This is a genomic window from Pseudomonas vranovensis DSM 16006, assembly GCF_000425805.1.
Classification (GTDB): Bacteria; Pseudomonadota; Gammaproteobacteria; order Pseudomonadales; family Pseudomonadaceae; genus Aquipseudomonas; species Aquipseudomonas vranovensis.
In genome coordinates this window covers 170526-283787 of sequence record NZ_AUED01000002.1, presented here as the reverse complement: position 1 = coordinate 283787, position 113262 = coordinate 170526, and the positions used below count along the sequence as shown (strand labels likewise).

Genomic DNA, 113262 nt, shown 5'->3' with positions numbered 1-113262 from the left:
GTCGCGAACTGATCGAGCAGACCGTCCCGCCGGGTATTCGCCTGAATCGAGCGCTGGACCTGCCTGCCGCCCTGGATGAACAGGCCGCCCTGAACAAGCTCAGGGGCTACGCCGAACAGAACCAGGTGTGGACCAGCCTGATCGGCATGGGCTACCACGGCACGATCACGCCGACCGTCATTCTGCGCAACGTCCTTGAGAACCCGGGCTGGTACACCGCCTACACGCCTTACCAACCGGAAATTGCCCAGGGTCGTCTGGAAGCCTTGCTGAATTTTCAGCAAATGATCATCGACCTCACGGGGCTCGACCTGGCCAATGCCTCCTTGCTCGATGAGGCAACAGCCGCCGCCGAAGCCATGGCCCTGGCCAAGCGCATGGCCAAGTCGAAAAGCAATGTGTTCTTTGCCGATGAACATTGCCACCCGCAAACACTTTCGGTGTTGCAGACCCGCGCCGAGGGTTTTGGCTTCGAGCTGGTCGTCGATTCCGTGGATAACCTCGGCAACTACCAGGTGTTCGGGGCGTTGCTGCAGTACCCCGATACCCACGGCGAGATCCGCGACCTGCGCCCGCTGGTGGAGCAACTGCACAAACAGCAGGCCCTGGCCTGCGTGGCCGCCGACGTGTTGAGCCTGCTGATGTTGAGCCCACCGGGCGAGCAGGGCGCCGATGTGGTGTTGGGGTCATCGCAACGCTTTGGTGTTCCCATGGGCTTTGGTGGGCCCCACGCGGCCTACTTTGCCTGTCGCGATGAGTTCAAGCGGGCCATGCCCGGACGCATCATCGGCGTCTCCAAGGATGCCCGGGGCAACGTGGCGCTGCGTATGGCGCTGCAAACGCGCGAGCAGCATATCCGCCGCGAGAAGGCCAATTCCAACATCTGTACCGCGCAAGTGCTGCTGGCCAACATTGCCGCGTTCTATGCGGTCTATCACGGCCCGGAGGGCTTGCTGCGCATTGCCCAGCGGGTGCATGCATTGACCTTCATCCTGGCTGCAGGCCTTGAGAGCAAGGGTATCAAGCGCGTCAACGAACACTTCTTCGACACCTTGACCCTGGACGTCGGTGGCAGCCAGACAGCGATCATCGAAAGCGCCGAGGCGGCGCAGATCAACTTGCGCATACTCGGGCGCGGTCACCTGGGTGTCAGCCTCGACGAAACCTGCGATGAAGCCACCGTGCTGCGCCTGTTCGATATTTTCCTGGGCGCAGACCACGGCCTGGATATCGCCAGCCTCGATGCCCTGGCATTGCCCGAGGGCATTCCCGCCGCGCTGGTGCGCCGCTCCGCGTTCCTGACCCATCCAGTGTTCAATCTGCATCACAGCGAAACCGAGATGCTGCGTTATCTCAAACAGTTGGAGAACAAGGACCTGGCGCTGAACCAGTCGATGATTCCACTGGGCTCCTGCACCATGAAACTCAACGCCAGCAGCGAGATGATCCCGATTACCTGGCCAGGCTTTGCCCACGTGCATCCCTTTGCCCCTGCGGCACAGGCGCAGGGCTACAAAGCCATGATCGATGAGCTTGAGGCCTGGCTGTGTGCGATCACCGGCTTCGATGCCATTTGCATGCAGCCCAACTCCGGCGCCCAGGGCGAGTACGCCGGGCTGATGGCCATCGCCAAGTATCACCGCAGTCGTCACCAGCCCCAGCGCGATATCTGCCTGATTCCCTCGTCGGCCCACGGCACCAACCCGGCTTCGGCGCAGATGGCGGGCATGCAGGTGGTGATCGTCGAGTGCGACGAAGCAGGTAACGTCGACCTGGCCGACCTCAAGGCCAAGGCGCAGGCGGCCGGCGAGCGCCTGTCGTGTTTGATGGCGACCTATCCGTCGACCCACGGGGTGTATGAGGAGGGCATCAGTGAAATCTGCGAGGTTATCCACAAGCAGGGTGGCCAGGTGTACATGGACGGGGCCAACCTCAATGCTCAGGTGGGGTTGACCCGACCCGCCGATATCGGCGCCGATGTGTCACACATGAACCTGCACAAGACCTTTTGCATTCCTCACGGCGGTGGTGGACCGGGCATGGGGCCGATCGGGGTGCGGGCACACCTGGCACCGTTCGTGGCCAGCCATCCGGTAGTCCCGGTTCCCGGTCCCGATCCACAGAACACTGCCGTCAGTGCCGCCCCCTGGGGTAGTGCGAGCATTCTGCCGATCAGCTGGATGTATATCGCCATGATGGGCCCGCAACTGGCGGATGCCAGCGAGGTGGCGATTCTTTCGGCCAATTACCTGGCAGAGCAGTTGGGCGGGGCTTTCCCGGTGCTGTACCGCGGGCGCAACGCGCGAGTGGCCCATGAGTGCATCCTCGATCTGCGACCGTTGAAGGCGCTGACCGGAATTACCGAGGAGGATGTGGCAAAGCGGCTGATGGACTACGGCTTTCATGCACCGACCATGTCGTTTCCGGTGCCGGGCACCTTGATGGTCGAGCCGACCGAAAGCGAGTCGAAGGCCGAACTGGATCGCTTTGTCGAAGCAATGCTTTGCATTCGTGCAGAAATTCGTGAAGTGCAGGACGGCGGCTGGCCGGCAGAAGACAATCCGCTCAAGCATGCGCCGCATACTCTGGCGGATGTACTGGGGGTATGGGAGCGTCCGTATAGCATCGCCCAGGGTATTGCGCCCAGCAACCACGTGCGCTTGCACAAATACTGGCCGGCGGTGAACCGGGTCGACAACGTGTTTGGTGACCGGAACTTGTTCTGTGCGTGTGTGCCGGTGGAGGACTATCGTTGATCGCTCCCGCAGGCCCACTGGGACATATGTGTGGCCGGACTTGCCGGCGATCGACCGCACAGCGGTCGTAGGTCAGCACGGGTCTCATCGCTGGCAAGCCAGGTCCCACAGGTTTTGTATGTGCCTGCAGGAGCGGGCTTGCTCCGCGACGTCTTTTATTCGCTTACGGCATTCTTGGCCAGAATTGCATTGGCCAGTTCCATGTCGCTCGCGTCCAGGCCTGGGTTGTCGGCCCGTACTTTCTGCATCGCCGCTTCCAGGTAGGGGCCACGGATATTGCCTTCGCTGGCAACAAAACTACCGGCATCGTCCTGGGCGGCAACAACCAGCTTGTGGTCCTTGAAGGTCAGGTAGGTGGAGCCGGTGGTTGCGCCTGAGGAAATGACATTGCGCCAGAACGTATCGGCCATGGCCGAACCGACAGGCAGGGACAGCAGGGCAAGGGTTGCGACTGCAAATTTGACACGCATTGCGGGTGACTCCAGCTGAGTTGAACTGAGCGCTTGGATCGAATCCCCTTGCTCTAGTTCCCCGGCGCCACCCGTAGCACTTCTGCCGTTGACGTCAGGCCCCGTGCCACCTTTTGTGCCCCGCTCTGGTGCAGGCTGCGCAGTCCCTCATCACATGCCTGGCGACGAAGTGCTGCCAGGTCGGCATCATTGCCGATACGGCGACCGAACGCGGCACTGACGCACAGCACTTCATGGATACCCGTACGCCCGTGATAGCCGGTTTGCCGGCATTCGTTACAGCCCCTGGCCTGATAGCCAGCCTCGAGCGCGGCTAGCGGCTGTTTGCAGGCAGGGCAGAGCGTGCGCACCAACCGCTGCGCCATCACCCCGATCAGCCCGGCCTTGATCAGGTGGGGCGCGATACCCAGCTCCAGCAGGCGGGTGATGGCGCTGCAGGCGTCGTTGGTGTGCAGGGTGGAAAACACCAGATGGCCGGTGAGCGCAGCCTGGAACGCCACCTGGGCGGTTTCCAGGTCACGTATTTCGCCGATCATGATGATGTCCGGATCTTGCCGCAGCAGGGCCCGGGCACCTTCTGCAAAGCCCAGGTCGATGGCCGGGTGAACCTGCAATTGATTGAACGTCGGTTCAACCATTTCGATCGGGTCTTCGACAGTACACAGATTGACCTCGGGTGTAGCCAGGTACTTGAGGGTGGCGTAAAGGGTGCTGGTCTTGCCAGAGCCCGTGGGGCCGGTTACCAGGATCAGGCCGTGCCGCTGTCCAATCACGCGCTGCCACAGTGTCAGGTCGTCGCCGTCCAGGCCCAATTGAGCAAAGTCCTGCTGCAACAGGAACGGATCGAAGAGGCGCAGCACCAGTTTTTCACCAAAGGGAGTGGGCAGGGTCGACAAGCGCAGCTCGACTTCGCTGCCGGCGGTGAGCCGGGTCTTGATCCTGCCGTCCTGTGGGCGCCGCTTTTCGGCGACATTCATGCGTCCCAGCGTTTTCAGGCGACTGACGACCGCCAGCGTGACGTCGGTGGGGAACTGGTAGATCGGGTGCAGCAATCCGTCGATGCGAAACCGCAGCTGGCCGTGATCGCGTCGGGGTTCGATGTGGATATCGCTGGCGCGCTGGTCGAAGGCGTACTGCAAAAGCCAGTCGACGATGGCGACAATATGGGTTTCTTCATTGTCGCGCCGGGCCGTGTTGCTGTTAGCCGCGTTGACCGACCGTGCAAGCTGGCAGAACGTCTGGCTGAACTGGCTGAACTGGCGGATCTGCGCGGGGCTGGCCAGGACGCGCTTGATCGGGCGGCGCAGCACCTGGCCAAGATCCACCTCCCAGGCCCGCACGAAGGGTTGCGCGCTGGCCACCGTGACGCAGTGGGCATCGACAGCGACGGCCAGTATTGCGTGGCGTCGGGCAAAGGCGGCAGACATCAGCTCAGCCGTCGCGCTCAGGTCAAGTTGCAGGGGGTCTATATACAGATAGGGCTGGCCGGCGCGCTCTGCCAACCACTGGCACAGGGTGTCGAGGTCAAGGCGTTGGCCGGCCCGGCGTGGGTCGGGCAGATGCTGGCGGGCGATCGGTTCGAGCGGGTGTTCATCCTCGGCCAGTCCTTGAGTGGCCAATAGTCGAGCGGCGGCAGGGGTAATGAGCTGGGCGTCGAGCAGGTCGGTCAGCAGGCTGTCCAAACTCAGCCAGTGGTCCTGAGGGGGAGTGGGCATGTGGCGTCCTTGCCGTTGCCTGAAGGGGTGGCAACGACAAGATTAGTCGACCGATTCAATCAGTGCGGTCGGCAAGCGACTTCAAGCATTACAAGGTATGCGCTGACTGCAGTCGGACATCGTCGACGCAAATAAGATTGCGCATTTTTTGAGCAATGAGCTCAGCCCGGTGCCAACTCAGCCCGGTGATGTCGATCTCGACCTCCAGCAGTTCGTCCTGTTGTTTCATCTGCACTTTGTGCGGGGTGAGGAACTGCAGTGCGAACAGGTTCAGTACGCGGCACAGGCTATCGGGCTCGGCCTCGACCTGCAGGTGGTAGCGCACGTTGCTGTGGGCAGTGCTGGCGGCCCAGACGTCTTCACGCAGCGGTGTGAGGGGGCTGTCGAAACGTTCGAGTGCGCTCATGGGAATCTCCGGTGTCAGTGGGGAAATTTTTACATGCGCGTGCGGGAAATTTTTCTCTATGATCGGCAACTATCCAGAAATTACGAATTGATCAATTCGTCCGGTGCCGATCAAGAGGAAAAAATATGCAGAGTGAGTTAGACGCCTATGATCGTCGCATCCTGGCCCTGTTGCAGGAGGATGCCTCGCTTTCCAGTGCGCAGATTGCCGAGCGGGTGGGGCTCTCGCAGTCGCCGTGCTGGCGGCGCATTCAGCGGATGAAGGAGGAGGGGGTGATTCGAGGCCAGGTGACCTTGCTCGATCGCAAGAAGATCGGCCTGAACACGCAGATTTTCGCCGAGGTCAAACTCAACGCCCATGGCCGCAGCAACTTTACCGAGTTCACCGAGGCGATTCGCGGTTTTCCCGAAGTGCTGGAGTGTTATGTGCTGATGGGCGCGGTGGACTTTCTGTTGCGTATTGTCACCCCGGACATCGAAGCCTACGAACGTTTCTTCTTCGAAAAGTTGTCGATGGTGCCGGGGATCCAGGAGGTCAACTCGATCGTGGCCTTGTCCGAAATCAAGTCCACGACGAGTCTGCCGGTGCTGCGCTGAGCCTTACTTGCGCAGCAAGTGCTTCCAGCCACGGCTCTGGAACACAGCCATCGCTTGGTCCGCACGGGCTTCGAGGACCTCGGTGCGCACATCAGCTTCCACTTCGTCGCTGATCGGCAGGTTGGCCAGCTCGTGCAGCTTGTTCAGCTCACCAAACAGGCGGTCCAGGTCCGGGCTCTCCAGCACCTGGCGGGCGTGGTGCAACCAGGCCAGCAGGCGCTCGATACGTGGCAGTTGCTCGGCCAGGTCTTCAGGTTGGCGATGGTACAGGGGCAGTTGCAGGTCCTTCGCTTCGTCAGCCAGCAGCACGTTCAGCCAGTTGGCCAGCTGTGCCGCACCTTGGCGGTCGCCGCGCTTGTTGCGCTCGACGGTCCAGCCGCGGGCCAGCAGCCAGCGCGAAGTTTCCAGGGAGAACTGGCCCCAGCGCGTGTCCAGCAACTCTTCGGCGAACTGCTCGGGCGCCGCACGGCGTACATCTTCGTCGTCGTTGCCGGCCAGTACCAGTGGGCGCCAGTCTTCCAGCAGCGCGTCGAGGCTGGCACGCAGGGCGCGGGTAGTCGCACGCGGTGCGGCCTGACCCAGGCTGCTGGCCAGGGCGCGCAGTTCGGACAGGGACTGGACCCAGTCCTGCAGCAGGCGCCAGTGGCCATTGAAACGATACTGCTCGGCCAGGCGCTGGCTGCTGCCCAGCAGTTGCCAGGCCAGGGCTGCGAAGGCGTCGTCCAGCGTCATTTCGGCATTCAGCTCGGCGCCTGGCAGGCTCAGGGCGTAGCTGCTCGGGTCGAGCAGGCGATAGCCGCGCTCGGCCTTGCTGATATCACACGGGAACAATGGCAGCGTGGCGGACAGCTCGGCGGCCAGTTCCAGCAGCGCCTCTGGCTCGCCTTCGCGCAGTTCCAGTTCCAGCTCGCAGATTTCTTCCTTCTGCTTGCCGGCGACTACGGTGCCCAGGTCCAGGGCCGCTTCGATCACCACTTTGGCCTTGCCGCGGCCCCAGGCGATTTCCGCGTATTCGCGGGTGAAATCGGTGGTGAACAGCGCCTTGATGGTCTTTTTGTCCACTTCGGCCAGCTCAGCCGGCCAGCATTGCTCGTCAAGTTTCTTCAGGTCCAGCTTGGCCTTGGGCAGCTCCCATTCGTGCTCGTTGCGCTGGGACAGGCCGGCGACGCTCTGGCCGCGGGTCTTGAGGGTCTGGATGACCACGTCACCGTCGCGGCGCAGGCGCAGGGCAACCTTGGCCGCGGCCAGGTCACGCTCCGGGGTATCGAAGTACTGGTTCAGCAGCTCGCGCTGCTGCCAGCCGGACTTGTTGCGCTTCTTCAGCAATGGGTGCTCGCGCAAGGCGGCGAGGGTCTCGCGGCTGACCCGCAGTTTGATTTCGGTTTCTTTATGCATTGCTGGTGATCCAGGCTCGAATGACAGGGAGCGTCGTGGGGCGCAGTGTACAGGAGTCGGCTCGTGGCGGTTTATTCCCGGTGCCCGATGGCCCTATGATGGGCCAAGCCCCGTGGAGAATGCGCATGCCGTTGCCATCGCTCAAAGACCAGTTCGCCGCGCTGATTGCCGCGCCCTCGGTCAGTTGTACCCAAGCTGCGCTGGATCAATCCAACCGTGCGGTGATCGACCTGCTGGCCGGCTGGCTGGGAGACCTGGGTTTTACCTGCGATATCCAGCAGGTTACGCCGGGCAAGTTCAACTTGCTGGCCTCCTACGGCAGCGGTCCGGGTGGGCTGGTGCTGGCCGGGCACAGCGATACCGTGCCTTACGATCCTGAACTGTGGCAGACCGATCCGCTGAAGCTGACCGAGGTAGACGGGCGCTGGGTCGGCCTTGGCAGTTGCGACATGAAGGGCTTCTTCGCCCTGATCATCGAGGCGGTGCAACCGCTGCTGGCTCACGATTTCAAGCAGCCGCTACTGATCCTCGCCACGTGCGACGAAGAGAGCTCGATGTCAGGTGCCCGGGCCCTGGCTGAAGCAGGCCGGCCATTGGGCCGGGCTGCCGTGATCGGCGAGCCGACCGGGCTCAAGCCGATTCGCCTGCACAAGGGCGTAATGATGGAACGCATCGATATTCTCGGCCGCAGTGGCCATTCGTCGGACCCAAGCCTGGGCCACAGTGCGCTCGAGGCCATGCACCAGGTCATGGGCGAACTGATGGAGCTGCGCCGGCAATGGCAGAAAGAATTCAACAACGCTCAGTTCAGCGTGCCGCAGCCGACGATGAATTTCGGTTGTATCCATGGCGGTGACAACCCCAACCGGATCTGCGGCCAGTGTGCCCTGGAGTTCGACTTGCGGCCATTGCCGGGCATGGACCCGCAAGCGCTGCGCGCCGCCATCCGGCAGAAGCTGGTGCCGCTGGCCGAGCAGCATCAGGTAAAGATCGATTACGCGCCGCTGTTCCCGGAGGTGCCGCCGTTCGAGCAGGCGGCCGATGCCGAGCTGGTGCGGGTAGCCGAACGTCTGACCGGTCATCGGGCCGAAGCGGTAGCCTTCGGCACCGAAGCGCCTTATCTTCAGCGCCTGGGGTGTGAAACCCTGGTGCTGGGCCCTGGCGACATCGCCTGTGCCCACCAGCCGGGTGAGTACCTTGAAATGTCACGCTTGCAGCCTACCGTGCGTCTATTGCGTGAATTGATCGAACATTACTGCCTGAGCCCGGTCATTACCCGCTGAGTTCGGCCGTTTTCCCAAGGAGATTGCGCGTGACGCCAAGCCTGTTCCGACGATAACCCTTCGAGCGCTGTGTGCTTTCCCGTACTTGTCTCCACTCTCTACAGGCTCTGTGGTTATGCCCGAATACGTCAATTGGTTGCGTCATGCTTCGCCTTACATCAATGCCCACCGCGACTGCACCTTTGTGGTCATGCTTCCCGGAGACGGCGTCGAGCACCCCAACTTCGGCAATATCGTCCACGACCTGGTCCTGTTGCACAGCCTGGGGGTTCGCCTGGTGCTGGTGCATGGCTCGCGTCCGCAGATCGAAAGCCGCCTGACCAGCCGCGGCCTGACCCCGCACTACCATCGCGGCATGCGCATCACCGATGCCGCGACCCTGGAATGTGTGATCGACGCCGTGGGGCACCTGCGCATCGCTATCGAGGCGCGCCTGTCGATGGACATGGCTGCCTCGCCGATGCAGGGTTCGCGCTTGCGGGTAGCCGCAGGCAACTTGGTCACCGCGCGGCCGATCGGCGTTGTCGAAGGGGTGGATTACCACCACACCGGCGAAGTGCGCCGGGTTGACCGCAAAGGTATCAACCGCCTGCTCGACGAGCGTTCGATCGTGCTGTTGTCGCCATTGGGCTACTCGCCCACGGGCGAGATCTTCAACCTGGCCTGTGAGGATGTCGCCACCCGTGCGGCCATCGAACTGGGCGCCGACAAGCTGCTTTTGTTCGGAGCTGAGCGTGGCTTGCTCGACGAGCAGGGGCGGCTGGTGCGTGAACTGCGTCCGCAGCAGGTACCCGCGCACTTGCAGCGCCTGGGCAGCGACTACCAGGGCGAGCTGCTCGATGCGGCGGCCGAAGCCTGCCGGGGCGGCGTGGCGCGCAGTCACATCGTCAGCTACGCCGAAGACGGCGCTTTGCTGACCGAGTTGTTCACCCGTGACGGTGGCGGCACCCTGGTGGCCCAGGAGCAATTCGAGAAGGTGCGCGAGGCGGCGATCGAGGATGTCGGTGGTTTGCTCGACCTGATCAGCCCGCTGGAAGAGCAGGGCATTCTGGTGCGTCGTTCACGCGAGGTACTGGAGCGCGAGATCGAGCAGTTCAGCGTGGTTGAGCGCGAAGGCATGATCATCGCCTGTGCGGCGTTGTACCCGATTGCAGACTCCGAGGCCGGAGAGCTGGCGTGCCTGGCGGTGAACCCTGAGTACCGCCATGGCGGGCGCGGTGACGAGTTGCTGGAACGCATCGAGACGCGGGCGCGGGAGATGGGGCTCAATACGCTGTTCGTGCTGACGACGCGTACGGCGCACTGGTTCCGGGAGCGGGGGTTTGTGCCGAGCGGAGTCGAGCGACTGCCGGCGGCGCGGGCGTCACTGTACAACTATCAGCGTAATTCGAAGATTTTCGAGAAGTCGCTTTAAATGCATCGCGGGGCCAGCCCGCTCCTACAGTAGGAGTGGGCTGGCCCCGCGATTGCATTCATACGGTATGCAGATACCAGTTGTACTCAAGGTCGGAGATGGAGTGTTCGAACTCCTCCAGCTCACTTTCCTTGCAGGCCACGAAGATATCGATGTACTTCGGATCGATGTACTTGGCCAGGATCTCGCTGTCGTCCAGCTCGCGCAGTGCATCGCGCAGGTTGTTCGGCAGGCTCTGCTCGTTCTGCTCGTAGGAGTTGCCTTCGGTCGGCGCACCCGGCTCGACCTTGTTGGTCAGGCCATGGTGGACACCGGCCAGCACGGCCGCCATCAGCAGGTACGGGTTGGCATCGGCGCCGGCAACCCGGTGTTCGATGCGCACGGCGTCTGGCGTGCCGGTTGGAACGCGCAGGGCAACGGTACGGTTGTCCAGGCCCCAGCTTGGCGAGTTCGGTACGTAGAACTGGGCACCGAAACGGCGGTACGAGTTGACGTTCGGGCACAGGAACGCCATCGACGCCGGTAGGGTCTCGAGCACACCGCCGATCGCGTGACGCAGTGCGGCGTTCTGCTCGGGATCCTCGCTGGTGAAGATGTTCTTGCCATCTTTGTCCAGCACCGAAATATGGACATGCAGACCATTACCCGCCTGGCCCGGATAGGGCTTGGCCATGAAGGTGGTGTCCATCTCATGGTCGTAGGCGATGTTCTTGATCAGGCGCTTGAGCAATACCGCGTAGTCGCAGGCCTTCATCGGGTCGGCAACGTGGTGCAGGTTGACTTCGAACTGCGCCGGAGCGCTTTCCTTGACGATGGCGTCGGCAGGGATGCCCTGTTCCTTGGCGCCTTCGAGGATGTCCTGCAGGCAGTCGACGTATTCGTCCAGATCGTCGATCAGGTAAACCTGGGTCGACATCGGGCGTTTGCCGGAGATGGGCGAGCGCGGTGGCTGTGGGCGACCGTTCACGTTCTCCTGGTCGATCAGGTAGAACTCCAGCTCGAACGCGGCGCAAATGGTCAGGCCCATCTCGTCGAACTTGCTCACGACCTGGCGCAGGACTTCCCGCGGGTCGGCAAAGAACGGCTCGCCTTCGAGTTCGTGCATGGTCATCAGCAGTTGCGCGGTTGGGCGCTTCTGCCAGGGTTCGTTGGACAGGGTGTCCGGGATTGGATAGCAGATGCGGTCGGCATCGCCGATGTCCAGGCCCAGGCCGGTGCTTTCGACCGTGGAGCCGTTGATATCCAATGCGAAGAGGGAGGCCGGCAGGTTGATGCCTTTCTCGTAAACCTTGTGGAGGCTGGTGCGCTCGATGCGCTTGCCACGCACCACACCATTCATATCTGCAATCAGAAGGTCAACGTAGAGAACCTCAGGATGTTCCTTAAGGAACGCGTTCGCTTCGTTAAGCTGAACGGCACGCGGGGGTACCGACATGATGCAACACCTTTGTTGTTAAAAATATCAATCAATGGGGGCTTGCAGGTTCAGTCAATCCGAAAGCCATGCTGAAGTCAAGCCAACCCCATGATGCCCTAAAATGGCCTCGCAGCGGCATTTTTGCTGCAATAGAGGGCATGAGCAAGGACTCCTTTCGTACGGTATCGGCTGTTTTGAGCGTGCCGTGTTCTATTTTTTACGGGGGTGTTGTGTAAAAAAATGAACAACGCTAAGCTCGGTGGCAACCCATAACATCAATAATACCGGGGGTTACATGTCACGCTTGCCGACAACTGGCATCACCGTCTGCCGTTCGCAGATTGGTTTGCACGCATTCCTCGCGAGTGGCCAACGCCATGCGCCAGCGGCGTGCGCCCCGGCTGAAATAATTGACGGCTTGAGCGTCCTGCTCGCTGTCCACGCCTCTTCAAACGACCTCTGCCTTCACTATAGCGGGCTCATCAGCCTTGCGGGTAATACCCGTCGCGGTCTCCCTGCGTCTGGCTTTTGCTTTAGCTCCGAGGGGCATCCAGAATGTCTGGGACGGCCCACTCCGGGTGTCCTGACGACTGTCCAGACATTTACCTCCTGAGGTATTTATGAGTAACAACCTCGACCAGCTCACCGATTGGTTGAAAGAACACAAGATCACCGAAGTGGAGTGCTTGATCAGCGACCTCACCGGGATCACCCGTGGCAAGATTTCTCCAACCAACAAGTTCATCGCCGAAAAAGGCATGCGCTTGCCCGAGAGTGTCTTGCTGCAGACGGTTACCGGCGACTATGTCGACGATGACATCTATTACGAGCTGCTGGACCCGGCGGACATCGACATGATCTGCCGCCCTGACGAGAACGCGGTGTTTCTCGTGCCCTGGGCCATCGAGCCTACGGCCCAGGTGATCCATGACACCTACGACAAGCAGGGCAACCCGGTCGAGCTGTCGCCGCGCAACGTCCTCAAGAAGGTACTCAAGCTCTATGCCGACAAAGGCTGGCAGCCGATCGTGGCGCCGGAGATGGAGTTCTACCTGACCAAACGCTGCGAAGACCCGGACTTCCCGCTGCAGCCGCCAATCGGTCGTTCCGGCCGGCCGGAAACCGGCCGCCAGTCGTTCTCCATTGAAGCCGCCAACGAATTCGACCCGCTGTTCGAGGATGTCTACGACTGGTGCGAGCTGCAGAACCTGGACCTTGACACGCTGATCCACGAAGACGGCACTGCGCAGATGGAAATCAACTTCCGTCACGGCAACGCCCTGGCCCTGGCCGACCAGATCCTGGTGTTCAAGCGGACCATGCGTGAAGCGGCGCTCAAGCACAACGTCGCCGCCACCTTCATGGCCAAGCCCATGACCGGCGAGCCTGGCAGTGCCATGCACTTGCACCAGAGCATCATCGACGTACATACCGGCAAGAACATCTTCTCCGATGAAGATGGCCGCATGAGCGAGCTGTTCCTCAATCACGTCGGTGGTCTGCAGAAGTTCATCCCGGTGGTACTGCCGCTCTTCGCCCCGAACGTCAACTCCTTCCGCCGCTTCCTGCCCGACACCTCGGCGCCGGTAAACGTCGAGTGGGGCGAGGAGAACCGTACCGTGGGCCTGCGCGTACCGGATGCCGGCCCGCAGAACCGCCGCGTGGAAAACCGCTTGCCTGGCGCTGACGCCAACCCGTACCTGGCAATCGCCGCCAGTTTGTTGTGCGGCTACATCGGCATGGTCGAAGGCATCAAGCCTAGTGCGCCAGTGCAAGGCCGTGGTTACGAGCGGCGCAACCTGCGCCTGCCGCTGACCATCGAGGATGCGCTGGAGCGGATGGAAAACTGCCAGGCCCTGGAGCCGTACCTGGGCAAGAAATTCATCACCGGCTACGTCGCCACCAAGCGCGCCGAACATGAAAACTTCAAACGCGTAATCAGCTCCTGGGAACGTGAGTTCCTGCTGTTTGCGGTCTGATCAACCCGGAGCCGCAGGACCGCGGCCGTCAGAAAACGGAGAAGCACATGAGTGTCAACAACCCGCAAACCCGCGAGTGGCAAGACCTGAGCCGTGATCATCACCTGGCGCCTTTCAGTGACTACAAACAATTGAAAGAGAAGGGGCCGCGCATCATCACAAAAGCTGAAGGTGTTCACTTGTGGGACAGCGAGGGTAACAAAATCCTCGACGGCATGGCGGGCCTGTGGTGTGTGGCCGTTGGCTACGGCCGTGAAGAGCTGGTGGAAGTCGCTGCCAAGCAGATGCGCGAGCTGCCGTACTACAACCTGTTTTTCCAGACCGCTCACCCGCCGGCACTGGAACTGGCCAAGGCCGTTTCCGCCGTGGCGCCAAAAGGCATGACCCATGTGTTCTTCACCGGCTCCGGCTCCGAAGGCAACGACACCAACCTGCGCATGGTCCGCCATTACTGGGCGCTCAAGGGCAAGCCGCAAAAGCAGGTAATCATCGGCCGTATCAACGGTTATCACGGTTCCACCGTGGCCGGCGCTGCCCTGGGTGGCATGAGCGGCATGCATGCTCAGGGCGGCACGCTGCCGGGCATCGAGCATATCCCGCAGCCTTACTGGTTCGGTGAAGGCGGCGACATGACCCCGGACGAGTTCGGTGTGTGGGCAGCCGAGCAACTGGAAAAGAAAATCCTCGAAGTCGGTGAAGACAACGTCGCCGCCTTTATCGCCGAGCCGATCCAGGGCGCGGGCGGGGTGATCATTCCGCCAGACACCTACTGGCCGAAGATCAAGGAGATCCTGGCCAAGTACGACATCCTGTTCATTGCCGACGAAGTGATCTGCGGCTTCGGTCGCACCGGCGAGTGGTTCGGCTCCGATTATTACGACCTCAAGCCTGACCTGATGACCATCGCCAAGGGCCTGACCTCCGGTTACATCCCCATGGGTGGTGTGATCGTGCGTGACGAAGTGGCCAAGGTGCTCTCCGAAGGTGGCGACTTCAACCACGGCTTCACTTACTCCGGTCACCCGGTGGCGGCTGCGGTGGGCCTGGAAAACCTGCGAATCCTGCGCGACGAGAAAATTATCGAGCGCGTGCAGGAGGAAACGGCACCGTATTTGCAAAAACGTCTGCGCGAGCTGAACGATCACCCGTTGGTGGGTGAAGTGCGCGGCCTGGGCATGCTCGGTGCAATCGAACTGGTCAAGGACAAGGCAATCCGCACCCGTTATGAAGGCCAGGGCGCCGGCATGATCTGCCGCCAGCACTGCTTCGACAACGGTTTGATCATGCGCGCCGTGGGCGACACCATGATCATTGCACCACCGCTGGTCATCAGCCATGAAGAGATCGACGAGTTGGTTGAAAAGGCACGCAAATGCCTGGACTTGACGCTCGAAGCGCTGAAATAGCCAAGTGCTAGGCTAGCGTAATGGCATCATCGTGATTCAAGGCGCGCTTTTGTTGAAAGAGCGCCTTGGAACTTGCCAGACTAGCGACTGTTTCAGTCGCCCAGTGCTTGCGCCGTAGAGAGCCGGCCGCTGAACAGATGGCTTAACAAAAAATTCTGGAGCATTACGCATGAAGAAATTGGGCAAGACGTTGTTGGCTGTGTCCCTGATGGGCGCCATGGCCAGTGCTGTTCAGGCGGATGACAAAGTGCTGCACGTATACAACTGGTCCGATTACATCGCACCGGATACCGTCGCCAAGTTCGAAAAGCAGTCGGGTATCAAGGTTGTCTATGACGTCTTCGACAGCAACGAAACCCTGGAAGCCAAGTTGCTGGCGGGCAAGTCCGGTTACGACGTGGTCGTACCGTCCAACAACTTCCTGGCCAAGCAAATCAAGGCGGGCGTTTATCAGGAACTGGACCGTTCCAAGTTGCCGAACTGGAAGAACCTCGACGAAGACCTGCTCAAGGCCGTTGGTGATGCCAGCGACCCGGGCAACAAATATGCGTTCCCCTACATGTGGGGCTCCATCGGTATCGGTTACAACCCGGAGAAGGTCAAGGCTGCACTGGGCGTCGACAAGATCGACTCCTGGGATGTGGTGTTCAAGCCGGAAAACATCGAGAAGCTCAAGAGCTGCGGCGTAAGCTTCCTCGACGCTCCGACCGAGATGATCCCGGCGGCGCTGCACTACCTCGGCAAACCCACCAACAGCACCGACAAAGCTGACCTCAAGGCCGCAGAAGAGCTGTTCCTGAAAGTGCGTCCGTCGATCGCCTACTTCCACTCTTCCAAGTACATCTCGGACCTGGCCAACGGCAACATCTGCGTGGCCGTGGGCTACTCGGGTGACCTGGAGCAGTCCAAGGCCCGTGCCCACGAGGCCGGTGACAAGGTCAAGCTGGACTACATCATTCCGAAAGAAGGCGCGGGTACTTTCTACGACATGGTTGCCATTCCCAAGGATGCCGCCAACGTCGACGCCGCCTACAAGTTCATGGACTTCCTGATGCAGCCGGAAGTCATGGCCGAGATCACCAATGCCGTGCGCTTCCCGAACGGCAACAAGGCGGCTACCCCGCTGGTGGACAAAGACATCTCGGGCGATCCAAGCATCTACCCACCGGCCGATGTGAAGAAACAGCTGTATGCAATTGCTGACCCGGGTGCCAAGGCCCAGCGCGAAATCACTCGCAGCTGGACCAAGATCAAATCGGGCAAGTAAGCACGCGTTACCACTGGGCGTGGTGTCAATCACGTCCAGTGGCTTCAGCAGGTAAATTTTTTTTGCGACAAGAGTGCATCGAAGGTAAGTTGCGCGCCGGTTTGCGTTTACGGCAGGTGTTTCTGTCGTTTGCCACTGGCACTATTGTGAGGACCTCCCACTTGTCTATTTCTGTATTTCGCAAGGCCATGCTGGCTGGAGCGGGTCTGACGCTGGCATTCAGCGTCCAAGCGGCGCCCACGGTGCACATTTATAACTGGTCGGACTATATCGGTGAGACCACGCTCGCAGACTTCGAGAAAGCCACCGGGATCAAACCGGTGCAGGATGTCTTCGATTCCAACGAAACCCTGGAAGGCAAGTTGCTGGCCGGTCGCACCGGCTATGACGTGGTAGTGCCGTCCAACCATTTTCTCGGCAAGCAGATCAAGGCGGGCGCGTTCCAGAAACTCGACAAGTCGTTGCTGCCGAACTACTCGAACCTGGACCCTGCGCTACTGAAGCGCCTGGAAAAGAACGATCCGGGCAACCAGTACGCCGTGCCTTACCTGTGGGGCACCAATGGCATCGGCTATAACGTCGAGAAGGTCAAGGCCGCGCTGGGAACCGACAAGATCGACTCCTGGGCCATGCTGTTCGAACCGGAAAACATCAAGAAGCTCTCCAAGTGCGGTGTCGCCTTCCTCGACTCGGCTGACGAGATGCTGCCGGCAGTACTCAACTACATGGGGCGCGACCCCAACAGCACCAACCCCAAGGACTACGCCGACGCCGAGAAAAAGCTCCTGGCCGTGCGTCCCTACGTGACCTACTTCCACTCCTCCAAATACATCTCCGACCTGGCCAACGGCGACATCTGCGTGGCCGCCGGCTTCTCCGGCGATGTGTTCCAGGCCAAGTCCCGCGCCGAAGAAGCCGGCAAGGGAGTGGACGTGGCGTATGTAATTCCCAAGGAGGGCGGAAACCTCTGGTTCGACATGCTGGCGATCCCCAAGGACTCCACCAATGTCAAAGAGGCCCACGCCTTCATCAACTATTTGCTGCAGCCTGAGGTCATTGCCCAGGTCAGCGATTACGTCGGTTATGCCAACCCGAACCTCAAGGCTGGCGATCTGATGGACCAGAGCGTACGAACCGACGCAGCGGTTTACCCACCGCAAGAAGTGCTGGACAAGTTGTACGTCAACTCTGAGCTACCGCCCAAAGTGCAACGTTTGATGACCCGTAGCTGGACCAAGGTCAAGTCGGGCAAGTAAATATCCAGGGTCCGTCACGGCAGGGGCGGACGCAAAAAATCTTGTTGGGAGTTCCACACATGGCAGTTGCCTCCGGTGCCTATAAGAAAGCCCTCGAGGGCGATCAGCAACCTAAACAGGTGCTGGTCAAAATCGATCGGGTTACAAAAAAGTTCGACGAAACGGTCGCCGTGGACGATGTGTCCCTGGAAATCAAGAAGGGCGAGATCTTCGCCCTGCTGGGCGGTTCCGGTTCTGGTAAATCCACGTTGCTGCGCATGCTCGCCGGTTTCGAGCGTCCGACCGAAGGCCGGATCTTCCTCGATGGCGTAGACATCACCGATATGCCGCCCTACGAGCGGCCGATCAATATGATGTTCCAGTCCTATGCGCTGTTCCCGCACATGACCGTGGCGCAGAACATCGCCTTCGGCCTGCAGCAGGACCGCATGCCCAAGGCCGAGATCGACGCCCGTGTCGGCGAGATGCTCAAGCTTGTGCATATGACCCAGTACGCCAAGCGCAAGCCGCACCAGCTCTCGGGTGGCCAGCGTCAGCGTGTGGCTCTGGCCCGCTCCCTGGCCAAACGCCCGAAACTGCTGTTGCTCGACGAGCCGATGGGCGCACTGGACAAAAAACTGCGTTCGCAAATGCAGCTGGAACTGGTGGAAATCATCGAGCGCGTTGGCGTGACCTGCGTCATGGTGACCCACGACCAGGAAGAGGCCATGACCATGGCCCAGCGCATCGCCATCATGCACCTGGGCTGGATTGCCCAGATCGGCAGCCCGATCGACATCTACGAAACCCCGACCAGCCGACTGGTCTGCGAGTTCATCGGCAACGTCAACCTGTTCGACGGGGAAGTAGTCGAAGACGCCGAGGGCCACGCGGTGATTGCCAGCCCTGAGCTGGAGCGCAAGATCTACGTCGGCCACGGTGTCACCACCTCGGTCGAAGACAAACGCATCACCTATGCCCTGCGTCCGGAAAAACTGCTGGTCACCACCCAGCAACCGACCTGCGAGCACAACTGGTCGCGCGGCAAGGTCCACGACATTGCCTACCTGGGCGGTCACTCGGTGTTCTACGTCGAATTGCCTGGCGGGAAGATCGTCCAGTCGTTCGTCGCCAACGCCGAGCGCCAGGGCACCCGACCTACCTGGGATGACCAGGTCTACGTCTGGTGGGAAGACGACAGCGGCGTGGTACTGCGGTCATGAACATGCGCAAGCTCAAGCGAGCATTCAATCGAATAAAACCCGAAGGTCGCCATGTGGTGATCGGGGTGCCATTCATCTGGCTGTTCCTGTTCTTCATGCTGCCGTTCTTCATCGTCCTGAAAATCAGCTTCGCTGAAGCGGACGTGGCGATTCCGCCGTACACCGAGATCTACAGCTACGTCGAAGACAAGGTCCAACTGGTGCTCAACCTGGCCAACTACGGCCTGTTGACCGAGGATGAACTGTACATTTCGGCCTACCTGGGCTCGTTGAAGATGGCCTTCGTCAGCACGCTGCTGTGCCTGCTGATCGGCTACCCGATGGCCTATGCCATTGCCAATGCGCGCAAGGAAACCCAGACGGTCCTGTTGCTGCTGATCATGATGCCGACCTGGACCGCGATCCTGATCCGCGTTTATGCCTGGATGGGTATCCTCAGCAACAACGGGCTGCTCAATGCCTTCCTGATGTGGCTGGGGCTGATCGACCAGCCACTGCAGATCCTCAACACCAACCTTGCGGTGTATATCGGCGTGGTCTATTCGTACCTGCCGTTCATGATCCTGCCGCTCTACGCCAACCTGGTCAAACACGACCAGAGCCTACTCGAGGCGGCATCGGACCTGGGGTCGAGCACCTTCAACAGCTTCTGGAAAATCACCGTGCCGCTGTCGAAGAACGGCATCATCGCCGGCTGCATGCTGGTGTTCATTCCGGTGGTGGGCGAGTTCGTCATTCCTGAGCTGCTCGGCGGCCCGGAAACCCTGATGATCGGTAAAGTGTTGTGGCAAGAGTTCTTCAACAACCGCGACTGGCCGGTGGCGTCTGCCCTGGCGGTAGTGATGCTGGCGATCCTGATCGTGCCGATCCTGCTCTTCAACCGTAGTCAGGCCAAAGAGATGGAGGGCAGGGCATGAAGCGTTTCAGTTTCTCCAAACTGATGTTGGTCGTGGGCTTGCTGTTCATCTACCTGCCCATGCTGATTCTGGTGATCTACTCGTTCAACGCCTCCAAGCTGGTAACGGTGTGGGGCGGCTGGTCGGTGAAGTGGTACGTCGGCCTGCTCGACAACAGCCAGCTGATGGGCTCGGTGATGCGCTCGCTGGAGATCGCCTGCTACACCGCGATCGCCGCCGTGGCGCTGGGCACCCTGGCAGCCTTCGTGCTGACCCGGGTGACCCGCTTCAAGGGCCGTACCCTGTTCGGTGGCCTGGTCACCGCGCCGCTGGTAATGCCCGAGGTGATCACCGGTCTGTCGCTGTTGCTGCTGTTCGTGGCCATGGCGCAGATGATCGGCTGGCCGCAGGAGCGTGGCATTGTCACCATCTGGATCGCCCACACCACGTTCTGCGCTGCGTATGTGGCGGTAGTGGTGTCGGCCCGCCTGCGTGAACTGGACCTGTCCATCGAAGAGGCGGCCATGGACCTGGGTGCAAAACCGTGGAAGGTGTTCTTCCTGATCACCATCCCGATGATCGCGCCTTCGCTGGCGGCGGGCGGCATGATGTCCTTTGCCTTGTCGCTGGACGACCTGGTACTGGCCAGCTTCGTGTCGGGCCCAGGCTCGACCACCTTGCCGATGGAAGTCTTCTCTGCCGTGCGTCTGGGCGTGAAGCCGGAAATCAACGCCGTGGCCAGCCTGATCCTGCTGTCGGTGTCGCTGGTGACCTTCATGGTCTGGTACTTCAGCCGTCGCGCTGAAGAGCGTCGCCGCCGGGCGATCCAGCAAGCCATCGAAGAAAGCGCTGCCGACTCGTGGAAACAGCCGGACGTGCGTCGCGCGCCGGCGCCTGTTTCGGCGTGATGGATCGCGGGGCAAGTCCGCTCCTACTGCAGGAGCGGGCCTGCCCCGCGATAACGTTCAATCCGGCCAGTGCCAGGCCGGCTCATCCAGCATCCCCTGACCCGCCACCCGGGTCTGTCCCAATTCTTTCTCCAGCACAATCGAGTTGCAGGTCGCATCCTGTTCAAGCGCGGCCACCAATCGCCGTGCGTGCGAAACCACCCACACCTGGCAATGCTCGGTGGCACGAATGATCAAACGTGCCAATGCCGGCAGCAAATCCGGGTGCAGGCTGGTCTCTGGCTCGTTGAGTACCATCATGGTCGGCGCCCGAGGGCTGAGAAGCGCCGCTACCAGCAGCAGGAAGCGCAATGTTCCGTCCGACAGTTCCGCCGCCGACAACGGTCGCAGCAGGCCTTCCTGGTGGAACTGCAGGTTGAACAACCCGCCGGGCACTGCATCGATGGTCAGGTGCGAGCCGGGAAAGGCATCGCTCAAGGTCGCCCACAATGCCTGTGCATCACCGATCTCGATGATGGTCTGCAGGGCTGCAGCCAGGTCGCGGCCGTCATGGTGCAGCACCGGGGTACGGGTACCCAGTTGCGGACGACGCGCCGGTGCATCGCGGTCGGTGCGAAAGTGATCGTAGAAGCGCCAGCCGCGAATCCGTTCGCGCAGGTGGACTACCTCCGGCGAAGAGCGCAGGTTGCCGACCTGGTCATACAGGCTGTCGAAGTCTGGCGTGTGCTGCGCCAGCACGTCCCACTGGCGCCCTTCGCGGGCACGGATCATCGCACCCTGACGGTCCACCAGCAGGCTGGCCGGGCGGTACACCGGCCCGGCCCAGATGCATTCACGCTTGATCTGCGGGTCGAGGGTAAAGCGCGAAGCAATCGGGGTGCTGTGTCCAGGCAGCATGAAGTGGCCACTGGAGGCCGGCAGGCCCAGGCCGATGGCATAACCGAAGTCTTCACTGGCAAAACCCAGGCGCAAGCGCTTGACGTCCTGGCGGGGGCCGCCTTCGACGGCCACCCCGCCACGGCTCATGCGCCGGCTGATGCGCTCGGGGCCGGCCCAGAACGTCGACTCCAGGCCACCTTCGCCGGCCAGCGCATTGACTACACCGCCCTGGGCGGTTTCAGCCAACAGGCGCAGGGCCTTGTACAAGTTGGATTTGCCGCTGCCGTTGGGGCAGGTGATCACGTTCAGGCGCGCCAGTGGCAGCACCAGGTGATTGATCGAGCGGTAATTGGCGACGGCCAGGGTGGTGAGCATCACAGCGTCCTTGCGCGGGCATTGGGTCGTCAGTATCGCCCATTCTAAAAGCTTGAATGAATTGCGTTTGTCGCGAGCGGCAGATGGAACCCTGATCTACGCTAACACTCGCATCTCTATATCGAATTGGCACATGCAAGGAGCCTGCATGACGGTGTTGCGTCCTGTATTGATCGTCAGCCTGGGAACATTGCTCGTGCTGGGTGGGTGCGGTGAGAAAAAAGCCGCTGAAGCCGAAATGCCCAGAGTCGGCGTACAACGTGTAGAACCCGGTGATTTCGCTGCGTCCGTGACCTTGACCGGCGACGTTCAGGCGCGGGTGCAGACCGATCTCTCTTTCCGCGTGGGCGGCAAGATCATTTCCCGCAGCGTCGACGTCGGCGACCACGTCAAAGCCAACCAGGTACTGGCCAGGCTCGATCCCAAGGATCTGCAGGCCAACGTCGACTCGGCCAAGGCCGAAGTGTTCGCCGCACAGGCGCGGGTGACGCAATCGAGCGCCGCGTTTGTCCGTCAGCAAAAGTTGCTGCCCAAGGGCTATACCAGCCAGAGCGAGTACGACTCGGCCCAGGCCCAATTGCTCAGCAATCAGAGTGCCCTGAAGGCGGCCCAGGCGCAGTTGGCCAATGCCCGCGAACAACTGAGCTACACCGCGCTGGTGGCCGAGGCGGATGGGGTCATCACCGATCGCCAGGCTGAGGTTGGCCAGGTGGTGCAGGCGACGGTGCCGATCTTCGGCCTGGCCCGCGATGGCGACCGCGATGCGGTGTTCAACGTCTATGAAGCCTTGTTGTTGGCACCGGCGACCGACGACCCGATTACCGTGAGCCTGGTGGACAACCCGAAAATCCAGGCCCAGGGCCGTGTGCGTGAAGTCACCCCGACGGTCTCGTCGCAAAGCGGCACGGTGCAAGTGAAGGTAGCGCTGCAGAATGTGCCGGCGGGCATGGAGCTTGGCTCGCCGGTCACCGCCACCGGCAATGTCCAGGGCAAGCCCAGTATCGAGCTGCCCTGGTCAGCCTTGACCAAGGACCTGCATGAACCAGCGGTGTGGTTGGTCGGCGAGGGCAACAAGGTCAGCCTGCAGAAGGTCAAGGTCACGCGATACCTCACGGGCAAGATTGTGGTGGGCGAAGGCCTCAAGGAAGGTGAAACCGTGGTAGTGGCAGGAGGTCAGTTACTCAATCCAGGCATGGAGGTGGAAATCGCACCGCTCAAGGACATCGGGGTGGTGCAATGAAGGCCATGACCCTTGTTGTAGGCGGTGCTGTGCTGTTGCTCGCTGGCTGTGGCAAAGAAGCCGCAGCCCCTGAGCCGGTACGGCCGGTGCTGTCGATGATTGTTCAGCCCCAGGTGCAGGCAAGCCTGGGGCGTTTTGCCGGCACTATCCAGGCGCGCTATGAAAGCACCCTGGGTTTTCGCGTGGGGGGGCGCATTGCTCGACGCTGGGTGGATGTCGGCAGTCAGGTCAAGCCGGGTGATGTGCTCGCCAGCCTCGACCCCACCGATCAACGCAACCAGTTGCGTGCAGCCGAAGGCGACCTGGCCAAGGTGCAGGCCCTGTGGATAAACGCCCAGGCCAATGCCCGCCGCCAGCAGCAGTTGTTCGACCGGGGCGTGGGTGCGCAGGCACAGCTGGACATTGCCCAGACCGACCTGAAAACCACCGGTGCTTCGCTGGAGCAGGCCCGGGCTGCCGTCGATCAGGCCCGCGACCAGCTCAGTTACAGCGAGCTGCGCACCGATCATGCTGCCGTCGTCACCAACTGGCAGGCCGAGGCCGGGCAGACCGTCAGTGCCGGTCAGGCGGTGGTCACCCTGGCGCGGCCGGAAATCAAGGAAGCGGTCATTGACCTGCCCACCTATCTGGCCGAGCAACTGACCCCGGATCTGAAATTCGTGGTGGCCTCGCAGCTGGACCCGAGCATCAACACCAGTGCCACTCTGCGTGAACTCGAGCCCCAGGCTGACGCTGCCACCCGTACCCGGCGCGCCCGGCTTACCCTGGCCAATACGCCAAATGCATTCCGCCTGGGTACCTCGATCAGTGTCACCTTGAGCTCTGCCGTGTCGCCACGCAGCGAGCTGCCGGCATCGGCCCTGCTGGAAAGCGATGGGCAGACCCGAGTCTGGATCGTCGACCCGCAGCAAAAAACCGTGTCCACCCGTGAGGTGAAGTTGCTTGAACGCACACCCGGCACGGTGGTACTGGCCTCCGGCGTTCAAGCCGGGGAGCGTGTGGTGACCGCAGGTGTTAACAGTCTCAAACCAGGCCAGAAGGTCATCGTCGACGAGGAAGACGCGCAATGAAAGGAAGCTTCAACCTCTCGGAGTGGGCGCTGAAGCACCAATCCTTTGTCTGGTACCTGATGTTCGTCGGCTTGCTGATGGGCGTGTTCTCCTACATGAACCTGGGGCGAGAAGAAGACCCCTCGTTCACCATCAAGACCATGGTTATCCAGACCCGCTGGCCGGGTGCGACCCAGGACGAAACCCTCTACCAGGTCACTGACCGCATCGAGAAAAAGCTCGAAGAACTGGATTCGCTCGACTATGTGAAGAGCTACACCCGCCCGGGTGAATCGACGGTCTACGTCAACTTGCGCGACACCACCAAGGCCGAGGACATTCCGCAGATCTGGTACCAGGTGCGCAAGAAGATCCAGGACATCCGCGGCCAGTTCCCCCAGGGCATCCAGGGGCCGGCGTTCAACGATGAGTTCGGTGATGTATTCGGCTCGATCTATGCCTTTACCGCCGACGGTCTGAGCATGCGACAGTTGCGCGACTACGTCGAGCAGGTGCGTGCCGAGATCCGCGAGGTGCCCAACCTGGGCAAGGTGGAGATGATCGGCACCCAGGATGAAGTGCTGTACCTGAACTTCTCCACGCGCAAACTGGCGTCCTTCGGTATCGACCAGCGTCAGGTGCTGCAGGCCTTGCAGGCCCAGAACGCGGTGACCCCTGCCGGGGTCATCGAAGCCGGGCCCGAGCGGATTTCGGTGCGTACCACTGGCCAGTTCGCCTCCGAGAAAGACCTCGAGGCGGTCAACCTGCGAATCAATGACCGCTTCTTCCGCCTGGCCGACATCGCCGAGATCGAGCGTGGCTATGTCGATCCACCGGCGCCCATGTTCCGCTTCAACGGCCAGACCGCCATCGGCCTTGCCATCGGTATGAAAGCCGGCGGCAACATTCAGGTCTTCGGTGCCAACCTGCACAAGAAAATGGAAAGCGTCACCGCCGAATTGCCAGTGGGCGTTGGCGTACACACGGTATCCGACCAGGCGGTGGTGGTCGAAGAAGCCGTGGGCGGGTTCACCAGCGCGCTGTTCGAGGCGGTCATCATCGTACTGGTGGTGAGCTTCATCAGCCTCGGAGTACGTGCCGGGTTGGTGGTGGCCTGCTCGATTCCGCTGGTGCTGGCCATGGTGTTCATCTTCATGGAGTACAGCGGCATCACCATGCAGCGGATCTCGCTGGGTGCCTTGATCATTGCCCTGGGCCTGCTGGTGGACGATGCGATGATCACCGTGGAGGTAATGGTCACGCGCCTGGAAATGGGCGAGACCAAGGAGCAGGCGGCAACCTTCGCCTACACCTCGACGGCCTTTCCGATGCTTACCGGCACCCTGGTGACGGTGGCGGGCTTTGTCCCGATCGGCCTGAACGGCAGTTCCGCGGGCGAGTACACCTACACCCTGTTTGCGGTGATCGCCGCTGCGCTGCTGGTGTCCTGGGTGGTGGCCGTGCTGTTTGCCCCGGTGCTGGGCGTACACATCCTCAGCACCAAGGTGAAGCCGCACAGTGAAGAACCCGGACGGGTCGGCAAGGCGTTCGAAGGCAGCCTGCTGTGGTGCATGCGCAATCGCTGGCTGACCATCATCGGTACGGTGCTGCTGTTCGTGCTGGCGGTGTTCTGCATGCGCTTCGTGCAGAACCAGTTCTTCCCGGCATCGGATCGTCCGGAGATTCTGGTCGACCTCAACCTGCCGCAGAACGCCTCGATCGAAGAAACCCGCAAGGCGGTCGACAAGCTCGAAGCGACGCTCAAAGGTGACCCGGACATCGTGCGCTGGAGTACCTACATCGGGCAGGGCGCGATTCGTTTCTATCTGCCGCTGGACCAGCAACTGCAGAACCCCTACTACGCCCAGCTGGTGATTGTCAGCAAGGGCTTCGAAGAGCGCGAAGGGTTGATGAAACGCTTGAAAGATCGCCTGCGTGAAGACTTCGTGGGCATCGGCACCAACGTCCAGTCGCTGGAAATGGGCCCGCCGGTAGGGCGGCCTATCCAGTACCGAGTCAGTGGCAAGGAGATCGACGAAGTGCGCAAGCACGCCATTGCCCTGGCATCGCTGCTTGACCGCAACGAACACATCGGCGAGATGATTTACGACTGGAACGAGCCGGGCAAGGTGCTGCGGGTCGAGATTGCCCAGGACAAGGCGCGTCAGCTTGGGCTGTCGTCCGAGGATGTCGCCCAGGTCATGAACAGCATCGTCACCGGCGCACCGATCACCGAGGTCAACGACAACATCTACTTGATCGACGTGGTTGCCCGTGCCGAAGACGCCGAGCGTGGTTCACCACAGACCCTGCAGAACCTGCAGATCGTCACCCCCAATGGCACTTCGATTCCGCTGCTGGCGTTCGCCACCGTGCGCTACGAGCTTGAACAACCGCTGGTGTGGCGTCGCGATCGCAAGCCGACCATCACCATCAAGGCCTCGGTGCGCGGTGAGATCCAGCCGACAGACCTGGTGGCCGAGCTCAAGCCGCAGATCGACGCCTTCGCCAGCAAGCTGCCGGTGGGCTACTACGTGGAAACCGGCGGTACCGTGGAGGAAAGCGGCAAGGCCCAGGGCCCGATTGCCAAAGTCATCCCGCTGATGCTGTTCATGATGGGCACCTTCCTGATGATCCAGCTGCAGAGCGTGCAGAAGCTGTTCCTGGTGGTCAGCGTGGCGCCGCTGGGGTTGATCGGGGTGGTGCTGGCGCTGGTGCCGACAGGGACGCCCATGGGCTTTGTGGCGATCCTCGGGATCTTGGCGCTGATCGGCATCATCATCCGCAACTCGGTGATCCTGGTAACCCAGATCGACGAGTACGAAGCCCAGGGCTTCTCGCCCTGGGCGGCGGTGCTGCAGGCCACCAACCACCGACGACGGCCGATCCTGCTGACGGCAGCGGCGGCAAGCCTGGGGATGATCCCGATTGCACGGGAAGTATTCTGGGGCCCGATGGCCTACGCCATGATCGGCGGGATCATCGTTGCTACCTTGCTGACCTTGCTGTTCCTGCCGGCGCTGTATGTGGCCTGGTACAAGATCCGCGAGCCGCAGGAGGCTTGAGGGTTTGCTTGCGGGGCAAGTCGCACTGCCGTTCCTGCGGTAGCTGGCTTGCCCCGCGATGCTTTCAGCGCTTGTTCAAGCCCCTGGCCAAGCGATCCCCGCCCAGCTGGATCAACGTGACCAACGCCACCAGCATGACGATCACGGTCAGCATGATCTGGCTGTCGAATCGCTGGTAGCCGTAGCGGTAGGCGATGTCGCCCAGCCCACCAGCACCAATCGCGCCGGCCATGGCCGAGGAGTTGATCATGGTCACCAGGGTGATGGTAAAGCCGCCGACAATGCCCGACAGAGCCTCGGGCAGCAGCACGTGCCAGACGATGTGCCAACGCCGGCAGCCCATGGCCTGGGCCGCTTCGATCAGGCCGTGGTCGACCTCGCGGAGGCTGACTTCGGCGATGCGGGCAAAGAATGGAGTGGCTGCGATGGTCAGCGGCACTACTGCCGCCCAGACGCCATACGTAGTGCCGACGATCAGGCGGGTGAAGGGGATCAGCGCGACCATCAGGATCAGGAACGGAATCGAGCGGAACACATTGACGAACGCTCCCAGCACCCGGTTCAAGGTGGGCGCTTCGAGGATGCCACCCTTGCCGCTGGTCACCAGGATCACTGCCAGCGGTATGCCGGCCAGCAAGGCGATCAGCGATGACACGCCTACCATCAACAGGGTGTCGAGCACGCCCTGGATCAGTCGATCAGTCCACATACCCCAATACCTCCACCTGCGTGGCCCATGCTCGGGCGCGTTCGATGACCTGTTCATGGCTGTGCGGGGAGTTCGCCACCGACACTACCAACTGCCCCAGCGGGCGGCCCTGGATAGGATCTATGCCGCCTTGCAGCAGGCTGATGCGACCCCCCAGGTGATGGAATAGGGTGGATAGCTCCGGCGCCTGGCGTTCGCTGCCACTGACCTTAAGATTCAGCACCAGCGCCGACTCAGTACTGGCGGCATGTACCTGCAGGCGCGCTTGCAGGGTCGCTGGCAATGCCGGTTGCAATGGCGCGAGCAGGGTCTTGCTGACCTCATGCTGCGGATTGCCAAACACTTGCCACACCGCCCCCTGTTCGACGATGCGCCCGCGTTCGAGCACCACCACCCGCTGGCAGATGTCGCGGATCACTGCCATCTCGTGGGTAATCAGGACGATGGTCAGCCCCAGGCGCTGGTTGATGTCGCGCAGCAGCTCAAGGATCGATGCTGTGGTTTCCGGGTCGAGTGCCGAGGTGGCTTCATCACACAGGAGAATGTCCGGATCATGTACCAGTGCGCGGGCAATGCCGACGCGTTGCTTCTGGCCACCGGACAACTGCGCGGGGTAGACGTGATGCTTTTCCTCAAGGCCTACCAGCTCAAGCAGCTCGGCGACCTTGTGCTGACGCTCGGTTTTTGCGACGCCCGCCACCTTGAGCGGCAGTTCGACGTTCTGCCACACCGTCTTGGCCGACATCAGGTTGAAGTGCTGGAAGATCATGCCGATTCGCCGGCGCAGGCGTACCAGGCGGTCCTCATCGAACTCGCCGATGTCTACCTGATCGATCAGCACGCGGCCGGTGCTCGGTTGTTCAAGGCGGTTGATGGTGCGGATCAGCGACGACTTGCCCGCACCGCTGCGGCCGATGATGCCGAAGATTTCGCCGCGCTGGATGTTCAGGTCGATGCCTTCCAGTGCCGGGGCGGATTGGCCGGGATAGGTCTTGCCCAGGCCGAGAAAGCGCACGTGGGCGTTGCCCAGTTCCGGGCGCAAGGCCCGTTGCTGAGCGTTTTGCAGCGGCTCGAAAGTTTGTCTCTGTTGTGAAAACGGGGCGGTGGCAGCGCTCATCTCAGCTCTCCCAGCCGGGCTGGTAGAGCGTGCCGTGGGCCTTTTCCAGCGCGGCACGAACCGCCGGCGAGTGCTGGTAGATGTCGATGAACTTGGCCAGGCGCGGATCATCCTTGGTTTGCGGACGGATCACGAACTGGATCACGTATTCCTTGTGGTCCAGGCCGTCGAACAGCAGCGCCGAGGTGGCATCGAAGGTCTTGGCCAGGCGGATGTAGGCCGGGTATCCCTGAACCAGATCGGCATCGTCGTAGGCACGTACCAGTTGCACCGCTTCAACCTGGAGGATCCTCAACTGTTTGGGGTTGGCGATGATGTCTTCCTCGGTGGCCTTGTAGCCGACGCCCGGCTTGAGGGTGATCAAGCCTGCCTTGGCCAGCAGCTGCAAGCCGCGGCCGCTGTTGATCGGGTCGTTGGCGATAGCCACGCTGGCCCCCTGGGGCAACGCGTCGAAGCGTTGGTACTTTTTCGAGTAGAGGCCGACGTTGTTGATGATCCCCGGCGCGTAGGGCACAAGGTCAAAGCCGGCGGCGGCCTTGGCGTTTTCCAGGAAGGGGATGTGCTGGAAATAGTTCACGTCGATGTCGCCACTGGCCAGGCTGACGTTCGGCGCGATCCAGTCGCTGAACTCTATCAGTTCCACCTTCAGGCCCTGTTTTTTCGCCTCGTCGACGGCGGCCTCCAGCGGGATGGAAAAGGCAGCCGTGGTGCCGACTTTCAAGGGCTCGTCGGCGGCCTGGGCCGTGTTGAACAGGCCAAGGGTCAGGGCCAGTGCCGCGACGGGGCGGGCGAGGAATGTCTTAAGCATGTTGTGGCGCTCCGGTCGGGGTGGTGTGGCGATAGCTGGCGCCGGGATGGTCGGCGGGCAGGTGGGGTTGTCGGCTGGCGAAGAGTTTTTCGCGCAGGCTGCCGGGTTCGTACGCGGTCTTGTAGGAGCCGCGACGTTGCAGCTCCGGGATTACCAGGTCGATGAAGTCGACGTAGCTTTCCGGGGTGACGGTGCGGGTCAGGTTGAAGCCGTCCAGGCCGGTTTCGGCGATCCAGCTTTCCAGTGCGTCGGCAACCTGGGTCGGCGAGCCCACCAGGGTGATGTAGCGACCGCCCAGGGCGTGCTGGTCCAGCAGCTTGCGGCGGGTCCAGTCGTTGTTCTGTAGGGTTTTGGTCGCCGACTGGATCGCGTTGCTTTTGACGTACTGGATCGGCTCGTCCAGTGCATAGGCGGAAAAGTCGATGCCGGTGGAACTGGAAAAGTGCGCGACACCCGCTTCCGGGCTGGCATGGCGCAGGTACTCGGCGTGCTTGGCGCTGGCTTGTTCCTCGGTGCGCGCGACGATCACGGTCAGGCCCATGAACACCTTGATCGCGTGCGGGTCTCGCCCTGCGGCCACGGCAGCGGCGCGTACCTTGTCGACCTGGGCACGGGTCGCTTGCTTGGTCTGGCCGCTGATGAACACGCACTCGGCATGGTTGCCGGCAAAACTCAGGCCGCGCTCGGAGCTGCCGGCCTGGAACAGCACCGGCGTGCGTTGTGGTGAGGGCTCGCACAGGTGATAGCCCTCGACCCGGTAGAACTCACCCTGGTGCCGCACCTTGTGGACTTTGTCGGGCCGAGCGTAGATCCGCTGCTGGCGGTCGTTGAGTACGGCACCGTCTTCCCAGCTGCCTTCGAGCAGCTTGTACAGCACCTGCATGTATTCATCGGCCTGGTCGTAGCGGCGGTCATGCTCGGTCTGTCGCTCCAGGCCCATGGCACGGGCGGCGCTGTCCAGGTAACCGGTGACGATGTTCCAGCCCACCCGGCCTCGGCTCAGGTGGTCGAGGGTCGAGAGTTTGCGGGCGAACAGGTAGGGCGCCTCGTAGGTGAGGTTGGCGGTCAGGCCGAAGCCCAGGTGACGGGTAACGGCAGCCATGGCCGAGACCAGCAGCAACGGGTCGTTGACCGGCAGTTGGATCGACTCCTTGAGCGGTACATCCACCCCGTTCTGGTACACGTCGTAGACCCCGACGATGTCAGCGATGAACAGCCCGTCGAACAGGCCGCGCTCAAGCAGTTGTGCAAGCTCGGTCCAGTATTCGAGGGTCTTGTACTGGGCTGAGGTGTCACGAGGGTGGGTCCACAGGCCATGGTTGATGTGCCCGATGCAGTTCATGTTGAAGGCGTTGAGCAGGATCTTTTTCTTCGCCATCAGATGGTCCCCCGCAGCGGTGGGTTTTCATCGTTGAGGTAGTAGTTGCCGATGGCGTGGTACTTCCAGCGCACCGGGTCATGCAGGGTATGTACGCGGGCGTTGCGCCAGTGGCGGTCCAGGCCGTGCTCGGCCAGGGTGGCCTGGCTGCCGGCCAGTTCGAACAGGGTGCTGCCGGCGGCCAGGGAAATTTCGGTGCTGATCGCCCGGGCCTCGGCTACAGCGATGGAGGCGGCGGCCACGGTCGTGGCGTCGGGTTCAGACTGGGCCCGGTCGAGGCATTCGCCGGCGCGTTCGAGCAAGGCCTCGGCGGCGTGCAAGCGGATCGCCAAGTGGCCGAACGACTTCAAGGTCAATGGGTCTTCGCAGGCTTTGTCGATACCGGAGTCGATCCAGGGCCGGGTACGGGTGCGTACGAACTGCAGGGCGTCCTCGTAGGCGGCGCGGGCAATGCCCGTGTCGATAGCGGCATGTAGGATCTGCGCCAGCGGGCCGACCGTAGTCGGGCGTTCGAAGGCGCTCTGGAAAGGCACCACATCGTCGGCGGCCACCGGGACATTGTCGAACACCACCGAGCCGCTGCCGGTGGTGCGCTGGCCGAAGCCACTCCAGTCGTCGATCACTTTGAGCCCGGCACTCTCGGCGGGCACGAACACCAATTGCTGCACGCCGCGCTCATCGACCACCGAGGTGGGAATGCGCTGGGCGTAGAGGGCGCCGGTGGCGTAGAACTTGCGCCCGTTGATGCGGTAGGCATCGCCGTCACGGCTCAGGGCGGTGGTGCGGTCGTGGGCTGTCTTGGTGCCCAGTTCGGCCAGGGCATTGCCAAAGCGCTGGCCGGCCATTACCTCGGCATAGAGGCGTTGTTGTTGTGCAGCGCTGCCGTTCACGCGCAGCACTTCCAGAGCGTAGAAATGGTTCTGTGGAATCTGCCCCAGCGAGGCATCGGCCTGGGCAATGCGGGCGATGACCTTGGCCAGGGTGACGTTGGAAACACCGGCCCCGCCAAAGGCCTTGGGGACGCTGATGGCCCACAGGCCGGAGCGGGAAAACAGCGCCAGTTCAGGGTGCGGCAGGCGTCGCTCGCGGTCGCGCAGGATGCTGTCGCGGCGTAGTTGGCCGGCCAGCTTTTCGGCAACCTCCAACGCCTGGGCGTCAGTGTGGATCACCGCGACGTTTTCGTGCGGTTGGGGGAGAAGGCTCATAACAGGGCTCCAGTGGTCTGGTCAGATCCAGGCGTGCCGGGCAGGCAAGGTACCGTTGAGGTGATAGGCGCCGACGGCGTGGTATTTCCAGCGCACCGGGTCGTGGAGGGTGTGCACGCGGGCGTTGCGCCAGTGCCGGTCGAGGTTGAACTCGGCGAGGGTGGCGCGGCTGCCGGCAAGCTCGAACAGCTTCTCGCTGGCTTGCAGGGCGATCTCGGTGGTCAGCACCTTGGCTTCTGCCACGGCAATCGAGGCACGGGCTGCGGACGCGGCATCCACCGGGCCTGCGTCGACTTCATCGAGGGTTCGCGCAGCCTTGCTCAACAGGGCCTGGGCGGCGTGCAGTTCGAGCTGCAGGCGACCGATGTCGGCGATCACGTAGAGATCGTCGCTGGCGCGCTCGACCTTGGCATCGATCCAGGGCCGGGCCCGCTCGCGGACAAAAGCGATGGCATCGGCCACGGCCGCTTCGGCAATGCCGGCGTCGATGGCCGCCTGGATCAGTTGCGAGACAGCGCCCTGGATGTTCGGCACTTCGCTCTGGCGCCAGATATCCACGACCAGGTCATTGTCGACCTGCACCTGATCCAGCAGCACTGTGCCGCTGGCGGTGGTGCGTTGGCCGAAGCCGCTCCAGTCATCGACGATGCGCAGCCCCGGGGTGCCGCGGCGAACGAAGGCCATCACCGGACGGCACTCATCGTTCAGCGCCTTGACCGCCACCCAATGGGCGAACAGGGCGCCGGTCGAATAGAACTTCTGCCCATCGATCACCGAGTGTTCGCCTTTGCGAGTGATCCGCGCCTTGAGTTCCAGGGTGTTCTTGCTGCCGCGTTCGGGGCCGGCGTTGCCGATGCGCCAGCCGTCGAGCACCGACTTGAACAGCAGGTCTTTCTGCCGTTCGCTGGCGGCGCCTTTGAGCAGTTGCAGGATGCCGAACTGGTTTTGCGGAATCTGCCCCAGCGCCGGGTCGGCGGCACTGATGATGCGGAACACCTCGGCAAGGGTGACGAACGAAACCTGTGCACCGCCGTGGCTGCGAGGAATGGAGATACTACCCAGGCCACTGCGGGTGAACTGCTCGATTTCGGCCCACGGCAGCTTGCGCTGCTGATCGCGACGGGCAGCCTGGCTGCGGGCGATCTCGGCCAGCTCATGGGCGGCCTGCAGGGCCTCGGTGTCGCTGCGCAGCACGTTGGCTGGCAACAGCAGGGGGGCGTTGTCCAGATCACTGTGGACGTTGGTGGTTGCCAGACTGGACATCAGTACTGCTCCTTGGCTGCACTCAATGCCCTGGCGTTACGCACTGGGGTGATTGTGTTCCTGACCATACCTACCTCACGTATTGAGAAGGTCGACGCGAGGGCGCCGACGAAAAATGCGCTGGTCCGGTGGTCCGGTTTATATACCCTAATCGTGTATAAAAATTAAATAAACTAACTTATAGGAATATGAATAGAAGTGTTGCTACCGCCCCAAACAGCGGGATGGGCGGTAGCAATGGGGGCGGGGAAATCAGTAACCGGTGTTCTGGGTGCCGAGAAACTTGCCGAGGAACTGGCGGGTGCGCTCTTCACGGGGGTGGGCGAACAGTGCCTTGGCCTCACCCTGTTCGACGATCACACCCTTGTCGAAAAAGATCACCCGGTTGGCGACGTCGCGGGCAAAGCTCATTTCATGAGTGACGATGATCATCGTGCGGTTTTCTTCGGCAAGCCCGCGGATGGTGGCCAGCACCTCGCCAACCAGCTCAGGGTCCAGTGCCGAGGTGGGTTCGTCGAACAGAATCACTTCAGGTTCCATGGCCAGCGCGCGGGCAATGGCTACGCGTTGTTGCTGGCCACCCGAAAGCTTGCGCGGGTAGGCGTCTTCCTTGCCGGCAAGGCCCACCTTGGCGAGCAGCTTGCGTCCCAGCGCCACCGCCTTGTCGTGCGGGGTCTTCTTGACCACCAGCGGCCCTTCGATGACGTTCTCCAGTGCCGTGCGGTGCGGGAACAGGTTGAAGCTCTGGAACACGAAACCTACCTGCTGGCGCAGCTTGCGGATCAGTCCTTGCTGCTGGCCGAGCGGGCGGTTGGCATCGATCTGCACATCGCCGACCTGGATGCGGCCGCTGCTGGGGGTTTCCAGCAAGTTGAGGCAACGCAGGAAGGTGGTCTTGCCCGAGCCGCTGGGGCCGATGATGGCGATCACCTCGCCGGCCTCGACCTTCAGGCTGATGTCGTTCAGCACGGTCTGGCCGTTGAACTGCTTGCTCAGTCGGTCTACCACGATCATGCTCAGGACTCCTGGTCGTGCCGGTTGACCCGCGCTTCCAGACGGTTCTGAAAGTGTGCGAGAACGCTGGCCAGCACCCAGTAGATCAGGGCGGCGGCAAGGTACATGGTGAAGATTTCAAAGGTACGGGCGGTGATCAGCTGCGCCTGGCGAAACAGTTCCGGCACCTGGATGGTGGCCGCCAGGGCAGTGTCCTTGACCAGCGAAATGAAGCTGTTGCCAAGCGGTGGCAAGGCGGTACGCGCCGCCTGGGGCAGGATCGCCCGGCGCATTGCCTGGCCACGGGTCATGCCGATACTGGCGGCGGCCTCCCACTGGCCGCGATCGATGGAGCCAATGGCAGCACGCAGGATTTCACAGGCGTAGGCGGCCATGTTCAGCGAGAAGCCGATCAGCGCTGCCGGCAACGGGTCCAGCTCAAGCCCCAGCTGCGGCAGGCCGTAGTAGATCATGAACAACTGCACCAGCAGCGGTGTGCCGCGAAAGAACGACACATAGACCCGCGCCGTCCAGCTCAGCAGCTTGAACGACGACAAGCGCATCAGCGCCAGGCCAAAACCCAGCAGCAGGCCGAAGAACATCCCGCCCAGGCTGAGGATTACCGTGTAGTAAGCGCCCTTGAGCAGAAAGGGCGCGCTGTCGAGAGCAAGCTGCAGGCTGTCTTCGATCATTTAGTCACGTCGGCGCCAAAGTACTTCTCGGAGAGCTTGGCCAGGGTGCCATCGGCGCGCAGCTTGTCCAGCGCCTTGTTGATAGCATCGAGCAATTCGGGCTCACCCTTGCGCAGGGCGATACCGGATTCCAGGCGCGAGAAGGCGTCACCTGCCACGGCGGTGTCCTGGGCTTTCTTCGCGTATTCCAGCGCGGCCAGGCGGTCGATGAGGATGGCGTCGATTCGGCCCACGCGCAGGTCCTGGAACTTGCTCGGGTCATCGTCATAGGTGCGCACCTCCGCCTTCGGTACCGCCGATTTCACCCACTGCTCGTAGTTGGTACCCAGGCCCACACCGACCTTCTTGCCGGCCAGGTCGGCGGCAGATTTGATCGTGCCTTCGTTCTTTTTCAGGGTCAGCGCCTGGATACCGGAAACGGTATAGGGCTCGGAGAAGTCGTACTTTTTCTTGCGCTCATCAGAGATGGTCACTTGGTTGACCACCACGTCCAGGCGCTTGGACTCAAGGGCGGCGAGGATGCCGTCCCATTTGGTCGGCTGCAGCTTGGCCTTGACCCCCAGCTCCTTGGCCAGGGCTTCGGAGAGCTCCACCTCGAAGCCGGCCAGCTTGCCGCTTTCATCGACGAAGCTGAAGGGTGGGTAGGTGCCTTCGAGGCCTACGCTGATCACCCCTTTGTCTTTGATGGTCTTCAATTGCTCGCCGGCAACGGCCTGGCCAAGCAGGCTGGCGCCCAGCAGCAGGGCAACACCTGCATTGAAAATCTGTTTACCGATTACTGTCATGACGAAGCCCCAATGTTGTTGTGTAGTGGGTGACGACAATAGGGTGAAGCGCTATAGGCTTAAAAATAATATAAATTTATTTTCTTATATCGTTTTCAGATAAGCCATTCAGCTGTTCCAGACCTCAGGGTAGGCGAATAATGCCGGAGCCCCACCGGTATGCAGGAAAATCAGCGGACCATCATCGAAACGCTGGCGAGCGATGCCATCGAGCAAGCCGGCCATGGCCTTGCCGGTGTACACCGGATCCAGCAGCAGGCCTTCGTGGCTTGCCAGCAGGCGTATGGCGGCCAGGGTGCCGGCATTCGGCTCGCCGTAGCGGGGGGCGAAATACTCGTCCCAGAGTTCAACGTGAAAGCTGCCGGGTACCTGCACACCGAGCAGTTCGGCCGTGCGTTCGGCCAGGCCCTGGACCTTGGGCCGCTGGTCTTCATCACTGCGCGATACGGTCACCCCAATCACCGGCAGTTGTGGCATGACCGATGCCAGGGCCAGGCCGAGGCCGCTATGGGTGCCGGCGCTGCCGGAGGCCAGGACCACGCCGGCAAATTGCTTGCCGGTGTGGTCGATCTGGGTCGCCAGTTCAAGGCCTGCACGCACATAACCCAGCGCACCGAGAGCGTTGGAGCCACCAATAGGCACCACGTAAGGTTTGCGACCGCTGGCGTGCAGCCGTATGGCAAGGGCCTGGAGTTGATCATCGGCATTGTCCAGGTTGTCGACCAACTCGACCTTGGCATCGAACAGGTCGAGCAGCAGGCGGTTGCCGTTTTGCTGGTAATTGAGCGAATCGGTGCCGATGGGGTTTTCCAGTAGCGCCACACAACCCAGGCCCAGGCGCGCAGCCAAGGCGGCCGTCTGGCGCACATGATTGGACTGGATTGCACCGGCGGTCACCAGGGTGTCGGCACCCTTGCTCAAGGCGTCGGCGGCCAGGTATTCGAGCTTGCGCAGCTTGTTGCCGCCGAGGGCGAGCGGCGTGCAATCGTCGCGCTTGACGTAGATTTCGCGGCCCAGCCAGGCCGAAAGGCGATCCAGCTTTTCCAGTGCGGTGGGTGCGCCTAGCAGGTCCAGACGATTGAAGCGTTCGAGCTGTCGTTCGATCATGGCAACACATCTGCGTGGGAAAATTCGACTATAGGCAGCGCCAAGCTCAGGGGCAACTCCAGGGCTTATGCCTGCGTTATCGCGATCTGGAATAAAGGGTTATTTTTTCCCGCCTGGTGATTTGCCGTAAAGTGACCGCCTATCAGGCGGCCTTCCCTTCCAATAACCGCCGCCGTGGCAGGAGACGTAACCGTGAGCGAAAACGCGCAAACAGGGCATTGGCAATTGCAGGGCATCGTCGCCGGCTTGCGTACTGCCCGGGACAAATGGCGCAGCAGCAATGGTCGTAGCAGTGGCGAACAGGGCGGCCGCGAGCTGCCTTCGCGTGAAGCCATGCGGCACATCCTCGAGCAACTGTGCGGGGCGCTGTTCCCGATGCGCCTGGGGCCCGTGGACTTGCGCGAGGAAAGTGAAGACTTCTATGTCGGGCACACCCTCGATTCGGCCCTGACTGCCTTGCTCGCCCAGGCCCGCCTCGAGCTTCGCTACGTGGCTCGCCACGGCAAGTGCAACATGGCGGATGTCGACGCCAAGGCCCTGAGCGTTATCCAGGGCTTTGCTGCGGCATTGCCGGGCCTGCGCAGCATCCTCGATACCGATGTACTGGCTGCCTTCCACGGCGACCCGGCGGCGCGCAGCGTCGATGAAGTGTTGCTGTGCTACCCGGGAATTCTTGCGGTCATCCATCACCGTCTGGCCCATCACCTGTACCGCGCTGGCCTGCCGTTGCTCGCGCGGATCAGTTCGGAGCTGGCGCATTCGGCCACCGGTATCGACATCCACCCGGGTGCGCAGATCGGTCAGAGTTTCTTCATCGACCACGGCACTGGCGTAGTGATCGGCGAGACGGCAATCATCGGTGAGCGTGTGCGCATCTACCAGGCCGTTACCCTGGGCGCCAAGCGCTTCCCGGCTGACGAAGACGGCCAGTTGCAAAAGGGGCACCCGCGCCACCCGATCGTAGAGGACGACGTGGTGATTTACGCCGGCGCCACTATTCTGGGACGTATCACCATCGGCAAGGGTTCGACCATCGGCGGCAACGTCTGGCTGACCCGCAGTGTGGCGCCGGGCAGCAACCTGACCCAGGCCAATCTGCAGCACGATGACGGGACCCAGAAGTAGCGCAAACCAGGCTTGGCTTGCGGCATCGGGTCGCATTGCGGACCCCATCCATGTTTAACTTGAACGCTTGTTCAAGTTAAAACGGTGGTCCGCTGCCGGCGTTCAACAGGAGGAAACCCTTTGCTGAACCCGTTCAATCCAAGCCTTTTCCCTCATTTCGAGGTGCGCGTTAGATGAGTGCACCGAGTTCCCTACCCAGCGGCAAGATCCGCATGAATCCGCCGGTTTTCTATTTCGCGGCGAGCTTTATCCTCATTTTCGGACTGGTGGTCATCAGCAACCCGCAAGCAGCGGGTGAGTGGTTGCTGGCGGCGCAGAACTGGGCGGCCAACACGGTCGGCTGGTATTACATGCTGGCAATGACGCTGTACCTGGTCTTCGTGGTGGTCACCGCCTTGTCCGGCTACGGCAAGATCAAGCTCGGTGCCGACCACGACGAGCCCGAGTTCAGCTACCTGTCCTGGGCCGGCATGCTGTTCGCCGCCGGTATCAGCATCACCTTGTTCTTCTTCTGTGTCTCCGAACCCCTGACCCATATGCTCCATCCGCCCCAGGGCGAGGCGGGCACTGCCGAGGCCGGGCGTCAGGCGATGCAGTTGTTGTTCCTGCACTGGGGCCTGCATGGCTGGGGCGTGTTTGCCTTCGTCGGCATGGCCCTGGCGTACTTTGCCTACCGTCACAACCTGCCTCTGGCCCTGCGTTCTGCGCTTTACCCGCTGATCGGGAAACGCATCAACGGGCCGATCGGTTATGCGGTGGATGGCTTCGGGATCATTGCCACGGTGTTCGGCCTGGGCGCCGACATGGGCTTTGGTGTGCTGCACCTGAACTCTGGCCTGGACTACCTCTTCGGCATCCCGCATACCCAATGGGTACAAGTGGCGCTGATTACCCTGATGATGGGTGCTGCGGTGGCGGTTGCCGTGGCGGGGGTCGAGAAGGGCGTGCGGGTGATGTCCGACATCAACATGTTCCTGGCCTGTGCGCTGTTGCTGTTCGTGCTGTTTGCCGGGCCCACGCAGCATCTGTTCAATACCCTGATCCAGAACCTGGGTGACTACCTGGGGGCGCTGCCGCGCAAGAGCTTTGATGTCTATGCCTACAACGAGGCCAGCGACTGGCTGGGCGGCTGGACCGTGTTCTACTGGGCCTGGTGGATTGCCTGGGCGCCGTTTGTAGGCCTGTTCATCGCGCGGATCTCCCGTGGCCGGACCATCCGTGAATTCGTCTTTGGCGTGCTGCTGATTCCGTTGGGCTTCACCCTGGCGTGGATGTCGATCTTCGGCAACAGCGCCATGTCCCAGGTGCTCGATCACGGCATGACCGCACTGGGACAGTCGGCGATCGACAACCCGTCAATGACCCTCTACCTGCTGCTGGAAACCTACCCCTGGAGCAAGGCGGTGATCGGCGTCACCGTGTTCATCAGTTTTGTGTTCTTCGTCACCTCCGCCGACTCCGGCACTGTGGTGCTGTCGACCCTGTCCGCCCGTGGCGGCAATGCCGATGAAGACGGCCCCAACTGGTTGCGGGTGTTCTGGGGCGCGATGACGGCGCTGGTGACCATCGGCCTGTTGTTCGCCGGCAGCATCGATTCGTTGAAGTCGGCGGTGGTACTGACCTCGCTGCCGTTCTCGGTGATCCTGCTGGCCATGATGTGGGGCCTGCACAAGGCGTTCTACCTGGAGTCGCAACGCCAGATTGCGCAGATGCATTCCCTGGCACCTTTCGCCAATTCGCGCCGCGGACGCGGTGGCTGGCGTCAGCGCTTGAGCCAGGCCGTGCATTTTCCGTCGCGCGATGAGGTGTACCGCTTCATGGACGACGTGGTGCGCCCGGCGATTGCCGAGGTAACCGAGGTGTTTGTCGAGAAAGGCCTGAACGTCATCACCCAGGAGGACCCGAGCCACGACAACGTCAGCCTCAAGATCGGCCACGGTGAAGAGCAGCCGTTCATTTACCAGGTGCAGATGCGCGGGTATTTCACCCCGTCATTCGCCTTGGGCGGGTTGGGTACCCAGGAGTTGAAGAACCGTCGTTACTATCGTGCTGAAGTTCACCTGAGCGAAGGCAGCCAGGACTATGACCTGGTTGGCTACAGCAAGGAGCAGATCATCAACGACATCCTTGATCAGTACGAGCGGCATATGCAGTTTTTGCATTTGGTTCGTTAGCAAGCCATCGCGGGGCAAGCCCGCTCCTGCTGGAGCAGGCTTGCCCCGCGATCGCGTCAGAACGGCGCATCCCCAAGAATTGTCGCCCGGTGCATCACCCGCCGCTGCGGCCGATAGTCATCCACCGCGAAATGCTGCGTCACGCGGTTGTCCCAGAACGCCACGTCGCTCTCCTGCCAGCGCCAGCGGATGGTGAACTCCGGGCGGGTGGCGTGGGCGAACAGCAGCTTGAGAATCGCCTCGCTTTCCGTCTCGCTGAGCTCATTGATCCGCGTGGTGAAGCCTTCATTGACGAACAGCGACTTGCGGCCGCTGACCGGGTGGGTGCGAACTACCGGGTGCGACAGCGGTGGGTTATTGCGCCGCGTCGCCTTCCAGCGCGCCAGGTCTTCGGGTGTATTGCCGAAGCGTTCAAGCGGAAAGGACTTGGTGAAGTCGTGCGTTGCCGTCAACCCGTCGAGCAATTGTTGCAGCGGCGCCGACAAGGCCTCGAACGCTGCGATGCCACTGGCCCACAAAGTGTCGCCACCGTAAGCCGGCAGTTGCTTGGCACTGAGCACGGCACCCAGTGCCGGGGTTGGCAGGAAGGTCACGTCGGTGTGCCACACGGCGTTGTCGCGCACGTCAGTAACCGCTGTGTCGAGCACCAGCACCTGCGGGGTTTCCGGCACGTTGGGGTAGATCGGATGAATGTGCAGGTCGCCAAAGCGCGCGGCAAATTCAGCTTGCTGGCGTGGGTTGATCGGCTGGTCGCGAAAGAACAGCACCTGATGAGTGAGCAGGGCGTGTTCGATGGCGTCACGTGTTTCGTGGCTGATCGGGTGGCTCAGGTCGATACCGCTGATCTGGGCGCCGAGGGCAGGGCTGAGCGGGGTAATGGTCAGGCTCATGTCGGTTCTCGATACGTCTTCAATGACTCTGGCCATGCCAGGGCACCAGTTTGCGTTGCAGGGCACGCAGGCTCATTTCCAGGGCAAAGGCGATCAGCGCGATCACCAGGATGCCGAGCACCACCACATCGGTCACCAGGAACTGCGCGGCCGACTGGACCATGAAACCCAGGCCGCTGGTGGCGGCGATCAACTCGGCGGCGACCAGGGTCGACCAGCCCACGCCCAGACCGATGCGCACACCGGTGAGGATGTCGGGCAAGGCGCTGGGCAGGATCACATGGCGAATCAGTTGGGCCCGCGTGGCGCCCAGCGACTGTGCTGCCCGTAGCTTGCTCGGGTCGACGGTGCGTACACCGGTGGCGGTGGCAATGGCGATGGGGGCAAAGATCGCGAGGTAGATCAGCAGCACTTTCGACAGCTCGCCGATACCGCACCAGATTACGATCAAGGGCAGGTAGGCCAGGGGTGGAATCGGGCGGTAGAACTCGATCAGCGGGTCGAGGATGCCGCGGGCAATACGGTTGTGGCCGATGGCGATGCCAATCGGGATCGCGGTGACTATTGCCGCGCCCAAGGCCAGTCCGATGCGCCCCAGGCTCGCGCCCAGATGTTGCCAGAGCGTGGACTCCATGTAGCCCTGGGTCAGCAGCAACCAGGCCTTGGCCAGCACCGCACCAGGAGATGGCAGGAACAGCGGCTCGATCCATTCGGCTGCAGTCACCGCCCACCACACCAGTAGCAGGGTGGCCAGGGTCAGACCGCTGATCAAGCGAGTGCTCAAAGGGCGACGTAGCGGGGTGGGCGCGTGCGCTGGGGCGCTGTGTTTGGCTGCGACCACATTCAGGCTGCTCATGCGATCTCCTGGCGCACGGTGGCGCTGCGTTGGGAAAACACCCGGGCCAGGACATGCTCGCGGGTTTCGATAAAGCGTGGATCGGACTTGATTGCCCGCGCCGATTCGCCGGCGGCGTACCGCTGGCCGAAATCCAGATGCAGACGTTCGACGATTTGCCCGGGATCGGGCGCCAGTAGAATCAGGTCGGTGGCGAGAAACACGGCTTCTTCAATGTCGTGGGTAATCAGGAACACCGGCTTGGCCGTGCGTTGCCAGACCTGCAACAGCAGCTCTTGCATCTGTTCACGGGTAAAGGCATCCAGTGCGCCGAACGGCTCGTCCATCAACAGCACCCGTGGGTCGGCAGCCAGGGCGCGAGCCAGGCCTACGCGTTGCTTCTGCCCACCGGAAAGCTGCCAGACCCGCCGCTTGCCGAAGTCGCTCAGGTCGACCAGTGCCAGCATCTCCCGGGCCTTGCGTTCACGCTCGGCGCGCGGCACCCCGGCCAGCTCCAGGCCGAAGGCGACGTTGGCCAGCACGTCCTGCCACGGCAGCAGGGCGTCGTCCTGGAAGACCACGCCCCGTTCGGCACTGGGGCCTTGCACCGGCACACCGTCCAGGGTGATACGGCCGGCGCTGGGCGCGACGAACCCTGCGATCAAATTGAGCAGCGACGTCTTGCCGCTGCCGGAGGGACCCAGGGCCACCAGCAATTGCCCCGGGCCCAGGCTCAGGGTGATGTCGGTCAGCACCGGTACGGCTGCGCCGGGGTACTGTGCGCTGATGCGCTCCAGCTCAAGCAATGCCATGACAAGCTCCGATCAATGGGGGATGAACTGGGCGCTGACATAGGGCGAGTAATCCGGCAGCACGGCTTCAACCTTGCCCTGCGCCTTGAGGAAGGTCGCGGTGTCGGTAATCGCCTGGGTTGTCGGTGCGCCCAGTGCGGCGACCTGGTCGGCGGCCAGCGGGAACACGTTGCCCTGCAGCAGGCCCGGGATGTCGGCGGGCTTGGCGCCGGACAGCTTGACCAGCTTGTCGACGTTGCTCGAGTTGGCCAGCCAGGCTTGCGGGTCCTTGCGGTAGTCGGCGTAGGCATCAAGGGTCACGGTGGCGAAGGCCTTGACGATGTCAGGGTGCTTGGCCGCGAAGTCCTTGCGCACGATCCAGGCGTCAAAGGTCGGTGCCCCTTTCTTGGCCAGCTCGCCGGAAGTGATCAACACCTTGCCGGTCTCCTTGGCCACACCCAGGGCGGGGTCCCATACATAGGTGGCATCAATGTCGCCGCGCTTCCAGGCGGCGATGATCGCCGGTGGCGCCAGGTTGAGGATCTGCACCTTGGCCGGGTCGATGTCCCACTGCTTGAGTGCGGCCAGCAGGCTGTAATGGCCGGTCGACACGAACGGTACGGCGATCTTCTTGCCGATCAGGTCCTGAGGCGAGTTGATGTTGGCGCCGTCACGAGCTACCAGGGCTTCGGCAGCGCCGATCTGCGTGGCGATCAGGAACGTTTCCACCGGCAGCTTGCGGGTGGCAGCGGCAGCCAGCGGGCTGGAGCCGAGATAACCGATCTGCACGTCGCCGGAAGCCACGGCGGTGATCACATCAGCGCCGCTGTCGAATTTGCGCCAGTCGATGCTGGCCTTGCTGGCTTTTTCGTAGTCGCCGTTGACCTGGGCGACCTTGGCCGGATCAACGGTCGTCTGGTAGGCCACGGTCAGATCGGCCGCCTGGGCCAACCAGCTGGCGCCAGCCAGGGTCAGGGCGGCAAACAGGCGCAGTGGGGCGTGCGGGGTCATGGTGAACTCCTTCTCAGGCGGTGGAGGTGCGAGAGAAGAAAGGCTAAATGATCTAAGAAAGCTAAAATAAATAACTTTTTAGCATTAGCTTAGGAAGCATTTGATTTAAGGTTGTTGGGGGCCGAAGGAAGGTGCCCAGGAGATTAGATCTAAAAAATTAGAGCTTATAACCTTAAGGAATTAAACGGGACGTCGATACAGCTGGCTGAGAAAAATTCGGAACATATTCCAGATTAGTCTGAAAAATTCTGAAATAAGGCTTTTTGGATTTATAGGATTGTTATTATCCTTGACCCCAAGGGCTGGCGTATTAGACCAAAGTAGCGAAATGAATAGTTACGATTGACTTGACGGTCACGCTTTGGTGCTAATCGCCAATCGACAACGAGCAGGGCTTCAGATCCTGCCGTAAGCGAACCACAAGAATTAGAAACGAGAGGAGCAAAACATGTACAAGTCGACCTTGGCAATTGCCGTGGCCGTAGGGGTTCTGGCCCAGCAGGCAGGTGCCGCCGGTTTCGTTGAAGACAGCAAGCTGTCGCTCAGCTCCCGCACCATGTACTTCAACAACGACAACCGTGATGGTGGCGCTGACAACCGTGAATCGGGTCAGGGTTTCAAAGTCGACTACATCTCGGGTTTCACCGAGGGTACCGTTGGTTTTGGTGTTGATGCACAAGCCCTGTGGGGTATTCACCTGGACGGCGGCCGTGGCCACCACCCAGACAACAGCAGTTTCTTCCCAAGCGACTCCGATGGTTCGGCCGAGAGCCAGTGGGCCCGTTTCGGTGCCAACGCCAAAGCGCGCTTCTCCAAGACTGAAGCTCACTTCGGGAGCGCCCTGGCGCCAAACCTGCCGATCCTGGTATCCAACGACGGTCGTCTGCTGCCACAAACCTTTGAAGGCGGCACCATCCAGTCCAAGGAAATCGACAGCCTGACCCTCAACGCCGGTCAGCTGACCCACGCCATGGGCCGTGCTTCGAGCAACCGTACCGGCCTGTCGGTTGCCGGTGCTACCCAGGACAGCAACAAGTTCCAGTTCGCCGGTGGCGACTGGAAAGTCACCAAAGACCTGACCCTGCAGTACTACTACTCGAACCTGGAAGACTTCTACAAGCAGCACTTCCTGGGCCTGGTACACGTCCTGCCGATTGCTGAAGACCAGTCGTTCAAGACCGACATCCGCTACTTCGACAGCAGCAGCGATGGCAAGAACGGTGAAACCGGCTACGCCTTCAACAACAACGGTGGCTATGCCAAGAACACCGGCGAGGTCGACAACAAGACCTGGAGCGCCATGTTCACCTACTCCCTGGGTGGTCATGCTTTCCTGTTGGGTCACCAGCAGATCGGTGATGACGGTGGTTTCGTCTGGCTGAACCAGGGCAACGTGGTTGACGGCAATGGCCGCAACGAAGGTGCCGGCGGTTCGAGCTTCTACCTGTTCACCGACAGCATGATCAACCAGTTTGCCCGTGCCGGTGAAAACACCACCTTCGGTCAGTACTCCTACGACTTCGCCCGCCTGGGTGTTCCTGGTCTGAAGACCTCGATCTCCTACCTGCGTGGTGATGACATCCGTAGCCGTACCGGTGGCAGCGACTACAGCGAGTGGGAACGCGACGCGCGTATCGACTACGTGATCCAGGAAGGTACCCTCAAGGGCCTGGGCGCCAGCCTGCGTCACGGTGTGTACCGCGGCGGCAGCAGCGAAGCCAGCGCCGACCAGGATCAGACCCGCCTGATCTTCAACTACACTTACAGCTTCATGTAAGTCCGGTTGAAACGAGAAGCCTCGCCTTAGTGCGAGGCTTTTTTTTGTCTGCGCATTTATAGATTTTAAAGTTATAAATAAATCGATATTTATTCTTTTTAATTTCTACTGCTTGCAGGCACAGTGAACCCATAACGAACCCAGCCAAGGAGCCGCACCATGAGCCTCAGACTCGGCGATATCGCCCCCGACTTCGAACAGGAATCCAGCGCCGGCAAGATCCGTTTCCATGAGTGGCTGGGCAATAGCTGGGGCGTGCTGTTTTCGCATCCGGCCGACTTCACTCCGGTATGCACCACCGAGCTGGGCTTTACCGCCAAGCTCAAGGACCAGTTTGCCGAGCGCGGCGTCAAGGCCATTGCCCTGTCGGTGGACCCGGTGGACTCCCACCACCGCTGGATCGACGACATCAACGAAACCCAGAACACCGTGGTCAACTTCCCGATCCTGGCCGATGCCGACCGCAAGGTTTCGGACCTCTACGACCTGATCCACCCCAACGCCAGTGACACGCTGACGGTACGCTCCCTGTTTGTGATCGACCCGAACAAGAAGATCCGCCTGACCATCACTTACCCGGCCAGCACGGGGCGCAACTTCCACGAAATCCTCAGGGTGATCGACTCGCTGCAGCTTACCGACAACCACAAGGTGGCAACGCCAGCCAACTGGCAGGACGGTGATGAGGTGGTGATCGTGCCGTCGCTCAAGGACGAAGACGAAATCAAGCAACGCTTTCCGAAGGGCTACCGGGCGGTCAAGCCGTACTTGCGCTTGACCCCGCAGCCTAACCGCTGAATCCAATAGCAGGGATCTTTGGGCCGTTTCGACGGCCCTTTTTTATGGTTGATCGCGGGGCAAGCCCGCTCCCACCAGGCCGGTGGTAGCGGGTTTGCCCCGCGATGCTTTAATAGTTCCAAAACGAATAAACAAATGAAAAAATATGATTTATAGATATATGTGTCCGGCTGTTAAGGTCACTCCACTCCAGCGAGAACTTCACCTCGCGGCCCTCTAGAACACGATCAAGGAAGCGCTCCAATGCTGGTTGTTTCTCTCGGTGGTAGTCCCAGTCTGCGTTCACGCTCCGGTGTGCTGCTTGAGCGCAGCCGCCAGTGGCTGCAAGAGCAGGGTGTTGAAGTGGTGACTTTCCAAGTACGGGATTTTCCGGCCGAGGACCTGCTGCATGCCCGCTTCGACAGCCCCAAAGTGCAGCACTTCCTGCAACTGGTCGAACAGGCGGACGGCCTGATCGTCGCCACGCCGGTGTACAAGGCGTCCTTTGCGGGTGCCCTTAAAACACTGCTCGACCTGCTGCCTGAACGCGCACTGCGCCACAAGGTGGTATTGCCAATCGCCACGGGCGGCAGCATCGCCCACATGCTGGCGGTGGATTACGCCCTCAAGCCCGTTCTGTCGGCACTCAAGGCCGAAGAAACCCTGCAAGGGATCTTCGCCGACGACAGCCAGATCGCCTACGGCGAAGGCAGCGCAGCCGCGCAGTTGGCCCCGGCCCTGGAGCAGCGCCTGAACGAATCGCTGGACCTGTTTCACAGTGCCCTGGCGCGCCGGCCAAAACCGGTCGCCCCAGGGGTGCTGAACGAACGTCTGCTCAGTGCTCGCTGGAGCATCTGAGCCCTACTCAACCTGTCATTCCCACCTTACTCGCCCGCCAACGGGCAAGCAGGTGCAGCCTGAACCCAACAGCAAAAGGAGAGCGCTATGCGCACTGTCATTTTGCGTCGTGGTCTGGTCGCTCTGTTTGCTGCGGCTGTGTCCTTCGGCGCCATCACTCACGCTCAAGCTGAAAGCCTGCGTATCGGTTATCAGAAGTACGGCACGCTGGTGCTGCTCAAGGCCAAGGGCTCGCTGGAAAAGCGTCTGGCCGCCCAGGGCGTACAGGTTCAATGGACTGAGTTCCCCGGCGGCCCGCAGCTGCTTGAAGGCCTGAACGTAGGCTCCATCGACTTCGGCGTTACCGGTGAAACCCCGCCCGTGTTTGCCCAGGCCGCCGGTGCCGACCTGCTGTACGTGGCCTATGAGCCGCCGGCACCGCACAGCGAAGCGATCCTGGTGCCCAAGGGGTCGTCGATCCAGTCGGTGAAGGAGCTCAAAGGCAAGAAGGTCGCGCTGAACAAGGGTTCCAACGTTCACTACCTGTTGGTACGCGCCCTTGAAGATGCCGGCCTCAAATACACCGACATCCAGCCGGTGTTCCTGCCGCCCGCCGATGCCCGCGCCGCCTTCGAGCGTGGCAGTGTCGATGCCTGGGTGATTTGGGATCCGTACCAGGCCGCCGCAGAACAGCAACTGCAGGCACGCACCCTGCGTGACGGCAAAGGCATTGTCGACAACCACCAGTTCTACCTCGCCACCAAGCCCTACGCCCAGAAGCACCCTGAGGTGATCAATGCTCTGGTGGAGGAAGTGCGCGCCGTGGGCGAGTGGTCCAAGGCCAATCCGCAAGAGGTCACCGACCAGGTGGCGCCGCTGCTCGGCCTGCCTGCCGACATCACCCTCACCTCGGTCAAGCGCCAGGGCTACGGTGCTCACTTCCTGACCCCGGACGTGGTCATTGCCCAACAGAAAATCGCCGACACCTTCCACTCGCTCAAGCTGATTCCCAAGCCATTGAGCATCAAGGATGTGATCTGGACTCCCCCGGCCAAGGTTGCCACCGCGCCTTGACGATTCGCCCGTGCCGGGGCGCCGCCCCGGTTTGCGTTCCCCTTAGGAGACAACTCCAATGAGCCTCAATATTTTCTGGTTTCTTCCCACCCACGGCGACGGTCACTACCTGGGCACCGCCGAAGGCGCCCGTGCGGTCGATCACGGCTACCTGCAGCAGATCGCCCAGGCTGCCGACCGCCTGGGCTTTGGCGGGGTGCTGATTCCCACCGGGCGCTCCTGCGAGGACTCCTGGCTGGTTGCTGCGTCGCTGATTCCGGTGACCCAGCGCCTGAAGTTCCTGGTGGCTCTGCGCCCGGGCATCATCTCACCCACGGTGGCTGCGCGTCAGGCGGCGACCCTGGACCGGCTCTCGGGTGGTCGTGCGTTGTTCAACCTGGTCACCGGCGGCGACCCGGAAGAACTCTCTGGCGATGGCCTGTTCCTCAGCCACGAAGAGCGCTACCAGGCTTCGGTGGAATTCACCCGCATCTGGCGGCGCGTACTGGAAGGCGAAACCGTCGACTACGACGGCCAGCATATCCAGGTCAAAGGCGCCAAGTTGCTTTACCCGCCCATTCAGCAGCCACGTCCGCCGTTGTACTTCGGCGGTTCCTCCGAGGCTGCGCAGGACCTGGCAGCCGAGCAGGTCGAGTTGTACCTGACCTGGGGCGAACCACCGGCCGCCGTGGCCGAGAAAATCGAGCAAGTGCGTGCCAAGGCCGCCAAGCAGGGCCGCACGGTGCGGTTCGGGATTCGTCTGCATGTGATCGTGCGCGAAACCAATGCCGAAGCCTGGCAGGCCGCCGAGCGCCTGATCTCGCACTTGGACGACGACACCATTGCCCGCGCCCAGGCCTCGCTGGCGCGCTTCGATTCGGTGGGCCAGCAACGCATGGCCGCGCTGCACGGCGGCAACCGCGACAACCTGGAAGTCAGCCCCAACCTCTGGGCCGGTGTCGGCCTGGTGCGTGGCGGTGCCGGTACCGCGCTGGTGGGTGACGGGCCGACCGTGGCGGAGCGGGTCAAGGAGTACGCGGCACTGGGCATCGATACGTTCATCTTCTCCGGTTATCCACACCTCGAAGAGTCGTACCGGGTTGCCGAGCTGCTGTTCCCGCACCTGGATGTGGAGCGCCCGGAGTTGCCGAAAACCGGTGGCTACGTGAGCCCCTTCGGCGAGATGGTGGCCAACGACATCCTGCCCAAATCCACAGCACAGCGCTGAGGGGCGGGCCATGAGTCGAGTCTCCACTCCCTGGCCACAGCGCCTGGCGCCCTGGGCGCTGCCGCTGCTGCTGTTGGCGATCTGGCAACTGTCCGTCAGTGCTGGCTGGCTGTCGACGCGCATCCTGCCGGCACCGAGCGCGGTACTCAGCGCCGGGGTCGAGCTGGTGCGCAGCGGCGAGATCTGGACGCATTTGGCAATCAGTGGCTGGCGTGCCGCCGTCGGGTTCTTGATCGGCGGTGCCATCGGCCTGGCACTGGGCTTTATCACCGGGCTGTCGAAGTGGGGTGAACGCCTGCTCGACAGCTCGGTGCAGATGATCCGCAACGTGCCGCACCTGGCGCTGATTCCGCTGGTGATCCTGTGGTTCGGGATCGATGAGTCGGCGAAGATTTTCCTGGTCGCTCTGGGTACCTTGTTCCCGATCTACCTGAACACCTACCACGGCATCCGCAACGTCGATCCGGCACTGGTGGAAATGGCACGCAGCTATGGTCTGTCGGGGTTCGAGCTGTTTCGCCAGGTGATTCTGCCCGGCGCCTTGCCGTCGATCCTGGTGGGGGTGCGCTTCGCCCTGGGCTTTATGTGGTTGACTCTGATCGTTGCCGAAACCATTTCGGCCAACGCCGGCATCGGCTACCTGGCCATGAACGCCCGCGAGTTCCTGCAGACCGACGTCGTGGTCCTGGCCATCGTCCTGTATGCCGTGCTGGGCAAGCTTGCCGACCTGGCGGCCCGAGGCCTCGAGCGGGTCTGGCTGCGCTGGCACCCGGCGTATCAACCGACCCGGGGAGAGGGCGCATGACCATCCTCAAGGAACCACCTCAACACCTGCTGCGCGGTATCCCGCTGGCGGCGAACAACCTGCAGAAAACCTTCGGCCAGCGGCAGGTGCTGTGCGATATCGACCTGCACATTCCGGCCGGGCAATTCGTGGCGATCGTTGGCCGCAGCGGCTGCGGCAAAAGCACGTTGCTGCGATTGCTGGCCGGGCTTGACCAGCCTTCCGGGGGCGAGTTGCTGGCAGGCACCGCCCCCCTGAGCGAGGCTCGCGAAGACACCCGGCTGATGTTCCAGGAGGCGCGCTTGTTGCCCTGGAAGAAGGTGATCGACAACGTCGGCCTGGGGTTGTCAGGCAACTGGCGGTCCCAGGCGCTGGAGGCCCTGGAAGCGGTCGGCCTGGCCGAGCGCGCCAACGAATGGCCGGCAGCGCTCTCGGGCGGGCAGAAGCAGCGTGTGGCCCTGGCCCGGGCCTTGATCCACAAACCTCGGCTGTTGCTGCTCGACGAGCCGTTGGGAGCGCTGGATGCGTTGACCCGCATCGAGATGCAGCAACTGATCGAACGGCTCTGGCGCCAGTACGGCTTTACCGTGCTGTTGGTAACCCATGATGTCAGCGAAGCGGTGGCGGTTGCTGACCGGGTGATTCTGATTGAAGACGGGGAGGTCGGACTGGACCTGACGGTCGACCTGCCACGACCACGGGCGCGCGGCTCACACCGCCTGGCGGCCCTGGAAACCGAAGTTCTCAACCGGGTTCTGGCGATCCCGGGCACACCGCCCGAACCTGAACCTGTAGCCCCCTTGCCGACGCAATTGCGTTGGGCCCTCTGACCTGTAAGGAATCCAGCAGATGACTATCAAAGCAATCAACGTACGTAACCAGTTCAAAGGCACCGTGAAGGAAATCCTGGAAGGGCCGGTGCTGTCGGAAATCGATGTGCAGACAGCCTCGGGCATCGTCACTTCGGTGATCACCACCCGTTCGGTACGCGAGCTGGAGCTGGCGATTGGCAGCGAGGTGATTGCCTTTGTGAAGTCGACCGAGGTGTCGATTGCCAAGTTGTGACGCGATCGCGGGGCAAGTCGAGACGTCGCACCGCCGCTCCTACAGGTCCTGTGGGAGCGGGCTTGCCCCGCGATGCTTCGGCAAGAACGGCGGCAGGTACAAACCCAGGTAGGCATCAAACACGCGCATGCCTTCCTCAGCCATGCGCGGCGTGATCTGCCCATGCAACTGCACCGAACGGGCATACACCCGATCCCCCAGCTCCATGGCCAGGGCAAACACGTCGACGTCTTCCGGCAGCGCTGGGAGCTGGAAATGCTGGGCGAACAGCTTGTGCATCAAGTCACCCAGTTCGAGGTCGTGCTGGCGGTCGGCCTGGGTCACTTCGCTCAGGCCATGCTGGGCGAGGATCAACTGGCGTGCAGCGGCATCCTGGTTGTAGATGCTCAGCATGCGCTGCTCGATCAGGCGCGAAAGGTCGTGCCAGGTGTTCAGTGCAGCGCCATCGATCGGCGCCTGCAGGCAGGCGCGAAAGGCGCCATGCACGTCGGCGGTCAGGGCTTCGAGCAGGGCCGGGACGCTGGCGAAGAAGTGATACACCGACGACGGCGGGATCTGCGCCCGCTCGGCCACACTGTAGATCGACAGGCTGGCCACGCCCTCGCTGGCCAGCAGCGTGCGTGCGGCTTCGAGGATCGAGTCGATCCGCGCCTGACTGCGGGCGCGGGGTTTGCGTGGGGTAACAGTGCGCGTCATGTCAGTTGCTGATCGCCAGGATGCTGGCTTGGTAAGCGCTGACGAACAGGTCGAAGTCGGCCTTGTCCTCTTCGCGCTCAAGCTTGGCCTGGGCCTCGAGGGAGCCGCGCGCCGCGGCTTCAAAGCGCTGCTGCTCTTGCGCTGGCAACGCCTGGGCGCGGAAGAATTCGGCGTGGGCCTGGCTCTGGCGCAAGGCGAAGCGGCTGAAGCTTTCCTTGTGCTCGGTCATGCTCGCCAGCACTTGGGCCGACGGTGTCAGGGACGGGTCGCTGACCTTGGCTTTTTGCAACTGCAGGGCCTTGGCATGTTCCTCGCCACCCTGGCTGCGGTCGAGCAGTTCGGACAGCGGTGCAATGCGCTCGAGCAACTCGTCGGCCCATTGCTTGAGCTCGACCGGCTCGCCGTGGCGTTGCAGTTGCAGGCCAGGGCGGCGGCCTTCCTTGACCACGCTGAGGAAGTTGCCGGTGCAGTTGCCGCACTCCAGGTGGCCCAGCAGCGGGCTTTCTTCCAGGGCGCAGAACAGCAGGAAGGCGTCGAGGAAGCGCGCCTCGGGCAGGTCGATACCGGTCGGCAGGAACGGGTTGATGTCCAGGCAACGCACTTCGACGTACTGGATGCCACGGGCCACCAGTGCCTGGATCGGTCGTTCACCGCTGTAGGTCACGCGCTTGGGACGAATGTTGGAGTAGTACTCGTTCTCGATCTGCAGGATGTTGGTGTTGAGCTGAACCCACTCGCCATCCTTGTGCGTGCCGATCTCGACATAAGGTGCGTATGGGGTTGCCACGGCCCTGCGCAGGCTGTCGGTGTAGCTGTTCAAGTCGTTGTAGCAGGGCGTGAGGCCGGCCTGGGCGTTGCTCTGGTAGCCCAGGTCGCTCATGCGCAGGCTGGTGGCGTAGGGCAGGTACAGGGTGTCGGCGTCGAACTGCTCGAGCTGGTGCGCCCGGCCACGCAGGAAGCCTGCATCCAAGGCTGGCGAGGCACCGAACAGGTACATCAGCAGCCAGCTGTAGCGGCGGAAATTGCGGATCAGTGCGATGTAGGCCGCCGACTGGAAGTCGCGGTCATCAAGCTGGTTGTCTTCGGCGCCACGCAGTAGCGGCCAGAGTTGTTCCGGCAACGAGAAGTTGTAGTGGATACCGGCGATGCACTGCATGGTGCGACCGTAACGCAGGGCCAGGCCCTTGCGGTAGACGTACTTGAGCTGGCCGATGTTGGAGGTGCCGTACCAGGCGATCGGAATGTCTTCCTCGGCCGGCAGCGGGCAGGGCATCGACGGACTCCACAGGTACTCGGTGCCCAGCTGGGTGTAGGCGAAGCGGTGGATGTTCTCCAGGCTTTCGAGCGTTTGCGCAGGGTCGGCCAGGGCAGGGGTGATGAACTCCAGCAGCGACTCCGAATAGTCCGTGGTGATCTGCTCGTGGGTCAGCGCCGCCCCGAGCGTCTCGGGATGCGGGGTCTGGGCCAGGCGACCGTCCTCGGTCACACGCAGGCATTCGCGCTCGATGCCGTGCAGGCACTGCTTGAGCAGGGAAAGGTTGTCGCCTTGGCCGAGCAGGCTCAGGCGGCGGTTGAGAAGTTCGCTCAAGATGGATTCCTTCACACGTCAGTCGCCGCAATATGGGGGTAGAGTTGACGGTCTACAAGGGTGGACAGAGGAACTGGCGTTGTCGCCTGGTATTGGCTGGCTTCCGGCAGCGCCTGCGCTCTGCCGAAAGTATCGCAGTTTGGCTGTTTGCGGCTAGAGGACGACGAATGTCCCTTGCGCTTTTGCCACCAGCTTGTCGCCCTGAAGTACATCGGCGTCGACCACCAGGGTGCGACGCCCGGCATGCAGCACCCGGGCGATGCACAGCACTTCGCCGTCGCCGACGGAGCGCAGGTAGTTGATCTTGCATTCCAGGGTGACGCTCTGCTGATCGAAGCCGTGGGCGCTTGAACAGGCCAGGCCCATGGCTGTATCGACCAGGCTGAAGATCGCCCCGCCATGCAACTTGCCGCCTCGGTTGCGCAGGTGCGGCTCCAGCGCCAGGGTCATTTGCGCAACGCCTGGTTCCAGGCGTTGCAGGTGGCAGCCGAGCAGTTGGCTGAAGGCGCTGAGGGTGACCTCTTGCGGCAGTTCCATCATTTCTTCTTCAACTGCTTGGCGTTGGCAAACAGCGCCGCCATGGCGTTGTTGGCCGGTACCGGGGTTTCCTTGGCGCGGGCCGGGGCGCTCTGCTGGCGCGGTGCCGAACCTGGACGGCTGCCACGGGCGCCATCGACTTTCTCGCCCGGGGTGTCGCTCATGCGCATCGACAAACCGACGCGCTTGCGCGGGATGTCGATTTCCATGACCTTGACCTTGACCACGTCGCCAGCCTTGACCGCCTCACGCGGGTCCTTGATGAACTTCTCCGACAGCGCCGAGATGTGGACCAGGCCATCCTGGTGTACACCAATGTCGACGAAGGCGCCGAAGTTGGTGACGTTGGTGACCACGCCTTCGAGGATCATCCCCAGTTGCAGGTCCTTGAGGTCTTCGACGCCTTCCTGGAACTCGGCGGTCTTGAACTCGGGGCGAGGGTCGCGTCCGGGCTTGTCCAGTTCCTGGAGGATGTCGGTGACGGTCGGCAGGCCGAAGATTTCGTCGGTGAATTTCTTTGGGTCCAGGCGCTTGAGGAAACCGCTGTCGCCAATCAGCGAGCGGATGTCGCGGTCGGTTTCGGCGGCAATGCGTTGCACCAGCGGGTAGGCCTCAGGGTGTACAGCCGAGGCATCCAGCGGGTTGTCGCCGTTCATCACGCGCAGGAAGCCTGCGGCCTGCTCGAAGGTTTTTTCGCCCAGGCGGCTGACTTTCTTCAGCGCTGCGCGGGTCTTGAAGGCGCCGTTGGCATCACGATGGGCGACGATGTTCTGTGCCAGGGTGCTGTTGAGGCCGGAGATGCGGGCCAGCAGCGCGACCGAGGCGGTGTTGACATCAACGCCGACGGCGTTCACGCAGTCCTCGACCACGGCATCCAGGCCGCGGGCCAGCTTGAGCTGGGAGACATCATGCTGGTACTGGCCGACGCCGATGGACTTCGGGTCGATCTTCACCAGCTCTGCCAGCGGGTCCTGCAGGCGACGGGCGATGGACACCGCACCACGGATCGATACGTCCAGGTCCGGGAACTCACGGGCCGCCAGTTCCGAGGCCGAATACACCGATGCACCGGCTTCGGAGACCATGATCTTGGTCATCTTCAGGGCCGGGTATTTCTTGATCAGCTCGGCTGCCAGCTTGTCGGTTTCGCGGCTGGCGGTACCGTTGCCGATGGCGATCAGCTCCACCGAGTGCTTGGCGCACAGGGCGGCGAGCACGGCGATGGTCTGGTCCCACTGGTTTTTCGGTACGTGCGGGTACACGGTGGCAGTGTCGAGCAGCTTGCCGGTGGCATCCACGACCGCGACCTTGCAGCCGGTCCGCAGGCCCGGATCAAGGCCCAGGGTGGCGCGTGGGCCGGCCGGGGCAGCCAGCAGCAGGTCGTGCAGATTGTGGGCGAAGACGTTGATTGCCTCGCCTTCGGCGTTATCGCGCAGCTCGCCGAACAGGTCGGTTTCCAGGTGGCTGTAGAGTTTGACCTTCCAGGTCCAGCGCACCACTTCGGCCAGCCATTTGTCGGCAGGACGGTTCTGGTTCTGCAGGCCGAAACGCTCGGCGATCATCATCTCGCATGGGTGCAGGGTGCCTGGCAGCTCTTCGCCGACTTTCAGCGAAGCGGCCAGCACGCCTTCGTTGCGGCCACGGAAAATCGCCAGGGCGCGGTGCGACGGTACGCTCTTGAGCAGTTCGTCATGCTCGAAGTAGTCGCGGAACTTGGCGCCTTCTTCCTCTTTGCCGGCGACCAGGCGGGCGCTGAGTACCGCTTCCTGCTTGAGGAAGCTGCGCAGCTTGTCGAGCAGGCTGGCGTCTTCGGCGAAACGTTCCATGAGGATGTACTTGGCACCTTCGAGGGCCGCCTTGACGTCGGCCACGCCTTTGTCGGCATCGACGAAGCGGGCGGCTTCGACTTCAGGGCTCAGTTGCGGGTCGTTCAACAGTCCGTCGGCCAGCTCGCCCAGGCCGGCTTCCAGGGCAATCTGGCCCTTGGTGCGACGCTTTTGCTTGTAGGGCAGGTAGAGGTCTTCGAGGCGGGTCTTGGTGTCGGCCAGCTTGATTTCGCGGGCCAGTTCCGGGGTCAGCTTGCCTTGCTCTTCGATGCTGGCCAGGATGCTGGCGCGGCGATCGTCCAGTTCGCGCAGGTAACGCAGGCGTTCTTCCAGATGGCGCAGTTGGGTGTCGTCCAGGCTGCCAGTCACTTCTTTACGGTAACGGGCGATAAAAGGCACTGTCGAGCCTTCATCAAGCAGGGCCACGGCCGCTTCGACCTGTTGCGGGCGGACACCGAGTTCCTCGGCGATGCGGCTGTTGATGCTGTCCATAAAACCACCTGACATATTGTGAATACAAAGGCCGCGGGCGGGCGCCTGAAGGCGCTGAAAGTCAATGCGGCGCAGTCCGAAAGCGGCGCATTATACCCAGTGCGTCGGGGTTGCGGTGATGGCAGGGAGCCAGATGCAGGCCGGGCAAAACTGGCACAAGGGGAAAAATCTGCTAACAATGCACACGGCACGGCCAATGGCGGCTAAGCCATAATGCGTGCCGAGATTAAAGGAGCTACCCATGAGCAGCACTGCACAAACCGCTGAAGGCGAAAAAATCCTCATCGTCGACGACGACCCGGGCTTGAGCAGCCTGCTGGAGCGTTTCTTCACCAGCAAGGGCTACCGCGCTCGTGCAGTACCCAACACCGAACAGATGGACCGCCTGCTGGCCCGCGAGGTCTTCAACCTGGTGGTGCTCGACCTTATGTTGCCAGGCGAAGATGGCCTGACTGCCTGTCGCCGCTTGCGCGCCGCGAACAACCAGATCCCGATCATCATGCTTACCGCCAAGGGCGACGAACTGAGCCGCATCAAGGGCCTGGAGCTGGGCGCCGACGACTACCTGGCCAAACCGTTCAACCCCGACGAGCTGATGGCACGGGTCAAGGCCGTATTGCGCCGCCAGGCACCGACCGTGCCGGGGGCACCGGGCAGCGAAGACGAAACCGTTACCTTTGGCGACTACGAGCTGTCGCTGGCCACTCGCGAACTCAAGCGTGGCGAAGAAGTACACATGCTCACCACGGGTGAGTTCGCCGTGCTCAAGGCACTGGTGATGCATGCCCGCGAGCCGCTGACCCGCGACAAGCTGATGAACCTGGCCCGTGGTCGCGAATGGGACGCGCTCGAACGCTCCATCGACGTACAGATTTCCCGTCTGCGCCGCATGATCGAGCCCGATCCGTCGAAGCCGCGCTATATTCAGACGGTATGGGGTGTCGGTTACGTCTTTGTGCCGGATGGTAATGCCAGCAAGTGATGTTTCGTTTGTAGGCATCAGTCATGACGAACAGGGTAGTCCTTTGGGTTGCCCTGTTTTTGTGTGTGCTGAAGCCTGCAAAGCCTGCGAGCCCTGCTCGTTTCCGCAAAGTGTGTAGCTGCTGTCGATGAAAACGCCCCTCTGGTTCCCGCAAAGCTTCTTCGCCCGCACCCTCTGGCTGGTGCTTATCGTCGTGCTGTTTTCCAAGGCCCTGACCCTGGTCTACCTGCTGATGAACGAGGATGTGCTGGTCGATCGACAGTACAGCCACGGCGTTGCCTTGACCTTGCGCGCCTATTGGGCGGCCGACGAGTCTGACCGGGACAAGATCGCCGAAGCGGCCGGCTTGATCCGGGTGGTCGGCTCTGGCGTGCCCGAGGGTGAGCAGCACTGGCCGTACAGCGAGATCTATCAGCGCCAGATGCAGGCCGAATTGGGTGCCGACACTGAAGTGCGCCTGCGCATCCATGCGCCACCGGCGCTGTGGGTCAGGGCGCCAAGCCTGGGCGATGGCTGGCTGAAGGTTCCGTTGTACCCCCACCCGCTGCGCGGCCAGAAGATCTGGAGCGTGCTGGGCTGGTTCCTGGCCATTGGTTTGTTGTCCACGGCTTCGGCCTGGATCTTCGTGCGCCAGCTCAACCAGCCTCTCAAGCGCCTGGTGTTCGCTGCCCGGCAACTGGGGCAGGGGCGGAGTGTCAGGTTGCCGATCAGTGACACCCCGAGTGAGATGACCGAGGTTTACCGCGCCTTCAACCAGATGGCTGAAGATGTCGAGCAAGCCGGACGCGAACGGGAGCTGATGCTGGCGGGGGTTTCCCATGACCTGCGCACACCGCTGACCCGTCTGCGCCTGTCGTTGTCGCTGCTGGCCAACGAGAGCGACCTGACCGACGACATGGTGCGCGATATCGAAGACATGGACGCCATCCTCGATCAGTTCCTCGCCTTCATCCGCGACGGACGAGACGAACCGGTGGAGCAGGTCGACCTGAGTGACCTGGTGCGCGAGGTGGTAGCACCGTTCAATCAACCTGAAGAACGGGTACGGCTGTGCCTTGAGCCGATTCCACCCTTTCCGCTGCGTCGGGTGTCACTCAAGCGCCTGCTGAACAACCTGATCGGCAACGCGTTGTATCACGCTGGCAAGGGGGTCGAGGTGGCAGCCTACGTGTCGGGCGACAGCAGTGCGCCCTACGTGGTGCTGAGTGTGCTGGACAGGGGGGCGGGCATCGACCCGAACGAGCTGGAAGGCATCTTCAACCCGTTCATTCGCGGTGACCGTGCTCGCAGCGGCAAGGGCACGGGGCTGGGGTTGGCGATCGTCAAGCGCATTGCCGCCCAGCATGGCGGCAATGTCGAATTGCGCAATCGTTCCGGTGGCGGCCTTGAAGCCCGGGTGCGCTTGCCACTGGGCCTGCTGCTGCCGCGCGACGCGGTCTAGCCTTTGCCCTTTGTGCGGGTCAGGTTTGGCCCGCCGTTCTTTTCCAGGTGTTCGATGATCATCCCGGCAACGTCCTTGTTGGTAGTGACCTCGATGCCTTCAAGGCCAGGCGAAGAGTTCACCTCCATCACCAAGGGGCCGTGATTGGAGCGCAGGATATCCACCCCCGCCACGCTCAAACCCATGACCTTCGCTGCGCGAATGGCGGTCATGCGCTCTTCCGGGGTGATCTTGATCAGGCTGGCGCTGCCGCCGCGATGCAGGTTGGAGCGGAACTCGCCGGGCTTGGCCTGGCGCTTCATCGAGGCAATGACCTTGTCGCCGACCACAAAGCAGCGAATATCGGCGCCACCGGCTTCCTTGATGTATTCCTGGACCATGATGTTCTGCTTCAGGCCCATGAACGCCTCGATCACCGATTCGGCGGCCTTGGTGGTTTCGCACAGCACCACACCGATGCCCTGTGTGCCTTCGAGCACCTTGATCACCAGGGGCGCGCCATTGACCATCTGGATCAGGTCGGGGATGTCGTCTGGCGAGTGGGCGAAGCCTGTCACCGGCAGGCCGATGCCGCGACGCGAAAGCAGCTGCAGCGAGCGCAACTTGTCGCGCGAGCGGGCGATGGCCACCGACTCGTTCAGCGGGAATACACCCATCATTTCGAACTGGCGCAGTACGGCGCAGCCATAGAACGTCACCGACGCACCAATACGCGGGATCACCGCGTCGAACCCTTCCAGCGGCTTGCCGCGGTAGTGGATCTGCGGCTTGTGGCTGGCGATGTTCATGTAGGCGCGCAGGGTATCGATCACAACCATCTCATGGCCTCGTTCGGTACCGGCTTCTACCAGGCGACGAGTGGAATACAGACGCGGGTTTCGCGACAGCACGGCGATCTTCATGCAACACCTGTGGAGGGGGAAATAGTGGCCGGGAATGCCGGCTTGTCCTGAACGTATTTGAGGCCCGGATTGACCACCAGCTGGCCATGGATCAGGGCTTTGGAACCCAGCAGCAAGCGGTAGCGCATGGCCTTGCGGCAGGCCAGGGTGAACTCGACCTCCCAGACCCGGTCACCCAGCGCCAGGGCCGTGCGGATCACGTAGCGGATCTGGGCATGGCCGTTGGAGCTCTTGATGGTTTTCATGGTTACCAGTGGTGCTTCGCAGCGACGGTGACGCAACTGCACGACCGAGCCCAGGTGAGCGTTGAAGCGCACCCATCGCTCGCCATTGCGCTCGAAGGGTTCGACTTCGGTGGCGTGCAGGCTCGAGGTACTGGCCCCAGTGTCGATCTTGGCGCGCAGGCCTGCCACACCGAGGTCGGGCAAGGCTACCCACTCGCGCAGGCCAATCACAGTCAAATGATCAAATGTCTTCAAAATGTTCAACCAGCGTAGGAAATCGTCAGGCCGGAACCGGCGTGTGCGACAGTTCGGTGAACTGTAAGCACGTGCCGGTTTTTTTGCATCCGCCAGTTACGGTAGTACAGTTCCGTTAAGGAAAATCAATGGAGAAATGTCATGGCACAAAAGCCGGAAGAGGACGACAAGATCCGTCTGGACAAGTGGTTATGGGCAGCGCGTTTCTACAAGACCCGCGCGCTGGCCAAGACGGCCATCGAGAGTGGCAAGGTGCACTGTCGCGGGGAGCGTTGCAAGCCAGGCAAGGAGCCGCGCGTGGGCGACGAGTTCGTACTGCGTACCGGCTTCGATGAGCGCACGGTGGTGGTCAGGGCGTTGTCCATCGTCCGCCGGGGGGCGCCCGAGGCCCAGGCACTCTACGAAGAGACCCCGCAGAGTATCGCCAAGCGTGAAGAGGCTGCCGCGCAGCGCAAGGCCGGGGCCCTGGGGGTGAGTACCGACGGCCGTCCGACCAAGAAGCAGCGACGCCAGTTTCACCAGTTTCACGACAGCCAGTAATGGCACCATTCGTCGCGCGCCGGCAACCGGGGTAGGGCAAACGGTGTCCTTGCTTGGAACAGGGGGCAATTGCCCATAAAATACGCCCATCCTTCTCTTCAGAAAGCCAGCATTCATGTCTGATACCGATTACACCCAACGCTTCATCTTCGACGAGCGCGACGTGCGCGGTGAGCTCGTTGCACTGGAGCACAGCTACGCCGAAGTCCTGGCCAAGCACGACTATCCGCTGCCGGTCCAGCAATTGCTGGGCGAGTTCATGGCGGCGGCTGCGCTGCTGGTCGGCACACTCAAGTTCGATGGCCTGCTGATTCTGCAAGCCCGTTCCGAGGGGCCGGTGCCGCTGCTGATGATCGAGTGCTCCAGCGAGCGCGATATTCGCGGCTTGGCCCGCTACAACGCCGAAGACATCCGCGACGGCGCGACCCTGGCGGACCTGATGCCAAGCGGAGTTCTGGCCATGACCGTCGACCCGACCCAGGGCCAGCGCTATCAGGGCATTGTCGACCTGGACGGCGAAACGCTGTCGGAGTGCTTCACCAACTACTTCGTCATGTCCCAGCAGGTGAACACCAAGTTCTGGTTGAACGCCGATGGCAAGCACGCCCGTGGCCTGTTGCTGCAGCAACTGCCCGCCGACCGCGAGAAAGACGAAGAAGAGCGTGCCGTCAGCTGGCAGCATGTGACGGCCCTGGCCAGCACCCTGACTGCCGAAGAGCTGCTGGGCCTGAACAACGAGACGGTCCTTCACCGCCTCTACCACGAAGAAGCCGTGCGCCTGTTCGATATCCAATCACTGCGCTTCCATTGCAGCTGCTCGCGTGAGCGCTCCGGCAACGCCCTGGTGAGCCTGGGTCTGGAAGACGCCAAACAGCTGGCGGCCGAGCATGGCGGCAGCGTTGAAGTCGATTGCCAGTTCTGCAATCAGAGCTACAAGTTCGACGCGGCGGATATCGAACAATTGTTCGCCGGTGGTGGCGTAGACACGCCCTCAGATACTCGGCACTAAAACGTTTCATCACAGGAAAATCTCCTGTCGAACGCCGTAAACCGGGTGTTCTGACAGGAGGGCCCTACTTTTTTTGGGCGTTTCTGGCATAATCCGGCCACTTTTTTCGCTGTAGTAGTTTTCAAAGCTCTACTACAAAACGTTTGGAGCACTCGGCCGCAGGCCGGATGGGGAATCTCATGACGCAAGCCAACAACACCGTCTACACCGACCTGAGCGTCGATGAGCTGGTAAAAGAAGCGCTGAACCGCGGTGAAGGCGAGCTGGCCGATACTGGCGCCCTGGTCGTGAAAACCGGTCACCGTACCGGTCGTTCGCCGGTTGACCGTTTCATCGTTGAAGAGCCGTCCACGCAGGACGCCATCGCCTGGGGCCCGATCAACCGCAAGTTCCCGGCCGACAAGTTCGATGCCCTGTGGGACCGCGTCGAGGCGTTCAACAACGCCCAAGAGCATTTCGTTTCCCACGTTCACGTAGGAGCGGCCACCGAGCACTACCTGCCGGTGAAGATGACTACCCAGACTGCCTGGCAGAACCTGTTCGGTCGTTGCCTGTTCATCAACCCGCAGCAGTACAACCCTGCTGGCCGTGATGAGTGGCAAGTACTGAACGTTGCCAACTTCGAGTGCGTGCCTGAGCGTGACGGCACCAACTCCGACGGTTGCGTGATCATCAACTTCGCCCAGAAGAAAGTACTGATCGCTGGCATGCGTTACGCCGGTGAAATGAAGAAAGCCATGTTCTCGGTGCAGAACTTCCTGCTGCCAGCGGCCGACGTGCTGCCAATGCACTGCGCTGCCAACATCGGCGAAGAAGGCGACGTGACCCTGTTCTTCGGTCTGTCGGGCACCGGTAAAACCACCCTGTCGGCCGATGAAAGCCGTTACCTGATCGGTGACGACGAGCACGGTTGGGGCGAAGGCGTGGTGTTCAACATCGAAGGCGGTTGCTATGCCAAGTGCATTGACCTGTCCGAGAAGAACGAGCCGGTCATCTGGAAAGCTATCAAGCACGGTGCCGTTCTTGAAAACGTCGTTCTCGACGGTGACAAGAAAGCTGACTACGCCGATGGCAGCCTGACCCAGAACAGCCGTGCCGCCTACCCGCTGGAGCACGTCGAGAAGCGTTCCGAGAAGAACCTCGGCGGTGAGCCTAACGCTGTGATCTTCCTGACCTGCGACCTGACCGGCGTTCTGCCGCCCGTGTCGATCCTCAGCGAAGAGCAAGCGGCCTACCACTTCCTGTCGGGTTACACCGCACTGGTCGGTTCCACCGAAATGGGTTCGGGCAGCGGCATCAAGTCGACCTTCTCCACCTGTTTCGGCGCACCGTTCTTCCCGCGTCCGGCTGGCGAGTACGCTGAACTGCTGATCAAGCGTATCCGTGGTTTCGGCTCCAAGGTCTACCTGGTCAACACCGGCTGGACCGGCGGTGGCTACGGCGTCGGCAAGCGCTTCAACATCCCGACCACCCGTGCGGTGATCGCAGCCATCCAGAGCGGCGCTCTGGTCGGTGCCGAGACCGAGCACCTGGACATCATCAACCTGGACGTGCCAAAAGCCGTTGCCGGTGTTGAAACGGTCCTGCTCAACCCACGCAACACCTGGGCTGACCAGGCCGCCTACGATGAAGCAGCCAAGGGCCTGGCCAACCTGTTCATCGAGAACTTCAAGAAGTTCGACGTTTCCGACGCCATCAAGGCTGCTGGCCCACAGCTGTAAGCTAAAGCCCGCGTGAAACGAAAAAGCCGCCCCCAGGGGCGGCTTTTTGCTGTGCAGGCGCGGCGGTGCGACGTTTCGGTGCCTCAGGTACATCGCTATCGCGGGGCAAGTCGAGACGTCGCACCGCCACGCCTACAGTGATTTCAATGACAAGGAGCCGCCATGTCCGAATCCCCCCAACGCCACGACTACCCCCACCTGCAGCCGATCCTCACGCGCTGGCAAGACAGTGACCTCAACGGTTTTATCGCCGGTGCCACGGTGCATGCCTATTTCGATACGACGATCCAGGGGTTCCTGCAGCAGCAAGCCGGCCTGGATCTTCAGGAAGGTGAGGTGATGGGCTTCGTGGTCAGTTCGGCAGCGGATTTCTTCGCGTTGCCGGCGTTTCCCGACACTCTCGAAGTGGGCCTGCGCGTCGCGCGCCTTGCCGGCAGTTCGGTGGAGTATCAGTTGGCACTGTTCAAGGTAGGAGAGGTGCAGGCATGTGCAGCGGGGAAGGTGGTGCAGGTGTTCGTCGAGCGCGCCTCGGGACGCCCTGTAGCGCTACCTGAGGGGCTTCAGGCAGCGCTGGTACGTATTCAGGGCTAAGCCGCACATTCAGCTGAAGGCGCCCTTAGCGGTGGCGCCAGTGCTTCTTGTGCTTGCGGTGGCCGTAATGGTGGCCACGGTCGTGGTAGTGACGACGGTCGTCGTAGCCACGGTTGCGGTAGCGACGATCATCTTCTTCGTCGCTCTTGCGGCCCATGTAGTTACCCAGGGCGCCACCGGCACCACCACCTGCGGCTGCACCGATATAGCTTCCGCTGGTGCCGCCTACGCTGCGACCCACCACGTTGCCGCCGGCTGCGCCCAGGGCGCCACCGATGGCTGCTTCACCACGGCTGCGTTTGTCGGCGCCGACGGCACTGCCTGCCGCGCCGCCCAGACCCGCACCGATCGCCGAGCCGGTGCTGCCGCCGATCGACTGACCGACCACCGAACCCAGTACCCCACCCAATGCGCCGCCAATACCGGCTTCGGTGGTGCCACCTGCCGAGGCAACGCCACTGAGCAGGCCGAGAGACAACAACAGAATCGAGGAGTACTTCATCAAGAGAGCCTCATAGGGATGACGAGGCGATCCTGAGGCTGGCGAGGGGGGCTGGCAACGGAAATCCGACGAGTAACACGAGTTGTACACAATTCTCTAAGTTACTGTTTTAACTATGAAACTTTATTGATTTTTGGCTGTCTGAGCTTACTTGAGACAAGGCCCCGGCATCGCTGCCAGGGCCTTTTTTGTGTCTGGGGTACAGCCAGTCTGTCAGAGGATGCGGGCGTTGTCGCTGGCTGCTTCGAGTTTGATCGCGACGAATTTCGAGGTCGGCGTATGGCTGCCATCGCCGACGCTCTCCAGCGGCACCAGCGGATTGACCTCCGGATAATACGCCGCTGCCTGTCCCGCCGGGATATCAAACGCCAGCAGGGTGAAGCCTTTGACTCGACGCTCGCGGCCATCGCTCCACAACGAAACGATATCGGCCTTCTGCCCCGGGTGAAAGCCCAGGCGAATGATGTCGGCTTCGTTGGCGAACAGCACATTGCGCTGGCCCTTGACCCCGCGGTAGCGATCATCCAGGCCATAGATGGTGGTGTTGTACTGATCGTGGGAGCGCATCGACTGCATGATCAGGTCCGGTACCTGGCCGGTAGCGCGTACCCGTTCGTGGAGCAAATCATCAGGCAGGCCGTTGGCCTTGAAGTTGGCCAGCCCGCTGGCAGTCTTCCAGTGCCGCTGGCCGGCGCTGTTGCCCAGGTAGAAGCCTCCCGGATGCTCCAGGCGCTGGTTGAAATTGTCGAAGCCGGGAATGGTGTCGCTGATCAGGTCGCGGATACGACCGTAGTCGGCCACCAGCCAGTGCCAGTCCACCGGTGTTGCGCCGAGGGTGGCGGCAGCGATACCGGCGATCACCGCAGGCTCCGAGCGCATCTTCCGTGAAAGCGGCTGCAGTTGGCCGTTGGAGGCATGGACCATGCTGAACGAGTCTTCCACCGTGACCGCCTGCGGACCTTCGCTTTGCTGGTCGATGTCGGTGCGGCCCAGGCACGGCAGGATCAACGCCTGTTTGCCGTGAACCAGGTGACTGCGGTTGAGCTTGGTGCTGATCTGTACGGTCAGCTCACAGCTGCGCAGGGCCTGGGCCGTGCGCTCGGTGTCGGGGGTGGCCTGGGCGAAGTTGCCGCCCAGCCCGATGAATACCTTGGCCTGGCCTGCGAGCATGGCGGCGATGGCTTCCACGGTGTTGTGGCCGTTGTGGCGTGGCACCTTGAAGTCGAAGCGGCGTTCCAGTGCATCGAGCAGGGCCACTGGCGGGCGTTCGTTGATGCCCATGGTCCGGTCGCCCTGGACGTTGCTGTGGCCCCGTACCGGGCACAGGCCGGCACCGGGTGCCCCAAGGTTGCCGCGCAGCAGCATCAGGTTGGCGATTTCCTGGATGGTCGCCACCGAATGCCGGTGCTGGGTAATGCCCATGGCCCAGCACATGATGACTTTGCTGGCGTTGCAGTACATGCGTGCGGCCTGCTCGATCTCGGCGAGGCCGAGGCCCGACTGGCTTTCGATCTGATCCCACGGTGTCGCATCAACGGCTGTCAGGTATTCGGCTACGCCTTGAGTGTGCTGGTCGAGGAAGTCGTGATCAAAGACCGCCGGCGCATTGCTGGCCTGGGCTTCGCGCTCCCACTGCAACATGAACTTGGCCATGCCGCGCAGCACAGCCATGTCGCCGCCCAGGGCCGGGCGGAAGTACGCTGTGTTGGTCGGGCGGTCGCCGTTGGTGAGCATCTCCAGTGGATGCTGGGGGTGCTGGAAACGCTCCAGGCCACGTTCCTTGAGCGGGTTGATGCACACAACCTGAGCGCCACGCTTGACCGCTTCGCGCAGCGGTTCGAGCATCCGGGGGTGGTTGGTGCCGGGGTTCTGGCCCCAGACGAAAATGGCCTCGGCGTGTTCGAAGTCATCGAATGTCACGGTGCCTTTGCCAACGCCGACACTCTGGCCCAGGGCGACGCCGCTGGCTTCGTGGCACATGTTCGAACAGTCGGGGAAATTGTTGGTGCCATAGGCGCGGACGAATAACTGGTACAGGTACGCCGCCTCGTTGCTGGCGCGCCCGGAGGTGTAGAACTCGGCCTGGTCGGGGCTGGCAAGGTTGTGCAAGTGTTTGGCGATCAGGGTGAAGGCGCCGTCCCAGTCGATGGGTCGATAGCGGTCGGTGTCGGCGTCATAGACCATCGGCTCGGTCAATCGCCCCTGGTATTCGAGCCAATAGTCGCTCTGGCCCAGCAGCGAGGTCACACTGTGGCGGGCGAAGAATGCCGCATCGACACGGCGTTTGGTGGCTTCCCAGTTCACCGCCTTGGCGCCGTTCTCGCAAAACTTGACCATGCCGCTTTCCGGGGAGTCGCCCCAGGCGCAGCCCGGGCAGTCGAAGCCGCCGTTCTGGTTGGTCTTGAGCAGGGCGCGAATGTTTTTCAGCGCATTGTCGCTGCCCATCCACGCCTGGGCCACGCTGCGCAGCGCACCCCAGCCGCCGGCGGCGCCGTTGTAGGGTTTGTAGCGAGGCACAGGCTTCTGGTCGGCTTGGTGGTGCAGGCTCAAGATCGGTTCTCCCGCACGGGGCTGAACACCCGTGGCGCGCTGTGTTTAGGCAGGTGGATCAGGTTGAGGTTGTGCCGGCGGGCCCATTGCAGGGCAAGGCCGGTGGGCGATGAAAGGCTCACCAGGGTCTGGATGCCGGCGCGCAGGACTTTCTGGATCAGCTCCAGGCTGCAACGGCTGGTGACGATGGCAAGGCCGCCATCCAGGCTGATGTGCTGGCGCAGCAGGGCACCGATCAGCTTGTCCAGGGCGTTGTGCCGGCCGATGTCTTCGCGACCCATCAGCAACTCGCCGCGATCATTCATGAACAGCGCTGCATGCACGGCACCGCAGTGCTGGCCAAGGGGCGTGAAGGCGTCGATGCGCTGACGCAGGCCGTCGAGCCAGTGTGCCGGGGGCAGGGGCGCCCCGGGCAATACGTTCAAGTCTGGCAAGGCCTGCTCCAGGGCTTCGACCCCACACAGGCCGCAGCCACTGGTACCGGCCAATTGGCGGCGCTGGCTCTTCAGGTTCCAGAACGCGCGACTGGCGATTTCTACCTCTGCGCTGATGGCCGCCCCCCGGCCGCTGAGCTTCACGTCATAAATGTCGTGGGGCGAGGCAATGATGCCGCTGCCGATGCTGAAGCCGACGATGAAGTCTTCGAGGTCGGTCGGGCTGACCAGCATCACCGCCTGGTTGATACCGTTGTAGGCAATGGCCAGGGCGACTTCTTCGGCCAGCGCGGTGCTGGCCTGGCTGTCATCGGTCAGGTGGGTATAGTCGTAGCGGTTGCTGGCCGCGGGCGCAGTCAGAGGGGCGGACGCGGCGCAGGCCGGAGGTTTTGTGCTCATTGGAGATACCGGCGGCAGGTCTGGTTTAAGCCTAGGCTTGCGCTCGGGTATCGTCTAATCGCTAATGCTGATGCCTTGATAGATGGCGTCGATCATGCACCGCTGTGCAGTGCCTGGAATTCGGCCAGGCAGGCTTCGGCCAGTGCCGAGCGCGGTGCCGTGCGGCGCATGATCAGGCCCAGTGGCGCGAGGGTGCTGGCCTGTTCGATCGGTTGCAGGCGCAACCGTTCGGTCAGCACTTCAAGGCCCGCTGCCAGCGGCATGATCGCGCAGCACAGGCCGCCATTTACCGACTGCACCAACTGATGGACGGCGTCGGTCTGCAGCAACAGCCGTGGTTCCAGGCCCCGGCTGGTGAAGTTGTGGTCGATCGACTGGCGAAAGTGCATGCCGGCAGTCAGCAGGCCCAGCGGCAGTTCGGTCAGTGCTTGCCAGCCTAAGGGTTGATCGTCGAACCGAAAGTGATCTGGGTCATACAGCAGGCCCATGCGTGTCTCGCCAAGGGGCAGGGACAGGAAGCGTTCGTTGTCCAGGCGCTCCAGGTACGACACACCCAGGTCCAGGCGGTTGCTGGTGAGCTGCTCCAGGATCTGTTCGGAACTCAGGGCGCTGAGCTCGAAGTTCAGCTCCGGATGACGTTCGTGCAGGCGTTGCAGCAACGGCAGCGGATCGAAGCTCGACAACGGCACCACGCCAAGGCGCAGGTTACCGACCAGGTGCCCGCGACAGGCCGCGGCTTCGGCGTGCAGGCCGTCGTAGGCCGCCATCACCGAGCGGGCCCAGGCCAGCACGCGCTCGCCCTGGGCGGTAAAGCCTTCAAAGCGCTGGCCGCGGTTGACCAGCGCCAGGTCCAGTTCCTGTTCCAGGTTGCGCAGACGCATCGACAGGGTCGGTTGGGTCACGTGGCAACGGGCGGCGGCCTGGCCGAAGTGTCGGGTTTCATCAAGAGCGATGAGGAATTTGAGCTGTTTGATGTCCATCGTCGGTCCACGGCGCAAAGCAGGCGAAGCATTCTAACCTGTCCTAGACTGCAGGCTCCGAGATTCATCACCAAGGAGAGCGGTATGAGCATTTTCAGTTTCATCAAAGAGGCCGGTGAGAAAATCATCGACCTGCTGACACCGGGTAATGCCAATGCCAGTGAGCAATTGCAAAAGCACGTGGAAGCGGTTGGCCTCGGTAACCCCAACATCAAGGCCTCGGTCGAGGGCGACAAGGTAACGGTCACAGGCGAGGTGGCCAGCCAGGAAGAAAAAGAAAAGATCCTCCTGGCGCTGGGCAACATTGCCGGTGTCGCTGAAGTCGACGACCAGATCACTGTGACTGGCCCGGTCATGGCGGCAGCGCGCTTTGTGGTGGTCAAGAAAGGTGACACCCTCAGCGCCATTTCCCTGGCTGTGTATGGCAACGCCAACCTGTACAACAAGATCTTCGAAGCCAACAAACCGATGCTCAAGCACCCGGACAAGATCTACCCGGGCCAGAGCCTGCGCATTCCCGAGTAAGCCTCAAAGCCCTTCGAGCAGCGTCCGGTAGTCCTCCACGGCGGCGAACTCCTCGGTATCACGCGGCCCTTTGCGGCTGTCTGGCTGGCGCACCGCAAGCAGGTGCGCCACGCCGAAGTCGCGGGCACTGCGCAAGATCGACAAGGTGTCGTCGACAAACAGGCTGCGGCCCGGTTCAAAGCCGATATCGGCTTGCAAGGCGTCCCAGAACTGCGGGTTTTCCTTGGGGTACCCGTAATCATGGGAACTGATCAGGCGCTCGAAGTAGGGCGCAAGCTCCACCCTCTCCAATTTCAGCGACAGCGAATCACGGTGCGCGTTGGTGATCAGGATCACCCGCTTGCCGGCCTGTTTGATTGCCTGCAAAAAGGTGTCGGCGTCCGGGCGCAGGGCGATCAGATGAGCGGTTTCCAGCTTCAGGTCGCGCACCGAAAGGTTCAGCTCGCGGCTCCAGAAATCCAGGCAGTACCAGTTCAGTGAGCCCGCGTGCTGCTCGAACAGCGGCTGCATTTCAAGCTCGGCCATGGCCCGGCTGATGCCGTGCAGGTCGGCGTAGCGCTGGGGCAGATGCTCGAGCCAGAAGTGATTGTCGAAGTGCAGGTCCAGCAGGGTGCCGTCCATGTCCAGCAGTACGGTATCGATGGTGGACCAGGCTAAAACGGGCATATGAAATTCTCGGACAGTCAGGGCAGCGGTGGCCGGGCAAGCCACGGTATAGTAACCCGTTCACGCCAAGGAGCCGCCCCATGCGCCAGAAACCCACCGTTCTCTCCCGCGAGATTGTCGCCAGCAGCCGCCTGTTCCGGGTCGAGGCTGTGCAATTGCGCTTTGCCAATGGCAACGAGCGCACTTATGAGCGGCTGGTGGGACGCGGCAACGGTTATGGTGCGGTGATGATCGTGGCGATGCTCGACAGCGAGCATGCGGTGCTGGTCGAAGAATATTGCGGCGGCACCGACGAATACGAACTGTCCCTGCCCAAGGGCCTGATCGAGCCGGGTGAGGATGTTCTGGCCGCTGCCGACCGCGAACTCAAGGAAGAAGCCGGCTTTGGCGCTCGCCAACTCGAGCACCTGACCGAACTCTCCCTGTCGCCGGGCTACATGAGCCAGAAGATCCAGGTGGTACTGGCCACCGACCTCTATGAAGAGCGCCTGGAAGGCGACGAGCCCGAGCCGATGCGGGTCGACAAGGTCAGCCTGCGCGAGCTCTCGGCCCTGGCCCAGCACCCGCAGTTTTCCGAAGGGCGCGCCCTGGCGGCGTTGTACCTGGTGCGTGACCTGTTGACCCAGCGCGGAGTGTTCGGCGCATGAGCGATGTGCAATTGATGCAGGCAGTGGTTGAGCTGGCTCGCGAGGCGGGCAAGGCCATCCTGCCGTTCTGGCGTGCTGATGTCGCAGTGACGTCCAAGGCCGATGAATCCCCGGTCACCGCAGCCGACCTGGCGGCCCATGAGGTGATTGCCAAAGGCTTGCGGGAACTGGCCCCACAAATTCCGGTACTGTCCGAGGAAGACTGCGAGATTCCCCTGAGCGAGCGCCAGCAATGGCAGCGCTGGTGGCTGGTCGACCCGTTGGACGGGACCAAGGAGTTCATCGCCGGCACCGAGGAGTTCACCGTCAACATCGCCCTCATCGAGCAAGGCCGGGTGGTGTTCGGGGTTGTGGCGATTCCTACCAATGGCCGCTGCTACTACGGTGGCCAGGGTATTGGCGCCTGGTGCGCCGAGGCCGATGGCGCAGCGCACGCTATTCAAGTCCGCCTGGCACCGCCTGCGGGGCAGGGCTTTACCGTGGTGGCCAGCCGTCGCCATTCCAGCCCGCAGCAGGAAGCCCTGCTGGCCGGCCTGAGTTCGGCGGTGGGTGAGCTTGAACTTGCCAATATCGGCAGCTCGCTGAAGTTCTGCCTGCTGGCCGAAGGCGCTGCCGACTGCTATCCGCGCCTGGCGCCAACTTCGCAGTGGGACACCGCCGCTGCCCAGGGCGTACTGGAAGGCGCAGGCGGCGAAGTGCTGGGGCTTGATGGCCAGGTGTTTGTATACCCGCCGCGCGAGTCGTTGCTCAATCCCTTCTTCCTCGCGCTGCCAGCCGCCGCTCCCTGGCGTGAGCGGCTGCTGCAACTGGCTTCAGCGATGTAGCACGTACTGGCCGCTGAACAACACGGCGGCCTCATCGCTACCGGCGTTGCTGACCCGCGTGTGCAGGTTCAGGCGTGCCCGGCCACGGCGCTGGTAGGTGGCGATGAAGCGCTCCCAGGTTTTTTCCTCCGGTGCCTCGCACGTGGCGATGGCTGCGCCGGTGACCGGCAGTGGATAGCTGATCTGACCTTCCTGGATGACGATGTGGCCATCGTCGATCCCCGCCTCGCGCAGACGCAGGTGCAACCAGCCCCAACCGACCAGTACGGCAGCGCAATACAGGCTGCCGCCGAACATGGTGCTCTTGTGATTGACGTTGGCTTCGAGCGGCAACTGCAGGCGCAAGCGCTGCTGTTCCCAGTCGAGCACCTGCAGGCCCATTTTGCGGGTCAGGGGAATGTCACCGTGCAGCACCGATTCAAGGTAGCGGCTGTCCGTGGTCATGGGCGGGTGTCCTCCATCTCGTCAGTGCTGGCGTTGCTGTCGGCGAAACTCAGGCCATGCTTGCGCAGCTTGTCGTGCAGGGTTTTGCGGGGAATGCCCAGGGCTTCGGCCAGGCTGCGCATGGAGCTGTGCGGCTGAGCCAGTTCGGCGGCGATCAACGCGCGCTCGAACTGCTCGACCTGATCGCTGAGGTTGCCGCTGTTCACGGGTGATGCCTGGGCCTGGGCGGGCGGTGGCGCGTCGCCGTCCAGGGCCAGCTCAAGGCCCAGGGCGAAGCGCTCCGCCACATTCTGCAGCTCACGGACATTGCCCGGCCAGTTATGGCGCAGCAGCAATGCACGCTGTGCGGGCTGCAAGGTGTGAGGCGGCAGACCGTGGCGGTCACTGGCGGCGTCGGCGAAATGCTGGAACAGCACCAGGACATCGTCGCCACGTTCGCGTAGCGGCGGGATGCGTAGCGGTGCAACGTTCAGGCGGTAATACAGGTCGGCACGGAAGCGACCATGATCGGCGGCCTGGCGCAAGTCTTCCTTGGTGGCGGCGATGATGCGGATATCCAGGGGAATCTGCAGGTTGCCGCCGAGACGCTCGACTACCCGCTCCTGCAACAGGCGCAGCAGCTTGACCTGTACGTCCAGGCTCATACTTTCGATTTCATCGAGGAACAGCGTGCCGCCGTTGGCGAACTCGAACTTGCCGATGCGGCGCTTCTGCGCGCCGGTAAAGGCGCCGGGTTCATGGCCGAACAGCTCGCTTTCGACTACCGACTCCGCCAGGGCCCCGGCGTTGATGGCGACAAACGGGCCGTCGCGGCGGCTCGACAAATCATGCAGCGCACGCGCCACCACTTCTTTACCGGCACCGGTTTCACCGAGGATCAGCACGTCGGCACGAGTACCGGCCAGCGCACCGATCTGCTCGCGCAAACGCAGCATTGGCGCTGACTGGCCCACCAGGCGGGTGCTCAATTGCTGACGGTCGCTCAGGGCCAGACGCAGGCTGCGGTTGTCCAGCACCAGGCGGCGCAAGGCCAGGGCGCGGCGCACGCTGTCGAGCAGGGCATCGCTGGCGAAGGGCTTCTCGAGAAAATCGTAGGCACCGGCGCGCATGGCCTGCACCGCCAGGGGCACATCGCCGTGCCCGGTAATCAGCAGCACCGGTAATTCCGGGTCCTGGGCCTGTACCTGCTCCAGCAGTTGCAGGCCGTCGATGCCGGGCATGCGGATATCGCTGACCAGCACCCCGGGCCAGTCCTGCTCGATTCGCCCGGCCAGGCCCTGGGCGTCGCTCAGCGACAGGACCTTGAGGCCGGCCAGGTCCAGGGTCTGGCTCAGGGCCTGGCGCAGGTGCGGGTCGTCGTCGACCAGAATCACCTGTACGCGGCTGTCGATGAGCGGCTCGGTCGTCATGCCGATGGGTCCTCCGAGGGTTGCAGGTTGGCGCCGGGTTTGGCCACGCGCAGTTGCAGGGTAAGCAGGGCACCCCCTTCGGGGTGGTTGCCGAGCACCAGTTCGCCACCCAACGCCCGCATCAAGGTATCGCAGATCGCCAGGCCCAGGCCAAGGCCCTGGGTGCGTGTCTTGGTGGTGAAAAACGGCTCGCGGGCGCGGGCCAGGGCTTCACTGGAAAACCCCGGGCCGTTGTCGCGAATGTACAGGTAGACGTTGCCGTCGCGCTGTTCGGCACTTAGCCAGAGTTTGCGCGGGTTGGCCTTCTCGGTCAGGGCATCCAGGGCGTTGGCCAGCAGGTTTCCGAGCACCTGGCGCAGGCGGGTTTCCCCGGCCTGGACCCACAGCGTGGCGTCCGGCAGGTCACGTACCAGCTCTACCGCCATGGCCCGCCGACGCTTGGCCAGCAGGGCCAGGGCATCGTCCAGCGCCGGTTGCAACGCCACACTCTCGGGGGCATGGCGGTCGCGGCGGGCGAAGGCGCGCAGGTGGGCGATGATCGAAGCCATGCGCCCGGTCAGTTCGCTGATGAGCTTGAGGTTGCTGCGGGCATCGTCGGTGCGCTGGTGATCCAGCAGGATCTCGGCGTTTTCTGCATAGCTGCGGATGGCCGCCAGCGGCTGGTTGAGTTCATGACTGATGCTCGCCGACATGGTCCCGAGCACCGACAATTTGCCGGCCTGGACCAGTTCATCCTGGGCGCGCACCAGTTCCTGCTGAGCTTGTTCGCGCTCCAGTACCTCGTTTTTCAGGCGGCTGTTGAGGCCTTCGAGGTCGGCGGTACGCTCGATTACACGCTTTTCCAATTCCTGGCGCCCGTGGGCCTCGAAGTCGATGCGGTCCATGTAATGGCGTCGGCGCTGCATCATCAGGCCCAGCAGCAACATCAGCACCAGCAACGCTGCGGCACCAATGGCCAGCACGGTGCTCACCGAGCGGTCGACGATGGACCGTGGAGCCAGGATGCTGGCTTGCCAGCCGGTTTCTTCGATGGCTTCGGTCTGGATCAGCCAGGCCGCCCGGTCGAGGTTCAGTGGCTGCGGCGCCTGGGTCGGGTAAGGCTTGATAGCGACGATCGCTTCACGCTCGGCATCGGTCAGCGGCCGAGTGGCGCGGAAGCGCCAGTCCGGGCGCGAGGTAAGAATGACCACGCCATTATGGTCGGTTACCAGCAGTTGCTCGGGCGTCTTGCCCCACAGGTTTTCGGTATGGTCCAGGTCGACCTTGACCACCAGCGCACCGATGATCCGTTCCCCGTCACGGACCGCGGCGGCAAAGTAGTAACCGCGCTTGGCGGAGGTGGTGCCCTGGCCGAAGAAGCGTCCCAGGCGACCGGCAATGGCTTCACTGTAGTAAGGCCGGAAGGTGAAGTTGCGGGCGATGAAACTGTCGCGTTTGTCCCAGTTCGAGGCCGCCAGCGTATTGCCGTTGGCGTCCAGCAGGTACATGACTTCGGCGCCCGTCTGGGTGGTGATGTCCTTGAGCAGGCGGTTGGCGTTGGTCAGGGTTTCGAGCCGCAACGGGTCGGCCAGCACCGCCCGCAGGGCAGGCAGGTCGCCAAGGATCTGCGGAAGGGTTTCATAGCGGTGCAGGGTGCCCAGCAGGTTGGCCACGTACAGGTCGAGGGTCTGGCGGTTCTGGCTGGCCAGTTCTTCCTGGTAGTAGCGTTCGGCAAGGTGCTGCAGGGGCCAGAGCAACGGCGCCAGGCAAATCGCCAACAGGGCGAGGCTGCGCCAGCGAGGGCGTCGTGGAGGAGGTGGAGTCATGGTCATCGCAATTGCGCCAGGGTGATCTGGCGCATTATGCGCTACTTCAGGCAGTCGATCAGCGCCTGCTGCCAGTGGGGCTGGCTGACTTGCCAGTGGTGCTGCAGGTGGCTGCAGTCAAGGCGTGAGTTCAGTGGCCGCCGGGCCGGGCTCGGGTAGTCGCTGGAGGGGATTGGCAGCAGGTCGGCGCAGGGCAGGCCCTGGGCTTTCAAGTGCTCGGCAATCGCCTGGGCAAAACCGAACCAGGAAGTCTCGCCCTGAGCCGTCAGGTGATAGGTGCCCCACGGGCCGGCCTGATCTGTTTGCCAGCGCTCGATCAAGGCTCGGGTGCTGTGGGCGATGGTCCCGGCCCAGGTGGGGGCACCGACCTGATCAGCGACGATGCGCAGCTGCGGCTTTTCCTGCAGCAGGCGTTGCAGGGTCAGCAAGAAATTACGGCCCTGGCGCGAATACACCCAACTCGTGCGCAAGATCAGGTGCTGGCCCGCGACGGCCTTGATGGCTTCTTCACCGGCCAGCTTGCTACGGCCATACACGTTCAACGGGTTTGGCAGGTCGTCCTCGGTATAGGGCGTTGTCTTGCTGCCATCGAACACATAGTCGGTGGAGTAGTGGATCAACGGTATGCCAAGGCGCGCCGCTTCTTCGGCCAGCACGCCAGGCGACCGGGCATTTATCGCGAGCGCAAGGTCCGGCTCGCTTTCGGCCAGGTCCACGGCCGTGTAGGCGGCGGCGTTGATGATCAGGTCCGGCCTGAGCTGTTGCACGGGGGCGCGAAGGCTGTCGGGCTGGGCCAGGTCCAGTTGGTTGCGTCCCAGTACCTGGAGCGTGCCAAGGTCATGCAGGCGTTGTTGCAGGGCCTGGGAGATTTGGCCGTGTTGGCCGATGATGAGGATGTGCAGGCTCATGGAAACAGGTCCGCGTCCTTCAGCCACTGGCCAGCCTGGTCCCTGGCGGAAAGCTGAGGGGGCTCAGTGAGCTGCCAGTCGATGGCCAGGTCCGGGTCGTCCCAGCGAATGCAGCGCTCGGCGCTCGGGTTGTAGTAGTCGGTGGTCTTGTACAGAAACTCGGCGCTTTCGCTCAGCACCACAAAACCGTGGGCGAAGCCTTCAGGTACCCAGAGTTGGCGGTGGTTGTCTGCCGACAGCCGCGCCGCCACCCACTGGCCAAAGCAAGGGGAGCTGCGGCGAATGTCCACGGCCACATCCAGCACTTCGCCACGCGTTACCCGCACCAGCTTGCCCTGGGTGTTTTCCAGTTGGTAGTGCAGGCCGCGCAGTACGCCACGACACGAAGCTGAGTGATTGTCCTGCACAAAGCGTGCAGTCACGCCGGTCTGCTGCTCGAAGGTGCGGGCGTTGAAGCTTTCGTAGAAAAAGCCGCGCTCGTCGCCGAACACCTTGGGTTCAAGCATCAGCACGCCGGGCAAGGTAGTTGAGATGATATTCATGCTTGCTCTTCAGCCAGGCGGTAGAGGTATTGGCCATAGCCGATCTTGCCAAAAATCCTTGCACGCTCCAGTAATTGCGCGCGGTTGATCCAGCCCTGCTGGAAGGCGATCTCTTCAAGGCATGCGACCTTCAGGCCCTGGCGATGCTCGATGGCCTGCACATACTGCGAGGCTTCGAGCAGGCTGTCGTGGGTGCCGGTGTCGAGCCAGGCGAAGCCTCGGCCAAAGCGCTCAACGCGCAGGTCGCCGCGTTGCAGATAGGCATTGGTGACATCAGTGATTTCCAGCTCGCCACGGGCCGAAGGCTTGATGCCCTTGGCGATCTCGATCACGTCGTTGTCGTAGAAATACAGCCCGGTAACGGCGTAGTTGGAGCGTGGCTGGAGCGGCTTTTCTTCGATGGACAGTGCCCGCCCCTGAGCATCGAACTCCACCACGCCAAAACGCTCCGGGTCCTTGACCCGGTAGCCGAACACAGTGGCACCGCCAGGCTGGTTGATCGCCCGCTGCAACTGCTCGCTGAAGCCTTGGCCGTAGAAAATGTTGTCACCCAGAATCAGGCACACCGAGTCGTCCGCGATGAACTGCTCGCCAATCAGGAAGGCCTGGGCCAACCCGTCGGGTGACGGTTGTTCGGCATAACTGAGCTGGATGCCGAACTGGCTGCCGTCGCCGAACAGCTGCTGGTATTGCGGTAGATCCTGCGGGGTCGAGATCAGCAGGATTTCACGAATGCCAGCGAGCATCAGTACCGAGATCGGGTAGTAGATCATCGGCTTGTCGTAAATTGGCAGCAGTTGCTTGGAAACGCCGAGGGTGATGGGATGCAGGCGGGTACCGGTCCCCCCTGCCAGGACAATGCCCTTGGTCATGCAATCAAATCCTTGAAGTCACTGTTGCCCAGGCGCTGGCCTTGATAGCTGCCGTCCTGGACCCGCTGGCACCATTCCAAATTCTCCAGGTACCACTGCACGGTCTTGCGCAAGCCGGTGGTGAAGGTCTCGTCGGGTACCCAGCCGAGTTGGCGTTCGATCTTGCCGGCGTCGATGGCATAGCGCTGGTCATGGCCGGGGCGGTCTTCAACAAAAGTAATCAGGTTGGCGTAGTTCGCCACGCCAGCAGGTCGCTGCGGTGCGAGCTCTTCGAGCAGGGTGCAGATGCCACGCACCACATCAATGTTCTTCTGCTCATTGTGCCCGCCGATGTTGTAGGTCTGGCCGACCTCGCCACCGGTCACGACTGTTAGCAGCGCACGGGCATGGTCATCGACGAACAGCCAGTCGCGCACCTGCAGGCCATTGCCGTACACCGGCAATGGTTTGCCTGCGAGGGCGTTGAGGATCGTCAGCGGTATGAGTTTTTCCGGGAACTGGAACGGTCCGTAGTTGTTCGAGCAATTGCTGATGACCACCGGCAGCCCGTAGGTGCGATGCCAGGCGCGGACCAGATGGTCGGATGCCGCCTTGCTTGCCGAGTAGGGCGAGCTGGGGGCGTAGGCGGTGGTTTCGTTGAACAGTGCATCGGTATCGTGCAGGTCGCCATACACTTCGTCGGTGGAAATGTGGTGGAAGCGAAAGCTGCTGCGCGCCGCGTCAGGCAGCGCTTGCCAATAGCCGCGGGTGGCCTCGAGGAAAGCATAGGTGCCGACGATGTTGGTCTGGATGAACGGTGCCGGGCCATCGATCGAGCGGTCCACATGGGACTCGGCCGCCAGGTGCATGACCGCCTGGGGCTCGAAGCGCTGCAGCACGGCCGTGACCGTGGCCTGGTCGTTGATGTCGGCCTGGACGAACTCGTAGCGGGTGTTGGTGACGATGCTGGCCAAGGATTCCAGGTTGCCGGCGTAGGTCAGTTTGTCGAGATTCAGCACTTCATGTTCGGTGGTATCGATCAGGTGGCGAATCAGGGCTGAACCGATGAACCCGGCGCCGCCGGTAATGAGAATTCGCATGTTCAAGGACCTTTCGCGTTTCTGACGGTGATCTGTTGAAGACTAGCTTGTCGGTGTCTTGCCCAACACACAAGCCCGCTCGCCCATCGCTTTTTTCCTGCCGTACTTGCTTATCGACGGGAGCGGTGGCGATATAAGCAGCAAAAAAAACGAGGTCCCGTCATGCCGCTCAGTACCCTGATCCACCGCTCCAGCCAGCCCTGCCCCAACGTCAGCGAGCAGCAGGCCCTGCGCGTACTGCAGGAGCGCTACGGGCTCAGCGGTTCATTGCAGTCCCTGGGCAGCCAGCAAGACCTGAACTTTCGTGTCGATGCACCCAGCGGGCGCTATGTGCTGAAAATATGCCATGGTACCTATGCCGTGACTGAGCTAGAGGCCCAGCATGCGGCCCTGGGTTTCCTGCGCGAACGCGGGCTGCCCGTGCCGGCTGTGATCGGTGCCACGTCCGGCGAGCAGTTGCTGGCGCTGGACCTCGATGGCCAGCCGTTGCGCGTGCGCCTGCTCGACTATATCGAAGGCCAGTCCCTCACCCGTCTCAAACACATGGAGCCGCAGCTGATCGCCGAGCTGGGCCGACTGTGTGCCCGAATCGACCAGGCGCTGGCCGACTTCAATCACCCAGGACTCGAACGCACCCTGCAATGGGACCCCCGTCATGCCCAGGCGCTGATCGCTCACCTGCTGCCGGTACTCGCCGAGGGGCCGCGCAAAGCACAGGTGCTTGAGGCCGCACGCAAGGCTGAACAACGCCTGCAACCTTTGCTCGAGCAGTTGCCGATGCAGGCCGTGCACCTGGACATCACCGACGACAACGCCGTGTGGCAACGCGACGACCAGCGCCAATGGCAGTTGCAAGGGGTCATCGACTTCGGCGACCTGATGCACACCTGGCGCATCGCCGACCTGGCGGTGACCTGCGCGGCACTGCTGCACCATGCCGAGGGCGACCCGCTGCGCATCCTGCCAGCAGTCGAGGCTTACCACGCACTCAACCCCCTGACCGAAGCCGAGCTCAAGGCCTTGTGGCCGATGATCGTGGCGCGTGCGGCGGTGCTGGTGCTGAGCAGCGAACAGCAGTTGAGTGTCGATCCGGGCAACGCCTACAGCCGCGATAACCTGGCCCACGAATGGGAAATTTTCGATGTCGCCACCGGCGTGCCGTTCGAGCTGATGGAAGCGGCGATCCTGCAAGTGGCTGGTCTCGACGTGCCTGCCGTTGACCTGGCCTCCAGTGCGCCGCTATTGCCGGGGCTGCAGGCAGGCTCGGTCATGCCAGTGGATCTGGGCGTACTCGGCCGCCACTTCCAGGCCGGCAACTGGGAGCAAGCCGGTATCGACCAACAGCTACTGAGCGAGCAGGCAGGCGAGCAGGGCGCTGCCTGCTCGTTGTATGGCCAGTACCGGCTTTCACAGACTCATATCGACAATCCACAGGAGCCTGCGACCTTCGCCCTGAGCGTCGAGTTGCAGCTGCCTGCGGGCATGGCCGTGCAAGCGCCCTGGGCGGGCACCTGGCAGCCAGCGGCAGTCGGGCAGGGCTGCCTGCAAGGTGAGCAGTGCAGTCTCTGGTTGAAAGGTTTGGCCGATACCCCGGCAGCCGGCACGCAGGTGAGCGCCGGGCAGTCGCTGGGGCAAAGCAGCGGATTGCTGACCGTGCAGCTGTGCCGCGTTGCTGGCCTGCAGCCGCCTGCCTTTGTGGTGCCGTCCCGCGCTGCCGCCTGGCAGGCGCTGTGCCCGTCACCGCAAGCGCTGCTGGGGTTCGACTGCAATGCCGAGCCCCTGGTGGATGCACGCCAGTTGCTGGAACGTCGCGACGCCAGCTTCGCCCGCTCGCAGAAGCACTACTACCAGCAGCCGCCGCATATCGAGCGCGGCTGGCGCAACTACTTGATCGACATGCAGGGCCGCTCCTACCTGGACATGCTCAACAACGTCGCGGTGCTGGGCCACGGTCACCCGCGCATGGTCAACGAAGCGGCGCGGCAATGGTCGCTGCTCAATACCAACTCGCGTTTTCACTACGCGGCTATTGCCGAGTTCTCCGAGCGCCTGCTGGAGCTGGCTCCCGAGGGCATGGACCGGGTGTTCCTGGTCAACAGCGGTACCGAGGCGAACGACCTGGCCATTCGCCTGGCCTGGGCTTTCAGCGGCGGGCGCGACATGCTCAGCGTGCTGGAGGCCTACCACGGCTGGTCGGTGGCCACCGATGCGATCTCCACGTCCATTGCCGACAACCCCCAGGCGCTGAGCACCCGGCCGGAGTGGGTACACCCGGTGATTGCGCCGAACACCTATCGCGGCGCCTACCGTGGCGAAGGCAGCGCAGCCGAATACCTGGCCGATGTCGATGCCAAGCTCGACGCACTGGCGGCCGAACAACGCCAACTGGCCGGCTTCATCTGTGAGCCGGTGTATGGCAATGCGGGTGGTATCTCCCTGCCACCGGGCTATCTGCAACAGGCCTATGCCAAGGTCCGGGCGGCCGGCGGGGTGTGCATCGCCGACGAGGTGCAGGTGGGCTACGGCCGCTTGGGCGAGTACTTCTGGGGCTTCGAGGAGCAGGGCGTGGTGCCCGATATCATCACCATGGCCAAGGGCATGGGCAACGGCCACCCGCTGGGCGCGGTGATCACCCGGCGCGAAATTGCCGAGGCGCTGGAAGCCGAGGGCTACTTCTTCTCGTCGGCCGGCGGTAGCCCGGTCAGTTGCCGGATCGGTATGGCGGTGCTCGACGTGATGGGCGAAGAAGGCCTGTGGAACAATGCCCGGGATGTTGGCCGGCACTTCAAGGCACGCCTGCAAGCGTTGGTCGATAAACATCCGCTGGCCGGCGCTGTACACGGCTCGGGCTTTTACCTCGGCCTGGAGCTGGTGCGTGACCGCGACACCCTGGAGCCTGCCACTGAAGAAACCACCACACTGTGCAACCGCCTGCGTGACCTGGGCATCTTCATGCAGCCCACTGGCGACTACCTGAACATCCTCAAGATCAAGCCACCGATGTGTACCACCCGCGCCAGTGTCGATTTCTTTGTCGACAGCATCGACCAGGTGCTCAGCGAAGCGCTGTAACCCTCAACTCAGAGCCATATAACCCGATTGTTATCGGGTTAAATGGCTTTTTTGTGGTCTTAATATTTTCATTCTGGCTTTTAAAGTCGATATTTATCGGATATAAATGCGTCCACAACGCTGCAATCTGTCATCGGTCGCCTGCTACGGTCAGTCGGCCCAGTCACCCTTCGAGGAGGTTTTCATGAGCCGCACCGTCACCGTCGCCGCCACCCAGATGGCCTGTACCTGGGATCGCCAGGCCAACCTCGCCACCGCTGAGAAGCTGGTGCGTGAAGCTGCCGCCAAAGGCGCGCAGATCATCCTGATCCAGGAACTGTTCGAAACCCCGTACTTCTGCCAGAAACCAAACCCTGACTATCTGCAGCTGGCAACGCCAGTCGAGATCAACGCTGCCATCGAGCACTTCCAGCAGATCGCCAAGGAGCTGGAAGTGGTACTGCCGATCAGCTTCTTCGAGCTGGCCGGCCGCGCCCGCTTCAACAGCATCGCGATCATTGATGCCGATGGCAGCAACCTGGGTGTGTACCGCAAGACCCACATCCCGGACGGCCCTGGCTACCACGAGAAGTACTACTTCAACCCGGGCGACACCGGCTTCAAGGTCTGGCAGACCCGCTACGCCAAGATCGGCGTGGGCATCTGCTGGGACCAGTGGTTCCCGGAGTGCGCACGCAGCATGGCGCTGCTGGGTGCAGAAGTGCTGTTCTACCCGACCGCCATCGGCAGCGAGCCGCATGACAAGACCATCTCCTCGCGTGACCACTGGCAGCGCGTGCAGCAAGGCCATGCCGGCGCCAACCTGATGCCGCTGATCGCCAGCAACCGCATCGGCAACGAAGAGCAGGACGGCTACGACATCACCTTCTATGGCTCGTCGTTCATCGCCAACCAGTTCGGTGAGAAAGTCCAGGAGCTCAATGAGACCGAAGAGGGTGTGCTGGTGCATACTTTCGATCTCGATAAACTGGAGCACATCCGTAGCGCCTGGGGCACTTTCCGTGACCGCCGTCCAAACCTGTACGGCCCGGTGAAAACCCTCGACGGCGCGCTGGAATCCTGAACATTCAATGACCTCGACGCGGGCTTGCGCCCGCGTCGGGCACTGCAAAGGTTGACTCATGAAAACCCTGACCAGCACCCCACGCGCCGACGGCTTCTACATGCCAGCCGAATGGGCGCCGCAAACCCAGGTATGGATGGTCTGGCCCGAGCGCCCGGACAACTGGCGCCTGGGCGGCAAACCGGTACAGGCCGCCCACGTGACCCTGGCCAAGGCCATCGCGCGTTTCGAGCCGGTTACCGTGGCCGTCTCCGCAGCCCAGTACGACAATGCCCGCGCCCGCCTGGACGCACCGAACATCCGCGTTGTGGAAATCAGCAACGACGACGCCTGGGTGCGTGACACCGGGCCGACCTTCGTCATCAACGACAACGGCGAAGTGCGCGGCGTCGACTGGGGTTTCAACGCCTGGGGTGGTTTCGAGGGCGGCCTGTACGCGCCGTGGAACCGCGATGAACAACTGGCCAGCAAGGTCCTGGAAATGGAGCGCTGCCAGCGCTACCACACCGAAGGCTTTGTACTGGAAGGCGGCTCGATCCATGTCGACGGTGAAGGCACCCTGATCACCACCGAAGAATGCCTGCTCAACCACAACCGCAATCCGCACCTGAACCGCGAGCAGATCGAAGCGATCCTGCGTGATCACCTGGCGGTGGACACCATCGTCTGGCTGCCCGATGGCCTGTTCAACGACGAGACCGACGGCCACGTCGACAACTTCTGCTGTTACGTGCGCCCGGGCGAAGTGTTACTGGCCTGGACAGATGATCCGCAAGACCCCAATTACGCACGCTGCCACGCTGCCCTCGAGGTGTTGCAGAACAGCCGAGACGCCAAAGGCCGCACCTTTACCGTGCACAAAATGCCGATCCCCGGCCCGCTGTTTGCCACTGAAGAAGAGTGCGATGGCGTCGATCCGGTGGCTGGCAGCCAGGAGCGCAACCCCTCGGTTCGCCTGGCCGGCTCCTACGTCAACTTCCTGATCGTCAATGGCGGCATCATCGCCCCGAGCTTCGACGACCCGGCAGATGCCGAGGCTAGAGCGATTCTGAGCAAGGTGTTCCCTGATCACGAAGTGGTCATGATCCCAGGACGCGAAATGCTCCTGGGGGGCGGCAACATTCACTGCCTGACCCAGCAGCAACCGGCTCCGGCCAAGGGCTGAAATCCGGCCATAAAAAAACCCGTCGCTTGACGGGTTTTTTTATGGGCAAGCGACAATCGGCACCCGCGCTGGCATACCTCTTGTATTTGTTTTGCATTGTATTTCAACGAGATAGAACCGCATCGTTCTGTCACAAAGTTTGAATAAATTAGCCGCTCACGACCCCAGGGAGTACGTGTCGAAATGAATGCAGCAAGTGAGCCGGCTTCGTCCCCATCGGCCTTGAACCACGAAGCGCTAGAGCGTGTGGCGCAGTGGTTGAAACACAATGGAGCAATCCGGGTCAGGAAGACCGATACACGGCGAGTGTTGCGAGAGCGATACCCAGCAGGTCTGTTGACCGACGCAGAGCTTGCGGCACTGCTGGGCGAGTGATTGGCGGGGGGCTGGTGGGAGCGGGCTTGCCCCGCGATTCATGGCGCATTCACTGGCCTCATCGCGGGGCAAGCCCGCTCCCACAAAGTCTGTACAAGACCGTTGTTCCTACCGGGTCAGAAGCTATAGGTCCCGGTAACCACCAGGCTACGCGGATCACCGAACTGGATCTGCGCAGCACTGGTTGCCGAGCTGTAGTAGGTCTTGTCGGTGATGTTGTTCAACGCCGCACGCAGGTCCCAGTCCTGGGTACGGAAACCGGCCAAGGCATCCCATCGACCATAACCCGGCAACACTGCTGTGTTCTGGTTGTCGGCATAGCGTTCACCCACCAGGGTCATCCCGGTCTCGCCATACCAGCCCATTTCCGGTTTCCAGGTCAGGAACAGGCTGCCGTTGCGCTTGGCGACGTTGCTCACTCGATTGCCTTGCTGGCCATTGTTGTCTTCGACAATGGTGGCGTCCTGCAAACCGATACCGCCGCGCACATACCAGTTGCCAACGATATTGCCTGTAGCGGTCAACTCCACACCGCGCGAGCGTTGCAGGCCGGTCAGCAGGGTGATGCCCGGGTTGTTCGGGTCGCTGGTGCGGCGGTTGTAGAGCTCCAGCTCGTAGAGGGCCAGGGTGGTGCTCAGGCGTTCATCCAGCCAGTCGCTCTTGACCCCGATTTCCTTTTGCCGGGTCTCTTCCGGGCTGGTCTCGTTGGCGTTGCCGGCAGCCCCTGGGGTGATGCCGATCAAACCGCCCCCCACAGGCGAGAAGGTCTTGCTCCAGGAGGCGTAGAAGGCGTGCTCCTTCCACGGCGAATACACCACGCCCAGGCGCGGGCTGGTGCTGTCGCTGTCCTGGTTTTCGGAAATGCCGCGCAGCTTGTTGGTGGTCTCCACCTCGAACTGGTCGAAGCGCACACCGGCCAGTACCTGCCATTGCTCGCTCAGGCGGATCTGGTCCTGAACATACAGCCCTCGGCTGTCGACCACGGTGTGGTTGTTGCTCGACGCAATCATGGTGCCGTTGTGCTGCAGGTTACGGTTGGGGTTGTACAGGTCGACGCTCGGCACCGGGCTCGCGCCGGGGCCCGTGGTAGCAGCGGTATAGAGCAGCGGGTCGCGGCGCTGGTTGCCGATTTCGATGCCGGTCAACAGGGTGTGCTGCAGGCCGTAGGTGTCGACGTTGCCTTCCAGTTCGACGTTGTTGAACAGGTTGCGGGTATTCAGGTCCTGCTGCCAGCGCTGGCGGGTGACCTGGCCGGTGGTGGCGTTGTAGCCGGTCTGGTAGGTGTTGTCGAAGTCGCTGTTGAGCTTGAACAGGCCCAGGGTATGGCGCACCTGCCAGGTATCGCTGAGCTGGTAGTTCAGGCGCGAACGCAGGGACTGGGCCTTGTCGTCGATGTAGTCGCGCTGGGTGTCGCCGTAGGTGGTGTCGCGGCCGACATCGGCCGGGCGACCGTTGACGCTCGGAATGCCACGGTCGGGGGTGCGGTTGTAGCGGCTGTACTCGTACTGCACCAGCCAGTTCAGGTCCGGGGTAAGCTGCCAGCTCATGGACGGGGCGAACAACTGGCGGTTGCCGTCGATGCCGTCGCGAAAGCTGTTGCTATCCTGGTTGCCCATGTTCAGGCGCAGGCTGATGGTGTCGGTGGGGTCGGCACTGAGGTCGGCATACAGACTGCGCAGGTCTTCGCTGCCGCCCTGGGCTTCGATGCTCGAGCGTCGACCGGCTTCCGGCGTTTTACTCACGCGGTTGACGATACCGCCCTGGCTGCCACGGCCGTACAGCACGGCGGCGGGACCTTTGAGCACCTCGATTCGCTCGATGTTGTGCAGGTCGCGCACGTACTGGCTGTCATCGCGGATGCCGTCCAGATAGAAGTCGTTACTGGCATCGAAACCACGGATGCGCACGCTGTCGAAGCGGGTGTCGGCGCCAGTGCTCACGTTGGGAATGCCGCTCAAGGCCTGGCCCAGGTCATCGGTGCCGTAGTCCAGCACGTTGCTGGTCTTCACCGAGTCGATGGCCTGGGGCACGTAGCGGGCCGGGGTGGCGGTACGGGTTGCGGTGGTCACTTCCTTGACCCGTGGATCGTCCTCATCGCGTTCGCTTTGGGCGGTAACCGACAGCTCTGGCAACGTCATGCTGGCAGCGAGGGCCATACTGGAACTGAGGAACAGGGAGACACCCAGGCTCAAGGGTGACAGGCGGCAAGGGGCAGGCATTAAAGACATCCGCAGGGGTAGAGGTAGACGAAAGGAGGGGGTGCTAAAATTTGGCGCGAATGATAATGCGTGCTATTTGCTAGCGTTAATTGTTTCTAATGTTTTGTTGCGGGCATTTGTTTCAGGATGTTGCTCAGTAATTTCGGTGTTACAAGGCTGAAACAACCGTGCAGATCCGTCGTCTGGTGTTGCTATCAGTGGCTAATGTGAACGACTTTTCACGAATTTTTGACACATTGATGAAACCACGGATAGGATTCGGTCAACGCCTGTAGGCCCACCGGCCAAGAGTCCAGAATAAAAGGCCCGCTGCGATCACTCGCACGCGGGCTTTTTATTTTCTGACCCGCGAGCGTCAACCCACGCAGGGGGCGTGGTTTTTGGCGTCGGCCGCAGAGCGTCTTTGACTAAGTAATAAGGAAAATAAAATGTTCAAAACCAGGATCAGTCTGATCGCGCTCAGCCTCTTGACCGCGACCCAGGCTATGGCCAATGACCAGGCCGCCGCCAAGGGCTTCGTAGAAGACAGCAGCATGAACGTCCTGCTGCGCAACGCTTACATCAACCGTGACAAGAAACACGGCACCGACGACCAGATCGAATGGGGCCAGGGCGTCATCGCCAACTTCTCCTCCGGCTTCACCCAGGGCACCGTTGGTGTGGGTGTCGATGCGTTCGGTCTGTACGCCGTGCGTCTGGACGGCGGCAAGGGTCACAACGGCGGCGCCGGTGTCGACTTCTTCAAGCCTAGCGATGGTGCTCAGGCCAACTCCCCGCACAACCTGGCCCGTGGCGGCGCTGCAGTAAAACTGCGCGTTTCCAACACCGTGCTGAAGTACGGCGACCAGATGCCTTCGCTGCCAGTACTGCAGTACGACGATGCCCGTCTGCTGCCAGAAAGCTTCACCGGCACCATGATCACCTCCAAAGAGATCAAGGGCCTGGAACTGAACGCTGGCCGTTTCACCCAGGAAGCGCGCAAGAGTGCTGAAGGCCGTGACAGCGGTGGCCTGAAGTCGATCAACGTGCTTGGCGGTAGCTACAAGTTCACCGAGAACCTGTCGGCTGCGGTGTACGGTTCCGACGTCGAAGACGTGCTGCAGAAGTACTACCTGGGCGTGAACTACGTTCACCCAATCGCCGATGACCAGTCCCTGACCCTGGACTTCAACGGCTACAAGTCGGACATCAACAACAAGTACGTCAAGGAAGCTGGCCTGACTGGCGACTCCAACACCATCTGGAGCCTGGCAGCCACTTACGCCTTCGGTCCGCACTCGGTGACCATTGCTCACCAGCGCAGCACTGGCGATACCGGCTACCAGTACGGCTGGTACCAGAACCGTGGTGGCGTGGGTGACGGTGGCTCGACCATCTACCTGGCCAACTCGTACTGGTCTGACTTCAACGCTGAAGACGAGCGTTCCTGGCAGATCGGCTACGGCCTGGACTTCGGTGCCTTCGGCGCACCGGGCCTGACCTACAAAGTGGCCTACGTGCGTGGTGACAACATCAACACCCACGGCTTCGGCGAAGGTAAAGAGCGCGAAATCTTCAACCAGGTCAAATACGTCGTTCAGGAAGGCCCTGCCAAGGACCTGTCCGTCAAACTGCGTAGCTCGTTCCTGCGTACCTCTGACAGCGTTCGTCAGAACGGCTACAACGACGACGGCAACGAAGTCCGCGTATTCGTCGAATACCCGATCAGCATTTTCTGATTGGATTTCGCGGGGCAAGCCTGCTCCCACCTTACTCGGTGGGAGGGGCTTGCCCCCCCCGATCGAACAACCCCGGTTTATGCCGGGGTTGTTTCTTTTCTGCGCACTGGAACCTTCACGGTCTCACCCATCTCCGGCTCAAAGCTGTCACTGCGGGCCATTCGCCACATCCGCGCATAGAACTCGCTGTTGATCTCGCCGCTGAGCAACTCGCCAGGCTTGAGGAACACGTGCAGCTGCGAAAACAGTCGAATCTCGCTGGCACTGATGCGCCGAACCAGGTGCTTGGGCTTCAGCTGTGAAGGGTGATCGAGCCCCGCAGCCGCCAGCATCTCGGCCAGGGCGTGCAGGGTGTTGCGGTGAAAGCTGTAGACTCGGTCGGCCTTGTCGGGCACCACCAGCGCGCGTTGGCGCAATGGGTCCTGGGTTGCAACCCCGGTGGGGCACTGGTTGGTGTGGCAGCTTTGCGACTGTATGCAACCAATGGCGAACATGAAGCCGCGCGCGGAGTTCACCCAGTCGGCACCAATGGCCAGCACGCTGGCGATATCGAACGCACTGACAATCTTGCCGCCGGCACCGATGCGCACCTTGTCGCGCAGGTTCAGGCCGACCAAGGTGTTGTGTACGAACATCAGCCCTTCGCGCATCGGCACCCCGATGTTGTCGCTGAACTCCCGTGGCGCAGCGCCGGTTCCTCCTTCCTTGCCATCGACCACGATAAAGTCCGGCACGATTGCGCTGCTCAGCATGGCCTTGGCGATGCCCATGAACTCCCAGGGATGGCCCAGGCAGAATTTGAAACCCACCGGCTTGCCGCCCGACAGCTCACGCAGCCGCGCAATGAACTGCAGTAGCTCCAGCGGCGTGCGAAAGGCGCTGTGGGCGGCGGGCGAGATGCAGTCCTCACCTACCGTCACCCCGCGCGTAGCGGCGATTTCGGCGCTGACCTTGTGCCCCGGCAAGATCCCGCCATGACCAGGCTTGGCGCCCTGGCTGAGCTTGATCTCGATCATCTTCACCTGCGGATCGCTGGCCTGGGCGGCAAAGCGTTCGGGGTCGAAACGGCCCTCTGCGCTGCGGCAACCAAAATAGCCGCTGCCGATTTCCCAGATCAGGTCGCCACCGTGTTCGCGGTGGTAGGGGCTGATACTGCCTTCGCCGGTGTCATGGGCAAAACGCCCGCGCCTGGCGCCCTGGTTCAAGGCGGCAATGGCATTGGCACTGAGCGCACCAAAGCTCATGGCGGAGATATTGAAGATCGAAGCCGAGTAAGGCTGGCGGCACTGCGGCCCACCGATGGCGATGCGAAACGAGGCCGGGTCCGGCGTGTCGCTGGGCAACATCGAATGGCTGATGAACTCAAAGCCCGGGCGGTATACATCATTGAGTGTGCCGAAGGCCTTCTCGGCGCTTTCATTCTTGGCCCGGGCGTACACCAGCGAACGCTGGGCGCGGGAGAAGGGCAGCTTGTCGTCATCGCCTTCGAGCAGGTACTGGCGGATTTCCGGGCGGATGGTTTCGATCAGGTAACGGATGTTGCCCAGGATCGGGTAATTGCGTCGCACCGCGTGATGACGTTGTCGCAGGTCGTTCAGCCCGACCAGGCTGAGCACCGCGCAGAGTGCGGTAAAGGGCCAGAGCCAGGACTGGGTTGCAAGGAAGGGCAGGCTGATACAGGTGAAGAGCAAACAGCCGGCCAGACAGGCATAACGGCTGGGAAGCGAAGCTTTCATGGATCTTCCGCTGATGTGAGAGATCCTTCCTAGGATAGGGCAAGCCCCTGCGCAGAAAACCCGTGGTTTCGGTAAAAGACTTTTATTCCCGGTGTGCTTGACCCCGCCGTTGGCGCGATAGTTTGCCAATGACTGAACCCAACTCCGGCACTTGCATAACTGCCGCTCGCAGCCGCCGTGCTACAAGGCTCGTACCGTTTTTTTGCGAGTGAGAACCTGTGACCGCCGCTTCCCGTACCGCACCTGCCAACAAGGGCTTTGGCCTGCTTTGCCTGGCCAGCTACTTGCTGTCGCTGTCGTACGGCTCGACCTTTTTGTTGTCGTTGCTGGTCAGCACCCGCGGCGGCAACGAGCAGGACGCGGGGCGGATAATTTCCCTGGCGATGCTCAGTACGGTGGTGGCGGTACTCGGCAGCGGACACCTGGCTGATCGCCTGGGCTCGGCGCGGGCCATTGCACTGTCGGCGCTGTGCCTGGTGGCCGCCTGCCTGGGTTTTGCCCTGATGCCTGGCATCGGCATCGGCCTGATGTTCTGCGGCCTTGCCCTGGGCCTGGGCTGGGGTGCGTTCTACACCCTTGGGCCGATCCTGGTCGCCGAACGGGTCGAGCCTGAGCGCCGCACACACTGCTTTGCCTTGCTCTCGGGCAGCATGATGAGCGGCATTGGCTCCGGACCTCTTGCGGGCAAGCTCGCAAGCTTCTTTCACCTGCCAGTGCAAACGGCGTTCTTCACCGCGGCGACGGCGGCAGTGCTTGGCCTGATGATCTTCAACCACCTGGCCCGACAGCCCCGGCAAGCTGCCAGCCCCGTCGGCATCAGCCGCCGGGCCAGTGCCCAGGTGCTGGGCTCGGCGGCGCGCTGGCCGATTCTGATGGTCGGCCTGGGTGGTGCGATCTTCGGCGGCCTGGGTAGTTTTCAAACCTCTTACGCTGCAGCCCGTGGCCTGGACTATTCGCTGTTCTTCGTCGGTTTCATGAGTGCGGCCATTGGTTGCCGGTTGCTGGTGGCCGGGTGGGTGGTCAAGCGTGACGCCTACCGCGCCTCCTGCCTACTCTCGGCCTTCACCGTGCTGGCCGTGCTGGCATTGGGCTGGTGGGTGCAGAACAATCTTGGTTACCTGTTGGCCGCTGCCTTGCTGGGTGTCGGCTATGGCCTGAACTACTCGGTGATCAACGGCCTGGCGGCCAACCAGGCGCCGGCCGGGCACACCCCGCAAGCCTTGCTGCTGTTCAGCCTGGCCTATTTTCTCGGCGTGTTCGGCTTCCCGTGGCTGGCGGGCAACTTGATCGTCAGCGGTGGTACCGAGGCCATGATGCTGTGCCTGCTGGGCATCGCCTTGCTCAACTGGCTGGTGAGCGCCGGTCGCCTGGTCGGCCGCTGGCGCGCACGCACCCGCGAGGTATCGCCGTTTTATTGATCCTGGTTAATTTTTGTTCAAATGGTCAGCTTTACACTGAATGCTCTGCACCCTCAAAGGGGGACAAGGCATGACCATCATCGTGACCGGCGCCGCCGGTTTCATCGGTAGCAACCTCGTCCAGGCCCTCAACCGACGCAATGTAACCGAGATCATTGCCGTCGACGACCTGACCGATGGCGACAAATTCCGCAACCTCGCCGACTGCGAGATTGCCGACTACCTCGACAAGGACGACTTTCTCGAGCGCTTTGCCCGCGGCCAGTTCGGCAAGGTCCGCGCGGTGCTGCACCAGGGCGCCTGCTCCAGTACCGTCGAAGGCGACGGGCGCTTCATGATGGACAACAACTACCGTTTCAGTCGCAACCTGCTCGATGCTGCCCAGGCCCTGCAAGTGCCCATGCTGTATGCCTCGTCGGCAGCGGTGTATGGCGCCGGGCGCGACTTTCGCGAACAGCGCGAGTGCGAGCGGCCGTTGAACGTCTATGGCTACTCCAAATTCCTCTTCGATCAACACGTGCGCAGGCTGTTGCCTGCAGCGCGCAGCCAGATCGTCGGCCTGCGCTACTTCAACGTCTACGGCCCCCACGAACAGCACAAGGGCACCATGGCCTCGGTGGCCCTGCACTGCTTCAACCAGTACCAGGCCCACGGCAAGGTCAGCCTGTTCGGTAGCTATGGCGACTACCCCAGCGGCGGCCACCTGCGCGATTTCGTGTCGGTAGAGGATGTGGTCAAGGTCAACCTGCACTTTCTCGACCACTCTCGGCTCAGCGGCCTGTTCAACGTCGGCAGTGGCCGCGCCCAGCCGTTCAACGATGTAGCCATGGCTGTGATCAACCGCCTGCGCGAGCAGCAAGACCAGCCCCCGTTGTCACGGGAGATGGCCTTGCTCGAGGGCATCCTTGAATACAGCGACTTTCCCGACCACCTGCGCGGCAAGTACCAGTGCTACACCTGCGCCGACCTGAGCCGCTTGCGCGAGGCAGGCTTCACGCAGCCGCTGCTCACGGTCGAGCAGGGTGTGGCCCGCTATTGCGACTGGCTGCAAGGCATCGAGGTAGCGCCGCCTGCCCAGCATAGGCACGCGGCTGTGGCCTAGTGCTGGCGCAGGGTTTTTACATCGCCCTTGGCTGAGGTTTCGCGCAGGTACTCGACCAGCGAATCATCCACTGCCTGCATCCAGCGGGTGTGGTGCGGCACGGCAGCGGTGCCGGTGATCACTGAACGGTAGGACTTGTCGCGATAGCCCATGATGTCCTGCTTCTTGTCCGACTTCCATTTGAGGAAGATCCGGTTCACCGCGTCGATATCGAAGCTCGGGTAGTCGGTTTGCTCGATCAGGTGCTTGATGTAGCGGCCCTGGAACTCGTACATCTGCGCGGTGGTTTGCAGCGCCTCTTCTTCGGCGCGCCAACGGGCGCTGTCGGCCTGCATCTCGGCCATCGATGGCAGCTTCTTGAGGCCCAGCATGTAGTCCCGGGCGAACCATGCCTGGGCGTCGAACATGTTGAAGCTGTACCAGAGGTCTTGCATGCCGAGGTAGATCAACTGTGGGTTCTGCTCCCACACCACGCCCTGGTACAACCCCAGCGGCCACAGGCGGTTGCCGGTATTGAGCGTCAGCTCATCGGGCAGGAACGGGAAGTGGTGCTGATAGCCGGTGCACAGAATGATCGCCTCCACCCGCTTGCTCGACCCGTCGGCAAAGAACGCCAGCTCACCTTCCACCCGCTGCAACTGCGGGCGCTCTTCCCAACCCTTGGGCCACTTGTAGCCCATGGGCTGGGTGCGATAGGCCGTGGTGATGGAGCGCGCGCCGTACTTGAAACACTGTGAGCCGATGTCTTCGGCTGAGTAACTGCTGCCGACAATCAGCACGTCCTTGCCCTTGAACTCCAGCGCATCGCGAAAATCGTGGGCATGCAGAATGCGCCCGGAGAAGCGCTCGAAGCCGGCGAAGTCCGGCACATGCGGGGTGGAAAAATGCCCGCTGGCCACCACCACGTAATCGAACACCTGCTCGATGCCCTGGCCTTGTGCATAGTCGTAGGCGGTGACCGTAAAGGTGCGGCTGGCCTCATCGAAACGCACCGCCTTGACCGCCGTATTGAAGCGAATGTAATCGCGCACACCGGCCTTCTTCACCCGGCCCTGAATGTAGTCCCACAACACCTCACGCGGGGGGTAGGACGAAATCGGCCGCCCGAAGTGCTCGTCAAAGCTGTAGTCGGCGAACTCCAGGCACTCCTTCGGCCCGTTCGACCACAAGTAGCGGTACATACTTCCGTGTACCGGCTCGCCATGCTCATCCAGCCCGGTGCGCCAGGTGTAGTTCCACATCCCGCCCCAGTCGGTCTGCTTCTCGAAACAGACCACCTCCGGCATGGCCGCCCCCTTGGCATGAGCGGATTGAAAGGCACGCAGTTGCGCCAGGCCAGACGGGCCCGCGCCGATAATGGCAACACGAATACTCATAAGACTTCCTGACAGAAAACACTGAAAAAAATGCAAAGCGTCTCCAGCCCTGAGCGGCAAAAAGCCGAGGGCAATGGAAAGCGAAAATTCAGGCGTCAGCTGGCAGGCGGAGGAACAGGGCGTTTGCGTTTGTGCGCGAGCAAGACGTCGCGGGGTGGAATCGACAGCGCATGGAACAGTGTCGAGAGGGGAGAGCTGGTCAGCGAAAGCGTGGCGACCGCGGTAGGCCCGTAGGTATTGCCGAACAGCGCGGCAAACGGGCCTTGGGGGCGAAAGATACGTGTGGTCTCGTTCATGGCGGGCTGATTCTGCCTCTTTTGGTTATGGATGCCTTTTTAGCTATAACGGATGGGGATTTGGATTACAAGGTTGGATGGCGTTGGTGCTGCATCGTAAGGCGACCGAGCGGTTACACCTTTTCGGCCGAAGGTTGCGGTCAGCCCACCGCCAGTAATGTCGAATGCTACGGAGAAGCGCGGTTTTCTAGACGGAAACAAAAAAGGCCCACCTTTCGGTGAGCCTCTTTTTTACTGCGTATGGTGCCGGCACCAGGAATCGAACCCGGGACCTACTGATTACAAGTCAGTTGCTCTACCATCTGAGCTATACCGGCACAGGGTCGCCATTATAGCGATCAGTTTGCGTCTGTAAACTACTTCTGCAAGATTCGTTGCGATGCCCGGTTTCTGGGTGTGTCGCGGGGGATTTTCTTACCAGCCGCGGTGCAATGTCGTGGCGTCGGGTTCGTTTTGGGTCGGGTCGAAAATCATCGGTTTGTGTTCGTGGCAGCCGCGCTTGTTGCAGTGGGTGGTGGGCTGGGCGGACAGGGGGGGTAGTGGCGTGTCCCAGGCAGAGGCAGTGGGGGCGCTTGGAGTGCTGCAGCCGGGGAGGGTGGTCAGGGCGGCGAGCAGGGTGAAGGGGTAGAGGGCTTTCACTTGAATTCCGTTTGCTGATGGGCTGTTTCGGGGCTGCCACGCAGAATCGCAGCCTGGCGGCAGCCGCTACGTGACGGTTGTGGTCTTGGGTGGGGAATATAATTTACGAAACTTTCAGCAGGCTTTAAGGGCTTTTCCCTGAATAGGTCATAAACCACGCGATTTTTAATTAGTGTTTCTCTATCGATTTGACTTCAGCAATGTCTTGAGCTAATTTGTTGTGCATTATGTTGAACACTAAAGCGTTTCTGCTCCTCATCCCTCGTCTGGCCACCCGTGAAAATCACTGGACCGGCGGTCTGTAGCGCCTCCCCCGACAATCAGCTTTTTCTCTTTTTTGTCTGTAGCCGTCGCTGTTTGTGCGCGCGGTGTGTTGTCGCCCGTGGGAGGGCATCATGCGTTCCTGGATCTATTTGTTTATCGCCATCATCGCTGAGGTGATCGGCACCGCGTCGATGAAATTCGCCGCCACTCATTCTGCCATTCTGGGTCATGGGTTGATGTACGCCATGATCGGTCTGTCGTACTTCTTCCTCGCCCTGGCCGTTAAACGTGTGCCGGTGGGCGTTGCCTACGCACTGTGGGAAGGCATCGGTATCGTGCTGATCACACTGATCAGTGTGACCTGGCTCGGTGAGAGCATCGGCCTGCTCAAGGCCGCCGGCCTGGGTGTGATGATCGCCGGTATTCTGCTGATCAAGGCTGGTACCCGCGCCGCGCCTGCCAAGCGCGAGATGGAGGCCCTGCCATGCTGACCATGAATTGGGTTCCCTTCGCCTGGCTGGGCCTGGCGATCGTGCTGGAAGTTTTTGCCAACCTGCTGCTCAAGTATTCCAACGGCTTCCGCAAGCGCGGCTACGGTATCTTCTCGATTCTGTGCGTGCTGGCGGCCTTTACTGCTTTGGCCCAGGCTGTTCGCGATATTGAACTGTCGCTGGCTTATGCCATTTGGGGTGGCTTCGGCATCCTTGCCACCGTAGCCATGGGGTGGGCGCTGTTTGGTCAGCGCCTGGCCGGGCGCGGCTGGTTGGGCCTGGCACTGTTGCTGGTCGGTATGAGCTTGCTGAAACTGGCCTGATTTTGCTGCTTAGAGCGTTTGGTTAAAATGCTTATGCACAAGCCGCGTGCCATATCGGTGTCGCTTCCATCGGACCAACGCTTGCCGTTGGTCTTTGCGCAAATGGCTGTTTTTGCTGGCGATAAGCCGCTGAGCAAAAAACGACCAACGGTCGAAAGCGCTTGGATCCAAGGTTTTTGAGGGTTTTTTCAAAAGGTTGCACACAGACTTATCCACAGGCTGCGCACCTTCGGGGCAGGGTTACTGGCGTTCCGCCAGGAGCATCAAGTTGCGCGGTGTGAGGGGCTGCTCACAGAACACTCCCAGCTGTACGTGGTAGCCCTGCTCCTGCAGGTACAGCGCACGGTCGAGCACCAGCCACAACTCCAGCGGGCGGCGGAACAGGTTGCGCAGCAACTCCAGGTTGCGAACCTCGGCCAAGCGCTGCCAGCCAGCAGCCTGCTGTGCGTCCCAGTCAGGGGTGTGGTCTATCGACAGGCCTTTGAGCGCCGCCAGTTCCCGGCAGTAGTCGGCATAGGGCTTTTGCAGCCAGCTGACCGGCAACGAGGGTGTCGGCAGGTACTCATCCATGCCTCGCAGCGCTCGCTGCAGTAAATCGAACCCCAGGCGTCTGGCCATCGACTCATCGCGCTGGCGGCGTACCCGTGCGCCGGCGGTGACGGTTTCGCTCAGGGGCAGGCCCAGGTCATCGATCGACAGATGCAGGCCGGAGGTGATCGCAGCGGCCGAGAGCGGCTGGTACTGCGCCGCCTGGATGCGGTTGTAGCAGCAGGGCGCAATAGCCAGCTGACGGCAGCCCTGGCGGCTGGCCAATTGCATCAGGCGTACGTGCAGGTCGCCACAGGCATGCAGGGCGACGGCGGTGTGGGCGCTGCCCAGGCGCTGGTCGGCGTCTTCGGCCAGTACGTCCTGCAATAGGTGCTGGGCATTCACGCCGTGGTGCTGGCTCAGTTGCCGGCCAGCGTCGACCAGCGCCGGGTCGTATTCAAGGCAGGTCAGTTGCTGCTGCTCGGCCTGCAGCAAGCGCCGGCCCAGGTGGCCTTTGCCCGAGCACCAGTCCAGCCAGTGTCGTGGCGCCTGGGTAAAGCCCAGGTGGCTGGCGAAGGCTTCGATCTGCTGCCATTTGCGCCCCGGCACATCCACGTTCAAGCGATGGCTCGCCGCTGGCAGGGCGATTGTGGATAACTCGCCGACCTCGGCCAATTGGGCGGCCATGCTTGCCAGCTGTGGAAAAGGTGCCGGCGCGTCCAGTCGCTCGGGATGGTTGTGCGCGGTTTCTGCCTCGTCCAGCGAGCGCTGCCGCAGCCAGGCCGCCAGCGTCGGGTGCTCGGCCTCCCAGGGCAGTTGCAGCTGGGTGAAGGGGCGTGGTCGCCACAGGTGCTGGTGCTCGCGCAAAAAGCTGTCCAGTGCCTGGAAGCGGCTGGGCAGTTGGTCATTGGCGAGGGGGAGGGCAGTGGTCATGGTCTGATACGAAAACGGGGCTGTGATCAGCCCCGTTATACAGGTTCAACGGCCTTGGCAGGCGTCTACGCGCAGCCAGCGTTCCAATTGCTTGAACGCTTGCACCAGCACGAAGGAGATCACCAGGTACATCACACCAGCGGCGAAGAAGATCTCTACCGGCATGTAGGTGCGCGCAATGATGGTCCGGGCCATGCCGATGATGTCTAGCAGGGTCACGGTACTGGCCAGGGCGCTGGCCTTGAGCATCAGGATGACTTCGTTGCTGTAGGCCGGCAGGCCGATGCGCGCGGCGCGCGGCAGCATGATGAAGATCATCGCCTTGGCCCGCGACATGCCCAGTGCCCGTGCCGCTTCAATCTCGCCACGGGGGATGGCCTGCAAGGCGCCACGAAGGATTTCGGCGATGTAGGCCGCGGTGTGCAGGGTCATGGTCAGCACCGTGCACCAGAACGGATCGCGCAGGTAAGGCCACAGCGCACTGTTTTTCACCGCATCGAACTGCGCCAGACCGTAGTACACCAGAAACAGCTGCACCAGCAGCGGGGTGCCGCGGAAGAAAAAGATGTAGCCAAAGGGCAGGGCGCGCACATACCAGTGCCGCGACGAGCGGGCGATACCCAGCGGAATGGCCAGGATCAGGCCGACAATCACGGCAATGGCCAGCAGTTCGAGGGTCAGCGTGGCGCCCTGGACCAGCTTTGGCAGCCACTTGATGATGACTTCCCAGTTCATTGGTTGGCCCTCGCGAAGCCGCGAGCGGCGCGTTTTTCCAGAAAGTGCATGACGATCATGGCGACGATGGTCAGGCACAGGTAAATGCAGGCAGCAGCCATGTAGAAGGTGAATGGCAGCTTGGTGTTGGTCACGCCGTTCTGGGCCTGGCGCATGATTTCTTCGAGGCCGATCACCGACACCAGGGCGGTGTCTTTCATCAGGATCATGAACAGGTTGCCAAGGCCGGGCAGGGCCATGCGCCACATTTGTGGCAGGATCAGCCTGGAGAAGATGCGGCCCTTGGACAGGCCCAGGGCCAGGCCCGCTTCGCGGTGGCCCTTGGGGATGGCCAGGATCGCGCCGCGGAACACTTCCGTGGCATAGGCACCGAAGCACAGGCCCAGGGCGATCACGCCGGCAACGAAGGGCTTGTCCATCAGCGTGGCAAAGCTGAAGTAGATAAACAGTACCCAGAGCAATTCCGGTACGCCGCGTACCAGGGTGGAGTAGGTGCCACCAATCCATTGCAGGGGTTTGAAGGGCGAGGTCTTGGCCAGGGCGCCGAGCAGCCCCAGCACCAGCCCTACGCAGAGGGCCGACAACGCCAGTTTGACGGTCATCAGCGTCCCGGCCGCAAGAGCCGGACCGAATCCGTATAGATCAATATTCATGGGCAGGTGTGTTCAAGGGACGGGCACCGCCCATGCAGGCGGTGCCGGTCGGGGCGAATCAATAGATGCTGAAAGGGAAGTACTTGTCGTTGATCTTCTTGTAGGTGCCGTCAGCAACGATTTCTTTCAGGGCAGCGTTCAGCTTCTCGCGCAGTGGATCGCCTTTGCGTACGGCGATACCGATTTCGTCACTCTCGACCACAGGCTCGCCTTTGAACTCGTAGTTCTTGCCCGCTTCGGACTTGAGCCAGTCGTAGTTGACGAACTTGTCGGCCAGCAGTGCGTCGACGCGGCCGGAGGTCAGGTCAAGGTAGGCGTTTTCCTGAGTGTCGTAGAGCTTGATGGATTTGACGTCGTCGCTGAAGTTGTCTTCGAGCCAGGTGCCGGACAGGGTGGCGCGCTGGGTGCCGATGGTCTTGCCCTTGAGTGCGGTCTTGAGCGAGGCCATGTCGGTTTTTTCGACCTTGAAGTCGCTGTTCTTCGGCGCGATGAACTGCAGCTTGTTGGAGTAGTAGCGGTCGGTGAAGTCAACGGCCTGCTTGCGCTCGTCGGTGATCGACAGCGACGAGACGATGAAGTCGTATTTCTTGGCCAGCAGCGACGGAATGATGCCGTCCCAGTCGGAGGTAACCACTTCGCACTCGACTTTCATCTTGGCGCACAGGGCGTCGCCGATGTCTTTGTCAAAGCCCACTACCTGGCCACTGGCGTCCTTGCTGTTGAATGGCGGGTAGGCCGCCTCGATGCCCATCTTCAGTTTCTCGGCAGCCATTGCATTGGCCGAGAACACCAGCGTGGCGGCAGCGGCCAGGAGGAATTTCTTATAGGTCTGCATGCGTGTTGCTCCGTTAGCGGTTGCTGGACATGAATTGTTTACAACGCGCCGAGTTCGGGTTTTCAAAAACCTGCTGCGGCGTTCCCTGCTCTTCGACCAGCCCTTGGTGCAGGAAGACGACTTCGCTGGACACCTGGCGGGCGAAGCCCATTTCGTGCGTAACCAGTAGCATGGTACGGCCTTCTTCGGCCAGGGCGCGGATAACGTTAAGCACTTCCTGGACCATTTCCGGATCCAGGGCCGAGGTCGGCTCGTCAAACAGGATGACCTTGGGCTTCATGGCCAGGGTGCGGGCAATGGCTGCGCGCTGCTGCTGGCCACCGGACAATTCGGCCGGGTAGCTGTGGCGCTTGTTGTGGATGCCGACCTTGTTGAGCAGCGCCTCGGCATGTTCGATGGCCTCGGCCTTGCTCTGGCCGAGCACGCGGCGAGGGGCCTCGATGATGTTGTCGAGGATGCTCATGTGCGGCCACAGATTGAAATTCTGGAACACGAAGCCGATCTCGCTGCGCAGGCGATTGATCTGCTTGTTGTCGGCCGCCACCAGTTCGCCGTTTTTTGCCGACTTGAGCCGCAGCTCTTCGCCAGCCACCAGGATCTGGCCCTGGTGCGGGTTTTCCAGCAGGTTGATGCAGCGCAGCAGAGTGGACTTGCCGGAGCCGGAGGATCCCAGGATCGAGATCACGTCGCCATCGCGTGCGGTCAGCGAGATGCCCTTGAGAATCTCCTGGTCGCCGTAGCGTTTGTGCAGGTTGCGGATTTCCAGCGCGGGCGTGGCCTCAGCCATGTGCGGTCCTCATGTGTTCTGGTGCGCTCCTGCTGTTGGCGGCCTTCTTGGCGAGCGCCAAGCTAGCATAGCGGCTGAATGACAGCCAACAACGACGGGAGGGGCAACGGGTTACCGGGAGGGCGGGTGTCGCATCGCTGCAGCTGACTGTCGCGCGGATGTCCGCCTGCCCTCGTTTCCAGGGCCGGAGCCTTGATGAAAAAAGGCGCGATGGTGCCATTTTTGGCCAGTGCTGGGAAGCCGTTTCTGACCTTCCGTACAGCTTCGGGCATGGATTGCGGCGATTGGTTGCGCCTTGTGGGTTGTACCTTTTTGCTCCAAGGATGTGCGTGAGGTGTTACCTGTGATGAATTTTGGTGCGACCGTCTATTTGTAAGTGAGTATTTCAGTAATTAAGGGGGGAGGGGCCTTTTTTGGTGGGCATTCGGCCAGTATCTGGCGGAAAGGCCTGTAAACCTTGTTGCACAAGGCCGTAGGGGATTTCGAACGAACGGTCGGGGAGCTGGCGCACTATTTGCGTTGCTGATCGGTAACAGGATGTTGCGCCGCTGCATTCAAGGGCGCACCCGACGTCGCAGGACCGAAAAGCCAATCCTTGCAAAGGTAGTTTTATGAGCGGTACGCACACTTCCAATGACCTCGCTCAGGGGCTCAAACAACGGCATGTCACCATGCTGTCCATTGCTGGCGTTATCGGCGCCGGTTTGTTCGTCGGCTCCGGCCACGCCATTGCCGAGGCCGGCCCAGCCGTGCTGCTGGCCTATGCCGCTGCCGGTACCCTGGTGGTGCTGGTGATGCGCATGTTGGCGGAAATGGCTATCGCCTCGCCGGATACCGGCTCCTTCTCCACTTACGCCGACAAGGCCATCGGCCACTGGGCCGGCTTTACCATCGGCTGGCTGTACTGGTGGTTCTGGGTGTTGGTGATCCCGCTGGAGGCCAATGCCGCCGCCACCATCTTGCATGCCTGGTTCCCTGATGTCGGGATCTGGGTGTTCACCCTGGTCATCACCTTGCTGCTGACCGCGACCAACCTGTTCAGCGTGAAGAACTACGGCGAGTTCGAGTTCTGGTTCGCGTTGCTCAAGGTGGTCGCGATCGTCGCCTTCATTATCCTTGGTGCTGCGGCAATCTTCGGCCTGCTGCCCAACAGCCAGGTCAGCGGCGTCAGCCATCTGTTCGACACCCAGGGCTTCATGCCCAACGGTATGGGTGCGGTGCTGGCAGCCATGTTGACCACTATGTTCTCGTTCATGGGCACCGAGATCGTCACCATTGCTGCCGCCGAGTCGAAAGATCCGGGCAAGCAGATCACCAAGGCCACCAACTCGGTGATCTGGCGGATCTTCCTGTTCTACCTCGTGTCGATCTTCGTGGTCGTGGCCCTGGTGCCGTGGAACCACAGTGACCTGGCCGAAGTGGGCTCCTATCAGACTGTGCTGAACCTGATGGGCATCCCCAATGCCAAGTTGATCGTCGACATCGTCGTGCTGATTGCCGTGACCAGTTGCCTGAACTCGGCGCTGTACACCTCCTCGCGCATGCTCTTTTCCCTGAGCAAGCGTGGTGATGCACCGGCCGTTGCCCAGCGCACCACCTCAACCGGCACGCCGTACTGCGCGGTGGTGCTGTCGACGGCGGCGGCGTTCCTTACCGTGATCGCCAACTACCTGGCCCCGGCCCAGGTGTTCGAGTTCCTGTTGGCCAGCTCCGGTGCCATCGCCTTGCTGGTGTACCTGGTGATTGCCGTTTCGCAACTGCGCATGCGCCGTCAGCGTATGGCCCGTGGCGAGAAGATTGCCTTCAAGATGTGGCTGTTCCCGGGCCTGACCTGGGCAACCATCGTGTTCATCGTGGGCATTCTGACGGTGATGCTGATCCGTCCGGACCATCGCATCGAGATCGTGGCGACCGGGTTGCTGTCGATTGCAGTTGTGGCGGCGGGGCTGCTGGTGGCGCGCAAGCGCAAGGCCGAAGCGGCTGGGCGGGTTGTGCTGAACAACTGACGGGATGAGTTGCGGGGCAAGCCCTACCGGTGCATACAAAACCTGTAGGAGCGGCGGTGTGACGTCTCGACTTGCCCCGCGAAACTCAGCCGAACTGCTTCTGCTGAGTCTTGGCCACAGCCTCAGAGGCCGAGATGTAGGCCTCCTGGAACTCGTCGCTCTCCAGCCACGCCATGGTGGTGTCTTCGTCTGCACCGTCCAGCCATTTGCGGTAGGCGGTGAAGACCATGACGATGTAGTCGGTAGCGTGTTCTTCCTTGTGGCCCTTGAGCACCAGGGCCAGCAGCGGGTCAACCAGGAACACCGAGATCAGCGACACCAGCCCGCCTTCCTGAGCGGTCTTCATCTTCTCGAACAGGGCGTCGTAGCTGCCCGAGTCCATTGCCTTGTTGAAGACCTGCTCAACGCTTGCGCTGGAGCTTTCGCCATTGCTCTTGACCGCCTGGCCGCTACGCACCATGCGGTTTTCGCGAGCCTTGGCGGCAGCGCGCTTGGCGCGTTTCTGTTGTTTGCTGTTGGAGGCCATCGGTGAATCCTGAGTCGTAAGGTTTTGCGTATTGAATCGCAGTTGGCCGGGAAACCCAAGCTACGAATGGGTGGCCAGCGGCTGTACACCCTCACTACGGTCCTCTTCCACCAGCACCCGCGATGCCCGGTCCACCAACAAAGGGTCGGGATGATGGGCCACGCGCAGGTCTTTGCCCGGATAGTCCAGCGAATGCAGGAAGTGACGGATGCAGTTGATCCGTGCGCGCTTCTTGTCATCGGACTTGACCACTGTCCACGGCGCATCGGCGGTGTCGGTGTGGAAAAACATTGCCTCTTTGGCCGCGGTGTACTCGTCCCACTTGTCCAGCGACTTGATGTCGATAGGCGACAGCTTCCAGTGCTTGAGCGGGTCGTCACGTCGGGAGATGAAGCGGCGCAGCTGTTCTTCGCGATTCACCGAGAACCAGTACTTGAACAACAGGATGCCGCTGTTGCAGAGCATGCGTTCAAGGTCGGGCGCCTGGCGCATGAATTCCAGGTACTGCAGCGGCGTGCAGAAATCCATCACCCGCTCGACGCCGGCGCGGTTGTACCAGGAGCGGTCGAAGAAGACCATTTCACCTGCGGTGGGCAGGTGCTGGATATAGCGCTGGAAGTACCACTGGCCCTTTTCCTGCTCAGAAGGCTTCTCCAGGGCCACGATGCGTGCGCCGCGCGGGTTCAGGTGCTCCATGAAGCGTTTGATCGTGCCACCCTTGCCCGCGGCGTCACGGCCTTCGAACAGCACGACGATGCGCTGGCCGGTGTCTTTGACCCAGCTCTGTACCTTGAGCAGCTCGATCTGCAGTTCGTGCTTGGCCTTGTCGTACTCGGCACGGCGCATGCGGGTACGGTAGGGGTAGCTGGCGGGCAGTCTGGCCGAGGTACTGTCTTCATTCGAGCCGCGTGGGGCCGAGGCGACTTTGAGTGCGGCCGGCTGCTGGCTGATGGTGCTGATCGGCGCGTCGGTGCTGGCGGTCGCAGGGGGGCGTGGGGTACGCGGGCGACGTGGGCGGGGGGTAGCGGTCTTGCGCGGTGTAGTCGTGCTGGTGCTCGCGGGTGTTTCGGTGGCGGGCAAGGGCAGGGGTAGGGCTGTGGAATCTTCGCTCATTGGGGGCCTGTTGGTTTTCTGGTATCCACCAGGCAGCTTACGGCGATGGGGCGGGGGCGTATTGACGGTGGTCAACGACGGCGCTTTTTGCGGCGCAAATGAAAAACCCCTGAATCTCGCGATTCAGGGGTTTTCGGTATTAGTGGTGCCCAGAGACGGAATCGAACCGCCGACACGGGGATTTTCAATCCCCTGCTCTACCGACTGAGCTATCTGGGCAACGGGGCGCATTAAAAGGGTTTTTCGGATTTACGTCAACGACTTTTTTAAAATTTTTTAAATTAATTCCGTCGCTTACGATTTTCCGGGGTTATTCGGCCGGTGGAACGTAGCCTTCGGCCTTCTCGTATTCCTGGCCGGAGAAGAACTTGTCCATCTCGCCCTGGAGGAATTTGCGGTCCTCGGCGTTCATCATGTTCAGGCGCTTCTCGTTGATCAACATGGTCTGTTCTTTCTGCCAGTCGGCCCAGGCCTTCTGCGAGATGTGCTCATAGATGTCCTGGCCCTTGGCGCCGGGGTACGGTGGGCGCTCAAGGCCTGGCAGTTCTTCTTTGTACTTGCGGCACATTACGGTGCGGGTCATCACGACTCTCCTGCAATCAAAACGTCGGCCGCGCGCTTAAGCAGTTTTTTCACCGGGGCGGCAAGGCCCAGGCGCGGCGGGGTGGCGAGGTTATACCAGAGCCAGTCGGCCTCGGCCACGTGGGCCCGGGTGTCATCGACCCGGACCAGCCAGGGTTCAATGGCCAGCTGGAAGTGGCTGAAGGTGTGGGTCAGGCTGTCCAGCGCCTGGCTGCCAGCCAGGTTCAGGCCGTGCTGCTCGGCCAGGTCTTCGAGCTGCTCCAGGTTGTCGAGCTCCGGCAGGCTCCACAAACCACCCCACAGGCCGCTGGAAGGGCGACGGTAAAGCAGGATGGCGCCTTCGGGGTTGGCCAGCAGCGGCATCAGGGTGCGTCGCTGGGGCAGCTCTTTGCGCGGCTTGGGGATCGGGTAGCGGATCTCCTGGCCGAGCATGTGCGCTTCACAACCGACCTTGAGCGGACACAGCAGGCAACTGGGCTTGCTGCGAGTACACAAGGTGGCGCCCAGGTCCATCATCGCCTGGGTGTAGTGGTTGACCCTGGCGTGCGGGGTGTAGCGTTCGGCATTGGCCCACAGCGCCTTGGCCACCTTGGGCTCGCCCGGGTAACCCTCCTGGGCGGTGTAGCGGGCCAGCACGCGCTTGACGTTGCCGTCGAGGATCGGCGCGCGCAGGCCCATGCTGATACTGGCAATGGCGCCGGCGGTAGACAGGCCGATGCCGGGTAGGTCGGTGAGCTTCTCGACATCGCGGGGAAATTCGCCGCCGTACTGCTCGACGACGATCTTCGCGGTTTTCTGCAGGTTGCGCGCCCGGGTGTAGTAACCCAGGCCTGTCCACAGGTGCAGCACTTCGTCTTCAGGTGCCTTGGCCAGGGCCTGCACGGTGGGCAGCGCTTCCATGAAGCGAGCGAAGTAATTGAGCACGGTGCTGACCTGGGTCTGCTGTAACATGATCTCCGAGACCCACACCCGATACGGGTTGATGCCCTGTTGCCAGGGCAGGTCATGACGGCCGTTACGGTCGTACCACGCCAGTACGGCGCTGGAAAACTGCTCGGGGCTCATCGCTTGAACAACCCCTTGAGTGCATCCTTGAGTTCCGGGCTCACCTTGTCACCGAGCTTCTCGTCGATCTTGTCGCTCAGTTTCTCGCTGACCCGGTCGCCAGCGAGTTTGGCGGCAACCTTGCCCAGGCCGTCCTTGTCCAGGCGGCAGGCCTTGGCGCCCAGCTCCAGCGGGCCACGGCACTGCAGCGGCAATTCCAGGCCCACGTAGCGCTCGCCCACCTGACAGGCCGGGTCCGGCATGTCGCGCTTGTCGCCCTCGACGATCACGCCGATGCGGTAGTCCATGCCGAGCACGCGCAGGTCGAGGTCGCCGCGACCGTTGACGGTCAGGCCCGGAATGCGTGCCTTGAGGTCCGGGTTGCTGGCGACGCCGTTGCGCAGCACCAGGGTGCCCTTGAGCTCCTGGAACGGCGTGTCCTTGCCCCGAGGCTCGCCGCTCAAGGACTTGCGGTTCAGCGTAGCGATGGCCTGGCACAGTTGCTGTTCAAGGTTGGCGTTGACCAGGATGCCGTCGTTGATGACGAAGCTGGCGTTGCCGTTGAGGGTGTCGACCAGGGCCTTCTGGCTGTTGCCGGTGGCGGTCAGGTCGCTGTTGAGGGTCAACAGGCCTTTGACCGGCGGGGTTTCGGTCTGGCTCTTGATGAAGTGCTCCACCGGCACTCGGTTGATCTTGGTGTTCAGGCCAATCTGCGGCACCGCGGGGCGTACATCGAGGGTGCCCTTGGTGGCGAAGTCGCCGTTGTAGAGGCCGCCGCTCAGGGTTTCGAGGGTGATCAGGCCACCTTGGCCCTGGGCTTTGAGGTGGGCGTTCTCGATCGGCAGCTTCTCCAGGGTCAGCAGGCCGAAGGTCAGATCGGCCTGCAGGTCGACTTTACGCAGGCGGTCGACCGGCAGCAGCTTGTCGTTGCTCCAGGCCACCTGGGTAGGAGCGTCGGGCAGCGGCGTGTTGCCGGCGGTGGCCAGGGCGCTGTCTTCCTTGCTCTTGACCTCGGCCTGACGCGCCGCCGTGGCGCTGGCGGCCGCTTCGCTCTTGACCGGCATGTAGCGGTCGGCGTCGAACTTGTCGGCCTTGAGCTGGATGCGCAGGGCTTGCTTGGCGAAGTCTTCGACGGCCAGGCGGCCGCTGAAGGTGCTGTCGTCGAGTTTTACTGCCAGGTCTTCCAGGGCAAGGCTGGTAGGGCTGCCTTGCAGGCGGCTGACCATCTCGAACTTGCTCAGGGTGGTGGCGTCGGCCGAGGCCGGCAGTGGGCGGCCGATGCTGTCGAGGAACTTGCGCAGGTCGAGCTGGGCGATGGACAGGCCGCCGGTCAGCTGGGGGGTTTTGTCCAAGTCACGCACGTTCAACTCGCCGAGGGCGCGCAATTGGTTGGCCGACAGCTTCAAGCCGTTCCATTCGGCGACGTTGGCTGCCAGATCGACCAACAACTGGCCCTGGGCGGCAAAGCTCATGGTCTTGCCCTGCAACGGTTCACCCGAGGCCTCACCGCTGAGTTTCATGTCTTCGAACTGGTAGCGCTTGAGGCGACGGTCAAAGCGCAGCTCGCCGTTGAGCTCGGTACGCGCCTTGATCACTGGCTGGCCGGCACTGAGGAAGGCGGTCAGCTTCAGCGGGATGTTCACGCCTTCGTGTACGGCGCCGGTGCTCAACTGGATGCTTTCGGCGCCAAAGGTCTGGCCGCTGCGGGCATCGGTGTACTGCACCCGGGCGTTGTTCACGGTCAGGCTGTCGATGTCCAGCTTCACAGGGCGGTCGCTGGCGTCGCTCTTGCTCTCGGCCTGGGCCGTGCCATCGGCGGCAGGCGGGGTGCCTTCGCCAGGTGCCGGCGTGGCAGCCGGCAGCGGCTTGCCGATGTCTTCCCAGTTGCCATGGCCGTTCTCGTCGCGGCTCAGGGTCAGGTTCAGGCCTTCGACACGCACATCGCTCATTTGCACTTCACGGCGCAGCAGGGGCAGCACGCGCACTGAAAGGCCAAGCATCTGCAGGTCGGCAAAGGGCACTTTCGGATTGTTCAGGGTGGCGATGCTGGCTTCATGCAGTTCCAGCCCCAGCCAGGGGAACAGGCTCCAGCCGATATCACCATTGAGCGTCAACTCGATGTGGGCCTTGTCGCGTGCCAGCTGGCGAATCTCGTCTTTGTAGTCGTTGGGATCGAAGAGGTGGGTCAGGGCGAAGCCCAGAGCCACAATGATCAGCAACAGCCCGAGAAGCACCAGCCCCAGGATTTTGCCGAACGCTTTCATGGGCGAGTCCTTGTAGTCCGATTTCTAAAATTCAGCCGCAGAGTATAGCGCTGCGGTCGTTGACGCTGGAGTGATGCCGCGCTGTCAGGAATTTTTCCTACAGTTGTGCCACATCCAGCTTCAGGTTCAGTGGTGCCAATAGCGCGTTCATCTCAGCGCTTTCCTGCTTTGAAAACAGACGCAACCCAGCCCCTGCTTCTTGTGCCAACCGCTGTGCCTCGTTGACCAGGCGCAGCCCGACGCCGCGGCGCCGGGTCAATGAGCGTACGCACAAGTCGCTCAATTGCCAGGCTACATCCTCACGCTGCAGGCGGGCAGCGCCGAGCAGGCGATCGTTGAATCGCGCGGCGATCAGGCTGCCGTCCTCAAGTGCTGCGCTGACCAGGGCCAGGGCCTGTTCGGGGCCGGCGAGCATCCAGGCGGGGGCGTCGGCATAGAGCCTGGCCAGGTCCTGCAGGTCTTGCTGGCTGGGAGTGGTCAGGGTTTCGACAACGATGGGCATGACAGTTCCTTGCACACGGGTTCAGTTGTTGAGCAAAAGACGGGATCAGCTTGCTTTCAGTGCGGGCGGCTAATGCTACTCTTTCGCCGCTCGCGGGTCCTGCTGTGGCGTTTTGTCGCGTTTTGCAGGGCAATTGTGCCAAATAAGACGACCAGTGCCTGCCGGCCAAGGTCGTGAGCCGTGAGCTGACCATTTCTACGAGGGACTACAACAAATGAACAGCATCACGGCAGGCGCAAAAGCCAGCCCCCCGGGTTTCCTGTCCAAGGAGCGGATTATCGCCACGCCCGGCTTCAACCGCTGGCTGGTACCGCCCGCCGCTCTGGCGATCCACTTGTGTATCGGTATGGCCTACGGTTTTTCGGTGTTCTGGCTGCCGTTGTCCCAGGCCGTCGGCATCACCGCGCCGGTTGCCTGTGCGCCCGACATGAGCTTCTTTGCCCGCCTGTTCAGCGCCGACTGCGACTGGCAGATCTCGATGCTGAGCTGGATCTACACCCTGTTCTTTGTGTTCCTGGGCTGCTCGGCGGCGGTCTGGGGCGGTTGGCTGGAGCATGCCGGGCCGCGCAAGGCCGGTGTGGTGTCGGCACTGTGCTGGTGCGGTGGTTTACTGCTTTCGGCGCTGGGTATCTACACCCACCAGCTCTGGTTGATGTGGCTGGGTTCGGGGGTGATCGGCGGAATCGGCCTGGGCCTGGGGTACATATCGCCGGTCTCGACGTTGATCAAGTGGTTCCCGGACAAGCGCGGCATGGCCACCGGCATGGCGATCATGGGCTTTGGCGGCGGGGCCATGGTTGGCGCACCGCTGGCGGCAGCCTTGATGAACCACTTCGCCAGCCCTGGAGGTGTCGGCGTATGGCAGAGCTTCGTGGTGATGGCGGTCATCTACTTCATCTTCATGATCGGCGGTGCCCTGGCCTACCGTGTGCCGCCCACCGGCTGGAAGCCCGAGGGTTGGACCGCTCCGCTGAAAAAGGCCAACAACGCGATGATCACCCACCGCCATGTGCATGTCAGCGTGGCGTGGAAAACCCCGCAGTTTGCACTGATCTGGTTGGTGTTGTGCCTGAACGTTTCGGCGGGTATCGGCATCCTGGGCATGGCCTCGCCACTGCTGCAGGAGGTTTTTGCCGGCAAACTGCTGGGTAATGACCTGACCTTCAGCCAGCTCAACACCGCACAGCTGGCGCAGATCGCCGCCATCGCCGCCGGCTTTACCGGGTTGCTCAGCCTGTTCAACATTGGCGGGCGGTTTTTCTGGGCGTCGTTCTCCGACTATATAGGGCGCAAGAACACCTACTTTGCCTTCTTCGCCCTGGGCGTTGCCCTGTATGCACTGGTGCCGAACATGGGGCAGGTGGGCAACATCGCCCTCTTCGTGGCGGCGTTCTGCATCATCCTGTCTATGTATGGCGGTGGCTTTGCCACGGTGCCGGCCTACCTGGCCGACCTGTTCGGTACGCAGATGGTCGGGGCCATTCACGGTCGCCTGCTGACCGCCTGGGCGGCTGCCGGGGTGCTTGGCCCGGTGTTGATCACGTATTTGCGCGAGTACCAACTGTCGCTGGGGGTCGATCGCGCGGCGGTGTACGACATCACCTTGTACATCCTCGCCGGCTTGCTGGTGCTGGGCTTTATCTGCAACGCGCTGGTACGCCCGGTGGCCGACAAATACTTCATGACCGACGAACAACTGGCGGCCGAACAGGCGCTGGGCCATGACCAGGGCAGCGCGCGGGTGCTGGAGTGGCATGCGGCGCCGGGCACCTTGCCGTTGGTGATCGCCGCCTGGCTGGTAGTGGGCATTCCGCTGGCCTGGGGGATCTGGGTGACGCTGCAGAAGACGGCGGTGCTGTTCAACTGACCCGCGGCTGCGGAAATTTGTGCGATTTGGGGGATTTACCAGGTAAATCCCCTGCCACATGTCATCTTCGTTTCATGCCAGACATATCTGGGCCTATAATGATCGCCTTTTTCGCCCAATGATTTTGCGGAGCTGGTGATGGTCGAACGTAAGGCTTCCGTCGAGCGCAATACTCTGGAGACCCAGATCAAGGCCTCGATCAACCTGGATGGCAGCGGCAAGGCCCGATTCGATATCGGTGTGCCTTTCCTTGAACATATGCTCGACCAGATCGCCCGACATGGGCTGATCGATCTCGACATCGAATGCAAGGGCGACCTGCATATCGACGATCACCATACCGTCGAAGACGTCGGGATCACCCTGGGCCAGGCGTTCAACCAGGCCATCGGTGACAAAAAAGGCATCCGCCGCTACGGCCACGCCTATGTACCGCTCGACGAAGCACTGTCGCGTGTGGTTATCGACTTCTCCGGCCGCCCAGGCCTGCAGATGCACGTGCCCTATACCCGCGCCTCGGTAGGCGGCTTCGATGTCGACCTGTTCCAGGAATTCTTCCAGGGCTTCGTCAACCACGCCAACGTCACCCTGCACATCGACAACCTGCGTGGGCACAACACCCACCACCAGATCGAAACCGTGTTCAAGGCTTTCGGCCGCGCGCTGCGCATGGCCATCGAGCTCGATGAGCGCATGGCCGGTCAGATGCCGTCGACCAAGGGTTGCCTGTAATGCAGACAGTTGCCGTAATCGACTATGGCATGGGCAACCTGCACTCGGTGGCCAAGGCCCTGGAGCATGTAGGCGCCGGCAAGGTGCTGATCACCAGCGATGCTGCGGTGATCCGCGAGGCTGACCGCGTGGTATTTCCGGGTGTTGGCGCGATCCGCGACTGCATGGCCGAGATCCGCCGCCTGGGCTTTGACAGCCTGGTGCGTGAAGTCAGCCAGGACCGTCCGTTCCTCGGCATCTGCGTGGGCATGCAGGCGCTGCTCGATCACAGTGAAGAGAACGACGGCGTCGACTGCATCGGACTGTTTCCCGGCAACGTGAAGTTCTTCGGCAAGGACCTGCACGAAGACGGCGAGCACCTGAAAGTGCCGCACATGGGCTGGAACGAGGTCACCCAGGCCATCGATCACCCGCTGTGGCACAACATCCCCGACCTTGCACGTTTCTACTTCGTGCACAGCTACTACATCACCGCGGCCAAGGCCGTGCAGGTGGTGGGCCGTGGTCACTACGGCGTCGATTTTGCCGCCGCGCTGGCTGAAGGTTCGCGTTTTGCCGTGCAGTTCCACCCGGAGAAGAGCCATACCCATGGCCTGCAACTGCTGCAGAACTTCGCTGCCTGGGACGGACGCTGGTAATGAGCAAATCCAGGACCAAGGCACCGATCCTCACGCTCGCACCGGAACAGGAACGCGAGGCACTGGAGGTACTCAAGCGCTTTCTTGAAGACCGCTTCGAGCTGCAGCTTGGGTCGTTCGAGGTGGCCGAGGTCCTGGACGTGTTCACCAAAGAGATTGCCCCGCACTACTACAACAGGGCGATTTTCGATGTGCAGACGCACCTCAAAGAGAGGTTCGAAAGCATCGAAAGCGACCTGTGGGCGCTCGAGAAGAACTGACTTCCCGAGCATCACTGTTTACCGAATAGACAGGTTTTCCAGATGCTGATTATCCCCGCTATCGATCTCAAGGACGGTGCTTGCGTACGCCTGCGCCAGGGCCGTATGGAAGATTCCACCGTTTTTTCCGATGACCCGGTGAGCATGGCCGCCAAATGGGTCGAGGGCGGCTGCCGTCGTCTGCATCTGGTCGACCTGAACGGCGCCTTCGAAGGCCAGCCGGTCAATGGCGAAGTGGTTACCGCCATTGCCAAGCGCTACCCGAACCTGCCGATCCAGATCGGCGGCGGTATCCGCTCGCTGGAAACCATCGAGCATTACGTCAAGGCCGGCGTCAGCTACGTGATCATCGGCACCAAGGCAGTGAAAGAGCCCGAGTTCGTCGCAGAAGCCTGCCGTGCCTTCCCGGGCAAGGTCATTGTCGGCCTGGACGCCAAGGACGGCTTCGTCGCCACCGACGGCTGGGCCGAAGTCAGCACTGTGCAGGTCATCGACCTGGCCAAGCGTTTCGAGGCTGACGGCGTCTCGGCCATCGTCTACACCGACATCGCCAAAGACGGCATGATGCAGGGCTGCAACGTGCCGTTCACCGCCGCCCTGGCCGAAGCCACCAAGATCCCGGTCATCGCCTCCGGCGGTATCCACAACCTGGGTGACATCAAGGCCCTGCTCGACGCCAAGGCGCCAGGCATCATCGGTGCGATCACCGGCCGCGCCATCTACGAAGGCACCCTGGACGTTGCCGAGGCGCAAGCCTTCTGCGACGCCTACAAAGGCTGAGGAACGACCCATGGCATTGGCCAAGCGCATCATCCCTTGCCTGGACGTCGACAACGGCCGAGTGGTCAAGGGCGTCAAGTTCGAGAATATCCGCGATGCCGGTGACCCGGTGGAAATCGCCCGTCGCTACGATGAACAGGGCGCCGACGAGATCACCTTTCTCGACATCACGGCCAGCGTCGATGGCCGTGACACCACCTTGCATACTGTCGAGCGCATGGCCAGCCAGGTATTCATCCCGCTGACCGTGGGCGGTGGCGTGCGCACCGTGCAAGACATCCGCAACCTGCTCAACGCCGGTGCCGACAAGGTTTCGATCAACACTGCCGCGGTGTTCAACCCGGAGTTCGTCGGCGAAGCTGCCGCGCATTTCGGCTCTCAGTGCATTGTGGTCGCCATCGATGCCAAGAAGGTTTCCGGCCCGGGCGAAACCCCGCGCTGGGAAATCTTCA

General features: G+C 62.0%; 102 protein-coding genes and 2 tRNA genes (2 of these 104 running past the window's edge). 48 read left to right on the top strand and 56 right to left on the bottom strand.

What is annotated here, in order from left to right; translation table 11 throughout:
- On the top strand, positions 1-2756 hold the 3' portion of the coding sequence (gcvP, locus tag H621_RS0105255) for an aminomethyl-transferring glycine dehydrogenase (protein WP_028942358.1). It extends 118 nt beyond the left edge of the window; 2756 of the gene's 2874 nt are visible here — the last part of the coding sequence; the start codon falls outside the window, past its left edge; it ends in the stop codon at positions 2754-2756.
- Positions 2757-2911: 155 nt separating this feature from the next.
- On the opposite strand, the gene H621_RS0105250 is transcribed toward gcvP, so the two are convergent.
- The 3 genes from H621_RS0105250 to H621_RS0105240 form a co-directional block, all read right to left on the bottom strand.
- On the bottom strand, positions 2912-3226 hold the full coding sequence (locus H621_RS0105250; protein WP_028942357.1) for a DUF2388 domain-containing protein: 315 nt from the start codon (positions 3224-3226) through the stop codon (positions 2912-2914).
- A gap of 53 nt (positions 3227-3279) precedes the next feature.
- The gene (locus H621_RS0105245) at positions 3280-4941 is read right to left on the bottom strand and encodes a GspE/PulE family protein (protein ID WP_028942356.1); all 1662 of its coding nucleotides are present in this window, start codon (positions 4939-4941) and stop codon (positions 3280-3282) included.
- Between the two features lie 88 nt (positions 4942-5029).
- Complete coding sequence (locus H621_RS0105240) at positions 5030-5347, bottom strand: hypothetical protein (RefSeq protein WP_051270455.1); 318 nt, start codon at positions 5345-5347, stop codon at positions 5030-5032.
- 125 nt (positions 5348-5472) lie between these two features.
- Here H621_RS0105240 and H621_RS0105235 point away from each other — a divergent pair, with 125 nt between their 5' ends.
- Positions 5473-5943: an Lrp/AsnC family transcriptional regulator gene (locus H621_RS0105235; protein ID WP_028942354.1), complete on the top strand. Its 471-nt coding sequence runs from the start codon at positions 5473-5475 to the stop codon at positions 5941-5943.
- 3 nt (positions 5944-5946) lie between these two features.
- On the opposite strand, the gene H621_RS0105230 is transcribed toward H621_RS0105235, so the two are convergent.
- Complete coding sequence (locus H621_RS0105230) at positions 5947-7338, bottom strand: CYTH domain-containing protein (protein ID WP_028942353.1); 1392 nt, start codon at positions 7336-7338, stop codon at positions 5947-5949.
- Positions 7339-7463: 125 nt separating this feature from the next.
- Between H621_RS0105230 and argE the strand changes: the two genes are divergently transcribed.
- Both argE and argA read left to right on the top strand, forming a co-directional pair.
- The gene (gene argE / locus H621_RS0105225) at positions 7464-8621 is read left to right on the top strand and encodes an acetylornithine deacetylase (RefSeq protein WP_028942352.1); all 1158 of its coding nucleotides are present in this window, start codon (positions 7464-7466) and stop codon (positions 8619-8621) included.
- 115 nt (positions 8622-8736) lie between these two features.
- On the top strand, positions 8737-10035 hold the full coding sequence (gene argA, locus H621_RS0105220; RefSeq protein WP_028942351.1) for an amino-acid N-acetyltransferase: 1299 nt from the start codon (positions 8737-8739) through the stop codon (positions 10033-10035).
- A 58-nt stretch (positions 10036-10093) separates the two neighbouring features.
- On the opposite strand, the gene H621_RS0105215 is transcribed toward argA, so the two are convergent.
- Positions 10094-11470, bottom strand: coding sequence for a glutamine synthetase family protein (locus H621_RS0105215; protein WP_028942350.1), 1377 nt, complete (start codon positions 11468-11470; stop codon positions 10094-10096).
- Between the two features lie 602 nt (positions 11471-12072).
- On the opposite strand from H621_RS0105215, the gene H621_RS0105210 reads away from it, so the two are divergent.
- The 7 genes from H621_RS0105210 (at position 12073) to H621_RS0105180 (ending at position 20366) form a co-directional block, all read left to right on the top strand.
- Positions 12073-13431 (top strand): glutamine synthetase family protein, encoded by a 1359-nt coding sequence (locus H621_RS0105210; protein WP_028942349.1) that lies wholly within the window; start codon positions 12073-12075, stop codon positions 13429-13431.
- Between the two features lie 47 nt (positions 13432-13478).
- Positions 13479-14837 (top strand): aspartate aminotransferase family protein, encoded by a 1359-nt coding sequence (locus H621_RS0105205; protein WP_028942348.1) that lies wholly within the window; start codon positions 13479-13481, stop codon positions 14835-14837.
- 169 nt (positions 14838-15006) lie between these two features.
- A complete protein-coding gene (locus H621_RS0105200) occupies positions 15007-16104 on the top strand; it encodes a polyamine ABC transporter substrate-binding protein (protein ID WP_028942347.1) in 1098 nt (365 codons plus the stop codon).
- Between the two features lie 161 nt (positions 16105-16265).
- On the top strand, positions 16266-17360 hold the full coding sequence (locus H621_RS0105195) for a polyamine ABC transporter substrate-binding protein (RefSeq protein WP_028942346.1): 1095 nt from the start codon (positions 16266-16268) through the stop codon (positions 17358-17360).
- Positions 17361-17419: 59 nt separating this feature from the next.
- The gene (gene potA / locus H621_RS0105190) at positions 17420-18562 is read left to right on the top strand and encodes a polyamine ABC transporter ATP-binding protein (RefSeq protein ID WP_028942345.1); all 1143 of its coding nucleotides are present in this window, start codon (positions 17420-17422) and stop codon (positions 18560-18562) included.
- The gene (locus H621_RS0105185) at positions 18559-19479 is read left to right on the top strand and encodes an ABC transporter permease subunit (protein ID WP_028942344.1); all 921 of its coding nucleotides are present in this window, start codon (positions 18559-18561) and stop codon (positions 19477-19479) included. Before potA ends, H621_RS0105185 begins: the two co-directional genes overlap by 4 nt.
- On the top strand, positions 19476-20366 hold the full coding sequence (locus H621_RS0105180; RefSeq protein ID WP_028942343.1) for an ABC transporter permease subunit: 891 nt from the start codon (positions 19476-19478) through the stop codon (positions 20364-20366). The genes H621_RS0105185 and H621_RS0105180 overlap by 4 nt, the downstream gene beginning before the upstream one ends.
- Positions 20367-20423: 57 nt before the next feature.
- Here H621_RS0105180 and H621_RS0105175 read toward each other — a convergent pair whose 3' ends face one another.
- A complete protein-coding gene (locus H621_RS0105175; RefSeq protein ID WP_028942342.1) occupies positions 20424-21620 on the bottom strand; it encodes an AAA family ATPase in 1197 nt (398 codons plus the stop codon).
- A gap of 148 nt (positions 21621-21768) precedes the next feature.
- On the opposite strand from H621_RS0105175, the gene H621_RS26940 reads away from it, so the two are divergent.
- Genes H621_RS26940 through H621_RS0105160 form a run of 3 tightly spaced genes read left to right on the top strand, consistent with a single transcriptional unit; the run spans position 21769 to position 26974 of the window.
- The gene (locus H621_RS26940; RefSeq protein WP_036989502.1) at positions 21769-22860 is read left to right on the top strand and encodes an efflux RND transporter periplasmic adaptor subunit; all 1092 of its coding nucleotides are present in this window, start codon (positions 21769-21771) and stop codon (positions 22858-22860) included.
- Positions 22857-23930: an efflux RND transporter periplasmic adaptor subunit gene (locus tag H621_RS0105165; RefSeq protein ID WP_028942341.1), complete on the top strand. Its 1074-nt coding sequence runs from the start codon at positions 22857-22859 to the stop codon at positions 23928-23930. The genes H621_RS26940 and H621_RS0105165 overlap by 4 nt, the downstream gene beginning before the upstream one ends.
- The gene (locus H621_RS0105160; protein ID WP_028942340.1) at positions 23927-26974 is read left to right on the top strand and encodes an efflux RND transporter permease subunit; all 3048 of its coding nucleotides are present in this window, start codon (positions 23927-23929) and stop codon (positions 26972-26974) included. Before H621_RS0105165 ends, H621_RS0105160 begins: the two co-directional genes overlap by 4 nt.
- 64 nt (positions 26975-27038) lie before the next feature.
- On the opposite strand, the gene H621_RS0105155 is transcribed toward H621_RS0105160, so the two are convergent.
- The 10 genes from H621_RS0105155 to H621_RS0105110 form a co-directional block, all read right to left on the bottom strand.
- Positions 27039-27683, bottom strand: a complete 645-nt coding sequence (locus H621_RS0105155) for a methionine ABC transporter permease (RefSeq protein ID WP_028942339.1) — start codon at positions 27681-27683, stop codon at positions 27039-27041.
- Positions 27673-28800 carry a methionine ABC transporter ATP-binding protein gene (locus H621_RS0105150; protein ID WP_028942338.1) on the bottom strand — a complete coding sequence of 376 codons (1128 nt, stop codon included), beginning with the start codon at positions 28798-28800 and terminating at the stop codon, positions 27673-27675. The genes H621_RS0105155 and H621_RS0105150 overlap by 11 nt, the downstream gene beginning before the upstream one ends.
- A gap of 1 nt (position 28801) precedes the next feature.
- A complete protein-coding gene (locus H621_RS0105145; RefSeq protein WP_028942337.1) occupies positions 28802-29608 on the bottom strand; it encodes a MetQ/NlpA family ABC transporter substrate-binding protein in 807 nt (268 codons plus the stop codon).
- Positions 29601-30986: an LLM class flavin-dependent oxidoreductase gene (locus H621_RS0105140; RefSeq protein WP_028942336.1), complete on the bottom strand. Its 1386-nt coding sequence runs from the start codon at positions 30984-30986 to the stop codon at positions 29601-29603. Before H621_RS0105140 ends, H621_RS0105145 begins: the two co-directional genes overlap by 8 nt.
- Positions 30986-32191, bottom strand: coding sequence for an SfnB family sulfur acquisition oxidoreductase (locus H621_RS0105135; RefSeq protein ID WP_028942335.1), 1206 nt, complete (start codon positions 32189-32191; stop codon positions 30986-30988). The genes H621_RS0105140 and H621_RS0105135 overlap by 1 nt, the downstream gene beginning before the upstream one ends.
- Positions 32192-32212: 21 nt before the next feature.
- Positions 32213-33454: an SfnB family sulfur acquisition oxidoreductase gene (locus H621_RS0105130; RefSeq protein WP_028942334.1), complete on the bottom strand. Its 1242-nt coding sequence runs from the start codon at positions 33452-33454 to the stop codon at positions 32213-32215.
- Between the two features lie 252 nt (positions 33455-33706).
- Positions 33707-34468, bottom strand: coding sequence for an L-cystine ABC transporter ATP-binding protein TcyN (tcyN, locus tag H621_RS0105125; protein ID WP_028942333.1), 762 nt, complete (start codon positions 34466-34468; stop codon positions 33707-33709).
- Between the two features lie 2 nt (positions 34469-34470).
- Positions 34471-35136, bottom strand: a complete 666-nt coding sequence (gene tcyL, locus H621_RS0105120) for a cystine ABC transporter permease (RefSeq protein ID WP_028942332.1) — start codon at positions 35134-35136, stop codon at positions 34471-34473.
- Positions 35136-35924 carry a cystine ABC transporter substrate-binding protein gene (gene tcyJ, locus H621_RS0105115; protein ID WP_028942331.1) on the bottom strand — a complete coding sequence of 263 codons (789 nt, stop codon included), beginning with the start codon at positions 35922-35924 and terminating at the stop codon, positions 35136-35138. Before tcyJ ends, tcyL begins: the two co-directional genes overlap by 1 nt.
- Positions 35925-36032: 108 nt before the next feature.
- A complete protein-coding gene (locus H621_RS0105110) occupies positions 36033-37031 on the bottom strand; it encodes a D-cysteine desulfhydrase (protein ID WP_028942330.1) in 999 nt (332 codons plus the stop codon).
- A 192-nt stretch (positions 37032-37223) separates the two neighbouring features.
- Between H621_RS0105110 and epsC the strand changes: the two genes are divergently transcribed.
- Complete coding sequence (gene epsC / locus H621_RS0105105) at positions 37224-38156, top strand: serine O-acetyltransferase EpsC (protein WP_028942329.1); 933 nt, start codon at positions 37224-37226, stop codon at positions 38154-38156.
- A 212-nt stretch (positions 38157-38368) separates the two neighbouring features.
- Positions 38369-40330, top strand: a complete 1962-nt coding sequence (betT, locus tag H621_RS0105100; RefSeq protein ID WP_177431038.1) for a choline transporter BetT — start codon at positions 38369-38371, stop codon at positions 40328-40330.
- A gap of 56 nt (positions 40331-40386) precedes the next feature.
- Here betT and tauD read toward each other — a convergent pair whose 3' ends face one another.
- From tauD to tauA, 4 genes are read right to left on the bottom strand one after another with little or no spacing between them, the layout of a single operon-like run.
- Entirely contained in the window at positions 40387-41220 is an 834-nt protein-coding gene (tauD, locus tag H621_RS0105095) for a taurine dioxygenase (protein ID WP_028942327.1), read from the bottom strand.
- A gap of 19 nt (positions 41221-41239) precedes the next feature.
- Positions 41240-42076, bottom strand: coding sequence for a taurine ABC transporter permease TauC (tauC, locus tag H621_RS0105090; protein ID WP_028942326.1), 837 nt, complete (start codon positions 42074-42076; stop codon positions 41240-41242).
- Positions 42073-42867, bottom strand: coding sequence for a taurine ABC transporter ATP-binding subunit (gene tauB / locus H621_RS0105085; protein WP_028942325.1), 795 nt, complete (start codon positions 42865-42867; stop codon positions 42073-42075). Before tauB ends, tauC begins: the two co-directional genes overlap by 4 nt.
- Positions 42868-42879: 12 nt before the next feature.
- Positions 42880-43857, bottom strand: a complete 978-nt coding sequence (gene tauA, locus H621_RS0105080; RefSeq protein WP_028942324.1) for a taurine ABC transporter substrate-binding protein — start codon at positions 43855-43857, stop codon at positions 42880-42882.
- Between the two features lie 448 nt (positions 43858-44305).
- On the opposite strand from tauA, the gene H621_RS0105075 reads away from it, so the two are divergent.
- From H621_RS0105075 to H621_RS0105040, 8 genes are all read left to right on the top strand, one after another.
- Positions 44306-45634 (top strand): OprD family porin, encoded by a 1329-nt coding sequence (locus tag H621_RS0105075; protein WP_028942323.1) that lies wholly within the window; start codon positions 44306-44308, stop codon positions 45632-45634.
- Positions 45635-45793: 159 nt separating this feature from the next.
- Complete coding sequence (locus tag H621_RS0105070; RefSeq protein ID WP_028942322.1) at positions 45794-46432, top strand: peroxiredoxin; 639 nt, start codon at positions 45794-45796, stop codon at positions 46430-46432.
- A 243-nt stretch (positions 46433-46675) separates the two neighbouring features.
- Positions 46676-47269 (top strand): NADPH-dependent FMN reductase, encoded by a 594-nt coding sequence (ssuE, locus tag H621_RS0105065; protein ID WP_028942321.1) that lies wholly within the window; start codon positions 46676-46678, stop codon positions 47267-47269.
- An 87-nt stretch (positions 47270-47356) separates the two neighbouring features.
- Positions 47357-48322: a sulfonate ABC transporter substrate-binding protein gene (locus H621_RS0105060; protein ID WP_028942320.1), complete on the top strand. Its 966-nt coding sequence runs from the start codon at positions 47357-47359 to the stop codon at positions 48320-48322.
- A 58-nt stretch (positions 48323-48380) separates the two neighbouring features.
- On the top strand, positions 48381-49529 hold the full coding sequence (gene ssuD / locus H621_RS0105055; RefSeq protein WP_028942319.1) for an FMNH2-dependent alkanesulfonate monooxygenase: 1149 nt from the start codon (positions 48381-48383) through the stop codon (positions 49527-49529).
- Positions 49530-49539: 10 nt separating this feature from the next.
- A complete protein-coding gene (gene ssuC / locus H621_RS0105050) occupies positions 49540-50334 on the top strand; it encodes an aliphatic sulfonate ABC transporter permease SsuC (protein WP_028942318.1) in 795 nt (264 codons plus the stop codon).
- Positions 50331-51143, top strand: coding sequence for an aliphatic sulfonates ABC transporter ATP-binding protein (gene ssuB, locus H621_RS0105045; RefSeq protein ID WP_028942317.1), 813 nt, complete (start codon positions 50331-50333; stop codon positions 51141-51143). Before ssuC ends, ssuB begins: the two co-directional genes overlap by 4 nt.
- 19 nt (positions 51144-51162) lie before the next feature.
- On the top strand, positions 51163-51378 hold the full coding sequence (locus tag H621_RS0105040) for a TOBE domain-containing protein (protein WP_028942316.1): 216 nt from the start codon (positions 51163-51165) through the stop codon (positions 51376-51378).
- 39 nt (positions 51379-51417) lie between these two features.
- On the opposite strand, the gene H621_RS0105035 is transcribed toward H621_RS0105040, so the two are convergent.
- From H621_RS0105035 to H621_RS0105020, 4 genes are all read right to left on the bottom strand, one after another.
- Positions 51418-52074 (bottom strand): TetR/AcrR family transcriptional regulator, encoded by a 657-nt coding sequence (locus H621_RS0105035; RefSeq protein WP_028942315.1) that lies wholly within the window; start codon positions 52072-52074, stop codon positions 51418-51420.
- A gap of 1 nt (position 52075) precedes the next feature.
- Positions 52076-53662 (bottom strand): glutamate--cysteine ligase, encoded by a 1587-nt coding sequence (gshA, locus tag H621_RS0105030; RefSeq protein ID WP_028942314.1) that lies wholly within the window; start codon positions 53660-53662, stop codon positions 52076-52078.
- A 153-nt stretch (positions 53663-53815) separates the two neighbouring features.
- A complete protein-coding gene (locus tag H621_RS0105025) occupies positions 53816-54199 on the bottom strand; it encodes a PaaI family thioesterase (RefSeq protein ID WP_028942313.1) in 384 nt (127 codons plus the stop codon).
- Positions 54199-56517, bottom strand: a complete 2319-nt coding sequence (locus tag H621_RS0105020; protein WP_028942312.1) for a Tex family protein — start codon at positions 56515-56517, stop codon at positions 54199-54201. The genes H621_RS0105025 and H621_RS0105020 overlap by 1 nt, the downstream gene beginning before the upstream one ends.
- A 241-nt stretch (positions 56518-56758) precedes the next feature.
- Here H621_RS0105020 and ompR point away from each other — a divergent pair, with 241 nt between their 5' ends.
- Both ompR and H621_RS0105010 read left to right on the top strand, forming a co-directional pair.
- Positions 56759-57499 (top strand): osmolarity response regulator transcription factor OmpR, encoded by a 741-nt coding sequence (gene ompR / locus H621_RS0105015; protein WP_028942311.1) that lies wholly within the window; start codon positions 56759-56761, stop codon positions 57497-57499.
- Between the two features lie 127 nt (positions 57500-57626).
- Entirely contained in the window at positions 57627-58940 is a 1314-nt protein-coding gene (locus H621_RS0105010) for an ATP-binding protein (RefSeq protein ID WP_028942310.1), read from the top strand.
- Here H621_RS0105010 and rimK read toward each other — a convergent pair.
- Together rimK and rimB are read right to left on the bottom strand one after the other, a co-directional pair.
- A complete protein-coding gene (gene rimK, locus H621_RS0105005) occupies positions 58937-59842 on the bottom strand; it encodes a 30S ribosomal protein S6--L-glutamate ligase (RefSeq protein WP_028942309.1) in 906 nt (301 codons plus the stop codon). The two genes, H621_RS0105010 and rimK, sit on opposite strands and share 4 nt — an antisense overlap.
- Positions 59839-60321, bottom strand: coding sequence for a retropepsin-like aspartic endopeptidase RimB (gene rimB, locus H621_RS0105000; protein ID WP_028942308.1), 483 nt, complete (start codon positions 60319-60321; stop codon positions 59839-59841). The genes rimK and rimB overlap by 4 nt, the downstream gene beginning before the upstream one ends.
- Before the next feature lie 141 nt (positions 60322-60462).
- On the opposite strand from rimB, the gene H621_RS0104995 reads away from it, so the two are divergent.
- From H621_RS0104995 to H621_RS0104980, 4 genes are all read left to right on the top strand, one after another.
- A complete protein-coding gene (locus H621_RS0104995) occupies positions 60463-60861 on the top strand; it encodes an RNA-binding S4 domain-containing protein (protein WP_028942307.1) in 399 nt (132 codons plus the stop codon).
- A 115-nt stretch (positions 60862-60976) separates the two neighbouring features.
- Complete coding sequence (gene hslO / locus H621_RS0104990; protein ID WP_036989497.1) at positions 60977-61870, top strand: Hsp33 family molecular chaperone HslO; 894 nt, start codon at positions 60977-60979, stop codon at positions 61868-61870.
- A gap of 179 nt (positions 61871-62049) precedes the next feature.
- Complete coding sequence (locus H621_RS0104985) at positions 62050-63591, top strand: phosphoenolpyruvate carboxykinase (RefSeq protein ID WP_028942305.1); 1542 nt, start codon at positions 62050-62052, stop codon at positions 63589-63591.
- Positions 63592-63753: 162 nt separating this feature from the next.
- Positions 63754-64182, top strand: coding sequence for an acyl-CoA thioesterase (locus H621_RS0104980; RefSeq protein ID WP_028942304.1), 429 nt, complete (start codon positions 63754-63756; stop codon positions 64180-64182).
- 25 nt (positions 64183-64207) lie between these two features.
- Here the strand turns inward: H621_RS0104980 and H621_RS0104975 are convergent, their stop codons facing one another.
- The 4 genes from H621_RS0104975 to H621_RS0104960 all read right to left on the bottom strand — a co-directional run bounded on the left by H621_RS0104975 (position 64208) and on the right by H621_RS0104960 (position 69047).
- The gene (locus H621_RS0104975) at positions 64208-64684 is read right to left on the bottom strand and encodes a glycine zipper domain-containing protein (protein ID WP_036989495.1); all 477 of its coding nucleotides are present in this window, start codon (positions 64682-64684) and stop codon (positions 64208-64210) included.
- 213 nt (positions 64685-64897) lie between these two features.
- Positions 64898-67234, bottom strand: coding sequence for an FdhF/YdeP family oxidoreductase (locus H621_RS0104970; protein ID WP_028942302.1), 2337 nt, complete (start codon positions 67232-67234; stop codon positions 64898-64900).
- Positions 67231-68067, bottom strand: a complete 837-nt coding sequence (gene fdhD, locus H621_RS0104965) for a formate dehydrogenase accessory sulfurtransferase FdhD (protein WP_028942301.1) — start codon at positions 68065-68067, stop codon at positions 67231-67233. The genes H621_RS0104970 and fdhD overlap by 4 nt, the downstream gene beginning before the upstream one ends.
- Before the next feature lie 92 nt (positions 68068-68159).
- Complete coding sequence (locus H621_RS0104960; RefSeq protein ID WP_028942300.1) at positions 68160-69047, bottom strand: LysR family transcriptional regulator; 888 nt, start codon at positions 69045-69047, stop codon at positions 68160-68162.
- 84 nt (positions 69048-69131) lie between these two features.
- On the opposite strand from H621_RS0104960, the gene lysM reads away from it, so the two are divergent.
- Entirely contained in the window at positions 69132-69572 is a 441-nt protein-coding gene (gene lysM / locus H621_RS0104955; protein WP_028942299.1) for a peptidoglycan-binding protein LysM, read from the top strand.
- A 3-nt stretch (positions 69573-69575) separates the two neighbouring features.
- Here lysM and yrfG read toward each other — a convergent pair whose 3' ends face one another.
- Complete coding sequence (yrfG, locus tag H621_RS0104950) at positions 69576-70238, bottom strand: GMP/IMP nucleotidase (protein WP_028942298.1); 663 nt, start codon at positions 70236-70238, stop codon at positions 69576-69578.
- Between the two features lie 80 nt (positions 70239-70318).
- On the opposite strand from yrfG, the gene nudE reads away from it, so the two are divergent.
- A complete protein-coding gene (gene nudE, locus H621_RS0104945; protein WP_028942297.1) occupies positions 70319-70885 on the top strand; it encodes an ADP compounds hydrolase NudE in 567 nt (188 codons plus the stop codon).
- Complete coding sequence (gene cysQ / locus H621_RS0104940) at positions 70882-71709, top strand: 3'(2'),5'-bisphosphate nucleotidase CysQ (protein WP_028942296.1); 828 nt, start codon at positions 70882-70884, stop codon at positions 71707-71709. Before nudE ends, cysQ begins: the two co-directional genes overlap by 4 nt.
- Here the strand turns inward: cysQ and H621_RS0104935 are convergent.
- Genes H621_RS0104935 through rfbB form a run of 7 tightly spaced genes read right to left on the bottom strand, consistent with a single transcriptional unit; the run spans position 71698 to position 78768 of the window.
- The gene (locus tag H621_RS0104935) at positions 71698-72153 is read right to left on the bottom strand and encodes a YiiD C-terminal domain-containing protein (RefSeq protein ID WP_028942295.1); all 456 of its coding nucleotides are present in this window, start codon (positions 72151-72153) and stop codon (positions 71698-71700) included. The genes cysQ and H621_RS0104935 overlap by 12 nt on opposite strands.
- Entirely contained in the window at positions 72150-73562 is a 1413-nt protein-coding gene (locus tag H621_RS0104930) for a sigma-54-dependent transcriptional regulator (protein ID WP_028942294.1), read from the bottom strand. Before H621_RS0104930 ends, H621_RS0104935 begins: the two co-directional genes overlap by 4 nt.
- Entirely contained in the window at positions 73559-75373 is a 1815-nt protein-coding gene (locus H621_RS0104925) for a sensor histidine kinase (RefSeq protein ID WP_371919704.1), read from the bottom strand. Before H621_RS0104925 ends, H621_RS0104930 begins: the two co-directional genes overlap by 4 nt.
- 35 nt (positions 75374-75408) lie before the next feature.
- Positions 75409-76269 carry a dTDP-4-dehydrorhamnose reductase gene (gene rfbD, locus H621_RS0104920; RefSeq protein WP_028942292.1) on the bottom strand — a complete coding sequence of 287 codons (861 nt, stop codon included), beginning with the start codon at positions 76267-76269 and terminating at the stop codon, positions 75409-75411.
- 2 nt (positions 76270-76271) lie between these two features.
- On the bottom strand, positions 76272-76817 hold the full coding sequence (gene rfbC, locus H621_RS0104915; protein WP_028942291.1) for a dTDP-4-dehydrorhamnose 3,5-epimerase: 546 nt from the start codon (positions 76815-76817) through the stop codon (positions 76272-76274).
- Positions 76814-77689, bottom strand: coding sequence for a glucose-1-phosphate thymidylyltransferase RfbA (gene rfbA / locus H621_RS0104910; RefSeq protein WP_028942290.1), 876 nt, complete (start codon positions 77687-77689; stop codon positions 76814-76816). Before rfbA ends, rfbC begins: the two co-directional genes overlap by 4 nt.
- Complete coding sequence (rfbB, locus tag H621_RS0104905; protein WP_028942289.1) at positions 77686-78768, bottom strand: dTDP-glucose 4,6-dehydratase; 1083 nt, start codon at positions 78766-78768, stop codon at positions 77686-77688. Before rfbB ends, rfbA begins: the two co-directional genes overlap by 4 nt.
- Before the next feature lie 162 nt (positions 78769-78930).
- On the opposite strand from rfbB, the gene H621_RS0104900 reads away from it, so the two are divergent.
- The 3 genes from H621_RS0104900 (at position 78931) to aguA (ending at position 84068) form a co-directional block, all read left to right on the top strand.
- Entirely contained in the window at positions 78931-81840 is a 2910-nt protein-coding gene (locus tag H621_RS0104900; protein WP_028942288.1) for an aminotransferase, read from the top strand.
- 184 nt (positions 81841-82024) lie between these two features.
- A complete protein-coding gene (aguB, locus tag H621_RS0104895) occupies positions 82025-82903 on the top strand; it encodes an N-carbamoylputrescine amidase (RefSeq protein ID WP_028942287.1) in 879 nt (292 codons plus the stop codon).
- A 58-nt stretch (positions 82904-82961) separates the two neighbouring features.
- On the top strand, positions 82962-84068 hold the full coding sequence (gene aguA, locus H621_RS0104890) for an agmatine deiminase (protein WP_028942286.1): 1107 nt from the start codon (positions 82962-82964) through the stop codon (positions 84066-84068).
- A 491-nt stretch (positions 84069-84559) separates the two neighbouring features.
- Here the strand turns inward: aguA and H621_RS0104885 are convergent, their stop codons facing one another.
- Positions 84560-86662 carry a TonB-dependent receptor gene (locus H621_RS0104885; protein WP_028942285.1) on the bottom strand — a complete coding sequence of 701 codons (2103 nt, stop codon included), beginning with the start codon at positions 86660-86662 and terminating at the stop codon, positions 84560-84562.
- A 428-nt stretch (positions 86663-87090) separates the two neighbouring features.
- Between H621_RS0104885 and H621_RS0104880 the strand changes: the two genes are divergently transcribed.
- Positions 87091-88380, top strand: coding sequence for an OprD family porin (locus H621_RS0104880; protein WP_028942284.1), 1290 nt, complete (start codon positions 87091-87093; stop codon positions 88378-88380).
- 77 nt (positions 88381-88457) lie between these two features.
- Here the strand turns inward: H621_RS0104880 and H621_RS0104875 are convergent, their stop codons facing one another.
- Positions 88458-90116: an FMN-binding glutamate synthase family protein gene (locus H621_RS0104875; protein ID WP_028942283.1), complete on the bottom strand. Its 1659-nt coding sequence runs from the start codon at positions 90114-90116 to the stop codon at positions 88458-88460.
- A 218-nt stretch (positions 90117-90334) separates the two neighbouring features.
- On the opposite strand from H621_RS0104875, the gene H621_RS0104870 reads away from it, so the two are divergent.
- Together H621_RS0104870 and rfaD are read left to right on the top strand one after the other, a co-directional pair.
- Entirely contained in the window at positions 90335-91534 is a 1200-nt protein-coding gene (locus H621_RS0104870) for an MFS transporter (protein WP_028942282.1), read from the top strand.
- Positions 91535-91604: 70 nt separating this feature from the next.
- A complete protein-coding gene (gene rfaD, locus H621_RS0104865; protein ID WP_028942281.1) occupies positions 91605-92636 on the top strand; it encodes an ADP-glyceromanno-heptose 6-epimerase in 1032 nt (343 codons plus the stop codon).
- Here the strand turns inward: rfaD and H621_RS0104860 are convergent.
- The 4 genes from H621_RS0104860 to H621_RS0104845 form a co-directional block, all read right to left on the bottom strand.
- The gene (locus H621_RS0104860; protein WP_028942280.1) at positions 92633-94012 is read right to left on the bottom strand and encodes a flavin-containing monooxygenase; all 1380 of its coding nucleotides are present in this window, start codon (positions 94010-94012) and stop codon (positions 92633-92635) included. The genes rfaD and H621_RS0104860 overlap by 4 nt on opposite strands.
- Before the next feature lie 95 nt (positions 94013-94107).
- Positions 94108-94308, bottom strand: a complete 201-nt coding sequence (locus H621_RS0104855; RefSeq protein WP_028942279.1) for a hypothetical protein — start codon at positions 94306-94308, stop codon at positions 94108-94110.
- 241 nt (positions 94309-94549) lie between these two features.
- A tRNA-Thr gene (locus H621_RS0104850) sits at positions 94550-94625 on the bottom strand.
- Between the two features lie 97 nt (positions 94626-94722).
- Positions 94723-94947, bottom strand: coding sequence for a hypothetical protein (locus H621_RS0104845; protein ID WP_028942278.1), 225 nt, complete (start codon positions 94945-94947; stop codon positions 94723-94725).
- Positions 94948-95342: 395 nt separating this feature from the next.
- On the opposite strand from H621_RS0104845, the gene H621_RS0104840 reads away from it, so the two are divergent.
- Both H621_RS0104840 and mdtI read left to right on the top strand, forming a co-directional pair.
- Entirely contained in the window at positions 95343-95702 is a 360-nt protein-coding gene (locus tag H621_RS0104840; RefSeq protein ID WP_028942277.1) for a multidrug/spermidine efflux SMR transporter subunit MdtJ, read from the top strand.
- Complete coding sequence (gene mdtI / locus H621_RS0104835) at positions 95696-96025, top strand: multidrug/spermidine efflux SMR transporter subunit MdtI (RefSeq protein ID WP_028942276.1); 330 nt, start codon at positions 95696-95698, stop codon at positions 96023-96025. Before H621_RS0104840 ends, mdtI begins: the two co-directional genes overlap by 7 nt.
- A gap of 240 nt (positions 96026-96265) precedes the next feature.
- Here the strand turns inward: mdtI and H621_RS0104830 are convergent, their stop codons facing one another.
- From H621_RS0104830 to H621_RS0104810, 5 genes are read right to left on the bottom strand one after another with little or no spacing between them, the layout of a single operon-like run.
- Positions 96266-97486 (bottom strand): methyltransferase, encoded by a 1221-nt coding sequence (locus H621_RS0104830; protein ID WP_028942275.1) that lies wholly within the window; start codon positions 97484-97486, stop codon positions 96266-96268.
- Positions 97487-97531: 45 nt separating this feature from the next.
- Positions 97532-98221: an ABC transporter permease gene (locus tag H621_RS0104825; protein WP_028942274.1), complete on the bottom strand. Its 690-nt coding sequence runs from the start codon at positions 98219-98221 to the stop codon at positions 97532-97534.
- Positions 98218-98874, bottom strand: a complete 657-nt coding sequence (locus H621_RS0104820; protein WP_028942273.1) for an ABC transporter permease — start codon at positions 98872-98874, stop codon at positions 98218-98220. Before H621_RS0104820 ends, H621_RS0104825 begins: the two co-directional genes overlap by 4 nt.
- 58 nt (positions 98875-98932) lie before the next feature.
- Positions 98933-99709: an ABC transporter substrate-binding protein gene (locus H621_RS0104815; protein ID WP_028942272.1), complete on the bottom strand. Its 777-nt coding sequence runs from the start codon at positions 99707-99709 to the stop codon at positions 98933-98935.
- Positions 99710-99722: 13 nt separating this feature from the next.
- The gene (locus H621_RS0104810) at positions 99723-100496 is read right to left on the bottom strand and encodes an ABC transporter ATP-binding protein (protein WP_028942271.1); all 774 of its coding nucleotides are present in this window, start codon (positions 100494-100496) and stop codon (positions 99723-99725) included.
- 611 nt (positions 100497-101107) lie between these two features.
- On the opposite strand from H621_RS0104810, the gene gabP reads away from it, so the two are divergent.
- On the top strand, positions 101108-102502 hold the full coding sequence (gene gabP / locus H621_RS0104805; RefSeq protein ID WP_028942270.1) for a GABA permease: 1395 nt from the start codon (positions 101108-101110) through the stop codon (positions 102500-102502).
- 85 nt (positions 102503-102587) lie between these two features.
- Here the strand turns inward: gabP and H621_RS0104800 are convergent, their stop codons facing one another.
- From H621_RS0104800 to panM, 7 genes are all read right to left on the bottom strand, one after another.
- Positions 102588-103028 (bottom strand): hypothetical protein, encoded by a 441-nt coding sequence (locus H621_RS0104800; RefSeq protein WP_028942269.1) that lies wholly within the window; start codon positions 103026-103028, stop codon positions 102588-102590.
- Positions 103029-103088: 60 nt separating this feature from the next.
- The gene (ppk2, locus tag H621_RS0104795; protein WP_028942268.1) at positions 103089-104141 is read right to left on the bottom strand and encodes a polyphosphate kinase 2; all 1053 of its coding nucleotides are present in this window, start codon (positions 104139-104141) and stop codon (positions 103089-103091) included.
- 143 nt (positions 104142-104284) lie between these two features.
- Positions 104285-104360: transfer RNA gene (locus tag H621_RS0104790), tRNA-Phe, on the bottom strand.
- A 91-nt stretch (positions 104361-104451) separates the two neighbouring features.
- On the bottom strand, positions 104452-104724 hold the full coding sequence (locus H621_RS0104785) for an oxidative damage protection protein (RefSeq protein ID WP_028942267.1): 273 nt from the start codon (positions 104722-104724) through the stop codon (positions 104452-104454).
- A complete protein-coding gene (mutY, locus tag H621_RS0104780) occupies positions 104724-105788 on the bottom strand; it encodes an A/G-specific adenine glycosylase (RefSeq protein ID WP_028942266.1) in 1065 nt (354 codons plus the stop codon). Before mutY ends, H621_RS0104785 begins: the two co-directional genes overlap by 1 nt.
- Positions 105785-108031, bottom strand: a complete 2247-nt coding sequence (locus H621_RS0104775) for an AsmA family protein (protein WP_028942265.1) — start codon at positions 108029-108031, stop codon at positions 105785-105787. Before H621_RS0104775 ends, mutY begins: the two co-directional genes overlap by 4 nt.
- A gap of 97 nt (positions 108032-108128) precedes the next feature.
- Positions 108129-108533 carry an aspartate 1-decarboxylase autocleavage activator PanM gene (gene panM / locus H621_RS0104770; protein WP_028942264.1) on the bottom strand — a complete coding sequence of 135 codons (405 nt, stop codon included), beginning with the start codon at positions 108531-108533 and terminating at the stop codon, positions 108129-108131.
- A 214-nt stretch (positions 108534-108747) separates the two neighbouring features.
- Between panM and H621_RS0104765 the strand changes: the two genes are divergently transcribed.
- The 6 genes from H621_RS0104765 to hisF form a co-directional block, all read left to right on the top strand.
- A complete protein-coding gene (locus H621_RS0104765) occupies positions 108748-110400 on the top strand; it encodes an OFA family MFS transporter (protein WP_028942263.1) in 1653 nt (550 codons plus the stop codon).
- A 138-nt stretch (positions 110401-110538) separates the two neighbouring features.
- Positions 110539-111132 carry an imidazoleglycerol-phosphate dehydratase HisB gene (hisB, locus tag H621_RS0104760; RefSeq protein WP_028942262.1) on the top strand — a complete coding sequence of 198 codons (594 nt, stop codon included), beginning with the start codon at positions 110539-110541 and terminating at the stop codon, positions 111130-111132.
- Positions 111132-111770 carry an imidazole glycerol phosphate synthase subunit HisH gene (hisH, locus tag H621_RS0104755; protein WP_028942261.1) on the top strand — a complete coding sequence of 213 codons (639 nt, stop codon included), beginning with the start codon at positions 111132-111134 and terminating at the stop codon, positions 111768-111770. The genes hisB and hisH overlap by 1 nt, the downstream gene beginning before the upstream one ends.
- Positions 111770-112030, top strand: a complete 261-nt coding sequence (locus H621_RS0104750; protein WP_028942260.1) for a DUF2164 domain-containing protein — start codon at positions 111770-111772, stop codon at positions 112028-112030. The genes hisH and H621_RS0104750 overlap by 1 nt, the downstream gene beginning before the upstream one ends.
- Before the next feature lie 42 nt (positions 112031-112072).
- Entirely contained in the window at positions 112073-112810 is a 738-nt protein-coding gene (gene hisA / locus H621_RS0104745; RefSeq protein WP_028942259.1) for a 1-(5-phosphoribosyl)-5-[(5-phosphoribosylamino)methylideneamino]imidazole-4-carboxamide isomerase, read from the top strand.
- Positions 112811-112820: 10 nt separating this feature from the next.
- Positions 112821-113262 carry the 5' portion of an imidazole glycerol phosphate synthase subunit HisF gene (hisF, locus tag H621_RS0104740; RefSeq protein ID WP_010221324.1) on the top strand. It continues 329 nt past the right edge of the window, so the window shows 442 of its 771 coding nt (coding positions 1-442); it begins with the start codon at positions 112821-112823; its stop codon lies beyond the right edge, outside the window.

Excerpts from the sequence above, each read along its gene's own strand:
- H621_RS0105250 (WP_028942357.1), bottom strand. The coding sequence starts at position 3,226 with ATGCGTGTCAAATTTGCAGTCGCAACCCTTGCCCTGCTGTCCCTGCCT.
- H621_RS0105245 (WP_028942356.1), bottom strand. The coding sequence starts at position 4,941 with ATGCCCACTCCCCCTCAGGACCACTGGCTGAGTTTGGACAGCCTGCTG.
- H621_RS0105240 (WP_051270455.1), bottom strand. The coding sequence starts at position 5,347 with ATGAGCGCACTCGAACGTTTCGACAGCCCCCTCACACCGCTGCGTGAA.
- H621_RS0105235 (WP_028942354.1), top strand. The coding sequence starts at position 5,473 with ATGCAGAGTGAGTTAGACGCCTATGATCGTCGCATCCTGGCCCTGTTG.
- H621_RS0105230 (WP_028942353.1), bottom strand. The coding sequence starts at position 7,338 with ATGCATAAAGAAACCGAAATCAAACTGCGGGTCAGCCGCGAGACCCTC.
- argE (WP_028942352.1), top strand. The coding sequence starts at position 7,464 with ATGCCGTTGCCATCGCTCAAAGACCAGTTCGCCGCGCTGATTGCCGCG.
- argA (WP_028942351.1), top strand. The coding sequence starts at position 8,737 with ATGCCCGAATACGTCAATTGGTTGCGTCATGCTTCGCCTTACATCAAT.
- H621_RS0105215 (WP_028942350.1), bottom strand. The coding sequence starts at position 11,470 with ATGTCGGTACCCCCGCGTGCCGTTCAGCTTAACGAAGCGAACGCGTTC.
- H621_RS0105210 (WP_028942349.1), top strand. The coding sequence starts at position 12,073 with ATGAGTAACAACCTCGACCAGCTCACCGATTGGTTGAAAGAACACAAG.
- H621_RS0105205 (WP_028942348.1), top strand. The coding sequence starts at position 13,479 with ATGAGTGTCAACAACCCGCAAACCCGCGAGTGGCAAGACCTGAGCCGT.
- H621_RS0105200 (WP_028942347.1), top strand. The coding sequence starts at position 15,007 with ATGAAGAAATTGGGCAAGACGTTGTTGGCTGTGTCCCTGATGGGCGCC.
- potA (WP_028942345.1), top strand. The coding sequence starts at position 17,420 with ATGGCAGTTGCCTCCGGTGCCTATAAGAAAGCCCTCGAGGGCGATCAG.
- H621_RS0105185 (WP_028942344.1), top strand. The coding sequence starts at position 18,559 with ATGAACATGCGCAAGCTCAAGCGAGCATTCAATCGAATAAAACCCGAA.
- H621_RS0105180 (WP_028942343.1), top strand. The coding sequence starts at position 19,476 with ATGAAGCGTTTCAGTTTCTCCAAACTGATGTTGGTCGTGGGCTTGCTG.
- H621_RS0105175 (WP_028942342.1), bottom strand. The coding sequence starts at position 21,620 with ATGCTCACCACCCTGGCCGTCGCCAATTACCGCTCGATCAATCACCTG.
- H621_RS26940 (WP_036989502.1), top strand. The coding sequence starts at position 21,769 with ATGACGGTGTTGCGTCCTGTATTGATCGTCAGCCTGGGAACATTGCTC.
- H621_RS0105165 (WP_028942341.1), top strand. The coding sequence starts at position 22,857 with ATGAAGGCCATGACCCTTGTTGTAGGCGGTGCTGTGCTGTTGCTCGCT.
- H621_RS0105160 (WP_028942340.1), top strand. The coding sequence starts at position 23,927 with ATGAAAGGAAGCTTCAACCTCTCGGAGTGGGCGCTGAAGCACCAATCC.
- H621_RS0105155 (WP_028942339.1), bottom strand. The coding sequence starts at position 27,683 with ATGTGGACTGATCGACTGATCCAGGGCGTGCTCGACACCCTGTTGATG.
- H621_RS0105150 (WP_028942338.1), bottom strand. The coding sequence starts at position 28,800 with ATGAGCGCTGCCACCGCCCCGTTTTCACAACAGAGACAAACTTTCGAG.
- H621_RS0105145 (WP_028942337.1), bottom strand. The coding sequence starts at position 29,608 with ATGCTTAAGACATTCCTCGCCCGCCCCGTCGCGGCACTGGCCCTGACC.
- H621_RS0105140 (WP_028942336.1), bottom strand. The coding sequence starts at position 30,986 with ATGGCGAAGAAAAAGATCCTGCTCAACGCCTTCAACATGAACTGCATC.
- H621_RS0105135 (WP_028942335.1), bottom strand. The coding sequence starts at position 32,191 with ATGAGCCTTCTCCCCCAACCGCACGAAAACGTCGCGGTGATCCACACT.
- H621_RS0105130 (WP_028942334.1), bottom strand. The coding sequence starts at position 33,454 with ATGTCCAGTCTGGCAACCACCAACGTCCACAGTGATCTGGACAACGCC.
- tcyN (WP_028942333.1), bottom strand. The coding sequence starts at position 34,468 with ATGATCGTGGTAGACCGACTGAGCAAGCAGTTCAACGGCCAGACCGTG.
- tcyJ (WP_028942331.1), bottom strand. The coding sequence starts at position 35,924 with ATGACAGTAATCGGTAAACAGATTTTCAATGCAGGTGTTGCCCTGCTG.
- H621_RS0105110 (WP_028942330.1), bottom strand. The coding sequence starts at position 37,031 with ATGATCGAACGACAGCTCGAACGCTTCAATCGTCTGGACCTGCTAGGC.
- betT (WP_177431038.1), top strand. The coding sequence starts at position 38,369 with ATGAATCCGCCGGTTTTCTATTTCGCGGCGAGCTTTATCCTCATTTTC.
- tauD (WP_028942327.1), bottom strand. The coding sequence starts at position 41,220 with ATGAGCCTGACCATTACCCCGCTCAGCCCTGCCCTCGGCGCCCAGATC.
- tauC (WP_028942326.1), bottom strand. The coding sequence starts at position 42,076 with ATGAGCAGCCTGAATGTGGTCGCAGCCAAACACAGCGCCCCAGCGCAC.
- tauB (WP_028942325.1), bottom strand. The coding sequence starts at position 42,867 with ATGGCATTGCTTGAGCTGGAGCGCATCAGCGCACAGTACCCCGGCGCA.
- tauA (WP_028942324.1), bottom strand. The coding sequence starts at position 43,857 with ATGACCCCGCACGCCCCACTGCGCCTGTTTGCCGCCCTGACCCTGGCT.
- H621_RS0105075 (WP_028942323.1), top strand. The coding sequence starts at position 44,306 with ATGTACAAGTCGACCTTGGCAATTGCCGTGGCCGTAGGGGTTCTGGCC.
- H621_RS0105070 (WP_028942322.1), top strand. The coding sequence starts at position 45,794 with ATGAGCCTCAGACTCGGCGATATCGCCCCCGACTTCGAACAGGAATCC.
- ssuE (WP_028942321.1), top strand. The coding sequence starts at position 46,676 with ATGCTGGTTGTTTCTCTCGGTGGTAGTCCCAGTCTGCGTTCACGCTCC.
- H621_RS0105060 (WP_028942320.1), top strand. The coding sequence starts at position 47,357 with ATGCGCACTGTCATTTTGCGTCGTGGTCTGGTCGCTCTGTTTGCTGCG.
- ssuD (WP_028942319.1), top strand. The coding sequence starts at position 48,381 with ATGAGCCTCAATATTTTCTGGTTTCTTCCCACCCACGGCGACGGTCAC.
- ssuC (WP_028942318.1), top strand. The coding sequence starts at position 49,540 with ATGAGTCGAGTCTCCACTCCCTGGCCACAGCGCCTGGCGCCCTGGGCG.
- ssuB (WP_028942317.1), top strand. The coding sequence starts at position 50,331 with ATGACCATCCTCAAGGAACCACCTCAACACCTGCTGCGCGGTATCCCG.
- H621_RS0105040 (WP_028942316.1), top strand. The coding sequence starts at position 51,163 with ATGACTATCAAAGCAATCAACGTACGTAACCAGTTCAAAGGCACCGTG.
- H621_RS0105035 (WP_028942315.1), bottom strand. The coding sequence starts at position 52,074 with ATGACGCGCACTGTTACCCCACGCAAACCCCGCGCCCGCAGTCAGGCG.
- H621_RS0105025 (WP_028942313.1), bottom strand. The coding sequence starts at position 54,199 with ATGGAACTGCCGCAAGAGGTCACCCTCAGCGCCTTCAGCCAACTGCTC.
- H621_RS0105020 (WP_028942312.1), bottom strand. The coding sequence starts at position 56,517 with ATGGACAGCATCAACAGCCGCATCGCCGAGGAACTCGGTGTCCGCCCG.
- ompR (WP_028942311.1), top strand. The coding sequence starts at position 56,759 with ATGAGCAGCACTGCACAAACCGCTGAAGGCGAAAAAATCCTCATCGTC.
- H621_RS0105010 (WP_028942310.1), top strand. The coding sequence starts at position 57,627 with ATGAAAACGCCCCTCTGGTTCCCGCAAAGCTTCTTCGCCCGCACCCTC.
- rimK (WP_028942309.1), bottom strand. The coding sequence starts at position 59,842 with ATGAAGATCGCCGTGCTGTCGCGAAACCCGCGTCTGTATTCCACTCGT.
- H621_RS0104995 (WP_028942307.1), top strand. The coding sequence starts at position 60,463 with ATGGCACAAAAGCCGGAAGAGGACGACAAGATCCGTCTGGACAAGTGG.
- hslO (WP_036989497.1), top strand. The coding sequence starts at position 60,977 with ATGTCTGATACCGATTACACCCAACGCTTCATCTTCGACGAGCGCGAC.
- H621_RS0104985 (WP_028942305.1), top strand. The coding sequence starts at position 62,050 with ATGACGCAAGCCAACAACACCGTCTACACCGACCTGAGCGTCGATGAG.
- H621_RS0104980 (WP_028942304.1), top strand. The coding sequence starts at position 63,754 with ATGTCCGAATCCCCCCAACGCCACGACTACCCCCACCTGCAGCCGATC.
- H621_RS0104975 (WP_036989495.1), bottom strand. The coding sequence starts at position 64,684 with ATGAAGTACTCCTCGATTCTGTTGTTGTCTCTCGGCCTGCTCAGTGGC.
- fdhD (WP_028942301.1), bottom strand. The coding sequence starts at position 68,067 with ATGAGCACAAAACCTCCGGCCTGCGCCGCGTCCGCCCCTCTGACTGCG.
- H621_RS0104960 (WP_028942300.1), bottom strand. The coding sequence starts at position 69,047 with ATGGACATCAAACAGCTCAAATTCCTCATCGCTCTTGATGAAACCCGA.
- lysM (WP_028942299.1), top strand. The coding sequence starts at position 69,132 with ATGAGCATTTTCAGTTTCATCAAAGAGGCCGGTGAGAAAATCATCGAC.
- yrfG (WP_028942298.1), bottom strand. The coding sequence starts at position 70,238 with ATGCCCGTTTTAGCCTGGTCCACCATCGATACCGTACTGCTGGACATG.
- nudE (WP_028942297.1), top strand. The coding sequence starts at position 70,319 with ATGCGCCAGAAACCCACCGTTCTCTCCCGCGAGATTGTCGCCAGCAGC.
- cysQ (WP_028942296.1), top strand. The coding sequence starts at position 70,882 with ATGAGCGATGTGCAATTGATGCAGGCAGTGGTTGAGCTGGCTCGCGAG.
- H621_RS0104935 (WP_028942295.1), bottom strand. The coding sequence starts at position 72,153 with ATGACCACGGACAGCCGCTACCTTGAATCGGTGCTGCACGGTGACATT.
- H621_RS0104930 (WP_028942294.1), bottom strand. The coding sequence starts at position 73,562 with ATGACGACCGAGCCGCTCATCGACAGCCGCGTACAGGTGATTCTGGTC.
- H621_RS0104925 (WP_371919704.1), bottom strand. The coding sequence starts at position 75,373 with ATGACCATGACTCCACCTCCTCCACGACGCCCTCGCTGGCGCAGCCTC.
- rfbC (WP_028942291.1), bottom strand. The coding sequence starts at position 76,817 with ATGAATATCATCTCAACTACCTTGCCCGGCGTGCTGATGCTTGAACCC.
- rfbA (WP_028942290.1), bottom strand. The coding sequence starts at position 77,689 with ATGACCAAGGGCATTGTCCTGGCAGGGGGGACCGGTACCCGCCTGCAT.
- rfbB (WP_028942289.1), bottom strand. The coding sequence starts at position 78,768 with ATGCGAATTCTCATTACCGGCGGCGCCGGGTTCATCGGTTCAGCCCTG.
- H621_RS0104900 (WP_028942288.1), top strand. The coding sequence starts at position 78,931 with ATGCCGCTCAGTACCCTGATCCACCGCTCCAGCCAGCCCTGCCCCAAC.
- aguB (WP_028942287.1), top strand. The coding sequence starts at position 82,025 with ATGAGCCGCACCGTCACCGTCGCCGCCACCCAGATGGCCTGTACCTGG.
- aguA (WP_028942286.1), top strand. The coding sequence starts at position 82,962 with ATGAAAACCCTGACCAGCACCCCACGCGCCGACGGCTTCTACATGCCA.
- H621_RS0104885 (WP_028942285.1), bottom strand. The coding sequence starts at position 86,662 with ATGCCTGCCCCTTGCCGCCTGTCACCCTTGAGCCTGGGTGTCTCCCTG.
- H621_RS0104880 (WP_028942284.1), top strand. The coding sequence starts at position 87,091 with ATGTTCAAAACCAGGATCAGTCTGATCGCGCTCAGCCTCTTGACCGCG.
- H621_RS0104875 (WP_028942283.1), bottom strand. The coding sequence starts at position 90,116 with ATGAAAGCTTCGCTTCCCAGCCGTTATGCCTGTCTGGCCGGCTGTTTG.
- rfaD (WP_028942281.1), top strand. The coding sequence starts at position 91,605 with ATGACCATCATCGTGACCGGCGCCGCCGGTTTCATCGGTAGCAACCTC.
- H621_RS0104860 (WP_028942280.1), bottom strand. The coding sequence starts at position 94,012 with ATGAGTATTCGTGTTGCCATTATCGGCGCGGGCCCGTCTGGCCTGGCG.
- H621_RS0104855 (WP_028942279.1), bottom strand. The coding sequence starts at position 94,308 with ATGAACGAGACCACACGTATCTTTCGCCCCCAAGGCCCGTTTGCCGCG.
- H621_RS0104840 (WP_028942277.1), top strand. The coding sequence starts at position 95,343 with ATGCGTTCCTGGATCTATTTGTTTATCGCCATCATCGCTGAGGTGATC.
- mdtI (WP_028942276.1), top strand. The coding sequence starts at position 95,696 with ATGCTGACCATGAATTGGGTTCCCTTCGCCTGGCTGGGCCTGGCGATC.
- H621_RS0104830 (WP_028942275.1), bottom strand. The coding sequence starts at position 97,486 with ATGACCACTGCCCTCCCCCTCGCCAATGACCAACTGCCCAGCCGCTTC.
- H621_RS0104825 (WP_028942274.1), bottom strand. The coding sequence starts at position 98,221 with ATGAACTGGGAAGTCATCATCAAGTGGCTGCCAAAGCTGGTCCAGGGC.
- H621_RS0104820 (WP_028942273.1), bottom strand. The coding sequence starts at position 98,874 with ATGAATATTGATCTATACGGATTCGGTCCGGCTCTTGCGGCCGGGACG.
- H621_RS0104815 (WP_028942272.1), bottom strand. The coding sequence starts at position 99,709 with ATGCAGACCTATAAGAAATTCCTCCTGGCCGCTGCCGCCACGCTGGTG.
- H621_RS0104810 (WP_028942271.1), bottom strand. The coding sequence starts at position 100,496 with ATGGCTGAGGCCACGCCCGCGCTGGAAATCCGCAACCTGCACAAACGC.
- gabP (WP_028942270.1), top strand. The coding sequence starts at position 101,108 with ATGAGCGGTACGCACACTTCCAATGACCTCGCTCAGGGGCTCAAACAA.
- H621_RS0104800 (WP_028942269.1), bottom strand. The coding sequence starts at position 103,028 with ATGGCCTCCAACAGCAAACAACAGAAACGCGCCAAGCGCGCTGCCGCC.
- ppk2 (WP_028942268.1), bottom strand. The coding sequence starts at position 104,141 with ATGAGCGAAGATTCCACAGCCCTACCCCTGCCCTTGCCCGCCACCGAA.
- H621_RS0104785 (WP_028942267.1), bottom strand. The coding sequence starts at position 104,724 with ATGACCCGCACCGTAATGTGCCGCAAGTACAAAGAAGAACTGCCAGGC.
- mutY (WP_028942266.1), bottom strand. The coding sequence starts at position 105,788 with ATGAGCCCCGAGCAGTTTTCCAGCGCCGTACTGGCGTGGTACGACCGT.
- H621_RS0104775 (WP_028942265.1), bottom strand. The coding sequence starts at position 108,031 with ATGAAAGCGTTCGGCAAAATCCTGGGGCTGGTGCTTCTCGGGCTGTTG.
- panM (WP_028942264.1), bottom strand. The coding sequence starts at position 108,533 with ATGCCCATCGTTGTCGAAACCCTGACCACTCCCAGCCAGCAAGACCTG.
- H621_RS0104765 (WP_028942263.1), top strand. The coding sequence starts at position 108,748 with ATGAACAGCATCACGGCAGGCGCAAAAGCCAGCCCCCCGGGTTTCCTG.
- hisB (WP_028942262.1), top strand. The coding sequence starts at position 110,539 with ATGGTCGAACGTAAGGCTTCCGTCGAGCGCAATACTCTGGAGACCCAG.
- hisH (WP_028942261.1), top strand. The coding sequence starts at position 111,132 with ATGCAGACAGTTGCCGTAATCGACTATGGCATGGGCAACCTGCACTCG.
- H621_RS0104750 (WP_028942260.1), top strand. The coding sequence starts at position 111,770 with ATGAGCAAATCCAGGACCAAGGCACCGATCCTCACGCTCGCACCGGAA.
- hisA (WP_028942259.1), top strand. The coding sequence starts at position 112,073 with ATGCTGATTATCCCCGCTATCGATCTCAAGGACGGTGCTTGCGTACGC.